This is a genomic window from Noviherbaspirillum sp. (assembly GCF_035654295.1).
GTDB lineage: Bacteria > Pseudomonadota > Gammaproteobacteria > Burkholderiales > Burkholderiaceae_D > Noviherbaspirillum.
This window is the reverse complement of record NZ_DASRXF010000028.1, coordinates 1-94,465: the sequence shown is the minus strand read 5'-3', so window position 1 is coordinate 94,465 and position 94,465 is coordinate 1. Positions and strand designations below refer to the sequence as shown.

The following is a 94,465-nucleotide window of genomic DNA, read 5'->3' as shown; positions in this document are numbered from 1 at the left end:
GGATGTCAATGATTGCCGTATCGCCTTTCATGGCGGCTCCTGTTGAATTCATGCAAGCCCGAAGGGTGGCATGCGACAGGAGCACGGTCAAGCCGCGCCATGCATTTTGTTAGCGATTCTCATTCTGCATGGCGACGGTAATGGGCTTTACCTGATCTTCCGGTTTCCGTAAGCATTCAGGAACATACTGCCGGCCACCACCAGCAACACCACGATCTGGGCGAGCACGGTCTGCATCGACGGGTAGATGCCGAGCAGGTCGACGCTAGGCAGGTCCAGCGGCGTGACGTCCAGCATGCCGGCCTCCTGCAGTGCCGCCACGCCCTTGCCCATCAACACCACGGCCAGCACGGCAACGAGCGCGGAGCTGATCGCAAAGAACTGGCCGATGGGCAGCCGCGCCGAGGTGCGCAGCATGACGAATGCGATGACGGCGAGGATCACGATGCCCAGCCCGAGCCCGGCGAGAAGATAAGATCCCGCTCCTTCGCTCCACAGGGCGGCATAGAACAGGACCGTCTCGAAGACTTCACGGTAGACCGTGACGAACGAAAGGATGAACAGCATGAAGGCGGAGCGCTTGCCCAATGCCGACGAGAGCTTGTCCCGGATGTACGCCTGCCAGCGCCCGGCAAGGCTCTTCTGGTGCATCCAGATGCCGACGGCAAGCAGCACGACCGCGGCAAAGATCGCGGAGAAGCCTTCGGTCAGTTCGCGGCTGGCGCCGCTGACTTCGATCAGGTAGGTGGCCGCATACCAGGTCAGTCCGCCCGATGCGAGGGCCGTGATCCAGCCCGCGTGGACGTAGGGGAGGACTTCGCGCCGCGCCGCCTTCTTCAGGAAAGCGATCATCGCAACCACCACCAGCAGCGCTTCCAGCCCTTCGCGCAGCAGGATCGTGAGCGCCGCGATGAAGACGCCGAACTTGTCGTCGTTCGTCGCCTCCAGTTTTTGCTGGGCGGAATCGAGCGCGTCCTGCAATTGCGCCTCGATGGCGCGTGCGCCGGCGGCATCGCCTTTGGAGACTGAGGCCCGATAGTTGCCCATCAGCTGTTCGATGCGGGCCAGGAGCGCCTTGTCCTTGATGGCGAGCGCCGGTTCCACCGGTTCAAAGCCATCGAGGTATGAAGACAAGGCCAGGCGGGTGGAGGAGGGGATATCGCCTTTCTCCAGCGCGGCCAGGCTCTCTTGCAGCCGGTTCTTCGCAAGCGCAAGACTGCCGCCGGGGGCGGCAACGACGGCATCGGGATGGGCGCGCAGGTAACCAAGCAGCGCGCCGGCATTCTTCCCGGCCGCCGTCTTTTCCAATCCCGATTCCGACAGCTGTGTCAGCGCATCGAGGTTGGGGACCAGCGCGTGCATGGTCTTGTCGGACGACCACAGCGCCTTGCCGGCCTCCAGTTCACCCTTCTTGAAGGCCATCGACGAAATGAAGAATGCGAGTGCCCAGCGCTCGTCATCGGAAAGCGCCGCGAACGACGGCATCGACGTGCCTTCCACCCCGCGGGTGATGCTCTGGTGCAGGGAGAACAGGCTGCGCTCGCGTGCCCGTTCGCGGTCCGTGAAGGCGATCGGCGCCGGGTCGAGCTTTGCTGCCAGCGGCCCGTCGCCCCGGCCCTCGGCCCCGTGGCAGGATGCGCACTGCGCCTGATAGAGCGCGGAACCGCGCTGCAGGTCGGGCACCTTCCTGGGCGCCACGGGAACCGGATAGGCGCCAAGCAGCGACGATGCGAGGTCTCTCGCCAGGCCCGCCACTTCGCTTTCCCCGGCCTTGTTTTCGACCGCCGCCTTCAGATGCCCGGCCTTCTGCACCAATGCGCTTTTCGCCGGCCGGTCCGGCAGTTCACCCAGCAGGCGCTCCGCGGTCTGGGAAAACTCCTGCATTTCCTTGTATTCATCCGCGTTGATCACCTTGCCGCCGGCAACCGCGCCGGCGTAATCCACCGCCATGTAATCGAGGAGCTGCCAGATCTGTGTCGCCTTGTCCTCGGTGGACGCCGCATCGGCGGCGAGGGCGGGCAGTATGGGCATCAGGCAGAGGAGGAATCCGGCGATGAGACGGTGCAGTGCAGTCATGGTGAGTTCCGTTTGCAAGAACAGGCGCCGTCCGCGGACGGCAGGGGTGAATAGCGGACAGGCACACCGTTCCCGCCGGGCGCGCATCGTGACCAGGAATGCGCCGGCGGGGACAGTGTCCTCCCTTTTTCTTCTATTTCGTGAATGAGAATTATACTCATTAACGTTTAAATTATAACCCCCCCTCGGACCTGGCCTTGCCCAGGCATCGCATGGACGCGATCTGATATGCAAAATTTCCTGCAATCTGAATCTGTTTTCCTCGCCCGTAAAGCCAGAGAATCAGGGCCAGGACAAGGTGGGCGGGCGTGCAGCCCGATGGACAGATGTACCAATACGATGAATACGACGCGAGGCTGGTCGCCGAGCGGGTGGCCGAGTTCCGGGACCAGGTGGCACGCCGTCTTTCGGGCGAGCTTTCCGAAGAAGAATTCTTGCCGCTGCGCCTGCAAAACGGGCTGTACATGCAGAAGCATGCGTATATGTTGCGGGTGGCGATTCCTTATGGCGTCCTGTCGGCCGCGCAGCTCAGGATGCTCGCGCACATCGCGCACACTTATGACCGCGGCTACGGCCACTTCACCACGCGCCAGAACATCCAGTTCAACTGGATCAAGCTGGAAGAGGCGCCGGATATCCTTGCCGATCTCGCCAGCGTGCAGATGCACGCGATCCAGACCTCGGGCAATTGCGTGCGGAATATCACGACCGAGCAATTCGCCGGCGTGGCCAAAGACGAGCTTCTCGATCCACGTCCGCTGGCGGAGATACTGCGCCAGTGGTCGACCCTGAATCCCGAGTTTGCCTTCCTGCCCCGCAAATTCAAGATCGCGATTTCATCTTCCGTCGAGGACCGGGCGGCGGTGCGCATGCACGACGTCGGCATCTACGTGTACAAGAACGACGCGGGCGAGAAGGTCCTGCGCGTGTTTGCCGGCGGCGGCCTGGGACGCACTCCCATCCTGAGCTCGCAGATCCGGGACAATCTGCCCTGGCAGCATCTGCTCTCGTATGTGGAAGCCATCCTGCGCGTCTATAACCGCTATGGCCGCCGGGACAACAAGTACAAGGCCCGCATCAAGATCCTGGTCAAGGCGCTCGGGGCAGACGCCTTCGCCGCCGAAGTCGATGAAGAATGGGCCCATCTCAAGGATGGCCCCGCAACGCTGACCGTGCAGGAGTACGAGCGCGTTGCCCGCTTCTTCACACAGGACGGCTATCAGCCGCTGGACGGCGATGACCAGGAACTCGAAAGGCAGATGGCGCAGGACAAGCGCTTTGCTCGATGGGTGAAGCGCAACGTACGCGCGCACAAGGTGCCGGGCTACGCCGCCGTCACGCTGTCGACCAAGCCGGGCGCCGCCGTGCCGCCCGGCGATGTCACCGCCGCGCAGATGGAGAAGATCGCCGCGTGGTCGGAGCGCTACGGATTCGGCGAGGTCCGCATCGCGCACGAGCAGAACGTCATCCTTCCCGACATCCGCAAGCGGGACCTGCATGATCTCTGGCAGCAAGCGGCCGAATCCGGCCTGGCCACCGCCAACCTCGGCCTGCTGACCGACATGATTTCCTGCCCCGGCGGCGACTACTGCTCGCTTGCCAATGCAAGGTCCTTGCCGGTGGCGGCAGCCATTGCGCAACGCTTCGATGACCTCGATTTCCTGTACGACCTCGGCGACCTCTCGCTCAACATTTCCGGATGCATCAACGCCTGCGGCCATCACCACATGGGCAATATCGGCGTGCTGGGCGTCGACAAGGACGGCGAGGAGTGGTACCAGGTCACGATAGGCGGCGCGCAAGGCAATCACTCGGCGCTGGGCAAGGTGATCGGCCCCTCATTCCGCGCGGAAGAAATGCCGGGCGTGATCGAGCGCGTTGTCGATACCTTTGCCCGGCTCAGGATCGAGGGCGAGCCCTTCATCGATACGGTGGCGCGCGTCGGCATCGAGCCTTTCAAGAGCAATGTGTACTGCGAAACCCCCTAGCCCGAGAGCGTCCATGTCGTACATCATCAAGCTGGAAGGCGGTATCCCGCAGGTCGTCGCCGACGAACGGTTCGTCATCCGCACGATAGACGCCGTCGAAGTGACGCGCATCGAGCGCGCCATCCTGCCCTTCAGTCACTTTCAAACCCTGGAAGGCGACGAGGCGGCGAAAGTTCGCGCGGTATGGATCTCGCCGGACGATGATTTCGAGCCCCTGGTGCCGCGCCTCCTCGGCCTGGAACTGATCGCGGTCGACTTTCCCGTGTTCCGCGACGGCAGGGGATACAGCGTCGCCACGCTGCTGCGGTCGAGATACGGCTGGCGAGGCGAGCTTCGCGCCATCGGCGACGTGCTGCGCGACCAGCTCAACTACATGCGCCGATGCGGCTTCGATGCGTTCGCGGTGCGCGCGGACAAGGACATCCACGATGCGATCAAGAGCTTCGGGCATTACAGCGTCCGGTACCAGGGTGCAGTGGACGACCCGGTCCCGCTATTCCGGCGCCGCGGAGATCGATCGTGATGATGACCGAAGCCGCATGCGCCCCGCCGGGCAGCGCGAGCACCGCGGGACGCATCCCTGGAAACAAGGGGATCTGGGTCGGCATTACATGCGAGTTCGTCGAGTTCGCGCTGATGTTCATCGTGTACTTTCTCGCGCGCTACCACTACCCGGAAGCATTCAGGAAGGGCCCGGAGCAGATCTGGACGACTGCCGGCGCGATCAACACCGTGCTCATGGTCACCAGCAGCTGCTTCATTGCCTGTTCCGTCGGCGCGATGAAGAAGGCAAACCTGGGCCACGCAAAGCGCTGGATGGTGGCGGCGATCGTGACCGCACTGGGCTATCCCGTCGTCAAAATGCTCGAAATCGACTGGAACCTCGCGCACGGCATCGACGGCAAGACCGGCATTTTCTACACGGTCTACTACTACCTCACGTTCAACCACATGGTGCATGCGTGCTGGGGAATCCTGGGCATGGGCTGGGTCCTTGCAAGGATGTCGATGAACGCATACACAGCGCAAGAGCATGACGGCCTTGAAGCGCTTGCAAGTTACTGGCACGCGACCGACATCATCTGGCTCGCCATTTTCCCCTTGTTTTACGTACTGGCCTGAAACATGATGACGTCCGCCGCAAAAAACCATTCTGTCGTGCACGCATGGGCCGGCCTTCTCGCGCTCACAGGCCTCAGCCTCGTTGCCGGGCATTCGCATGGCCACGCGCAGTGGATGCCGCTGCTGGTTGCGGCGCTGATATGGATAAAAGGCACGGTGGTTGCCCGATACTTCCTCGAATCGAAGGACGCCCATCCATTCATCGTGTGGCTGCTGCGTCTCTTTATCGCATTTGCTCCGGTCGCACTACTGATTACTGATGGACTGTGCTTATACCGGTGCTAGGATGATTGCTGGGATTGCATTCCAGCCTACCGAGCTTCCCCTATTCCAAGGGTCGCGGAGTCCAGGCTTGGTGATCTACCCAAGGCTGCCCGCAAAGCGGCGGGCCAGTTGCTCCCTGTCGAAGGCTTCACACAGGAAGTCGATGAAGACCCGTGTCTTGGCCGGCATGAGCGTACGGCTGGCGTAGTAGAGAGAGATCACACCGGCGTCTGCGTACCACCCCGGCAGCAGCCGCTTCAATTCGCCCCTTTCCAGCCAGGGCAGCACGTCGGGCACAGCCAGCAATGCGATGCCGAGTCCGAGCCGCGCTGCTTCCCGCATCGCGGCCGGATCGTTCAGCGTCAACGATGGTTGCAAACCTGCAGCCATCTCGTCACCGACGGCATTGCGCATCGTCCATTCCCTTACCCGCCCGTTTTGCGGTGATCGCATGACGATGCCTTCAAAGCGCGCAAGCCCGCCAGGGTCGGCCGGGGGTATGCGACCCGCGAGGTATGACGGTGCGGCGACCGCGACGATGTGGGCTGGCGCGAGTGGACGCGAGACTACGCCTGGGCGCAATTCGAATCCGCCCCCGATGGCCGCGTCGTAGCCTTCCGCAATCAGATCCACCTGACGGTTCTCGAAATGCCAGTCCGGCCTTACTTTTGGATAGCGCGCGATGAAGGCCGGCAGCAGCGGCATGACATGGGTTACGCCGAAGGTGGGCGCCATGCTGACCTTGAGGACGCCGGCCGGCTGCCCGCGCTCCGTTGCCACCGCGGCGATTGCTGCCTGCAGCGCGTCGAGGTTCGCACCTATGCCCTGCAGGAACTGCTCGCCCGCCTCGGTCAGGGTAAGCCGCCGGGTCGAGCGCTGAAACAGACGCACGCCAATATTCTTCTCCAGCATCGCGACATTGCGGCTGACCGCTGCCGGCGTCAGCCCCAGCCGACGGGCGGCGGCGGAAAAGCTGCCGGCTTCCGCGGCTCGCGCGAAGCATTCCAGGTTCGTAAGCGTTTCCATCTTCACATCTTATACCAACGCTTGAAAATCATTCAACGCATTCGGCACTAATCAAGATGGAATAAAAGGGCGATAGTGACTCCACCGACAACCACATTTCGAATGGAGTAACCCCACATGACTTCCAACAAATTCCCCCTGCAAGGCAAGATGGCCCTCGTCACCGGCGGATCGCGCTCCATCGGCGCCGCTATTGCAAAACGTCTCGCTGCCGACGGTGCTGCGGTCGCCCTGACCTACAGCGCCTCGCCGGACAAAGCTGCACAAGTCGTGCGCGAGATCGAAGCTGGCGGCGGCCAGGCGATTGCCGTCCAGGCCGACGCCGGCGATCCGCAAGCTGTGCGGGCAGCCGTAGCAGCCGCCATCGAAGCGTTTGGCGCCATCGACATCCTGGTCAATAACGCCGGGCTCGCGCTCGGCGGACCGATAGACGACATCTCTTTCGAGGATTACCAGCGGATGATCGCGGTGAACGTGACGGGTGTCTTCGTGGCCACCCAGGAAGCAGTACGCCGGATGGGCAAGGGCGGCCGGATCATCCACATCGGTTCTTCGATGACCCGCTACGCCGCCTTCCCTGGCGCCTCGTTGTACACGCTCACCAAGGGCGCGGTCACTGGTTTCAACCGCAGCCTGGTGCGCGACCTTGGTCCCCGCGGCATCACTGTCAATACGATTCATCCAGGTCCGACGGATACCGACATGAATCCGGACGGCGGCCCGGTCAGCAAGATCGTCGGCCCTGGAATGGCAATCGGGCGCTATGGCCAGCCGCAGGAAATCGCTGCTGTCGCCGCGTTCCTCGCCGGCCCGGAAGCGGCGTTCGTCACTGGCGCCGACATCGTTGCCGACGGCGGCTTCACCGCCTGAACCCATTCCCGCATGACAAGGAGAAGCAGCATGAACACCATCCGCACCCTCAACACCATCGGCATCATTGGCGCAGGCGCCATCGGCGCGGCATTCGCGAAGGCACTTGCCGCACGGGGCATTGAGGCGATCATCAGCAACAGCCGGGGCCCGGAAACACTGCAACAACTGGCGCGCGAACTCGGCCCGCCGATCAAGGCAGGCACCCGCGAACAGGCCGCGGCACAGGACATCGTCCTGGTGGCGGTCAACTGGTCAAAGTTGCCTGCCGCACTCTCCGGCTTGCCCGATTTCGACGGGCGTATCGTCATCGACGCGAATAATCCGATCGAAGCCCCGCTGTTCAAGCCGGCTCCCCTCGACGGCCGCCTGTCCACCGAAATCGTCGCCGAGCTGTTGCCGGGTGCACGAGTGGTAAAGGCCTTCAATCACCTTCAACCGCAGCTACTGTCGGGCGACCCGGCAGCGGAGGGCGGACGCCGGGTGCTGTTTTACTCCGGTGACGACCGCGCGGCACGGGCGACGGTAGGCGCACTCATCGAGCGCCTCGGCTTCTTCGGGATTGATCTTGGCACGCTCGCGGTCGGTGCCGGACTCACCCAGTTTCCCGGGGGCCCGCTGCCGGCACTCAACCTCGTACGTTTTGGCTGAAGCACACTTCATCCGCGAAAGGAACCATCATGTCCAGGACTATCCTCTTCATCCACGGCGCACGCCGACAGTGTGGAAGCCATTGCAACAGCGCTTGAGGCTCGTCCGCGCCTTATTGGCGCATACGATCGTGTTCCGATAAATGCCGGATGAAGAAGTCAGTAACTCGCAAATTAAGCTCCGGAATGACCTGCGTTCGATTAAATGAGGGTGGATCGCTCAACAACGCGCTACCGATGCTTCCCGGCTCGAGGGGCGGCATTGGTGAAAGCATCGCTCCGTGTCCGGCGTCAGGTATTCGCATTAACAACTCACACCGTGGAGCGCACGCGTTCAGTATTGCTTCGACATGAAATTTCGGTACCTGGTTGACGTCCTTATCTGCAATCACCAGACCAAGCGGGATCTTAGGATTGGACAGAGATTCCGGAAGGAAGTCGGCGGCGTAAGGAACCATGGCTATAGCAGCCCTTATGCGTGCGTCCTCGTACTGATAGATGCTGTCGTTGCTGAAGCGAGCAGCGATAACCTGCCTGGCAAACCACATCTTCAGTCCGTCCAGCCAGCCCCCGTCGAGCGAGGTGATAAAGCCGACGCACGAGGAGAAATCCTGCGCAATGTTTTTGTCGCAATGCTCTCTGAAGCGCTGGTTGGACCATATCCCTCCCGCCAGGGATAGTGCCGTGTGCCCGCCTGCAGAGCCGCCGAACACGCCGACGGCGTCAAGTGAGAGATGGGCGGCAAGTGGCTGATAGCCTGAGACGGCATCGATGGCCATTGAGATCTCCTGAGGTCTCTTGCTCCAGCTAATGGGTCCCGGCTCGGAAGAATCGAGGTAATTGTCGCCATGGTGTTGCGGCACTGCTACAGTGAAGCCGCGCTGCACAAGCGTGCGCGCCAAGTCGGTGTGCACCCACGGCGACCCGCCGGATCCGTGCGATATGACAACCAAGCGGGAATTACCCTTCACCGGATTGCCCCTGGATGCGAGCGAGAGACGAAAAGGTCCTTGGGAAACAACGCTGTGCGGATCAGACGAGGGATAGAAGACCGTTACTGATCCGCCATCAGCCTGAGGCAATTGTGTGAATCCCATGCTCGGCGCTTCTCCGCGGGCGCTTGCGACCACAAAGGAAAATAAGACGCCGAAAAGGCCTGCCGTGGTAAACCGCGCTTTGTTGTTCATCGGAGCTGTGCCTGGACACCAAATCCCGGATAGTGCCAACGGGAGCGGGATGTTGCAATACCAGATACATGGGGCACCGTCTAGAACGGCCTGAACTGGCTTCCGTCTTTCCGGCATGGAGCGACATCCTGGCGCGAAAGCTGCTTGACGTTCGATCGTCAGCGCTTAGCGGAGCGAGCAAATGGAAAACCGATATGAACGCCAAGCAATTATTCGTCAACGACCGTGAGCAATTGATCTATCTGCTCAGCGAAGCGGCCGAGATCGAGCACGGCCTGATGTGCTCCTATCTCTACGCGTGCTGGAGCCTGAAGCAATCGTGTGACGAGGAGCTGAACCGCGAACAGTTGGCAGCGATCGATGGCTGGCGCGACAGCATGCAAACCGTCGCAATGGAGGAAATGCTGCATCTTGCCTTGGTCAGCAACCTGCTGATGAGCATCGGTTCGCCGCCGCATTTCTTCCGCCCGAATTTCCCTGTGGCGCCCGGCTATCATCCCGCCAGCGTTGTTGCGCGCCTTGTCCCTTTCACGCGAGCCACTGCAGACCATTTCGTGTACCTCGAGCGCCCGGAAGGCAAAGACCTTCCGGCGGCAGACGGGTTCGAGCCGCCGTTTGCCTACCAGCGGCGGCACGGGCGGCCAAAGTTGACCCCCACCGCCGAGGAATATGACACAGTGAGTGAGCTGTACCGCGGCATCGAAGACGGTTTTCGCCGGCTGACGGAAGGCTTGGGGGAAAAGCGCGTGTTCATCGGAAACCCTTCCGCCCAGGTGGGCCGGGAACTGCTGCCGTTCGATGGATTGATACCGGTAACCGATCTTGAGAGCGCACTTGCCGCGGTCGCAATGATCATCGAACAGGGCGAAGGCGGCCGAGAGGACGGCGAGGACTCGCACTATGTGCGTTTCGTCGCGATCCGGGACGAGTACGACGCGTTACTGCGGCAGGACCCGGCATTCAATCCCTCCCGCCCCGTGGTCGCCGACCCGGTCATGTTTCCGCCCATCGACGCACGCCCTGCCAACCACGTCGCGGCCGGTCCTGCCGGCGGCGTGCTCGACATTGCGAATGCGGCGTATGGCCTGATGCTGCGCCTGCTTTCCAGCGGCTTCAGCATGGCGCACGAAACGGCAGCCTTTCGCCGAACCGAAATCGAGAGTGCCATCTCGGTCATGTCCGTCGTAAAGGCGCTCGGCATCTGCCTCACGACGCTGGAAGCGGGTACCGGAGACAAGAGGACTGCAGGCATGAATTTCCACCTGCCCCGGTCCACCCTGACGCTTCCGCAACCGCATGCCAGCATGGCAATGCTTGCGGAACGTGCGAAGGAAGTGGCGGCTGCGCTGCGAGCCGTGCAGATTTCTGGCCTGGAAGCGCTTCGTCTGGCGGAACAGCTCGATGCCGTTGCCGTTCGCCTGCAGAACTCCCGGGTGGGAAGCCACTAACGTCCGCGTAAAGCCCAGCGCCGAAAAGGGCGAAGCTGATACTCAGCGCAATGCAAATCAGCTTGTTCCTTGGCTCCATGGCCCCGGGTTCCAGACCTTCATTGTTCAATACCGAATCGGAACAGCCGACCCGAAGCAGTCAATCGGCTCTTATCCTTTGTCGGCTAAGCCTTCTCCGAACCCCGTTGCAGATTGCTCCTGAACTGCTTCAACGAATCCAGCGGAGGCGGTCTGTTGTCCTTGCTTTTCCGGCACGCGGTTGGGCGTGCAATAAATGTTCGATGTTGCGGTACGCGTGGTCCCGTCCGGCACGGTCCTGATTTTGGCGGGCGCAGGCAGCGGCAAGTCGAGAGTACTGATCGCGCGCATCGCCTGATTGGCCGAAGAGCAGCAGGTCACGCCATTCAACATCATGGCGTTGACCATCAGAAGAGTCTTCAAAGGTGATTCGCCCGCGCCGCATGCACTTTCTTGTAGCTGTCGATCAGGCGGTGATGACGGTCGAGTCCCTCCAGTTTCATGCTGGTTGGCGTCAAGCCGAAGAAGCGCACGCTGCCATCCACCGAACCCAGCACCGCGTCCATCCGTGGATTGCCATACATCCGGCGGAAATTGACCACGTAATCGTCGAGTTCAAGGTCGTCATCGAGCAACACCTCCAGCACCACGTTCAAGGCTTGATAAAACAGTCCGCGCTCAAGCGTGTTGTCGTTGTACTGCAAGAAGGCACCCACCAGCTCATGCGCCTCCTCCAATTGCTGCAAGGCGAGATGAATGAGCAGCTTCAACTCGAGAACCGTCAGCTGCCCCCATTCCGTATTCTCGTCAAATTCGATACCGATCAAGGTGGCGATGTCGGAGTATTCATCGAGCTCATTGTCATTCAAACGCTCAAGCAGCGCTTCCAGGCTTGCGTCGTCAAGGCGATGCAGGTTCAGGATATCTTCGCGGAACAACAGTGCCTTGTTGGTGTTATCCCAGATCAGATCTTCTACCGGATAAACCTCCGAATAGCCGGGCACCAGGATGCGGCAGGCAGTGGCGCCAAGCTGGTCATACACCGCCATGTACACTTCTTTGCCCATGTCTTCAAGAATGCCGAGCAAGGTCGCGGCTTCCTCGGCATTGGAGTTCTCGCCCCGGCCGGAAAAATCCCACTCGACGAAATCGAAATTCGCTTTGGCGCTGAAAAAGCGCCACGACACCACACCGCTCGAATCGATGAAGTGTTCGACAAAGTTGTTTGGCTCAGTGACGGCGTTACTGACGAAGGTGGGCTGAGGCAAATCATTCAAGCCTTCAAAGCTGCGGCCCTGCAGCAATTCGGTCAGACTCCGTTCCAGCGCCACCTCGAAACTGGGATGCGCGCCGAACGAAGCAAAGACACCGCCAGTCCGCGGGTTCATCAAGGTGACGCACATGACCGGATAGACGCCGCCCAGCGACGCATCCTTCACCAGCACCGGGAAACCTTGCTCTTCCAAGCCCTGAATGCCGGCCAGAATGCGGGGAAATTTCGCCAGCACCTCGTGCGGCACATCAGGCAGTGCCATTTCGCCTTCGAGAATTTCCCGCTTTACCGCCCGTTCAAAAATTTCGGACAGGCATTGCACTTGGGCTTCGGCCAGCGTATTACCGGCACTCATGCCATTGCTGCCGTAGAGGTTGTCGACCAGGTTGACCGGGAAATACACCACTTCACCGTCCGACTGCCGCACGAACGGCAGCGAACAGATACCGCGCTGCACATTTCCCGAGTTGGTGTCGATCAGGTGCGAGCCTCGCAACTCGCCGTCCGGGTTGTACACGCGCAGGGAGTATTCATCGAGAATTTCGGCCGGCAGCGCATCTTTACGGCCGGGCTTGAACCAGCGCTCGTCGGGATAATGGACAAACGCCGCGTTGGCGATGTCTTCGCCCCAGAACGTACTGCTATAGAAGTGGTTGCAATTGAGGCGCTCGATAAACTCTCCCAATGCCGACGCCAGTGCGCTTTCCTTGGTCGCGCCCTTGCCATTGGTAAAACACATCGGCGAGTGCGCGTCGCGGATATGCAGCGACCACACGTTGGGAACGATATTGCGCCACGAAGCGATTTCAATCTTCATGCCCAGGCCCGCCAGGACGCCCGACATATTGGCGATGGTTTGCTCCAATGGCAGGTCCTTGCCCGGAATATAAGTGCTGGCGTCAGGCGCGGGCCGCAAGGTCAGCAACGACTGGGCGTCGGCGTCCAGGTTCTCGACCTCTTCAATCACGAACTCGGGTCCGGTCTGCACCACTTTCTTCACCGTGCAACGCTCGATGGAGCGCAGAATCCCCTGGCGGTCGTGGGAAGAGATATCCGGCGGCAGCTCGACCTGAATCTTGAAAATCTGCTTGTAACGGTTTTCCGGATCAACAATATTATTCTGCGCGAGGCGGATATTTTCGGTCGGAATGTTGCGCGTTACACAGTACAACTTGACGAAGTAAGCCGCACACAGGGCCGATGAGGCCAGGAAGTAATCGAAGGGACCGGGCGCCGAGCCATCGCCTTTATAGCGGATAGGCTGGTCGGCCACGACCGTGAAATCGTCGAACTTGGCTTCAAGACGAAGCTTGTCGAGAAAATTGACTTTAATTTCCATGGGGATTTCCAGAGCTGATGCGCGAAATGATGTGCCCGTCATTATCCGCCAAGTCGGCGTTGCGCAGAGAGAAGGCGGCCATTGCGTTTCCGCCTGATGAGTTCCCGACGATGAGTCATAGCGGATTGATTATCAAGTTCAGGAAACTTTTCAATTCTGAGAACCTTCCCGCCCTGTCTGTCCTAGCCCGGGACCGGCGCATCGCACTGCTGGCCTGCCCGCGTCACCGGATGATATTCCGCCAATCCCAGCCACGCAGAACGGACTCCAGGTTTTGCAACTATTGCTCGGCATAAGAATTGCTTACTCGCAATAGAGGCTTTGCCGAAGTAGAACCGAATGTTACTAGCTGGAGCGCAGTATGAATCAGACACCGGGTGTTGTGAGCGCGACGCCGCTTTCACAAACAGCCCCCTCACTGCCCCTTCGGCCGGTACGCATGTTCCTGATCTACCTCGTCCTCGCCTGTGTCGTGCCCGGCATAATCGGCGCTGCCCTGCTCGTTTACCACGAATATCGCGAAAGCCGGGCCGCATTCGAGCGGAATGCCTTTCAGACAACACGAGCGCTGGCGCAGGCCGTCGACAGCCATCTGCACAAGGCTCAGGCAGTTGCGCAGTCGCTTTCGACGTCAGACGCCCTTCGCAGGAAAGACTTCGCGGCTCTCTACCGCCAAGCCCGGGAGTTTCTAACGCTTAATCCGATAGGCAACAGCATCGCGTTAAGCGACACTTCTGGCCAGCAAATCATCAACCTGTCGCGGGACTTCGGTCAGCCCCTTCCCAAGCACGGCAACCTCGAACAGATACGGCGCGTCGTGGAAAGCCGCGAACCCGCCATATCAGGCGTCTTTAAGGGAGCGGTCGCCCAGCAACTGTTGATGACGGTCGACGTGCCGGTGATTCACGACGGCCAGGTGGACTACGTGCTGACTGCCGTTCTCCGTCCCGTCATCTTCAACAACCTCCTGAAGGCACAGGGCCTTCCGTCAGACTGGATTGCCGGCATTCTGGACAGCGAGGGCGTTTATATTGCGCGCACCCACGCTCCCGAACAATTCATCGGCCAGAAGCCAAGCGCTGCGCTTTCCGGGCAGATCAAGAAGTTCATGGAAGGATCGGTGGAAGCCGTGACGCCGGATGGCATCCCTGTGCTTAACATCTATAGTCGCTCTCCCGCGACCGGCTGGATTGTCGTCCTGAGCATCCCCCTTGCAACCCTGGAGGAGGAATATCAGGAGCCCTTGCGAATACTTGCAATCGGCATGTTCGCCGTGTTCGCGCTTGGGTTGGGAGCGGCATGGTGGGCGGGTAACAAGATCGCCTTCTCCATACGCGCACTGGCGCTTCCTGCGCAAGCACTCGGGGAGGGCAACGCAATCGAGCTCCCCGAGGTAAGTATCAAGGAGGCCAGTGAGGTGGCGCACGCGCTGTCGAATGCCTCAAGGCTGCTTCACGAGCGCGCGGAAGCGCTTTTGCAAACAAACGAGGCCTTATTGGCAAAGGATGCGGAACTGACGCGAACCCATCGCCTCGCCAAGTTCGGCACGTGGTACTGGGACCTGGAGACTGATCAAATACGCGAGTCGGACTCTTTGCGCCATTTGTTCGGACGGGACAGCATTCCGTCTTTCACCGCGATGCGCGGCACTGTATTGAGTCCCGACTCCTGGGAACGCGTCAAGACCGCCGTCGAGCAGGCAGTGTCCACCGGCGTTGGTTATGGTCTGGAACTTGAAGTGATTCACGGAAGCGGTTCCCGCATTTGGCTGGAAGCCAAGTGCGAGACGGTTCTAAACGACGATGGAAAAGTAACTGCCCTGCGCGGGTCCGTGCAGGATATTACCGAGCGCAAGCGAGCCGAGCAGCAAATTACCGTGGCAGAGACGCGCTTCCGATCAATTTTCGAGCAGGCCGCCGTAGGCATTGCCCTGGTGGGGCTGGATGGCAAGTGGCTGTATGTCAATGACCGGCTGTGCGACATCGTCGGCTACAAGCGGGAAGACGTGCTTGGCCTCACCTTCCAGGACATCACCTTCGCGGATGACCTGTCGAACGACCTTGCCTTGGTCGAACAGCTCATCGCAGGCCGCATTCCCAACTACAGCATGGAAAAGCGGTACGTCCGCGAAGACGGCAGCCTGGTTTGGGTCAATCTTACGGTGGCACTCATCCGCACTGCCGACGACAAGCCCGACTACTTTGTGTCCGTCCTTGAAGATATCCAGCGCCGCAAGGAGGCCGAGCTCGCACTGGCAAGTGAACGGGAGAGCCGCCAGCAGCAACTCGAAGAGCTCGTTATCGAGCGTACAAAAGCCCTGGAGGCTGCCGTGCAGGACATGAATCGCCTGGCCCACAGCGACGTGCTCACCGGGTTGCGAAACCGGCTGGCGTGCAACCAGCGGCTACGGGCCGAGTTCTTGAGAATGAAGCGTACAGGACGACCGTACACCGTACTGATGCTGGATATCGACCACTTCAAGCGTGTGAATGACACCTTCGGACATGAAACCGGCGACCAGGTTCTCAAGCAACTGGCGCAAACGCTCCAGGGGAGCATCCGGGTGACAGATTTCGTCGCTCGCTTCGGCGGAGAGGAATTCCTCGTGCTGTTGCCTGAAACCGAAGCAGATGGCGCTTTGACTATTGCGGAAAAGATCAGGGCCTCCATCGCCGGACAGGCTTTTCCGGGCGTGAAGCACGTCACAGTCAGTATCGGTGCTTCCCAGGCGAACATGGCAGACGGTAACGAGGAAGTGGCGGTACGTCGGGCCGATATCGCCCTCTACGAAGCAAAAGGGCTGGGCCGAAACAGAGTGTGCTTCTCATAGCGCACCAGCTTTCCTGCTACCTGTGCTCCGCGCATATGTCCCCGGCTCCGCCGCCAAGTCAGTACCCGTCTTTTTTATTTTTCAACCTGAACATCTATGCATACCCGCCTTGATCAATGGATTCGCTTTCTCTCGATTGACGAGAGCGTGCGGACCACTCTCAATGAGCTGGCGCCCATTCTTGAACGTCATCTTGACTCGGTGCTGGACGCCATCTACGACAAAATCTGCAGCAATCCGTCGACACGGAAAATGTTTTCTTCTCCCGAGTCGCTGCGCCGTGCCAGGGAGGCACAACGGCGGCACTGGCTCAACTTTGTATTTGCCGGCAACTTCAACGACGATTACCTGAACGCGACCCGCAGTATCGGCCAGACGCACTACCGTCTTGGCGTCGATCTGCGGTTTTACATGGGGACGTACACGCTGGTGATGGGAGAACTGGCGCAAGTTGTGCTGAAGTCCTTTCCCGATGATGTCGCCACCCAGCACAGGTATCTCTCTGCGCTCAGCCGGGCCAATGCGCTCGACATGGGGCTTTCCACAACCGTGTACTACGACGCGCAGGTCGAAGCGTTGCAGCAGATGGCCAACGAACTGAATTTCGCACTGGCACGGGCCGGAGAGTTCAGGGACAACGAAACAGGGCGACACCTGGTGCGCATGAGCCGCATGTGCCAGGCCTTGGCGCTGGAGATCGGCAAGGATCTGCATTGGGCGCAGATGATCCAGATTGCGAGTCCGCTGCATGATGTGGGAAAGATTGGCATCCCTGACAATATCCTGCTCAAGCCGGGACGTCTCACCCCTGAAGAGCTTGCCATCATGCGGACTCACCCCGACATAGGTGCGACGATCATCCCCGACCATCCCGCCGAGGTAATCAAGATGGCGCGGCGCATCTCGCTCACGCACCATGAACGGTGGGATGGGACCGGCTACCCGGCCGGACTCCGCGGCAAAGAGATTCCTCTCGAAGGGCGAATTGCGACGATCTGCGACGTCTATGACGCACTCGTTTCAGTGCGCCCTTACAAGGAGGCGTGGCCGCAAGAAAAGGCGGTACAGTATCTGAAGGACAATAGCGGGCTTGCCTTCGACCCTGTGCTCGTGGATGCCTTCCTGCAGATGCTTCCTCAAGTGGAGGTCATTCAAAGGCAGTTTGCCGACGACGCCGAGACGGAGCACCTATTGGAAATGGAATAAGCTCGCAGGACGGGATTTCATCCCGTCCTGACGAGCTTCAAAGTGTTCAGGCAAATCAATGGAAAGGACGCGCTATTGGAACTCCACTTTCCGCGAGGAGCATGCTTTCAAAGTCATTTGCGCAAACAGGCTCTGAAAAAAAATAGCCTTGGCCGTAGTCGCATCCCGCTCCCTTCAGAAGCTCCATTTGCTCCCTCGTTTCCACCCCTTCCGCAATGACCATCAGCCCAAGCTTATGCGCCATGGCGACGATTGACTCCGCAATCGCCCGATTTCCGCGGTTTGTCGCCAGGTCCCGAATGAAAGACTGGTCGATTTTCAGGTAATCGATATCGAATTTCTGCAGGTACGCCATCGAGGAATATCCTGTGCCGAAGTCGTCGATCGCTACCTGTATACCCGCGTCCCGGTACTCGTACAGCTTTGAGGAGACTTTCTCCGATACATCCAGCAAAACCCCTTCCGTGATCTCGACGGTCACACAGTCCGGAGGCAGATCGAGCTGTCGCAGATAGCCAAGCCACTTATCCTGTTCTCTGGAGTTGAATTGAATTGGCGACTTATTGATACTGACCTGCAATCGCTTTTTCAGACGGGCGTTCAAGCGCTTGATCGTGCTGACCGCTTCGTGGAAAACGAAATCGCCGATCGCGTTGATCATGCCGGACTCTTCCGCGAGCGGGATAAATTGAGCGGGACTGACATCGCCAAAGAGCGGGTGAGTCCAGCGGACCAGCGCTTCCGCTTTCACAATTGCGCCGCTTTTCAATTCGATGACGGGCTGGTAATACACGGACATCTGATTGGCCTGAACCGCTTCCCGCAGCTCCTGAATGAGTCGCAGACGCATATGCGCCTTTTCATCCATCTCATTGGTGAAGTAGCTGAACCGATTCTTCCCTGCGTTCTTGGCCACATACATCGCCTGGTCGGCCTTGCGGATCAGTTCCTCGGGCGAGTTTGCATCATGGGGAAAAAGGGCGATGCCAATGCTACCCGACAGGAAGGCTTTTTCACTTCCCAATTGGAAAGGGGGTATCAGTGCATTAAGCACTTTTTGTGCGATTTGCTCAACATGGTCGATACCATGCAAATCAGCGAGGATAATCGTGAATTCGTCCCCGCCAAGGCGGGAAACGGTGTCGGTATCCCGGACACACCCCTCGATACGTTGCGCAGCCTGGATTAAAAGCTTATCTCCTGCGTCATGTCCGAACAGGTCATTGACTTGCTTGAAACCATCCAGATCGATAAACAGCAAGGCAACGGCCGTATGCCTGCGGCGTGTATTCAAGACTTCCTGGGCAAACCGGTCCTTGAACATGCGCCGATTCGGCAGGCCGGTCAATGTGTCGAAATTGGCGAGGTTCCAGATGCGCTCCTCCGACTCCTTCCGCGCGGTAATGTCCTTGATCATGCCTGCCACGCGCAGTGGTTCGCCTGTCGAGGACTTCTCGACCAAGACTCCACGAGAGTGGACCCACTTCCAGCTACCGTCCTTGCAGCGCACGCGGTATTCGCTAGAGTACGACGATGTCTTGCCTTCCAGGTGTTCATCCATCGCGGCGTGAGAAACGGGAAGGTCGTCGGGATGCACCAATGAAAACCAGTGGTTCGGATCGTCGCCCAGTTCAGCAGGCGAGTACCCGACAATCTCGCCGTACACTGGGGAATAGAAAATTCTATTCTTCGTTATATCCCATTCCCACACGCCTTCCCCTGCGCCTTCAACGGCCAATTTCAAGCGATTGTTGGCGATCCTCAGCTCTTCTTCCGCTTTCTTCTTGTCTTCGATGTCAATGTTGGTTCCGACCCATTCGCGCACGCTTCCGTCGGAATTCAGAATGGGTACTGCCCGTACCGCGCTCCAGCGGTATTCACCATCGCTGCGCCTGATGCGATGCTCACTTTCGTAGATGACGCCACTCCTTGTGGCAGCGGCCCAGGATTGCGCGACGCGTTCACGATCGTCGGGATGAATCACCTTCAATGCGCCCAATCCGCGCCACTCGTCTTGGCTCTGCCCCGTGAAAGCTCGCCACGACGGAGAATCGGCGGCAATTTCCCCGTTCGGTTCCGCAATCCACACGACCTGGCTCATTGCCGTCACAAGCGAGCGAAAGCGTTCTTCGCTTTGTCGAAGCGCCGCTAGTGCCTTTACTTCGTTGGTGACCTCGATTGTCGCGTGGTAAACGCACACGATGCTGCCATCTTCCCCAAAGATGGGGGTGTTGGAAGCGTTCCAGAATCGCTCCTCGAATATGATCTCCCCATTGGGCAGGGTTTTTTGGATGGGAAAGCGCTGGGCCGCCATGAACTGCACTTCACCCGTCACCACCGCTTTGGCAATCGACTGCCGTAAAGCATCTACGCCTGTATCTTCGGGATCGTCCGGGTTATCGGGGAACACCTCGAAAAGGCCTTTTCCGATCATATCTGCCCGCGACAACGACACACGGTGCAGAAATGAATCGTTTACATCGAGAATTGTTATTTCCGGTGTCGGTGATAAAAGATATGCCCCGATCGGGGAGCTCTTGAAAACGCACTCGTACAGTAGCGGCGGAAACATGGATCCGGTCACGAACCTTCTTAACGAATCTGTCATGTTGACTTGGCAAGGGGCAGGTGTAAGAGATCGGAACCTGCCGATATGTTCCCTTGCGAAAGCTGCGAACGAAGTTGCGCCTGCCCGGCTGATGAACTGCGCAAGACAAATCGCGAACCGGGCGAATGCAAGAGGCCCGCATTATCCCGATCGGACAAGCGGGAATCAGCGTCACCGGCTTCGCTGCTGCAGCTTCTCCTCCTGCAAGCCAAGCACATGGACCGCATGTGCCACCCACGTGCCAAGGACTGCCAGCGAAAGGATGACCATTCCCCTGCCGGCGGCCGGCTGCTGGTCGCTGAGGTAGACACTGCACAACTGCTGGGGTGCATCCTGATACAGCAAGCCTGCAGTCAGGGCCATCCAGGTCCAGTTGAATATGAAGAAGGCTTGCATCACGAGGCCGGCGCTCCGCCAGACTGCACCGGTCAGCGCTCCGGCGACAAGCATGCTCAGTGCCTTGGCCACTCCCACCCTCGCATCGAGCACGGCAAGGTCGAGTGCTACGGGAAGCATCCAGAACGCGGTAATGAGCATTGCGGCGAACAGGGCCGGCAGGCTGTTCGCGTTCCACCGCAAGGGGGTCTCGCCGGAGCGGGGCGAGCGGACCGCCAGCCAGCCGATGGCGAACAGCAATGGCAACTCGATGAGCATGTGGCGGGCCATCGTCGCTTCCAGCCACCCGCGGCCAAGCGCGGCCGCCACAAGAAGCAGAACGGGCAGGATCAGGGCAGGGCGCCTCGTCATTGCGTCACGTCCCTGTTGCGAAGGGCAGGTCGGCCAGAGCGAGATCAGGGCGGTCGATATCATAGGCGCGAACAACGCGCCCATGTCTATCCATCAGGAAGAGTGCCGCGTTATGCGAATAGCCGCCGGCACCGTCCGGCAGCACGACGATCTCGAACAGTTTCAACAACGCCATGAGACTGCCGGTTTCCGTTACGGTGGCAAAGCGCCATACCCCGGCATCGGCTTTCAGTTGGCGTCCATAGGCGGAAAGCACGTCCGGCGTATCGTGAACAGGATCGAAGCTCAAGGTGAGCAGCTTTACCCGGCCTTCCAGGCCGCGTGCAAGGATTTCCTGCTGCAGATAGGCCTGTCCGAACATGCTGGTGCGGCAGATCGTGAGGCAGCGCGTGTACACCCAGGTCACGAACGTCGCGTCCGTCCCGCCGGCGATGTCGGACAAATTGAATACGCGGCCTGCGCCGTCTACCACCGGCGCCGGCGGCAGCGGCCGCGGCGACCGGGCGATATCGATACGCCTGGCACCGTCGGACGTGACTGTCTGGAAGCCGCGCGTCACAGTCCAGAATGCCGCCAGTGCGGCGACGGCAATCAGCAAGATCGCCGCCACGGGCCGCCATGTTGCTGTCCTCATCCTTTGCCGCCCAGCGTGCCGAGCTCCCTGGCCCCATCCCACGGACCTTCGCGGCCGGCGGTCGCGGCACGTTCTTTTGCCACTGCCTCCGCATCGACGCCGGATGCGCTGTTGCCCCATTGACTGCGTACATACGCAGCCACTGCCGCAATCTCTTCATCGCGCAGATTCTTGCCGAACGCGGGCATCGTTCCGTTATAAGTCGTACCGAGCACCTCGATGGGGCCGGTGAGGCCGTGCAGCAGGATCTGGCTTAACACGGCCGGGTCGCCGGTCACCCACGGCGATCCGGCAAGGGGAGGGAATACGCCCGGCAAACCCTGCCCGTTGGCCTGATGGCACGCCTGGCAATTGGCGACATAAATGCCGCTGCCATTCGCGATCCCGCTGCCCGCCGCCGCCGACAATGCCGCCGGATCGCGCCGGTCTCCCAGTGAAGGTTCCCCGTCGGCGCCCTGGATGGCGATATAACTCACGGCCCACACCACCATCGCGATCACCAGTCCGGCTACGACGCGGGGAACGGGGTTGTATTGCTCATGCGGGTCCGCATGCTCCGAATTGCGATTGCCTTGTGCTTTCATTGGCTGTTGCTGACAGGTTGGTTTGCGCTCAGGACCGGATAGCTGCGTTTCAAGCCCTGGAGATAGACGACAAGGTCCACGGCATCGGGTGTCGCCAGAACGGCCTTGCCCGGTGGCACGGTCCCTGGCGGCAGCGTCACGACCTTGTCGTGCTTCGTGACGGCCGTCGCGTCCTTGATTTCGAAGAGGAAGGGATACGCAGGCATGATGCTGCCGGGGACGTAGGCGCGGGGCTGGTATAGATGTCCCAGGTGCCAGTCGGCGCTCGGCTGGCGCACGCCGATGTTGAACAGGTCGGGCCCCGTGCGCATGGTCCCCAGCAAGGGCGGCGCATCGTAGTGATAGTCGGCGGCGACAGATGCCCGCCCCCAACCGCGCGCCGCATCCGCAATGCCGGCGCCGGTGGAACTGGGCTGCTGGGTGTGGCAGGCGATACACCCGTTTGCCATGTACACCTCGCGCCCGCGCAGCTCCTGGCTGGTGTAAGGCTTGAGGCCGGCAGGCGCGGGAACGTCTTTGAGCTGGAGGAAGGGGACGACAATCATGGCGCAGGTGGCCAATGAAAGCGTCACCATCGCCCCGCCCAGGAGTTTGATTTCGTTTTCCATGATTACGCGGGTGAGTGGATTGCGGAACGCTCGGTCTGCGTCAGCACGCCCGAACGCACGACCATGACGGCGAAGTGATACACAAAGACGAGATGCCCGGCGGTCATCAGCGCGCCGCCCAGCGAGCGGCCCTTCAGCCAGGGCAGCGAGACCTCCACGGATTCCATGAAGGGACGGGCGGCGTCGAGCAGCACTGAACCTTGCAAGAGGCCGCCGATGCTCAAGGTGACCAGATAGATTGCGAAGCCGGCCGCGACCAGCCAGAAGTGCCAGCCGATCAGGCTGGCGTGCGGCCAGCGGATGTCCAGAATGCGCGGCATGGCGAAGTAGAAGCCGCCGAACATGACCATCGAGACAAAGCCGTACATGCCCAGATGCGCGTGGGCCACGGTGAAATGCGTGAAGTGCGTCAAGGCGTTGAGTGAGCGGAGCGCTTCCAGCGAGCCCTGCAAGGACGCAAGCGTGTACATCACCGCGCCGAACACGATGAAGCGCAGCGTCGGCGAATGCTTCAGCGCGCTGAAATGGCCCTTGAGGGTCAGGTGCTGGTTCACCGAGAAGGCAACGACGGGAATCACCATCATCACACTCTGCACGATCGACAGTGTGATCAGCCATTCCGGAACCGGGCCGCCGATCAGATGGTGCCCGCCGACCTGCCCGTAGAAGAAGGCAAGCGTCCAGAAGCCCAGCAAGGACAGGTTGTACGAGCGCACCGGGCGGCCGATGACCTTCGGCAGGAAGTAATAGACGGCGGCGATCGACAGGGGCGTGTAGAACAGCCCGAGCACGTTATGCCCGAACCACCAGTTCATCGTCGCCTGCTCGACGCCGAAGTGTGCGCCCGGGATCTTGGCGACGATATAGAGGATGGGGAACCAGAACAAGGCAGCGCCGATGTACCAGACGGAGACGTAGAGGTGGTGCACACGGCGCTGCTGCAAGGTGAAGATCAGCGGCAAGCCGATCATCATCCCGCCCACGGCAAACAGCAGGCCGACCTGCCAGGGAATCTCCAGCCACTCCATGCCGGCGTTCATGCCGTTTGCGATGGCGCCGAGGCCGGCGACCAGTCCCGCGTTCCAGAGCAGCGCCCCGAAAATGGCGAAGCGTCCGCCGACCAGGGGCGTCTTGAGCAGGCGCGGCAGCATCCAGGTGGCCAGGCCGAGCAGGCCCATCGGCGCCCACCCGTAAGCGACGGCGTTGAGGTGAATGGTGCGCAGACGGCCGAAGCTCAGCCATGCCGACTGGTTCAGGAGATCGGGCATGTGCAGTTTGAGCGAACTCACGAGACCGGCCGCGGATGCCAGCAGCAACCAGACGGCGGCGCAGGCAATCAGTACAAATGCGGGGAACGCGCTTGACCGGTCTGCCGCGGCGCGCGCCGCAATCTCGTGATCCTGCATGGATGCCGGCGGCGTTCCTGCAACGGCATTCGCCGTCTGCTGCAGGGCCCGATGCTGTTCCTTGCTGGCGGCCGGTTCTTCGGCATAACCGATCTCTCCCGAGGAAAAGATGGCCGTGGCGCCGCTGGACTCGATATCGAACAGTCCCTTGCGCAGCGACCAGATGAAGGCAAAGAGGCCGACAATGGACAAAATAAACGTGGCTAACAGTAAACCGGTCGGGTTCATAAGTTTCCTTGTTACGACGGCGGCGCGCGACATCCGGCGCCATCCCGCTTCAGGGCGGCATGTTATTGCGCTTGACGTGGATCAAACAGATGCAGAAGCGAACCAAAATAGCGGAGCAGGGATTTTTCCGGCGATGGCTGCAGATCGGTCATCAAAATCCCGCAAGGCGCAAACAGAATGGGAGGAGTGTCGCGGTCAGCGCGCCGGCCAATCCCATCGCCAATCCCGCGAATGCACCCATCTCCTGGTTCAACTGAAACGCCCTTGATGCCCCGATGCCGTGCGCCGCGACTCCCAGGGCAAATCCGCTGGTCCCGGGATCGGTCATTCCCATGCGTTTCAGGATGCCCTGCGCCGTGGTGGCGCCGAGGATGCCGGTCAACATCACCAGTGCCGAGGTCAGTGACGCCGTGCCGCCGATTTCCCCGGTGATGCCGATGGCAATCGGCATCGTCACGGACTTTGCCGCCATCGACAGGACAGTCATGTGCGAGGCGCCGAGCAGCGATGCAATTCCCACCGCGGTAATCACGGATGCGGCCGAGCCGAGCAAGGCGCCGGCCAGCAGCTTGGGCCAGCTGCGTCGAATGCGCTTGAGCTGGGCGTACAAGGGAATCGCCAGGGCCACGGTGGCCGGCCCCAGCAGGAAGTGGATGAAGCGGGCGCCGTCGAAATAGGTTTCGTACGGAACCTGCGCGATGCCAAGGCCCGTCACGAGAAGCGCTACCGACACAGCCACGGGATGTGCAAGCGGGCTGCGGCCGGCCTTCTCGTACACAGCAAGGGAAAACCGGTAAGCCATCAGCGTGGCCAGCAGCCAGGTCACGGGGGAGGCCGACAGGTGCGTCCAGACGCTATCAGCCATGATCGATGCGCCGCGTGACTACGGCCGTGGCGGCGATCGACACCCATGTACTGATCGTCAGTGCGGCGAGGATAGGGAGCCACTCGTCGGCAACACGATCCAGGTGCTGCATGATGCCGACGGCGGCAGGGATGAAAAGCAAGGCCATGTGGCGGAGGAACTTCGTCGAGAACACCGCCAGCCTTTCTGCTTCGTGTTCCCTTGCAAGCAGATACAGGAACAGAAGGAGCATGCCAATGACCGGGCCGGGGATCGGGATCGAGAAGGCGAAAGCAGCGCCTTCACCGAGGGCTTGAAACACAAGAATCTTTGTTGCGCTGTCGATCATCGCGATGCCGGTTCTCTTCGTCCTCGGGGCAATGCAGATTGTAGGTGGGACGGAGCGAGGAAAACAGGATCAGATATGCCTGAAAACAGCGGATCAGAAAAGCAGGCCGGCGGCACCGGTTTTTGCTTCCACCGCCGTGTAAAAGATGGTCAAATGGTGCGGCCATGGGCATGGAAAGCACAGAATGCAGAAAGCCGCGCAGCACGTAACAGAAAATTCCCCATGGCACGCCGCTGACATTGATGAAAGAGCAAACGCGCCCATGAAACGCTACGAGTTGCTGGCTGAAGAGATCGCCCAGTCGATCCGCACCGGTGTGATGAAACTGGGCGACCGCCTGCCGTCGGTCAGGCAGGCAAGCACGAGCAGGGGTGTCAGCCCCTCCACGGTGTTCGAAGCCTATTACCTGCTGGAAGCGCGCGGCCTGATCCGCGCGCGCGAGCGGTCCGGGTATTACGTGATCGCAGGCGCGAAGACGCTGCCGCCCGAACCGGATATTGCTTCCCGTCCCACCGGCGAATCGACAACCGTTGATGTGAGCCGGCTCGTGTTCGACGTGCTCGAATCGGTCAAGACCCGGGATATCGTCCCGCTGGGGTCGGCGTTTCCCAGCCCCTTGCTGTTTCCACTGCCGCGGCTGGCACGGTCGATGGCCTCCTGTGTGCAAGAGATGGACCCATGGAGCACCGTTGACGACCTCACGCCCGGGAACGCCGGTTTGCGGCGCCAGATTGCACTGCGCTACCTCGCCGACGGACTGCACCTGCACACCGACGAAATCGTCATTACCAACGGTGCGCTTGAGGCGCTCAACCTGTGTCTGCAAGCCGTGGCGCGTCCGGGCGATTGCGTCATCATCGAATCGCCGACATTTTATGCGGCCCTGCAAGCGCTCGAACGCATCGGCCTGAATGCCATCGAAGTGCCGACCCATCCGCGCGAGGGCATCGACCTCGCGGCGCTTGCTCTTGCGCTTGAGCGGCACAAACCGAAAGCGTGCTGGCTGATGACCAACTTCCAGAACCCGCTGGGCAGCCTGATGCCGGACGAGAAGAAGCGGGCGCTCGTGGAATTGCTTGAGTCGCACGACGTGCCGCTGATCGAAGACGATGTTTACGGAGAGCTGTATTTCGGCGCCAAGAGGCCGGTATCGGCGAAAGCCTTCGACACCAAGGGCCTTGTCATGCACTGCTCGTCGTTTTCCAAATGCCTCGCTCCCGGCTACCGGATCGGCTGGGCGGCTCCCGGCAGGTTCACGCAGGAAGTGGCGCGACTGAAAGTGACGATCACGCTTTCCGCTTCCGCGCCGGCGCAAGCCGCCCTTGCCGATTACCTCGCCAAAGGCGGCTACGACAAGCACCTGCGGCAGCTGCGGCACGCACTCTCGGTACAGCAAAGCGCGATGATCCAGGCCGTGGTGCGGCATTTCCCGAAAGGGACGAAGGCAACCCGGCCGAACGGAGGCTACTTCCTGTGGATCGAGTTGCCAGGGAACGCCAATGCCCTCGAAATACACCGGCAGGCGCTATCCCTCGGAATCAGCGTTGCGCCGGGTCCCATGTTTTCGGCGCAACGCGGGTTCACGAATTGTCTGCGCTTGAACTATGGCCATCCGTGGGATGCAAGAACGGACGAGGCATTGGCCACGCTCGGCAGAATCATCGCCGCGAACATGGAGGGCAGGGCAGTGGCCTGAGCGTCAACGCGCTGCAGGATTATCGGAAGAAGAAACCGGTGGGGAATGGATCGGAGTCTTCCAGCACCCACTGGTTGAAGCCGCTGATATGCGCGCTGCCTGTGACCTCGGTAATGGCGCCGTCGAACTCGCCGACCTTCACGGGCTCGACCACGCGTACGGAAAAGCTGCTGCCGACAATGCTGCCGTTGACGTAGGGCTGGTTCAGCGGCAGCGTGCCGCGCAGATACAGTTGCGCGGCACGCCCCGAGGTGCCGGTTCCTGTCGGCGAGCGGTCAACTTCGCGGTCGGCGAAGATGCACACGTTCGACTGGTCCACGCCCGGCCTGTTCGGCGCCCCGTCGACGATGGTTCCGTACAGCGCATTCAGGCCGGGCTCCAGCGGATGCTCGATCCTGACCTTCGCTTTCACCGCCGCCTTCGTTTCTGCGCCCAGCTGGATCAGCGAACGGACCAGCTCGGGACGGATTTCCAGCCCGGCCTGTTCACCGTTGATGTAATAGTAGAAGGCGCCGCCGAAGACAATGTCGCCGACGATACGGCCAAAGGAAGGCGTCTCGACTTCAACATCGCGCATGAAGATGAAGGCCGGGACGTTCCTGAACGTGACGGCGCCGGCGCGGGCGCCGTCCCACTCGACCTGCGCCTCGATGAAACCCGCCGGCGCATCGAAGCCGATGCGCGTGACCGGACTGGTCCGCTCCACATAGCCCATTTCCACCAGCACCTTGCCCAGCGCGATGATGCCGTGGCCGCACATGTCGCTATACCCTTCGTTGTGAATGAAGATCACCCCGAAATCCGCACCCGCCGTGGTCGGCGGGAGCAGATAGGCGCCGTACATGTCGGCGTGGCCGCGCGGCTCGTTCATCAGGAACTGGCGCAGGTCGTCCCGGTGCTCCTTGAGCCACGCGCGTTTTTCCAGGATGTTCTTGCCGGGCACCGGCGGCATGCCCGACACCAGGATGCGCAAGGGCTCGCCGCCGGTATGGGCATCGATGGTCTGGATCGTACGGAGAAAATTAAGCATCGTTCACTCGGGTTGTTGATTCGTGCGGAGATCAGTAGCTGGTGACGGCAACCGGTTCGCCGCCCTTGAACTGGAAGACGGTGACGGGCGACTGCTTGAGGTCATGCTTGTCATCGAACTCGTAGGCCGCCGCCACGCCCTTGTACTTGATCTTGGCCAGTGCCGGGGCATACTGCTTGGGCTCGACCGAATTGGCTGCCTTCATTGCCTCGGCGATCAGCATCATCCCGTCATAGAACGAGGCAGCATAGACCTCGGGCGGGCGGTTGTACTTCTTCTTGTAGTCGGCAGCGAAGGCGGCGCCGGCCTCGGCCTTGTCGAGGATCGCCCCGCCTTGCGTGCAGTAGACCTGCTGGCCGACCGCTTCGCCGCCCAGCCGTCCCATCTCCGGCGAGCAGATCCCGTCGCCGCCCAGCAGCAGCGCGTTGAAACCGATCTGCTTCATCTGGCGCGCCATCGGGCCACCCTGGGGCGCATAACCGCCATAGAAGATCGCATCCGGCTTCTTGCCCTTGAGCGACGTCAGGATGGCCATGAAATCGCTCGCCTTATCGTTCGTGAACTCCCGGCCAATGATCTGCACGCCATTGGCCTTCGCCACTTTCTCGAATTCGTTTCCCAGGCCCTGGCCGTAGGCCGTCCGGTCATCGACGATGGCCACGCGCTTGACCTTCAATTCCTTGGCGGCGTACAGGGCCATCTTGCCGCCCAGCTGGATGTCGTTGGCGGCAACGCGATAGACGTAGGAAAACCCCTGCTCGGTCACCTTAGGGTTCGAAGCGACCGTTGCCATCACAATGCCGGCATCGTTGTAGACCTTGGATGCCGGAATGGTCACGCCCGAGTTGTAGGGCCCGACGATCGCCTTGACGCCGGCATCGACCAGCTTCTGCGCGACCGTGACGCCGGCGCGCGGGTCAGCCTGGTCATCCTCCACCAGCGGCTCGAACTTCACCTTCTTGCCGCCGACGGTGATGCCCTGGCTGTTCAGGCGCTCGATGGCCATCAGGAAACCGCCCTGGTTATCCTTCCCTGCGGCAGCCTGCGGTCCTGAAAGGGGGCTGCTGAAACCGATCTTGACCGCTTGCGCCTCCTGCGCCCAGGACGCCGGAGCAGCGAGAGAAAATGCGATGATTCCGTAGAAAAAGATGCGTTGTTCCATTGTCCCCTCCATAAAGTGAGTGGCTGCTGCCTGGTTGCAACTTCGCGTGCTGCACGCCGAAGGTGCTTACAGTATAGCCAAAGCGGTTTTGTTAAGACCCGCCGCGGGGTGAGGTGAGCGCTCAGCCGACAAGGAAGATTTTCACCAGTTCGGCGAGGCAGAGGCGACCAAGTAAGGTCAGGTGATTCGGGAATGCCAGCAGGTTCGCAACCTGCAGGCATTTTCTTTTGGCGGGGTGCGAATAAGCAGGTGGCCCAGACTTCCCAAAAACGCCAGTTTTCGCTGCGTCGCAACCCCGGCTTTACTTAGCCATAAGAGCCTTGGCTTCTTCCAGGCTGGCGTGCTCAAACGCGGGTTCGAAGTCGTCCAGCTCGGCCGACGTCAATCCCACTTCCGGGGTCAACGCCACAGATTTCCACTGGATTACCGCTTTCACCACCTCCGCCAAAACCTGTTTTGCCTGGTCCGGCTTAAGTTCGAATCTCGCGGCCTGCCCTAGAAGCTGCTCAATGGCGGTTATCGGCCCCGTGTCCTCGCTTAGCCACGTCTTTGACTCGCGGTCCTTGTCCGGAAATGGGTTCAAGTCGAAGGCGGGAGACAACCGCCACAGATTTTTGTCGACATACAAAAAGCCAATGTTTTGCAGATGGTCGTCGACGTTGGTAATGAGGTGGTTAAAGACCAGGCGGCGCCAGAGTTGTTTAGCGTCCTCTGCAAAATTCAGACATTTGGAGCGCATTTCATCGACCACCTCGGTGTAAGCGTGTTCCGCGTCCCGGCTTGCTTGCAGAAGTGTGGCCCCAGACATGTAAGGGATACGGCCGTCCGTTGTCGTACGGTCAAAACGACGAACAATCGCCACCGGGATGCCTTGGACCGGGAAGATGCGCGCGTCGGCGGCGTCAATGCCGGCCAGTCGCGCCAAGCGTAAAGCCAGCACCTCCCCGCGCGTGACGCTGCGCTCGTCCTTCACGCTTGGAAATTTGCCCAAGGCGAGTGTGCCGTCCTCGTCGAGGATGGTGCACTTCGGCCGCATGCCGCCCAGCGACGTTCCTTTTCCTTGCAAGTACTCCAGGTCCGCCACCGTTTCCTGGCTGAGCTCGACGGCGCGCGAAGCGGCCATCATCTTTTCCAGCTCCAGCATTGGCGGTGTCGTTCGCCGGCCTTCGTCGGCGCTGCGCAGGTACCCGCCGTTGGCGTCCCGAATGCGAAGCGCACCAATACGGCTAAAGTCATCCACTGCACACAGATAGTCCAACTCCGTCAGTGCGGCAAGCGCCGGATTCTTCTTGCGCTCTTTCGCATGCGCGCGGGCGATGAGGCGCCGGCCCCAGGCGTCCGGTTCTGTGTCTGCCAAGGCAAGGAAGAAGAGCGAATCGTCTTTGCTTGGCGGCTTGCGGGTCTGGTAGGAGACATCCGCCACCAAATCGGGTGAAATGTTGAAAAATTGCGCGTCTCCCAACCACGCTTCACGGTAAGCAAACTGCGAAAACTGTCGCGCCCCATCCTTCCGGAAAATCAATCTGCCCGCGGCCAGCGCGGCTTTCCCGACGCAGACGTCGAGCTCGACTTTGACGCCCAAGTCTGGCTTGGGTTTCTTTGTTTGGTTCGCATTCATGGCAAGTCGGCGAGCAGCTAGAACGCCCCTTGTTCTGGAGTACGCCGCGGCGCGCGCACGCGCTGTGGAAGATTTTCATCCATCAAGGTGAGCCCCACTGTGTCTTGCGAGCTGTCCAAGAGGAGTTCCAGCTTGTCGAGCTCCCCGAAGACTTGCAAAGCCCGGGCAAAGTGCTGAAGCGCGGTTCCAGGGCTGCCTTCTTCCATCCGCCGCACTGTATTCACAGAGGCGCCAATGCGCTCTGCCAGCATATCTTGCGACATGTGCCGGCGCCGACGCGCAAGGGAAATGCCTTGGCCTACGCGGCGCAGTGCACGTTCAACAGGTAAAGGAAGGGGGGTGACCATAATTAATGCCCAAATATGGATGATAAAGCGGGATTAGCGCCAAAATATGGATGATTATGCCGCGAGACAAGCAGCCAGGCAAGTCGGACCCATTTAGCAACCAAATATGGCGCCTTACCTCAGGCCACCGCTCATATATGGGTTGTAACGGGAACATCGAGGCGTAGGCGCGACACCTCGCGCTTGAGCTGCGCAATCTCTCCAAGCGCGAGCAGGAATTGATGCTGGGCGGCGACAGGATTCGAAAAATCCGGAAGTTCATCTGCAGCCGCCGGAAGACCCGTGCCGCGCACATGCTCGGCGATCCGCAGGCGGATGTATTTCAGAAGGACGCTCGTCGAATTGCGGATGCTTTGCGCCTTCGGTCCGCCCCAGCGCTACACGCAGTAGCGGCCGACATCGGCGACCGTGTATTCGGCATGCTCACGCTCGATAGCGTCGCAGGCGGCGCGCTAGGGCCTACCCTGGCTCAATGGATCGATGGCGGCGCTGCCCGAGAGAAGAGCAGACCATGATCTCGTGAGGCGCAAGAATCCTGCGGCCCATGTCACGTTTTAGCAGCCCGGCTCGTCTTGATCATGGAACCACTCAGGATTTTGCTCCATGACCAATATCTTCCGTATCGTCTTTGCCGTGATCTGCATCGGAAACGGGCTCGCCATGCTCGTCGATCCCGGCCGCTGGTATCTCACCGTCCCAGGCGTCATCTTCACCGGCCCGCTGAATGTCCATTTTGTGCGCGACATCGGTTGCGCCTACCTCGTCACCGGCCTTTCCTATCTGTGGCTCGCTCGCAACCGCGACGCCTGGCCGGCCGCGGCGGCCGGCACCGCCTTCCTGGCGTTCCACGCCGCCGTGCATCTGTTTGAAGTGGCGTGCGGCATTGTCGCCCCAAGCACCGTGTTGCGCGACCTGCCCGGCGTCTACCTGTTTCCGGTCGTCGCATTGTGGCTGGCATGGCCCCGGCCGGCGGCGGTCGGCCCGGCGGCGCGAGCGCTTCAAGGACATAGCGCGTCGACAAGCGCTTCGGCAGGCCTTGGCGGCGACACCAGGTAACCCTGTATCTGCAAAAGGGAGAGCGAGATGTCTGAACCAAGGATTCACGGCACCTGCCTGTGCGGCGCCGTCACCTACGACGCAGAGGGACCGTTCCAGGTCATGGTCCATTGCCATTGCTCCCGTTGCCGCAAGTCGACCGGCACCGGGCATGCCACCAACCTCACGGTCGACCCGGCACAATTCCGCTGGCTGGCCGGGGAGGATGCGATCGCCCGCTATGACTTGCCGCAGGCAAAGAGCTTCGGCAAGTGGTTCTGCCGCCACTGCGGTTGCCCGGTTCCGCGCATGACGCGCAGCGGAAAGCTGATGGTGATCCCGGCCGGCTCGCTCGACGTCGCTCCGCCGCTTTCCCCGTCCGACCACATCTTCTGGTCTTCACGGGTCTCCTGGGGCTGCCCGAGCGGCGGTTTGCCCACGCATGAAGAATATCCGGACGCCTGGCGCTGACGATCGCCTACGCGTGTTCCTTCCTCCGATACCAGTTTTTTTCCAGGATGGCGAACAGGATCAGGGCGTAGGCAGCCAGCCTTATCGTGTAGTAGACGAAGGTGTCTTCGCTTTGCATGTCGGTGAAACACAGAATGATACGGTTCACCCCCTCCAGCATGAAGGACATTGCGAAATAGAGAAAGAAGCGGTCGCCCGTGCTGCGCCAGAACCGGAAGAAGAACAGGCTGACTGTCAGCGACGCCATCGCGATCGCGCCCGCAAGTACGGCATTAAGCGTATTCATTCATCCTCCCATACAAGTCCGTACAGCAAAGGCAGCAGCGCCACGAGGGCGGCGACCAGCCGCATTGTCGACAGGTCGCCGGCGGTATAGAACAACCGGTCGACGATGAGGATGATGTTGTTGATGAACATCCCCGAAAAGCAGAGGCCGCTCCACAGGAGCAGGCGATGTCTTGACACGACATAACTGCGCAGGAGCAGATACGCGCATGCGAGCGCCGTGAGCGCGCAAAGGGTGTAGATTACCGCGGCCATGCTACGGCTCCTTTCTCCATTTGAAGGCATCGGCAAACTGCTGCGCCTTCTTGCTTGTTTTTGAGTGAATCAGATTGGTGACGTCGACGAGGTTCTTCGCATAGGTCTCCGCCAGCCGGTCGATCATCTGCAAGAGATCGCCGGAGGACGGTTGATAGCAATAGAGCGGCGGCGCCCGCGAAATGGCGCTGGCGATACCGGCTTCATGCAGCTGCGTCAGCAGTTCGTCGGCGGCTTTCTCGCTCATGTAGAGCCGCTGCGCGACCTGCTTGCTGTTCCAGGCATTCGCCGGCCCGTCCCGCAGCAAGAGCATTGCTTCCAGGTAGGGGACGGACGGAATGCTGATCAGCACGAAACGCTTTACGTCGTCGGGGATGGGAGCCCGATCCATAGTTCCTCACTTTGATTGCACACGATGCCGCCGGCGAAACACGCCGGAAACGGTGCATGGACATGAAATTTGTTCTTCCCGGCTTGGGGATGCAGGGGAGAAGCGATATAGTCTTCGCCAACGCCTGCATTGGCGCAATATTAACTTAACGGATTTGGACAAAATATATTGCGCCAAATGTAGTTTTGATGCAAGATGCCCCGGGAGAGGATCATGACGAGCCGAAGGAAAGCGAGCGCGCCGGAAGAGCCGGAACAAACCGGCGAAGCGGACGCTCCCCACATGGAGGCGCTGAAAAAGCTGCGTATTGTCATCCGCGCGGCACAGCGTCACTCGAACTGGATTGAAAAGCAATGCGGTGTCACCGGCGCGCAACTGTGGGTGATGCAGGAACTGCACGAATCGCCCGGACTGCGGGTTGGCGACGTCGCGCAAAGGCTGGCAATCCACCAGACCACCACCAGCAACCTGGTCGACGCCCTCGTGAAGAAGGGCTACGTGGCCAAAGCACGTGCCAGGGATGATCTGCGCGTGGTGAAGCTTGCCCTCTCCGAGCAAGGCGAAGCGGTGATCAAGCGTGCGCCGGTTCCGGCGCGCGGCCTGTTGCCGGAGTCGCTGCGCAAACTGAGCGCGCAGCAGTTGTGCGAGCTTAACCAGGGTCTGCAGGCGCTCCTCGATGTGATGGAACGCGCGGATGAAGCCTATGCGCTGCAACCGCTGCCGTTCACGATGTAAGTCCGGATGACGACTGAAGCAGCACTTCCGGTGCTGCAAGGCCCAAGGCAGGTAAGGCAGGTATGTCTCTTCCTTTTTTTGAACACGGCGCACGGCGCATCCAGGAATTGGTCAAGCCGGGCATGCTGTGCGCGTTCGATTTCGACGGCGCCCTGGCGCCCACCGTGAAAGAGCCGCACAGGGCGTCGATTCCGCCCTCGGTGCTGCGGCGGATGATTACTCTCTCTGAATACGCGCGTGTGGCTGTCATTTCAGGCCGTTCGCTGGCCGATGTCGGGGTGCGTCTGGACTTCCTGCCGGACTTCGTCATCGGCAACCACGGACTGGAGGGTCTTCCCGGCTGGGAAGACGACGCCGGGCGTTACCAGACCCTCTGCCTGGAATGGGAGCGGCAGCTCAAGCCTGCGCTGGCGGACCGCGTACTGTTCGATTCCGGCATCCGGCTCGAGAACAAGACCTACTCGCTGTCCGTGCACTACCGGATGTCGCCGGACCGCGCGCAAGCCGAGCAGCGCCTGCTGCAGCTCTTTTCCGCACTGGCGCCGCGCGCCAGGATCGTGCCCGGCAACTGCGTGCTCAACCTGCTGCCGGCCGACGCGCCCGACAAGGCGAGTGCGCTGTCCCGCCTGTTTGCGCTGAGCGGCGCCTCGAGCGCGATCTATGTCGGAGACGACGCGACTGATAATGATCTGGCCCAACTGCGCCGCCAAGGCTGGTTGACGGTACAGGTCGAACGCTCGGGCGAGAGCGCGGCGGAATTCTGCCTGCACCACCGCCTCGATGTGCCCGAACTGCTGGATGCACTCGTCGGCCGGCTCGGCACGGCACGGCTGGCATCCCGGGCAGCACCGAAACACGCGACGGCCGGCTGAGGCTTCCATCGCGTCTTACTGCTCGGTTGCTATCAGCGGCTCTCGGGGAAATTGCAGGGGGCGCTGGAGCGCGGCATCCACGATCGGCGCGAACGACGGCGCCGCCTCCCTCTGCGCAAGGCAGGTGCCGCTTTCTTCCACTTTCCCGCCCAGCGGAATGCTGATGCTGAATTGAAGCAGAGTGTCCTGGTCGGCGTCGTGGAAGTCCTGCGACAGCCTGAGGCTCCAGTTGTCCTTCGCAAGGCCCAGGTCCAGACGGCCGGCATCGCTCCCTGCGCTGTAACCGCCATGCAGCTGCAGGCAGTTGCCGAAATACTGCTGAAAGGAGACGCGGCCGGAAGAGAGGAATTCGCGCCGCAGCGAACCGGGATACGGACGGTAATCGATGTGGGAAAACTCGCGGCGCAGCTCGATCCTCGATTGCCAGGTAGGGCGAAGGCCGAGGTTCAGCATGAAGCCATCGAGTTTTCCGGAAGCGACGCTGGCCGGGCGGTCTTCATCGAGCTCGTTCATTTCCAGGGGCAGCATCGCGGGCGCGGAAGGCGTCGCATCCACCCGGTAGAGCGCCAGGCCCAGGCCGGACAGGTAACGATTCTCCGGCCAGTATTTTCTCGCGCTAAGCAGGAAACTGTTTTGCCGGAAGCCGGGTGCTTCGTCATAGGACGACAAGAAGCCGCTTCCCACGGTACGCAACTGTGCGCCTGACAGCCGGAACCGCACATTGCGCCGATGGGCGTACACCGCATTGGCCACGATCTCCGCGTAATCGGTATCGCGCGTGAACGTCGTTCCGGCGCCGAGCCGATTGGTCAGCAGCACGCCGTAATCGACCGCAAGCGAAGGCCCCAGTCCGGAGGAATGATCGAGGCTGGCTTCCCATTTTTCAGATCGCGTTTCGTAGGCGAGGGTGGCGCTTTCTTCGTCCACTGCCCAATGCCACGGCGGTGGAATATCCGCACCGGGAAGGCTGGGCAAGTCCTGCGGCTTGACGCCTGCACTCGCAGCGACGGAAACGGCGAACGAACAGATGAAGCTCAGCCGGAGTGCGCCGGCCAGCAGCGGTTTGAAATGGGAAAGAGTGGCAGCCACACGAGTGCGATGCATGTTGTCGGCTCCGGATTGGAGAGCCGCTTGTGCGTGCGGCTCTCGCGAAGAACTGAAGTCAATATACCGGCTCGCTTGAACGGCGGCAAGGCGTGACGAAACGGCTACCTCTGTATCCGCGGGGCATCATCGCCCGCGGAGCAGCGTCATGAAGGAAAGCAAATACATTTGGGCAAACTCTATTGCGCCAAATGTATTTTTGCGGCAAGATGTATCGAAGCAGATCATCGCCGGCCCGGTGAAAGCTGGCGCTGCTCAAAGCAGTAGCGGGTTCAAATCGAGCCTCTTCAAGCCCCCGTCCCGGGGGCGTTTTTTTCGGGGACGTCGTTCCCCGATGGCGCATGCATTCAGCCCGAATGCCCGGTTTTTTAGGAGTTGCCATGACCGCATTCGAATTCGCGTCGTATGACGTACTGGTGGCCGGGGTCGTGTTCTTCACTGTCCTGACCGCACTCTTGCTGGTGAAGGCCTTCGTCGCCCGCCAGCTGCGCCGCCTTGTGCTCGCCGGCCGGATCCCGGTGCTTGGCTACGCCGAGCAGATCCTTGGTGCGACCCGCCTGCCGTTCATGCTTGCGGTGTCCCTCCTTGCGTCGATCACCCAGATGGATATTCCACCCGATCAGCGCAAGTGGATCCACTACGCCTGGATCGTGATCCTGGTGTCCCAAATTGCCATGTGGGGCAATCGAATGATCACGGTGGCGGTAGAGCGCGCCTTCGCGCGGCAACGGGAAACCAATCCGGCGGCGGCGACGCACTTGATGCTGGCCGGCCTGGCCGGCCGCATCGTGCTGTGGTCCATCGCACTGCTGGTGACGCTCGACAACCTCGGCTTCAACATCACCACGCTGATGGCCAGCCTGGGCATCGGCGGGATCGCCGTTGCACTGGCCGTGCAGAACATTCTTGGCGACGTCTTTTCTTCCGTCTCGATCGCGCTCGACAAGCCCTTCGTCATCGGTGACTTCATCGTGGTCGACAATTACATGGGAACGGTCGAGTACATCGGCATGAAGACCACCCGCCTGCGCAGTCTTGGAGGCGAACAAGTCGTATTTTCGAATACCGAACTGCTGAAGAACCGCATTCGCAACTTCAAGCGCATGCAGGAACGGCGAATTGCATTCGAATTCGGCATTGCATACGAAACACCGGTTGAGGAAATCGAACGCATCCCGCAACTGGTGCGCAACATCGTGACAGACGATCGCTTCGACACGCGGTTCGATCGCGCGCATTTCAAGTCATATGGCGACAGCGCCTTGCAGTTCGAGGTCGTGTACTACGTGCTGAATCCGGACTTCAACAAGTACATGGACATCCAGCAGGAAATCAACCTGGCCTTGCTCCGTGCATTCCGTGCCCGCGGCATCACATTTGCCTATCCGACCAGAACCCTCCATCTTGCACCGGCCGCCGAACTGAAGCCCGCTGATGAAGCGCCTCGCCGCATCGCGCGCACGGCCGGGTGAGAAGGAGGAAACATGCCGCTCCGGTCGATCCGGCTTTCACTGCGCTTCATCCTGCCGCTGGCACTTGTACTTGGCGCTTGCGCCTATGTCGTAGTTCCGTTGATGGATACCCTCACCCTGCGCTGGTTCGTCAGGGATCTTGACATTCGATCCCAGCTGCTGGCATCCACGCTCCAGGAACCCTTGGCAGAGCACGTCGGGCAGAAGGCCAGGAAGCGCATCACTCAGCTCTTCGACCGGGCGATCCAGGATGAGAGGCTGTACGCACTGGGCTTCTGCGACGATGCCGGCACCCTGGTGTACAAAACCGCAACCTATCCCGAATCGCTCGGTTGCTGGGAGGGCGGACGCAACGGCGGCCCGCACCAGTCGCTTGTTCAGCTTCCGCAGGGGCCGCTGCATGTGGCGCAAAGCGCCATCACCGGGGAGAACGGGACGCTTGGGCGCCTCATCTTGTTGCATGACATGAGTTTCATCGAGCGGCGCAGCGCAGACACCAAGAAGTATGTGGTGGCATTCTTCGCGCTGCTCGCCGTGTTGATTTCGCTGATCACCGTATTCATCGCGCACCTGAGCTGGCGCGGATGGATGAATGGCGTCAGGGGCATACTGCGCGGCGGGCTGCTGCCCCGCTCCTCGGGGAGAACGCCGCCTGAAATGCAGCCGTTGATCGGCGATCTGCGAGCACTGCTGCATGAGTACCATCTCGAACGGCAGGGCCAACAGCACACTTCGCAACTGTGGACAGCCGAGAAGCTGAAGTCCCTGCTGCAGGGCGAACTGGCTGGCGACCAAGTGCTGGTGGTGTCCAACCGAGAACCCTATATCCATGTAGAGACCCCGAATGGCATCGAGGTGAGCCGCCCGGCGAGCGGCCTGGTGACTGCCGTCGAGGCGGTGATGCGCGCCTGCTCGGGAACATGGATCGCACACGGCAGCGGATCAGCTGACCGCAAGACGGTGGACCGCCACGACCACGTGCAAGTGCCGCCGGGTCAGCCCAGCTACACCTTGCGGCGCGTATGGTTGTCCAAGGAAGAGGAGCAGGGCTACTACTACGGGTTCGCGAACGAGGGGCTGTGGCCGCTTTGCCATATCGCGCACGTGCGTCCAGTATTCCGTTCAACCGACTGGGAGCGCTATGTGGAGGTCAACCGGCGCTTCGCCGATGCGGTGATCGCCGAGGCGCGCACCGATGACCCCGTGGTGCTGGTACAGGATTACCATTTTGCGCTGCTGCCGCGCATGGTGCGCGACGCGCTTCCGAAGGCAACCATCATTACCTTCTGGCATATCCCCTGGCCGAACCCGGAGTCTTTCGGCATCTGCCCGTGGCGCGAGGAGATCCTTGCCGGCATGCTGGGCAGCACCATCCTCGGTTTCCATACGCCCTTCCACCGGAAGAACTTCCTGGAAACCGTCGATCGCTACCTGGAAACGCGCATCGAATCCGAGGCATCCACCATCTCTTACGGAGGAAAGCTTACGCAGGTAGAGCCGTATCCCATTTCGATTGCCTGGCCGGATGAAGCCACCGGCTACGATGTGGCGCAATGCCGCACCGAGATCAGGAAGGCGCTGGCCCTGCCGCAGGATCAGCTGCTCGGCATCGGCGTGGACCGGCTCGATTACACGAAAGGCATCGTCGAGCGATTCCAGGCAGTGGAGCGGATGCTGGAATTGAATCCGGACATGATCGGCCGGTTCACCCTTGTACAAATCGCAGCGCCAAGCCGATCGTCGCTGGATGAGTACCAGAACTTTGAAGCGCGCGTGCGCAACCTGGCGCTCAAGATCAACCAGCGCTTCTCGCAGGGAAGCTATACGCCCATCATTCTCAAGGCGGAACATCACGAGCAAGAGCTGCTGAACCAATACTACCGGGCCGCCGATGTTTGCATGGTGACCAGCCTGCACGACGGCATGAACCTCGTGGCCAAGGAGTTCGTCGCCGCGCGCGATGACGAGCAGGGCGTGCTTGTGCTGAGCCAGTTCACCGGCGCGGCGCGCGAATTGCACGAGGCGCTCATCATCAATCCTTACCATATCGAGCAGGGCGCAGAGGCCTTGCACAGGGCCCTCACCATGCCCCCGAACGAACAGCGGGAGCGAATGCGCAGCATGCGGCTGCTGGTCAGGGATTTCAACGTGTATCGCTGGGCGGGACACATGCTGCTGGATGCGGCTCGCCTGCGCCAACGGGAACGTGTCATGTCGAAGATCCATTCGCATAGCCGCCCGGGTTTGCGCCGGGTGGTGTAAGCATGTCGCTGCTTTTTTTCGACCATGGGGCGGCGCGCCTGCGGGAAATCGTCCGCCCGGGCATGCTGTGCGCGTTCGATTTCGATGGAACGCTGGCTCCGATCGTGAAGGATCCCCAGCGGGCCGCCATACCGGCCGCGGTACTGCGCCGCATGACCGTCCTGTCCGAACATGCGCGCGTGGCGATCATCTCCGGGAGAGGCGCTGCGGATGTCAGTCTGCGCCTCGACTTCCTGCCGGAGTTTGTCATCGGCAACCACGGGATCGAAGGATTGCCGGGATGGGAAGATAAGGCGAGCCGCTACCATGCGCTTTGCCTCGAGTGGGAACGGCAGCTCAAGCATGCCGTGACGGACCGGACATTGTTCGATGGCGGGATATGGATCGAGAACAAGAACTACTCGCTCTCGGTGCACTATCGACTGGCGCGCAACAGGGCAGCCGCCGAAAGCCGCCTGCTGCAACTGTTCACTGAATTGTCACCGACCGCCCACGTCGTCGCAGGGAAGTGCGTGTTCAACCTGCTGCCGGTGGACGCGCCCGACAAGGGAATGGCGCTTGCGAGGCTGTGCGAGACGAGCGGCGCCCCCAGCGCAATCTATGTCGGCGATGACGCGACCGATGAGAACGTTTTCAGGATGGGTCGGCAGGACTGGCTGACCGTGCGCATAGAGCGCTCGTGCGACAGTGCAGCGGAGTTTTACATTCATCACCGTCTCGACATGGTGCAGTTGCTGGATGCGTTGATCGGCCAGCTTGCGTCGACCGGGACCGTGCCTGCTGCGGGCGTCGCCAAGGCCGCAAGGATCCGGTAGCGCTCGCTATTTGGAGACGATCTGCCGTATCTGCCGGCGAAGTTCCCGCTCCTTGCGCTGCTCCTCTCGCCAGTCTTCCCGGATGGCGCGCCACAGGGACAACACCATCAACAGAATGACGATGGTAAATGGCAAGGCAAAGACGATGGTCGCAGTCTGCACCGCTTGAAGACCTCCGGCAAGCAATAGACTGACCGCGATTCCCGCAATAAGCGTTCCCCAGACGATCTTGACCTTTGCGGAAGGGTTGGGATTGCCGTTGGTGCTCATGATGCCCAGCACCATCGTTGCCGAATCCCCGGAAGTGACAAAGAACACGAGCACCAGGACGGTCGCAATGAGGGACATTAACAAGCCCAGCGGCATTGCGTCGAACATTGTGAAGAGCGCTGTGGACACATCTGCCTTCACCGCCTCGGAAATCGGAATGCCTTGCCATATTTCCATGTGCAGGGCAGTGCCGCCAAATACCGAGAACCAGACAAATGCTGTCAGCGAAGGAGCGATCACGGTGCCGACAATGAACTCACGGATAGTCCGCCCGTGCGACACGCGTGCTATGAACAGACCGACAAATGGCGACCATGATATCCACCAGGCCCAATAGAAAACGGTCCACTCGCCGACCCAGCCGCTTTCACGGAACGGCGTCATGCGCAAGCTCATGCGCACGAAATCGCTGAGATAGGCGCCGAGCGTGTTGGTGAGCGTATTGATGATCGCGACCGTCGGCCCGAGTAGAAACACCATCAATGTCAGGAACGCCGCAACCATCATGTTGAAGGTAGACAGCCACTTGATTCCCCTGGTCACGCCGGTGACGGAAGAGGCCACGAACAGCGCTGTCGTCACGACGATGATCCCGACCTGGGCAGTTGTATCCACCGGCAGGCCAAACACGGTTTCCAGTCCGCTGTTGATTTGCAGGGCGCCCATGCCAAGCGATGCGGCGACCCCAAAGGCGGTTGCAATTACCGCTAATACGTTGAACACACCGGACATCCTTTGTACCGGCCGCCACGGCAACGCGCTCGTGGAGGTGCTGACCAGCGCGGCACCTTTGCGGCGATACTGAAAGAATGCGATGGCAAGCGCGACCACGCTATAGACTGCCCAGGGATGCAATGCCCAATGAAAAAAGCTGTAGCGCAGCGCGGCGTTTGCCGCTTCCGGCGTGATCGGTTGGATGCCGGGCGGCGCAGTCACGTAATGCGAGACCGGCTCTGCGACTCCCCAGAACACCAGTCCGATGCCCATTCCTGCGGCAAACAGCATGGCGAACCAGGCGCCGATGGAGAATTCCGGCTCATCATCTTCCGCGCCGAGCTTTAAGTTGCCGTACCTGCTGAATGCAAGGAAAAGCGCAAATATCACCAGCGCGAGCACCACCCACAGGTAGAACCACCCGAAGTTTCTCGTAATCGATGCCAACACCGTGTTGAACGCTGTTCCCAGGGTCTGCGGAGAGAAAATGCCCCAAAGAACGACCACCAGAATCAAGCCGGCGGAAAAGAACAATTGCATTCAATATCCCTTAAAAAAGCCTGCCGTTAGTATGATCAGCTTCGCCGCGCGTGGCCGATGCCGAGTTTATCAGCTTCGGCATTTCGGTTGCGCGCGGACCGGTCATGCGGGGCGGCACGATGAACGCGGGCAACGACCGGCAGCAGGCCGGGCATGGAAGTTGCGGCATTTCTCTGTTGCACAGTGTTAATGGTTCGAGAGGAGTTGCCATGAACAACCATCCATCACGAGAAGTGTCCCAGGGAAAACCTTCGAGGCCGCCGCATGAAGACGGCATTCCCGAGGACGGGATTTCCATGGATGCAGGCGAGCGCGCCGACGACGCAGGCGGTGAGCCCTCCGGCACACTGCCGGTGCGGCCGATCAGCAGAGAGACGGCGGAACGCATCCCATCGGATTCCGATCCCGACGACCCCGCCTCGCCGTAAGCCGGGTGCAGGGCGCGAAGCAGTTGCAGGCTCAGGTTGTTGCCATCGTTCGACTTCCCCATAGGAGTGAAAAATGAAAATAATCATGTGGCTCGTGGCGATCATCTTCATCATCGGCCTGTTGACGGTGTTCGGGGTCTTTAAGCTTATTTTCTAGAGAGCGGCAGGCTGCTCCATGTCCCGACAATGAATGCCAACGAATGCTGGTTCCTCGGGGAATGCATGATCGAACTCCGGCGTGCAGGCGAGGGGCTGTTGCGCCAATCGTTCGCCGGCGATGTTTACAACACTGCAGTCTATTTCCACCGCTCGGCCCGGACCCGCCGCACCTGTTTCGTCAGCGCTGCCGGCACGGACAGCATGAGCCAGTCCCTGTTGGCGCAAGCCGGCAAACACGGCATCGACGCCGGCTACGTCAAGACCGGCGGTACGAGACCGCCCGGCCTCTATCTGATCGAGATTTCACAGGAGGGAGAGCGGTCTTTCCTTTACTGGCGCACCGAATCGGCGGCGCGGCAGATGCTCGATGCGGCGCATGTCGATATGCTTCGGGCGCATGTCGCCGCCTGCGGCCTGTTCTATTTTTCGGGAATCAGCCTCGCCATCCTGGATGATGAAAGACGCAGGCACCTGCTCGCACTTGCCTCTTCGGTGAAGGCCAGCGGCGGCTGGGTCGGTTTCGACAGCAACTACCGGCCCGGTTTGTGGCAGCGCCGGGAGGATGCGCGCTACTGGAGCGATTGCGCGCTCGCCGTGGCGACGCACGCGCTTGTCACGTTCGACGATGAAGCGCAGTTGCATGGGGACGCGTCCCCCGCCGACACGCTCTCGCGCACCCTGGCCACGGGGCTTGCGGAAACCGTCGTGAAACTGGGCAAAGATGGATGCCTGCTGCAAACTTCCGCGATGGACCGGATGCTGGCCGTGCCGGCGGAAAGGGCCGATCCGGTCGATACGACCGCGGCCGGGGATTCCTTCAATGGCGCCTATCTCGCGGCGCGGCTTTGCGGCGCACCTCCCGCAGATGCCGCCAAGGCGGGGACGGAGCTGGCCGCCCGGGTGATCCGCGTGGCCGGGGCAATCATCGATGAGGGAGAGTGAACCGCTGCAAGAACCGGTGACGCGGACAAGGATGGGCTGAAATGTCATTTCCCCGCAGGCCGGCCCGCTCCACGTCCTGCCGATCCACCAGCCCGGTCAGCAAATCCACCGGCAGCGGAAAGACGATAGTGTTCGACTTGTCGCCGGTAATCGCCGACAGGGTCTGCATGTAGCGCAGCTGCACCGCGCCGGGTTGGCGTGCCAGAACATTGGGGCCTGCATCAGCTTTTCCGAAGCCTGCAGCTCGCCTTCGGCATGGTCCGGCTTCACAACGCGGCAATAGTGACAATACGGCATACGCATGCGGCACCGTGTAAATCCTGCAAACGCGTCGATCGTTTATGCAAAAGGGATGAAACAGAACAGGCTAGGCTGGGATGCAATCCCAGCACTATTGAACCATTTCGGTGACAGCCGGGCTTGACATCCCCCTCACGTGAGCCGCTACAGTGGCGACTCCCGCTATTTCCGCGACCGGTTTTAATCTGCCTGAAAGTGGCCCCTAAATGAAAAAGATCCTTGTCAGCACATGCCTCGGGGGGATCCCTGTCCGATACGACGGCCGGGCGAAATCAAGCGACGACGCCATCATCGCGCGTTGGCGCAGCGAAGGCCGATTGATCCATGTGTGCCCGGAAGTCTCGGCCGGCTTCCCCGTTCCGCGGCCACCGGCCGAGATCGCCGGCGGCGATGGACATGGCGTCCTGCACAGCCTCGCCCGGGTGGTAGAAAACAACGGGCGAGACGTGACCAGCGGCTACCTGGCAGGAGCGCGACATGCGCTCGCGCTGGCAAGGGAGTCCGACATCGCAGTTGCATTACTGGCCGACGGCAGTCCTTCCTGCGGCAGCCGTTTCATCTATTCCGGCGATTTCAGCGGGCGCAGGAAGGAGGGGATGGGCGTGACTGCGGCATTACTCGAAAGTCATGGAATCAAGGTCTTCTCCCATGAACGGATTGCGGAAGCCGATGCCTATCTGCGCAGCCTGGAGCAGCTTCCCGGGTAAAAGAGCCCATTCCCTGATTGGCAGAAATCGAGCTGTCTCTGTCATTTCTGCCAGCCCGGGTTTCCCTAGAATCGTTTCATCTTTCAAGGAGGTGAAAACGATGAGCAATCCCATCCATATCGGATTCCTGCTGTTTCCCAATGTCACACAGCTCGATCTCACCGGCCCCGCGCAGGTGCTGAGCCGGGTTCCGAATGCCAAGGTGCACCTGGTCTGGAAATCCGCCGAACCCGTCATGACAGACGTTGGCTTCACGATCAACCCGACGACAACTTTCGCGGAGTGTCCGCAGTTGACGGTCCTGTGCGTTCCGGGCGGCTTCGGCATCGGCGACCAGATCGTCGACCAGGAAACCCTGGCCTTCCTGCGCCGCCAGGGGGAAAACGCGCGCTTCGTCACCTCCGTCTGCAACGGCTCCCTGATTCTTGGCGCCGCGGGTCTGCTCGAAGGTTACAAGTCAGCGTGCCACTGGCAATGGCGGAAGTATCTGCCGCGCTTCGGCGCAGAGCCGGTTGCCCAGCGCATCGTACGCGACCGCAACCGCATCTCCGGCGGCGGCGTCACGGCCGGCATCGACTTCGGGCTGGCCCTTGCGGCCGAGCTCGCCGGAGACGAGGTCGCCAAGACGCTGCAACTGGCCTTCGAGTACGACCCGCACCCGCCCTTCGATTGCGGCACGCCGGAAAAGGCCGGCCCGGCGCTGGTCGAGCGCCTGCGCGCGATGCAGCAAGCGCGTATCCAGTGCGTCGAGGAGCGCATCGAAAGGGCTGCGTTGTGAATGGTTAGAGGGCAGACGTAGGCTGGGATGCAATCCCAGCACCATTTATGCCGGGATTGCATCCCAGCCTACCCACCTCCCTGGCCGGGGCGACGATAGGGCACCTGTGCTGCTCCTCTCAGGGCATCGAGGGTATCCTCCACGGTCAGAAGGACAAGCGTTTCTTGTGACTTGATCGCACCACGGGAAGAAAGCGCAAGGGCAACCGATGCCATCCTGACATTGTCAGGCGCTTCCCAAAGGGTATAGCCATCATATTGGCCGAAGGCATACCAGAAACCGTGGAGCTTGCCGCCGACCGACTCGATGACCGTCCGGGCCATTTCCCGCCGGTCTTCCGGATGCTTGATCAGCGCATTCCACGTCTCCGAGGTGTAACTGAAGCGGGTGAGGTATAAGGACATGGTCGCCTCCTGTCTACACGCAATCAGTGTTGGTACAGCGTCTCCCCATTGTCAAGCACGTCCCGCGCAGGCTGGGACGCAATCCCGGCATCGTCTGCTCGAATCAAGTTGCCCGCTTGCCCAGAAGCCACGCACGCTGCCGCTCCAGTACCGCCTCCGCGGGTCCGCCGATCAATGACGCGTAGATCGACGGCGCGGTCGCCCCTTCGGTGTTGACCAGCAAGATGCTGCTCGACGCGTCCAGCCCGACCTGCCCGCGCAGTTCAGCGTCCTCGCTCAGGGCGAGCAGTCCGGCAAGTCCCGCGACGCCGGATTCGCCGCCCACCACCGGAATATCTTCAGCATTGCCCTCGGCCAGCAGACGCATTGCAGCAACCGCCTCGTCGTCAGTCACGGTCTGGAAGAAATCGACCGCGGGTGCCAGGAAGCGCCAGGCCAGGGGCGAGGTCTCGCCGCATGCCAGGCCGGCCATGACCGAATCGACAGAGCCCGTCGCGCGCGCAGGGGCTCCCTGGATCGCGCTTTGGAACAGGCAATCCGCCTGCACCGGCTCGACGACGATGAAAGCAGGACGCTGCGCCCCGAATCGCTCCCACAGGTAACTCACCACGCCGGCAGCCAGCCCGCCGACGCCGCCCTGCAGGAAAACATGGGAGTAGGGGCTTGTGGCCTTGTACCCCACGCTTTCCTGGGCGAGCAGTTCTGCTGCAATCGTTCCGTATCCTTGCATGACGTCCCGCGGGACGGTTTCATAGCCCTCGTAGGAGGTATCGGACACCACATGCCATCCATGCTCGGCCGCGTGCTCGGCCGCGGCCACGACGGAAGCATCATAATCGCCCTCGATGCGCACAATGTCCGCGCCATATGCGGCAATCGCCTGCTCACGCTCCACGCTCACATTCCGGTGCAGCACGATGACGCAGCGGCACCCGATGTCCTTGGCCGCGGCAGCGAGCGCGCGGCCGTGGTTCCCGTCGGTGGCGCTGATGACCGTGAAATCGCGGAGCACATCGGCATGGCGTCCGAGCAGCAGGCCCTTGGGGCTCAGTGGCAAGCCATTCTTCTCGCGCAGGATCAGGCGAACGAGGGCGATCGGCGCACCGAGTGCCTTGAAACTGCCAAGGCTCGAACGTTCCGATTCGTCTTTCAGGCTGATCCTCGCCACGCCGAGACGCCGTGCGAGGCCCGGAAGCTGCCACACCGGCGTGGCCCCACGGCTCAGCATCGGCCAGCAGGACAGCCAGTCGCGGCTCTCCTCGGCTTGTTCCATGTTCATGATGGCGCGCAGGCCCGAAGGGTATTCGGCGCGGGTGGCTTGGTTGTTCCTGATGATCATTTTGCGGGCGAAGAGATAGTGGGAGAATGCCTCAAGCAGGGAGCCGCACGCGCGCGATCTCGGCGAAATATCGCGCGCCAACGGGCAGGACGTCATCGTTGAAATCGTATGTTGCGTTGTGCAAGGGCGTGCTGCCCTGGCCCTGATCGCCATTGCCGATGAAGACGAATGCGCCGGGGATCTTTTGCAGGAAGGCGCCGAAGTCCTCGGAAATCATGAGCGGCGCGATATTGGCATTGACACGTTTCGCGCCCACGACATTCTGCGCCGCCTGCACGGCCACTGAAACACACTGTTCCCAGTTCACCGTCGGCGCGAATTCGTGGGTGTATTCAAATGTGCATTCGGCGCCGTGCGTGCGGCTGATTCCCTCGCACATCTCGCGCATGCGCCTTTCCAGCGTTGCTTGCACGTCGGGCGTATAGCTGCGCGTGTCGCCCTTGATCGTGACGTGGGTCGGGATGGCGTTGCGGATACCGTCGGTGAATACCTCCGTGCACGAAACGACAGCCGGCACGCTCGGATCGAGCGACCTTGAAACAACCGTCTGCAGGGCGAGGATGATTTCCGCGGCGATCACGATCGGATCGATACCCATGTGCGGACGGGCGGCGTGCGTTCCCCGCCCCTTGATGCGGATGACGAAATTGTCCTCGCTTCCCATGATGCCGCCGACGCGCGTAGCGATATGGCCGGCCGGAATGCCCGGCATGTTATGCGCGCCATAGATTTCATCCACGGGGAAGCGCTCGAACAAGCCGTCGCTCATCATCGCTTTCGCCCCGCGCCCGTGTTCCTCGGCGGGCTGGAAGATGAAGCGCACGGTGCCGCTGAAGTCGCGCCGCTCGCACAGGAGCCTGGCGGCGCCGAGGACCATGCTCATGTGACCGTCGTGGCCGCAGGCGTGCATTTTCCCGGGTGTCTGCGATGCGTGGGGCCTGTCCGCAACCGATTCATGGATGTTCAGCGCATCCATGTCGGCGCGCAGCCCGATGACCCCTTTGCCGGTGCCGACCGTGAGGCTCGCGACAAGACCGGTCCCGCCGATACCGCGGTGCACCTCGAGGCCGAGATCCGCCAGAACGCGTGCGACGAAATCTGACGTTTGCTTTTCCTCGAAGCCGGTTTCCGGGCAGCGATGAAGCGCGTGGCGCCATTCGGTCAACTGTTGCTCAAAAGCGGTTTCGGTCGTCACGGGCGTCTCCTGGCTTCGGTTCGGATGACTAAAAGTATAGGCACCGATGCTGATAAGATTTCCCGTCACAAAGCCCGCGGTGAGAAAACTTCCCGGATTTTCGGTTAGGGTGAGAAAATATTTCACCACCTCCGGAATGACGCCATGGCACTCGACCGACTCGACATACAAATCCTCAATGCCTTGCAGGAAGACGCCTCGGTGCCGCTTCGCGAGTTGGCCGACCGTGTTCACGCGTCGGTGGCGACCTGTCAGCGCCGTATCGCGCAACTCAAGACCGACGGCTACCTGCTCAAGCAGGTAGGGATCGTGGACCGGAACCTCGTCGGACGTCCGCTCACCGTCTTTGTATCGGTCGAGATGGAGAAGCAGAACGACGTGCTGCTGCGCGCCTTCGAACGGAAGATGATGGGCGAGGGCGACGTGATGGCCTGTTACGAAGTGTCAGGCGAGTTCGACTTCCTGCTGATCGTCAACTCTGCCTCCATGGAGAGCTACCACGCGTTCACGCGGCGCGTGTTTACGTCGATGAACAATGTCCGCAACTTCAAGAGCAATTTCGCGATGAATTGCTCCAAGTTCGAGACAAAGATCCCGTTGGACCTGCCGGACGAGGAGCGGAGAGCTCAGTGATGATAGCGATACTCCTGCGTATATCCCCCATAACCGTATGAGGCAGCCCGGACGTCCTGCACATAGATGTAGCTTTCTTCATGCAAGCGCCCAAGGATACGGGCGAAGCCGTCGAAAGCCTCCTTGATATAAAGCGCCTTTTCATCCTTGGTGTTGGTTTCATCCGTGATCTTTATATCGAAGTAGAAACTGTTTTTTCCCTGTTCGCTCAAGGATTTCCCGCCGACGATCCAGTGCTCCGGATCGATGTAATCGATCGCGATTGCTGTCACTTCTCTTTTCTTCTTCAGGATGCGCGTGGTGAGGTCGAGCAAAAGCTCGGAGATCTGCGCAGTGAGTTCGGGAGATTTGGTCCCGCTTACCTTGACATTCAGGATCGGCATTTCAGGCTCCTATTTAGTTAGCATTGCAACTATCGGCACAAAAAAATTACTCCAGTGTGGTACGGATGTTTCTCATTTTCGCGACGGTCTCTTCGAATTCCTCGCGTCCCAGTTCTGCCTTGAAGCGCTTCGTGACAGCGGCACTGGCCGCATTGAGGCCGTCCTTGATGTCCTGCGCTTCCGCCGTCGGGTAAATCGCATACTCCCGGCCATCGGATTCCGTCGAGCGGCGTTCGATCAGGCCCAGCTTCTGCAAGCCATCCAGGGAACGGGTTGCGGTCGGACGGGAAATCGCCAATTCCTTCGCCAGTTCGTTTTGCAGCAGGCCAGGCCTGGCAAGTACAGCCCTTAGCATGAACGCCTGCGACGGCGTCAGGCCGAACGGGCCGAAGGCTTTCGTCCATTCCCGATCGAGGGCGCGGGCGAGGGCGGTTGTATTGAAATAAAGGCAGTGCTCGAACATGGATATACCTTAGCTCAAATTAATTAGCTCTGCAACTAAAAAATCGAGATCGCTCCGGTCCGCGCGTGGCCTGGACCGGAATCGTTCCCCTATCCTTTCGTCACCTTGATCTTGCCCACCATCCCGGCCTCGAAATGCCCCGGGATCAGGCAGGCGAAGTAAAACTCTCCAGCATTGCTGAACTGCCAGACCAGCGTCTGCTTCTTGCCTGCGCTGACGTGGGACATATACGGTTCGTCATGCTCCATGCCGGGATGCTTCCTCATCATCTCGGCGTGCGCATTCAGCTCATCCATGGTGCCGATCACCATTTCGTGAAGCATCTTTCCCTTGTTCCTGACCACGAACCGGATAGTCTCGCCTTGCTTGACCGTAATCTCGGCCGGACTGAAGCGCATGTCGTCGCTCATGTCGATGGCGATCGTGCGTGTTGCTTTCTTCGGATCGCCTTGCCGGCCGAACGCGTGCTCTTCGTCCGAGATTTTCGCCTGGCTCCGGTGCTCGCTGCCGTGTGCGTACACCGTGCCGGGCAGAGTGGAAAATAGCGCGACGAAGCCGAACGCCGCAAGGATATGTGTCGATGCTTTCTTCATTGATTCTCCAATCGTATCTCGCCGTGCGCGCGGCCTATTGAATCCCGACCTTGCGCTGCTCCGCCCGGATGAATGCGGTAATGTGCGCAACATCATCCGGAGTGACGGCCGGTACCGGCGCCATGTCGCCGAACTGCCAGTGATGGGCCCGCACGCCGCGCGCGGCGGCGAGCTGGAAAGCGACATCACTGTGGTGCGACGGCTCGTAGACCTTGTGCAACATCGGCGGGCCCTTGTCGCTGCCTTTCAGGTCCGCACCGTGACATGCGGAGCAGTGGCTGGCGTAAAGCGCTTTTCCTCTTCCCGGATTGGGCATCAAGCCCTCGCTCGGTTTTGGAATTTTCATCGATTGCGCCTGCGCGGCGCCGACGATGGACAGTAGCAGAAACGCGGCTGCGGCGGCGATCGTCAGTCTTTCTCGTTTCATCTCGTATTTCCTCCGGTTATTCATCGGTTCATTGCTCGCGGCCATTGTCCAGCCGCCATTGTTTCACCAGCGCATACAGGGCCGGAATCACGGCGAGGGTGAGTACAGTCGACGAGACCATCCCGCCCACCATCGGCGTCGCGATCCGGCTCATCACCTCCGACCCGGTGCCGCTGCTCCACATGATCGGCAGCAGGCCGGCCATGATGGCGACCACCGTCATCATCTTCGGACGGACGCGTTCGACGGCACCTTCCATCACGGCCGCATACAGATCGGCCGCCGTCGGCCGCTTGCCTTCGGCCTTGCGCTTCTTCCTGACCTCTTCCCACGCGTGATCGAGGTAGATCAGCATGACCACGCCGGTCTCGGCAGCCACGCCGGCCAGCGCAATGAAGCCGACGGCGACCGCGACTGACATGTTGTAGCCCAGCAGCCACATCAGCCAGACGCCGCCGACGAGAGCAAACGGCACCGACAGCATCACGATCATGGTTTCGGTCAGCCGCCGGAAGTTGAGGTACAGCAGCAGGAAGATGATCAGCAGCGTCACCGGCACGACGATCTTCATCTTCTCGATCGCGCGTTCCATTGCTTCGAACTGGCCGCTCCAGGCCGCGTAGTATCCGGGCGGGAACTTCACTTGCTCGTTCACCGCCTTGCGCGCGTCCGCCACGTAGCCGCCGATATCGCGGTCGCGAATATCGACATAGATATACGCCGACAGCAGCGCATTCTCGGTGCGAATACCCGGCGTGCCCTTGGCGATCTCGATGCGTGCCAGTTGGCCGAGGGGGATCATCGGGCCGTCCATGGTCGGCACCAGCACTTCGCGCGCGATCAGTTGCGGGTCGCTGCGCATCTCCCGCGGATAGCGCACGGTGACGGCAAAACGTTCCCGGCCTTCCACCGTCGTCGTTGCCATTTCGGCCCCGAGCGCGGTGGCGATGACATCCTGCACCTCGCCGACCGTCAAGCCGTAGCGGGCAAGTTGCGCGCGGTCGGGTTCGATGTTGAGGTAGAAGCCGCCGGTGATGCGTTCGGCGAAGGCGGAGCTCGTTCCCGGCACGGTCTTGACCACGGCTTCGATCTGCTTGGCCAGTTTCTCCATTTCGTCGAGGTCCTTGCCGAACACCTTGATACCGATTGGCGTGCGGATGCCGGTGGAAAGCATATCGATGCGCGCCTTGATGGGCATGGTCCAGGCATTGGAGACGCCGGGGAATTGCAGCGCCTGGTCCATCTCTGCGATCAGCGCGTCCATGGTCAGGCCCGGCCGCCATTCCGATTGCGGCTTGAGATTGATGACGGTCTCGAACATCTCCGTCGGCGCCGGATCGGTCGCCGTGTTGGCGCGCCCCGCCTTGCCGTACACCGACGCCACTTCCGGGAACGACTTGATGATCTTGTTCTGGGTCTGCACCAGTTCCGCCGCCTTCGTCATGGTCATGCCCGGCAGGCTGGACGGCATGTAGAGCAGGGTGCCTTCGTTCAGGGTCGGCATGAACTCGCTGCCGAGACGGGAGGCCGGATAGAGGGTAAGCGCCAGGACCACCAATGAAAGCATGACCGTGGTCTTCTTCCAGCGCATCACGCCCTTGATGACGGGGCGATAGACCCAGATCAGGAAACGGTTCACCGGGTTCTTCGCTTCCGGCATGATCCTGCCGCGGACGAACAACATCATCAGCACCGGCACCAGCGTGATGGACAGCAGTGCCGCGCCCGCCATGGCGAAGGTCTTGGTGTAGGCCAGTGGCGAGAACAGGCGGCCTTCCTGCGATTCCAGCGTGAACACCGGCAGGAAGGACACGGTGATGATGAGCAACGAGAAGAACAGCGAGGGGCCGACTTCCTTGCACGCCGCGAGCATCGCTTCCACCCGCGATTCGCCTTCCTTGAGCCGTTCCAGGTGCTTGTGCGCATTCTCGATCATCACGATCGCCGCATCCACCATCGCCCCGATGGCGATCGCAATCCCGCCCAGGCTCATCAGGTTCGAGTTCATGCCCAGCGCCCGCATCGCGATGAAGGCCATCAGCACGCCGACCGGCAGCATCAGGATGGCAACCAGCGCGCTGCGCACATGCAGCAAGAACACGATGCACACCAGCGCGACGATGATGCTTTCCTCGATCAGCGTGTGCTTGAGCGTGTCGATGGCGCGATGGATCAGTTCCGAGCGGTCGTACACTGCCTCGATGCTGACGCCTTCCGGCAAACCGGCGCTGATGTCGGCGATCCTGGTCTTGATGTTGCCGATCACCTCCAGCGCATTCTGGCCGTAGCGCGACATGGCGATGCCGGAGACGACCTCGCCTTCGCCATTGAGCTCGGCCAGACCGCGGCGCTCGTCGGGCGCCAGTTCGACGCGGGCGATGTCGCGCACCAGCACCGGGGTGCCGCGTTCGGATTTCACCACCAGGTTTTCCAGGTCGGCCCGGCCGCGCAGGTAGCCCTTGCCGCGCACCATGTACTCGGTCTCGGCCATCTCGACCACGCGGCCGCCGACGTCGCGGTTCGACTCGCGGATCACCTGCGCCACCTTCATCAGCGGAATGCCATAGGCGCGCAGCTTCACCGGGTCGACCGTGACCTGGTAGGTCTGAACGAAGCCGCCCACCGATGCCACTTCGGCCACACCCGGCGCCTTGGCGAGCTGGTAGCGCAGGTACCAGTCCTGCAGCGTGCGCAGTTCGGCCAGCGTCTTGTCCTTGGCGAGCACCGCGTACTGGTAGACCCAGCCCACGCCGGTCGCATCCGGCCCGATCTGCGGTGTGACACCCTTGGGCATACGTCCGGCCGCGAAATTCAGGTATTCCAGCACCCGCGAGCGCGCCCAGTAGATGTCGGTATCGTCCTCGAAAATGATATAGACGAAGGACGCGCCGAAGAAGGAGAAGCCACGCACGACCTTCGACTTCGGCACCGACAGCATGGCCGAGGTGAGCGGATAGGTGACCTGGTCTTCGACCACCTGCGGCGCCTGGCCCGGATACTCGGTGTAGACGATCACCTGCACGTCCGACAGGTCGGGCAGCGCGTCGATCGGCGTCTTGATTACCGCATAGATGCCGGCAAGCGTGACGAAGAGCGTGGCCAGCAGGACCAGGAAAACATTCCTGCCGGACCATTCAATGATCTTGTTCAGCATGATGGCTTCCTGTCAGCGATGGCCGGCGTGCGGGTCGGCAGCGGGGGCGGGCGCCTTCCGAAGCGTTGCCGGTGCCGGCTGGAATCCGGTGATCACCCATTCGCCCGGCTGGCGCTCGACGAACTCGAAGCTGACCGGGTCGCCCGGCTTCATGTTCGAGAGCAAGGCATTGTTGGCGACCTTGAACTCCATGGTCATCGCCGGCCACTTCAGGCTCTCGACCGGGCCGTGCTCGATGCTGACCGTGCCCGACTTCGGATCGATCTCGTCGATCCTGCCCTCCGCCTTGTGGCCGGCGGCGGCCGGTTTCGGCGCGCTTCCAAAGCCGCCGATCGCGGCCTTGAGGTTGCTTTCCGCGTCGATCAGGAAGTTGGCCGCAACGACCACGTCCTCGCCGTCCTGCACGCCTTCCAGCACCTCGACGTGATCGTCGCTGCGCGCACCGAGTCTGACTTCGCGCGGCTCGAAGCGGCCTTCCTCGCGCTGCACCAGCACGATGCGGCGTGTGCCGCTGTCGATGACCGCCGACACTGGCACCGTGACTGCAGCACTGCGCGCGGCCGCCGCCAATTCGACATTGGCGAACATGCCGGGCTTGAGCAACTGGCCGGGGTTGGCAAGTTCGATGCGCACCTGAGCGGTACGCGTTCCGGCATTCAGGGTCGGATACACGTAGGTAACCTTGCCGTCGAACTCCTTGTCCGAGTAGGCATTGATCCGCACCCTGGCCTGGGTGCCGGCTTTGACCAGGCCGATATCCTGCTCGAACACATCGGCGAACACCCAGACCGTGGACAGATCGGAAATCTGGTACAGCATTTCGCCCGGCATGAAGCGCATGCCCTGGACGGCTTTCTTTTCCGTCACGATGCCCGATACCGGCGAGCGGAAAGTCATCGTCCGTTTCGCGTCACCTGACTTTGCCAGTGCCTTGATCTGTTCTTCGGAAATATCCCAGTTGCGCAGGCGCAGCAGGCTCGAGTCCGCCAGTTGCCGCATGCCCGCCTGCGCATCGCTGTCCGCGCCCTTGAGCGACTGCAACCCTTGCGCGGCGATCGCATATTCCCGCTGGGCCGATACCAGTTCGGGGCTGTAAACCTCGAACAGCGGCTGCCCCTTGCCGACGGGCTGTCCGGTGGCGTTCACATGCAGGCGCTCGACATAGCCTTCGAATTTCGGCGCGACGATGAACACCCGCCGTTCATCCGGTTCAACGCGTCCGGCTGCGCGCACCACCTTGTCGATCGCGCGCTGCGTCGCCTTCTCGGTGCGCACGCCGAGTTTCTGCACCTTCTCGGTACTGATCCTGAGCTCCTTGCCGGAAGACGTCTCTTCCTGCTCGCCTTCATAGACCGGGATGTAATCCATGCCCATCGGGTCCTTCTTCGGCACCGGGGAGGTATCGGGCAATCCCATCGGGTTGCGGTAGTACAGCGGCTTGCGCTCTTGTTTCACCGTGCCATCGGCCTGCACAGACGTCTCGCGCGAGCCGGCAAGGTAGCCGCCGGCGCCGGCGACGATGCCCGCCACAACCACAGCGATTGCGATGCTTGCGGACTGTTTCATAGTTCTTCTCCCAAGAGTCGTTCGATTTCCGCAAGGCGGGCCTGGGCCTCGGCCTGTGCCTTGATCCGGCTTTGCCTGGCCTGGCGGATCTGGCGCTGGGCATCGAGCAGGGTCGCGAAATCGACCTTGCCGTTTTCATAGCTGGCCAGGGCTGCCTTGTAAGTCAGCTCCGCCTGCGGCAGCAGGCTGCCGGTGATGATGGATTCCGTGCGGCGCGCCGCCTCCAGCGCGGAAACGCTCTCGGCCAGTTCCGACAACACTTCGTTGGCCGTGGCGTCCTTGCGCGCCCGCGCGGCGGACAGCATCGCTTCGGATTCGCGTTCCATTGCGCGGCGCGAGGATTGCTGGATCGGAATGTTCATTTCGAGCATGACTTCCCATTCCTTCACCGATTTCCCGGTCTGCACCGGCGCAAAGCCGACCGCGAAATCCGGGTAGCGGTTCTTGTAGGCCAGGTCCCGGCTCTTTTCGGCGGCGCGCACGCGCGCATCTTCGGACGACAAACGCGGGTTCCGCCCGCGCACGCGCTCGGCAAGGGCCGCGTACTCAAGACGGGCCGGCGCAGGCAAGGGGCGCAGGCGTTCCGGGTCGGCCAACGGCGCCGTGGCCGGGCGTGCGATCAGCATGTTCAGCCGCGCGTGCAGCATGCGCTTTTCGTTGTCGAGCATTACGAGCTCGTTTTTCATGTTGGTCAGCTCGACCTGCGCGCGGATCGCGTCCGATTGGGCTGCCAGGCCGCCGGCATAGCGGACCTGGGTGACGCGTTCCAGGCGTGTCATCAGGTCCAGGATTTCCCCGGTCAGGCGCTCGTTTTCGTGGACGTAGTAGAGCTGCGCATAGGCAGCCTTGATGCGCGCGGCAAGCTCGGCCCAGGTCGCATACGCCTTGCCCTTCGCCCCTTCGGCGTCCAGCGCGGCAACTTCGCGCTGCAGGTCGCGTTTTCCGAACCAGGGCAGTTCCTGCATGATCTGGTAGCGCGCCTTGCCGGCGCGGCTGGGCGACAAGGTCGGGTTCTGTTCGCCCATCATCGTGATGTCTTCCAGTTCGATGCGCAGTTTCGGGTCGGGCAGGGCGCCCGCCGACATCGCGCGTTCGCCTGCCGCTTCGGCTTCGTGGCGCATGGACGCGAGCTCGGGATTGCGTTCCCGGGCGAATTCGAGAAGGCTCTCGACCGAGGCGCCGATGTCCGGGCTGTCGAAAGCGTTCGCCAGTGGCGCGCCCAGCGCCAGCGCGGCCGCCAGGGCGCAGGCACGTAAGGTGTGTTGCATTGCTGTCTCCGGAGAGAGAAAGAAAGATCAGGTGTTGCCAGCTCGTTCTTGCAGGCGTGCGGACACGCCTACGCGAACCGGCAGGAACGCGGTACGGAGGACAGACGGCGTGTCAAATGCGGAAGCAGCAGTTCCGGATGGACAGGGGAGGGGAAGCGGTGCGGGTCAGCCAGAAGCCGACGGACTGTGTGCGAATCGGACGGAAAGCGAGATCGACGCTGCCCACTTCGGGAACCAGGATGATCGCGACCGATGGCGAAACGTTCGGTGGCTGCGTCCTGTCGGCCGATGGACTATCACCCTGGCAATGCGTGCGGCAGAGCGACGACTGCGTATCGTCCATATCCTCGCAATCGGCCATGGCATGGTGCTCGCTCATTGCCTGCATCGCCATGAGCGCTTGCTGTGCCTGCCCATCGGCGACGCTCGGGCAGGCGTAGGCCGCGACGGCGAGCTGGCTGAAAAGCACGCTCACCATCGCCAGCAAGGCTGCGATAAAGCGAAGATGTCTAGGCAGTTTCATTCAATCTCAAGACTTGAAGCCTCAATGCGAGGTTCGATCCGCACGGAGCGCCCCGTTCAATTCTACGCAAACAGGGGACGCATTATTATTGATGGAGATCAATTCTATCAAGATCGGCCTCAGTCAGCCGGCCGGGGCGGTTGGCGAAAGAGTAAATTCAGGAGCGGGAGCCGGTCGCGTTTCCAAATGATTTCCTCTCGCGGAGAACTGAAATGTATCACCTTCGTCGTTTGCTGGTTGCCACCGACTGCACCGAGCGGGCGCAGCGCGCCGAAGTGCGCGCGGCCCAATTATGCCAACAGCACGGAATCGCAGACGCCGAGCTCCTGACCGTGAGGGAAGGGGCCGAGCCGGATATCCTTGCCATGATCACGAACACGGACGTCGACATGGCAAGGGAACAGGCGGCAACGCAGGCAAGTCTCGAGCTTGAGCGGCGTGCGGGCATGTTGAAGGATGACTACGGCGTGGAATTTTCCTGGCATGTACGCTTTGGCAAGACGGCCACGGAAATCGCCCAACGCGCCGACGAAATCGATGCCGACCTGCTGGTGATCGGCGCGCACGGCGGGAATTTTTTCTCCGACCTGCTGCTCGGCAATACGGCTGACCGCCTGGCCCATCTTTGCCGGCGTCCCTTGCTCGTTGTGAAGAACGGGCCGCGGCAAGCGTATCAGCGGGTGCTGATCCCCGTCGATTTTTCAGAGGAGTCCCACCGCGCGTCCCAGGTTGCCCTCGCCTTGGTGCCGGATGCCGAGATCACGTTTCTTCATGCATTCGAAGTCATGTTCGAAGGGAAGATGCAGTACGCAAGCGTGCCGCGCGACGTGATTGACCATTACCGCATGAAGGCACGCGAAGAGGCGCGCACGGATCTTGACCGGTTCATACACGCGGTGAACCCGGAAAACCGGCAGGCAGGCAGCGCGATCGTCTTCGGCATGCCCGGCCCGGCCGTGCGGGACTATTCAAAGTCGATCCAATCCGACCTGATTGTCCTGGGCAAGCACGGCAAGTCGCGGTTCGAGGACATGATCCTCGGAAGCGTGACGCGCGACACGCTCGAGCAGACGGAATGCGACGTTCTGGTGGTGCCCTCCGGCGACCGCGGGCTGGGCATTTCGTAGGCGGGGATTTCATCCCAGGTTACCTGGCATACTCCCCGAACTTCAGCAGATTCCCATGAGGGTCGATGACATACAGTTCCTTCATTCCCCACGGGCGGACAGCCGGCTCCTTTACCGGTACACCGTTTGCAAGGAACTCGTCGAACAAGCGCTGCGTGTCAGCGACACGTATGTAGCAGGACGTATTCTCAGCGATATTGCGATCAGCGCAGAGCCAGAAATGAATTTCCGCACCGTCCCGAGCGACTATTGCATAGTCGTCATACTGGCTGATCTTGGTAAAGCCCAGCCGGTCAGTATAGAAAGCAACCGACTCGCCTAGATTTAACGAGGCCAATACCGGGACGGTACTTTGTATCTGTGTTGTCATTGAATTTAGTTCGTTGTTCGTAGGCTGGGATGTAATCCCAGCACTGTACAAATATCTTGATGAATGCTGGGGTTTCATCCCAGTCTACTGGCTACTGGCTCATTTCGCTTCGGTAGCGGGGGCCATAAACGTTACACCAATCGGCTTCCCGGATTTTTTCGGACGGATAGCCCCAGTGCTCCAGATGAGCGCCGTTTCCCAGCCCCGTAATGACCAGCCTGGTCTTCGGCTCGAGACCCTTCATGCTCGCGTAGGCGAGATGATCGTAGTGATCGTGTGTGATCAGGATGACGTCGATGTCCGGCATGTCCTCGACTGCATATGGACTGGTGCCATCGAATGCGCGCACCATCCAGGGCAGCGGCGCTGCGTAGCTGCTGAAGACAGGGTCAACCAGCAGCCGCTTGCCGCCGAGCTGTACAAACTACGAGGAATGTCCGAGCCAGATCACCCTGTCGCGGTCACGAGGCAACGCTGCCCTTATTGCGTCCCAAGCAATATAGGGTTGCTCAAGTTCCTTATTGAACTACCGTCTTAAATGAAAGACGGGAACCGCTGCCGGTTCCCGTCCTTTTCCCGCTGGTAGTGCGTCGACGGGCATGCATACCACCGCACCGGCGCCATCCCCGCTGCGGAGTTTGCGGCTGTCTTCTTTCCGGTCTAGAAGAAGATATTTTCTATTGCCACTACGCTCCCATACCCGGAGTGGCCACCGATGACGTCGATTTTCACCACGGCGTCTTCCACCGAAGCGCTGCTGTCCGAAACCGCGGCGAGAACATCGATCGACTGCTGGTAGGCGACCGAATCGACCGTGCCATTCGACTTTTCAGCCAAGGTGGCGGCAAAGTGCAGGCCGACGTCGACCTTGTTGCTCAAGGTGTTTTTGGCCATCGCCGCATTCGCCAGGTCGGTGCCGGTCACCGTCGACGTGGCCGCGTCGAAGTTAAGCGCTGCTGCCACAAAGTCGCTCACAAACGCGGTGCGGCTGACCCCAGAGTCAATCAGCTCGGCCCAATATTTTCGACCGGCGGCATCACCGTCGATGCCGAGGATATTCTGGTAGATCTTGAGCACGAAGTCAGCGGTTGACAGGGACGGCGCGTACAGTTGATCGAACTTGGCATGTCCGGCAAGCAGGTTCGATATTTCACGGTGGCTCAGGTGCTTCGAGCTTGCTTCGGCCTCCCAGTAGCGGATTCCTTCCAAGTCAGGCGCCCGATCGTAGAAAGCCGTATACAGGCCGGCAATGAGCTCAACGCTGCTGGAAGGCGCATAGGTATCGGCGAGCGACACATTGCCGTCGGCGAACTGAATGGTTTCCACATTAACCAGCGTGTCGGCGTCGTCGGCATCGGCGATCGATCGCACGGTAACGATCTTCCCGTTCCGCTCGATCCTGTAGTCGGCCTGCTTGCCGGCATAGGTTGCGGTGTCGTTGCCCGAGCCGCCGGCCAGCAGGTCCTGGCCGATGCCGCCGAAGACGATATCGTCGCCGCCGTCACCGAATACCCGGTCGTTCCCCCCTGCACTGCCCACGGTATCGCTGCCGTCTCCGCCATGCAGCACGTCGTCGTCGGCGCCCAGCACAATGTACTGCGCGCTTCCATCTCCCCAAACCGTCTGCGAGCCCTCGCCGCCCGTCACGCGCACGGCGCCGATGACCGCGGCAAACTCGACGTTGTGCAATTGGATGGTCGTGCCCGAAGGCAGGCCGCGGGTATCGACCACGAGTGCGGTCAATTCGGCGCCTGGCGTCGAGGGTTTGCCTGCAATGACCAAAGGCTCGGCCGGCGCGCCGGTATTCGGCGCCACGGTTGGAACGATTGTCTGGACCAGCAAGGGGGCATCGGCAGGCAGTGATTGCAGGAAGCCCGACCCGCCACCCGTGAGCTGGTTCTGGTCTGCCGAACCGGCGTCGGTATGCGCCTTGATCTCGCGGATCAGGTCCGTCACTGACGTGCCCGCCGGCTTGGCCGTAGCCGAACCCTTCACTTCCATGCCGATACCGGTGGGGACTTGCGCAGTCAGCACGGTCTCGCCGCTGCCGGACTTGACCAGCGGGATATCGGCTACCGTGTTGTTGCCGACTTCCTCATTACGCGTCTGTGTCACGACCGGGATGGAGATCGTCTGCGTCGTCGATCCGTCCGAATTGGTCGTCGTGCCGGTTTGCAGCGTCAGGCCGTCGACGGTGATTGACTTGGTCGGCGGAGGCGGCGGCGTCTCGTCGACGTCGCCCACCTTCACCGTCAAAGTCTGGACGTCGCTGCCGTGCGCGTCGGACGCCGTGACTTCCACCACATAGGTATTGTTCGCTGCGCTGTCGCCCTGATCCAGAGGGGTTTCATAATCAGGCGCAGCAAGGAAACTCAGTGCTCCGGTCGCAGCATCGATGGCAAACTTGCCCTGGTCGGCGCCGCCCGTAATGGCGTAGCTTACCGTTCCCACTGCCTGTGCATTGACCGTTGTAACCGTCTTGGTGCCCTCCTGCACATTCACCGTCGCAGTCGTGGCACCGCCATTGCTGGCAATGAGCGGGGCGACGACAACGCCGCCGCCCGGATCCACGATCACGCCATTGACCGTCTTATCGGCATCGTAGATGCCACCGTCGGTCAGACTGAATGTGATCTTGGTTTTCTCGCCCACGGTCGTCACCGTCCCGAGTTTCTGCCAGTTGCCGTTGTTGTCCTGCTTGTAATACCCGTTGAAGCCCAGTGTCTTGTCGACGTACAGGCTCACCGTCGCCGTACCGCCGGGCGCGACGTTGTTAATGGTGAAATCGAACACGCCGAGCGGCATCTTCACGCTGCGCGGCAGGCCTGTAGCCGGCGTGGCCGAGTTGCTGACGCTGGTGATTGTGTAGCCCTGGGTGCCGTCGACTTCCAGTGTTGCAAACCGCTTCGCCGAGGCCACGGAAGACGAGGCATTGGGCGTGGCGATCGACGCAACGTGAATTTGCTCGGCATCGGACACGCCGTCACCATTGCCGTCCCCGATAACGCCGGGGGGATTGGCCGGGAACGCGCTCGGCACCGGATCCTCGGCGCTATTGAGCAGACCGTCGCCGTCGATATCGGTATCGCTTGTATCGGGCGTGCCGTCGCGGTCCTTGTCCTTGAGGACAGTAACTGCCAAGGCCTGCACGGCGATGCCGCCATTGCCGTCAGCGGCCATGACCTCAACGTCATAGACGTTGTCGGCGCCCGTATCCGTCGGGCTGGCCGCCAGCGGGGCGGAAGCAAAGCTCAGCACGCCGGACGCCGCGTTGATGGTGAACCTGGCCATGTCTGCACCGCCGGAAATGCTGTAGGTCAGCACATCGTTGGTGTCCGCATCGGTAGCGGTCACCGTGGTCACGGCGGTGGTGGACTCGGCGATGCTCACGTTCGCCGTAGCGAGACCGCCGTTGCTTGTGATGTCCGGCGTGGCGTTGAAGGTGACGTTGAAGCTGTGTACGGAGGTGTTGGCCGCAACGCTGTTGCCGGCCAGATCCTTCACTTCGCCGTTGTTCACGCCGACAGTGTATGCGCCGGCATGTGCGGCCGCATTCCACCCGCTACCCGGGGCAGCAACGGTATAGGTCGCTGTTTTCGTTGTGCCATCGTAGCTCACACCTGTCACGGCGAGGTTGCCGATCGCGCCTGGCCCGGTCACGGTGATATCACCGGTTCCCAGCGTCGTGGCATCAATGCCGGCGCCTGCATCCGCATAGGTCACCGCAATTGTAAAGCTGTTCGTTCCACTCGGTTGCGAAAGCGCCGGCCGGCTGGTGCTTGAGACGGTGGGATTGCTCGTGTCGATGACCAGCGCGCCGGCATTGCCGGTTTCGCTGCTCACATTACCCGCCACGTCGGTCTGCCGTACCTTGACGCTACCCGTCGCATAGGCGCCGGCCGTCAGCATAAAGCTCGTGCCGCTGCCTGCGCTCCAGCTACCGCCGCTATCGGTACTGTATTCCCAGCCCGCCATATCGCTTGCCAGTGTCACATTGACCGTACCGCTGGCGGTGATGCCGTCGCCGGCGCTGCTGCCCGTATCGGACGCCAGTGCCAACGATGGCGCGGCCACGCTTGAGTCGATCGTTATCGCCGATGTATTGCCGACGGTGGCGCTGATGTTACCTGTGGCGTCGGTTTGACGTACCTGAACGACGCCAGTGCTGTAAGCGCCGGCAGCAAGCACGAAGCTGCTGCCCGTACCCGTAGTCCAGGTTGCGCCACTGTTGACGCTGTATTCCCAGGACGCCGCATCGCTTGCGAGCGTCACATTGACCGTGCCATCCTTGGTGATGCGGTCGCTGTTGCTGCTGCCGGTATCGGCATTCAATGCGATGACGGGCGCGGCAACCGTGTTGTCAACCGTATAGGTCGTCTCGGCAGTGCCGGTCGGCGTGACACTTGCGAGCGCGTTTCCAGCAGCATCGGCAATGTCCTGTCCACCGGCAAAGGCCAGCACGACAGTCCCGTCAAGACTGGCAAGATCACCGCCTGAAACGGTCACGTCATAGGCGTTGCCGCCCGCCGAGCTCACGCCGCTGACTGTCGCGGTCGTGCCGGACACGATAAAGTCAGCCGCCGACACATTGCTGACCGCTTCCGAGAAGGTGACGCGGTAGGTGAGTGAATCCGCGTTGGTCTTTTCGCCGGACGGCGTCTTGCGCTCGATGCTCGTCACCGTGGGAGCGACCGTATCGCCATTGATCATCAAGGTATTGCTAACCAGGTTGTCCTGATTCGACGCGTTCTTGAACGTGCCTGCCGCGACCGAAATCGAGGCGCTGACCGATTGCGTATCGGCGGCCGGCGTAAACGTTGCCCGGTAAATCTTGTTGTCGGCGCCATCCACGGTCAACCCCGTCAGGCTGCCGGTTCCGCCTGCCACGGTGATGTCCTCGGCAGCAAACTCGCTTGGCGTCTCACTGAAGGTGAACGTTACCGTCGCCGTCTCGCCAGCCTTGACCGAAGCCTTATTAGAGGTGATCGTGACCGTCGGATTGCTCGTCACGGTAATGCTCAATGCTTCTTCGTAGGTATTTCCCGCTGCATCGGTTGTGCGCACGCGAACGGTGTTTGCACCGGGCGTCAGGTTGCCCGGATTGGTGGCGCGCAGGCTGTTGCCGAAAATGGTGAACGCACCGTTATTGGTATCGCCGGAGCCGCTGATCAACGTGTACGTGAAGCTGTCCCCAGCGGTGCCGTCAGTCGAGGAAAGCGTACCGACCTCGGTGTTTGCCGACGCGCTTGTTGAAACGGTGGCGGCGCTCAGGGCCATGTCGGATGGCGCGAGGCCGTCAACGACAATGGCTTTATTTGCGCCAAGCGATCCTGCGCCACCAGGCGCGGCAAGCGCAAGTGCGGGCGTATGCGGGGTCGTTGCACCATCCACAATCGAGCCGCCGTTAAGATCCAGGGCGGTAATTGCCGTGTAATCGAGATCGGCAGCAGTGTCGCCTGCCTGAACCGTATAACGGAAAGTCAGCGTCGCCGAGCCGGTTCCACTGTAATAGGTTGCATACTGATCGGTCGTCCCGGTTGCAAGCTGCAGTCGAGGGGTTCCGTTCGTTGTATCGACATTGACGACGTCATTGAACGTGACCTGAATATCAATTGTGCTTCCAACTTTGAACTTACCATTGGTGGCATTCGACGTAACTCCCGTTACACCGATTCCCTTCATGCTGAAGCTCGCTGTACTGGAACTCAGCCCACCGTCATTGAGCACAAGGTCAAAGCTGCGCGCACCTATCGTAGGGGCAGTGTATTGGGTGTAGCCGAGCAAGCCCGCCCCAACACTCATCTCACCGCTATTGACATCGCCATTCAGTGCCGACGCATTGAAGCCAATCTTCAGCGCATTTCCGTTCTGCCCGTCTTCAGTGCCGTCTACGGAGCCAATCTCGACCCAGGTCAACCCATCGAAGACAAAAACCTTTTCATTTGCGGCGATTACGTCGTCCGCGGAGGCTTCATCGACTCCGGCCTTTACAACACTTGCATCGAAGGAGAAATTGCCGTCCGTCGTACCCGCTGTTTGCGTGATGCGTAAATAACCGCCGTCGAAATGCGCGTTGTCGTCCGTGATGGTTGCCGCATCTCCGATCGTCGGCTGGGCATCAATGTATTCGGGCGTGCCCGGCGTGAAATTGCTTGCGTCGCCCGAAAAATTGTTGATGACCGGTGTGTCATTGACAGCAGTAACTGTGAACGCAATCGAGCCATCTGCCGGGCCGCTGTTAGCGGCGTCGCGAATGCGGGTGGCAATCGTAAAGTCGGAATCCCAATTTGCAGCCGGCGTCAATGCCACGGCGGCCAGCGCCTGATTCACGTTAGCCACTGACCCTGTGACCGTCCACACGCCGGTGCCGGCATTGTACGTCGAGGTGGCGCTGCCATACGTACCCGTAGTCAGGCTGCCGGCGGCGGGATTAGACAGCGTCAGCGTGGCCGTAATTGTGTCACCGCTGTCGGGATCGGTGACTACTATATCGTCGAGCGCAACATTGCTGCCCGGATCTTCGGTGAAGGACTTGAACTGATTCAGGTTGGTGGCTGTCGCCGTATCGTTGACGCTCGTTACCGTGATCTTTGTCGAGCTGTTTGCGGTCCCATCGGTTGCTCCGTCGTTCGGTGTCAGGGTGAAGGTTGTCTGCACTGTGTTTCCAGGCGCCGTCTGGTTCGCTGCCGGGGCAAACACGAGGGCCTGTAGCTTACTCTGCAAATCGGCGGCGCTGCTACCCGTAAGCGTGTAGTTTCCAGCTGAACCGCCCAGCCCGGTCCCTGACAGCGTCCCGTTCGCCGCAGAAAAGGTAATCTTGACGGCAAAGGCTGTTCCGTCAGTGTCCGTGTAGGTAACACCCGCGAACGGTGCTATCGTCGACTTGTCGTTGATCGATGCGCTAGTTTCAAACACACCGCCAAGAGCAGGTGCTGCATTCGTTACAGCGAGATAGGACACGACTGAAACAATACCCTCCTTGAGGTTTCCGTAACTGGTACTTTGCTTGTTTTCGATCCAGGTTGCCGTGATCGTGCCATCGTGATTCACATAGGGTATCGCCCCGCCGAACTTCGTTTGATCCGCTGCCGAGAATATGTCTCGTGTCGTGGCGCCCGACGGACTTGAACCGGAAACCATCCAGCCGTGTCCACCGCTATAGGCGAAGTAGTCCCCATTGCCGAGAAGCTGCACCTTATTGATGTAGTCGGTGGTGGGCAAGACATTCTGGGAAACAGCACTTAATGTCCCATTGGTCCCAAGATATTGAACGTGATACGAGCTACTCGTATTGCCATTGCCCGAAAATAAGTCGTTTCCGAAGAGCGCAAACCCTCCCCCTGCTTTAGCGGAAACAGATGCTGCCACTTGATAATAAGCGACGGCTGTATTTGTCACGAGCGTGTTGCTCGAGTTAAAGAGCAACACCCCGCTCTTAGTATCTACGTTAGCGGTGCTGTAGCTCACGGCGAGATTGCCGAACTCGTCGACAGCAGAATTCCAGATGGCCGGTGTGCCTGAGGTGCCGAAATTGTATCCGCCAGCGGTACCGACGGCCGCGCCGTTGGCGTCGTACCGCTGGAAATTCAGGTTGACATAATTGTTTGTCGTCCAGAGGACAATATAGCCGCCGTCTGTGGTTGCATAGCTGATTGTGTTCGGGTTCGTCGTTTCATGGTAGCCACTTGGCGTGCCGCTAGTGACGACATTTCCACTATTGTCATATCGCTGTACGCCGTACCCGTTGTTGGAGCCACCGGTCACGACAAAACCGCCGTTCTTCAACGCGATAATGCTGGCGTGGTCATTCGTTTGCACCTCCGCGTGGTTATGGTTGGTGCCGTTAAAGTAATTGATCCTGTCGGCGACCGGCCCTGTCAATATTTTCCGGGTCACCGTACCATTCGTCTCAATGAGAGCGACTTGTAAGTTATCGTAGTTCGGCATGCCGTAGTATTCGGCGACAGTATTGACCAATAGCACGACACGCTTACCGTCGCTAAGCGATGCTGTACCCAGCACGGTGAGAGTCTGGGTTCCGCCACCGAGGTAATCCTTCCCTGTGGCCACTTGCACGATTCCAGAAGCGGACTCCGTGGCAGACAGGATCCCGCTGTAGGTACTGAGGTTCGTAACATGGGCCAGGTCGTAACTAGATTCGCCAATAAACTCGCCACTTTCTGTAAAGGGCGATGCTACAACCTCGATGTTCCAGTCTCCTCCCATCGTCTGGGATCCAGTTAAATCACTCGATGCTCCTGCACTAACGCCAGTAATTGACGCCAGCGTCGCCAAAAACTGCTTTCCGCTTTCGCCCAAGGCAGTGTTGCACCCGTAGACCAGCATCTGTCCGTTCGACTGAATAGCTGCACCTATCTGCTCAAGTGCCTCCTGCGTGCTTTCCCACATCATTGTTGCTGAGCTAAGCTCGATGGAGCCCAGTTGTACCGCACCCGGACGCCCGTGCGAAACAATGTGCACAGCGTCGAGTCCAACGTGTGACCCTGTCCACTCCGCGATTTGTTGCAACCCGTCCCTGGTGGGATCCAGGACGACGACTTGCATTGTTTTCGACAGTTCTTCAAGCAGGACCTGGTAATGGTCCACGCGCGTGTCGACAAAGGCGACTTGGTGCCTACTCGGATTCGTTGTGTTGGGCATGGTTTATTGAGTCACTACTAGTAAGAGTAAAAGTTATTCTTTCGGGCTATCCGTTAGCCCTGGCGTTCATTCATTGTGTCCTTGCTTCATCCAGAAGCCGGCATCAGGCGTATCAATCGGGTACAGTCCGTCCCATCGGGATAGGTCGAGCACTCCAGGGCTACGTACTCCCCGCAGCACTTGAAGATCAGAGACCTCTTCCACGCCGCCGGCGAATTCGAGCATTCCCATCAACTGGCCGCTCGCGAGATCCACCGCTGCGATACCCGCAATGCAGCGCTCAACAGAGGTTTTCACCGGAAGGTCCCAACCCGTGAAAGACTCTCTCGGTAAAGAGAGGCCAACTAACGCACATTCACCGATTTTCGCAATGCCCCGCGCAAAGCCGGGAAGTGCTTGTAGCACATTGACCTCACCCGATTTTCGATCGACCCGCAGCAGATGTCCTTTCCCCATTTCGGTCAGGTAGAGTTGGCCGTCTATTACCCGTGGCGAGTGCGGTAGGCATAGCCCTCGAGTGAGGATCTCGTTGACGGCACAGTCCATCAAAATGCCGTGGCATGGAGGGTGGTTCCGCCAGCCACGATTTACATTGAATTCACCAAAGGCTGTGGCGTATGTGAGGCGACCGTTTTCCCAAGCCATCCCGTTCAAATGGCAGCGGTCCTCCGGCATTACCTCTGTAATGAATGGAGGGCGCCAGACCGGCGTAAAGCTATAGGCAGCATCAAATCGACAAATAACGGAAAAACGTGTATTGACGGCATACAGCGTGTCGCCTTCTGCCCAAAGGTCGTGTATCTGGCAGTTGCCGGTGGAGTGCGCCAATCGCGGTGCAAAGTAGGCATCGTAGGTTGCACCGGGACAATGTTGGGCCAGTCTCCCGTTATTCGCATAGCGAGTAATGTCGCGGCGAGTAGATACAGCAAGATAATCGCTACCTGTTGCAATTCCCCAAGGAGCATCTAGCAGGGTGTCGGTTATTGCAAGCCCGCCATTGTCGTCTGCGCTTATGAAGATTAACCGCCCCGGAACGAGGGTTGCAGCGATGCTGCACTGGTTTTTATGAAGCAAACTTACAAAGCCACAAGTGACCTTGACGGGAAGTTGCGGAAAAAGACTATTCATAAAAGAATATCGAATGCATCTTTAATGCTTATTCACCGGCTTCAGCTTGTCGAAAATCTCGCACAGCATCTGATCGACCGGGACATCGGTTGCATTAAATGTAAATTCAGGAAATGGCGGGATCTCGTAAGGGGCATCAAAGCCTGTCAAACCTGAGATCTCGCCTCGTTTGGCTTTCGCGTATAAACCTTTCGGATCGCGCGATGCGCAAGTGTCCAGCGGCGTAGCCAGATAGATCTCGAAAAACCGCCCGGTCGGAAAGAGTTGGCGTACCCGAGCACGGTCTTTGGAGAAGGGCGATACAAATGCGCAAACGGTATTGACGCCGGCATCGACCATTAGCCGGGCCACCTCTCCGGCACGACGAATATTCTCCGCCCTGTCATGTTCAGACAGGCCGAGGTCGGAGCAAAGACCTCGCCTCAGTTCATCTCCGTCAAGAAGGTATGCGGTCTCATGCCGTCTGCACAGTTCATTCCTGAGCGCGAGACCGAGGGTGGTTTTTCCAGAAGCGGGCAGACCCGTAATCCAGAAACAGATCGGAGAATGACTTTGCAACATTGATTCATATCAATACATTGGGAAAGTCCATGATAACCAAAAGGTTATTCAATGTGTTGAAAATGGGGCGGTTATGTGAAAAATGGTCAAATCGGTTCACATCGGAGGAAGGTTTACAACATTGTCGCGCCCGCTGTAAGACGAAAACTAACGTAGGCGGCAGAACTGTCGCACCCCCAGTCGAGCCGCCTGGGTGCGGCCATCGCAATCCTGGGAGACGGCCTCTTTAATCCCGAATCCGCGCACTGGGAGATGCATGAGGCGCCAAGCAGCGCACCGTTCAGTCGATGGCGAAGGATGCCTGGGGGACATCGCGGGATGGCGATTCACTTCCGCCGTGCGAGCGCAGCCAAGCTTGGCCAATATCAGGCTGGCGTGAATGTTGAGAATTAATGCTTAGCGGGAGCCTGGGCGATTCCTGCTCCGCGCCAGTTCGCGATCGAGCGCATTGGCGAAGTTCTGGCGGTCGGCGTGGCTAAACGCGGCCGGGCCGCCCGTGTCGACACCACTGCCGCGCAGCTCTTCCATGAAAGCCCGCATCGTCAATTGCTGGGCAATGGTGTCTTTGGTGTACCACTCGCCGCGCGGGTTGAGCGGCAAGCCGCCTTTTTCCAGCACCAGAGAGGCTAAGGGAATGTCGCCGGTCACGACGATGTCGCCGGGACTGACGCGTTCGACGATTTCTGCGTCGGCCGCATCTGCACCGACCGGGACCTGCAGCGCGCGGATGAAGCGCGAGCCCGGCACGCGGATCAACCGGTTGGCAACCAGCGTGACGTTGAGTTGCAGGCGTTCGGCCACCCGAAACAGGATGTCTTTAATGACAGCGGGACAAGCGTCCGCATCGACCCAGATGTGCATGAACATTGGTTGAAATCAGCAGGATGACCCATTGTAACTGCAGGTTGTCTCGCACACGGTTGCGCGCCGCAAAATGGCGATATGGCAACCGAATTTGATCTGGATCATGGATGAAAGAAGCTTGATTTATATCATTACAACCTCTGATCCCCTTGATCTCGCCAGCGCAGCTGCCGGCCGCGACAGCCGGAGGTGTTACGCCCAGCCTTGCATTCTTCCTGGGGCGTTCTAATAACATTTGAGAAAGCAATGCGCACCAACCTGCCAGTTACTCAGCGTGAAGTCGAGATGAACGACGGAGCCATGCTGGTTTCAACGACCGACGCCCAAGGCCGCATCACCCATGCCAACGCCGTCTTTGTTGCTATCAGTGGCTATGACTACGACGAACTGCTGGGGCAGCCGCACAACCTGGTGCGCCATCCCGACGTGCCGCCGGAAGCGTTCCGCGACATGTGGGCCACGATCGGACGCGGCCGGCCCTGGTCGGGCGTGGTGAAGAACCGCTGCAAGAACGGTGATCACTACTGGGTGCTGGCGAATGTCACCCCGGTGGTCCGCAATGGCAAGAATGTGGGCTATATCTCGGTGCGGACCAAACCCACTCGCGCGCAGATCGCCGAGGCCGAAGCCTTGTACCAGCAACTCCGCCACGCCGGGAATAGCGCGCCACGCTTGCGCCTGCATGCGGGCGGCGTGCGCAAGGTGGGCTGGCGCGACTGGCCGCAGCGCGTGTTCCGCCTGTCGCTCACCCAACGCATGAGCGTGGCGCTGGGCCTGTGGCTATCCGCCGTGCTCGCCGCCCACCTGGCCGGATCCGGCACCACCTTCGGGCCGCTGCTCGACGCCGCCGTACTGGTGCTGGGCGCAGCGGGCGTCCTGAGCTGGTTTCACTGGGCCGTTGCAGAGCCCCTGAAGCAATGTACCAATCAGGCTGCTCGCATCGCCGGCTGCAATCTGGAGGGCGACATTTCCGCCGACATGCGCCACCCGATCGGCAAGCTGATCCGAAACATTCGCCTGATCAATCTGAACATGCAAGCGATTGTCGAGGATGTGCGGACGGAAGTGTCCAGCATCACGGCAGCCGCCGAGGAAATTGCCCAGGGCAGCAACCACTTGGCCGAGCACTCGGAAGAACAGTCGTCCAGCGTGGAGCGGACCGCGTCGGCCATGGAACAAATCACCTCGGTGGTACAGCAAACAGCCGGCGCGGCGCGGCAGGCGGAAAGCAATACCCAGCAAGTCGGCCGCACGGCCAGTACCGGCGAGGCCTCGGTAGCAGACCTCGTGACGACCATGAAGTCGATTAACAACGCCTCAGGGCGGGTGACTGAAGTCATCAAGGTGATCGAGAGCATCGCCTTCCAGACCAACATCCTCGCGCTGAATGCGGCGGTGGAAGCGGCGCGGGCGGGCGAAATGGGCAGGGGCTTTGCCGTGGTTGCCGGCGAAGTGCGCGTGCTGGCCAACCGCAGCGCCGAATCGGCCAAGGAGATTCGCGCCCTGATCACGGCCTCCAGCGAGCAGGTCAACCAAGGTTCGCACCATGTCAACTCGGCCGCAGAGATCATCAAATCCATGGTGCGCTCCGTATCGGACGTAACCACCCTGGTGCAGGAGATTACGCACGCGGCCAACGAGCAATCGATGGGCGTGAGCGAGGTCAATCGCGCCATCAGCGACATCGAACGCACCACCCAGCAAAACGCCGCCTTGGCTCAGCAAAACGCCGCCACCAGCAAACGTCTCAAACAACAGGCCGGTACGCTGCATCGTGCGGTACAGATCTTCCGCCGCTGATCGCCGGCTCCTGGCACTGGCTGTTGATCTGGACGATTATCGGCAGTTCCAGCTCGACCATCTGACCCGAATCGACGATGCGCAAGGTATAAAAGCGGATATTCCAATGCAAAAGATCAAGCTGCCCCCCGAATTACCTGTGTGACCAGGCATGGGAAATACAATGCATCGCCGTCGCATGGCGCTGACTGCCGAACTGGTCGCTCTGGTGCACCGGGCCATTGACGACCCCGGTCCTCTCCCCGGCGTTGCCTACCAGTCCGATGCGGATTACGACGCCATGGTGGACGGCCTTCTCCGCGTGCATCCCAACAGGCAGGATGCCTGGCTGTTCGCGTTTGGCTCGCTGATCTGGAAGCCCGAATGCGAACATGTGGAAGAGCGGTTGGGCACTGCTTATGGCTGGCACCGTTCATTCTGTTTCCAGATCCGGCGCTATCGCGGCACGCCAGAATGCCCTGGACTCATGATGTCGCTGGACCGGGGCGGCCGATGCAAAGGTTTGCTCTACCGACTGCCCGGTGACACAGTGCGCGAGCAGCTGCATAAGTTGTGCCGGCGTGAAATCACAGTCAAGCCGGCGAATACAGTTGCGCGCTGGATTACCGTGGCAAGCGATGCAGGGCCCTTGCAGGCGATTGCCTTCGTGATGAGCCGGGAGTCAAAGTCCTATGTCGGCAAGCTGGCGCCGGAGCAGATTGCAGAAACCTTGGCAAGGGCATGCGGACACTGGGGTTCTGGGGCCGAGTATCTTTTCAATACGGTATCCCGGCTCGAAGAGCATGGAATACACGATCAGTATCTTTGGAGACTGCAGCAACTCGTGGCAGAACGGATCACGTCGGATCACCCCTTTCTGTCGAGGTCATGAACGTCTGCAATCGGCCGGGTGCGGTCAGCCGGCTCCGCGAAAGATTTGCGTGAGTCCGACCCAAAGCTGCCTGTCAGCCTGATGGAGTCCCTAGGCTGGGATGCAATCCCGGCACTGTTTAACCATCATGACGAAAGCAAACAGTAGGAGGTAGTGCAAACTAACGGGGTAAGCTCCTGAGATCTGGCAGCACCAGATCGCAAGACCTGCCCCGTTTTCTTAAGCGCCCGGACTTTCTACAGCGTGTCGCGCAACGCCTGCAGCTGCTGCAGGCCGCTCTGCACTTGGCCGCCGAGCCCGCTTAACAAGGCGCGAGCCTCGTCGCGATGGGCGGTCAGCACTGGCAGCTGTGCCTGCGCGAATGCCTGCGTCTGCTGGTTCGTCGGCCGCTGCGATTCCTCTGTAAACCGTTCGATCGCCTCGTCGTGCAGGCGCTCGCTATATGCGGCGAAACCGGCGTCGAATGTCTGGCCTTGTGCCCTTACAAGCGCGCTGTATGCGAGTTGCTGTTCCGGCGACAGTTCGATTGGCAGGACCATGTCCATGCTCTGCGCCAGCTGCTCGAGCTGTACCTGCACCGGTGTATGCTCGCTCGCCAGACGCTGGCCATATGCGCTGACCCCGGCGTTCGTTGACCTCAGGCCGCCGAGGTAGCCCAGGCGGATCTCGGCCAGGTTGGATTGGGCTGCACTGTAAAGGAAGCTCGGCGTGATATTTCTTGCCAGCTCGGATGACCTCACAAAGTGCCCTGCGAGATCAGGCTCCAGCGAACGCGCCAGTCCGCGAACGTCGACGTCTCGGCCGTCTCCGGACATCTGCGTGCGCGCGGCTAGTGTCGCTTTCGCATGTGCGATGACATTGACGTCCATGTAGGCACGATCGAAATCGGCGCCGGAGAATCGCGCAAGTTCCTCTGAGATGGCTTGTTGCTCCGGATTGATTTCCGTCGGCAAAGGCAAGTCCTTGGTCTCGTTGAACGCCGTGATGCGGTCGTTGGCCTCGGTATGTTCGTCGATCATGCTTTGCGCGAAGCGCCGCACATCCTCGTCGGTAGCACGTTCCAGCGCCAGTTCCGCCCATTCGATTTCAGCAAGACTGCTCTGGTAGGTGAAGGCAACAAATGCCGCAGGGTCGAGGCGTTGCAGGAGGCCCTCTCCGAATCCCAGATGTGTCTTGAGCAGCGGCGCGCTGATGGCGGCGAAATAGCGCGCATTGAGATCGTCGCTGTTGCGTGCCTGGCGCATCGCTTCGGCGAGGTCGAGACGATGGGTGAGAACGTTCTCCCACATGTAATCGCGGTCGAACTGCAGGCCCGTCAATGCCGACAGCCTTGTCACTTCGGCGGCCTGTTCAGCCGTGATATCGCTCGGCAGCGTCACGCCCTTTTGTTGTGCGAGCTGCTGGATCTGGGCATTGACGACCGTGTGATGCTCGATCATTGCGTTGGCGTATTCTTTGACACCGGAACTTTCACCCCGCGTCTGCGCGAGCTGCGCCAAACGGATCTCGGTAAGACCGTCCTGGTAGGCAGCGGCCAGGAAGGCCGCGGCGCTTGGTGTGGCCGGAGTGATGGGCACGGTTGCCGGCACTGCCACTGCCGGCGGTGTCGCTCCGGGAGCGCCGGCTGCCGGCGTGGCAGGAGTGGCGGGGGTTGCAGGTGTGGCCGGCGTTGCCCCGGCTCCCGGCGCACCAGGTGTAGCCGGCGTAGCCGGGGTCGCTGGCGTGGCAGGGGTGGCGCCGGGCGCGGCGGGATCGGTGCCGGTGCCGGTGGTCTGCAAGAACGAGGAAGTATTTCCCGGGCTTCCGGCAAACATTCCGCCATCCAGATCACCGCCGCCGCATGCGGTCAATGAAGCGGCCAACGCCAGTACAGAAATTCGATTCATCATTGTCTCCAAAGAATTGCCGGCTGACGTGGGGATCAATAGCAGGTGCCACGGATGCGCCCGAGACGGTAGGTCGGGTCCGCGCGGGCCGGAACAAGGGGGGACGGGTGACGAAAGGTCGACCCGTCCATTGCTGCCAGGTTAAGGACAGAGTCGTTCTGGCAGTCTATTACGCCACATGGCCTTTGCAAGACGAATCGTGCTCCACAATGGGCAAGCTGCGCTAGTTATGATCCGGCGCAAGAAGAGTGTCGGCATGACGCAAGCGTGCAACGTCGCCCGAAGAAACAAGATTCGTGGAAATAGGCGGCCGGACCAAGGGACTTCGGTCCTATCTGCAGTTCGCTTTGCAAAAACAGCGCGTGACGGCGGACCGATCCCGGGATCTATGTTGCCCCGCTGATGAACGCGCCGCGCCGCCGCGCCGCCGCGGGTTCGGTCACCAGACGAACGATCGCAGCGGCGATTTTTGCGCCGCCGATACTTGATGGCTCGATCGGGTTGGCGTAGTCCTCGGGCTTCGTGCAAATCTGCCGCAGTTCAAGAACCGGCAGGCCGTTCTCCGCCGCCACGCGGATGATCACGTCGTTGAAAACGGTGAGTGCGGTTGTAACTTGCTGCTGATAGGCCCGATCCGGAAAGTTACCGTTATAGATCGTGCAAACAGCCAGCGGCAGATCCCTTTTCAGGCACGCGCTGACGGCCCTGCGGTAACCGGTCTCGAACTCGGCTGCGGCCCGGGACAGCAGTGCCAAGGCCTCCGCCGTGGTACGGACCTGTGCCTTCAGGATGTGTTGCGAGGCAAGCGCATCATTCCCGCCAATGCTCATCACCAGGTGACTGGCATTAGCAGGCAGCCGCGCGAGCTGGGCGTCGATGCCGGCGGTGGTCGCCCCGTCTACTGCCAGCAGACTGGCCTTCCATGCAGGAGGAAGAATTCCGCGCACCTGCGCAATCACATCCGGCTTGCCGTTCGTGTAGCTGCCGTTATCGAAGATCGAATCGCCGAGCAGGATGAGGTGAGTCATGGAGGCTAGCGCGGAAGGTGACGCGAGCAATGCAAGCGATTGGGCAAGAAAGTGTCGGCGCGAGATGGTCATTTGGCGTTCCTGATGCGTGGCCACACTGCGGGCTCAGAGGATCCGACAGGTTCATTTCGGTATGGCGCAGATGCTGCTGCCATCGTCCGTCCAGGTCCTGATCGATGGGTCCGGGTCGAGGCATGCACCGGATCAGCGTCTGTCTCCGCATCCCTTACGGAAGGGGCCGATACGGCGTTCGAACTGCTGTTGCACGATACCGTAGCACTCGCAGGATGACTCCTCAAGTGCCTGCCGGTTCAAGATCGTCATCTGCCCGCGGTTATAGCGGATCATGCCGGCTTGCTGAAAAGCGCCGGCGACCAGGCTCACGCTCGGACGCTGCACGCCCAGCATATTGGCCAGGAATTCCTGGGTGATGTGAAACGTGTCTTCCGTCACCCGGTCATGGGTCATCAGCAACCAGCGGGCAAAGCGCGCCTCGGTGGTATGCAGGCGGTTGCAGGCGACCGATTGCGATAGCAGGCTCATATAGGCGAGCATGTAGCGCTGTGTCACGTCGCGCAATGACATGCTGCCATCCAGAACACGGACAAACGCGGCCGTCGGCAGACGCAGTGCCTTGCCCGATACCTGGCACAGCGTGGTCTCCGTTGCATTGGCTTGTGCTCCACCCAGCAGCACATCGATACCGTAAAAGCCTTCGTTGCCGATAGTTCCGACCTCCACTGCCTGGCCCTCCAGCATTTGCGCCAGCACCGACAGCACGGCGCTGCACGGGAAGTAGACATGGGAAATGGCGTGTTCGCGTTCGCCGAGGACCTGCTTTAGATCCAGGTCTACCATCTCCAGATGTGCGGACAGGGCGGCGAGGTCGTCATCGGGCAGCAAGGATAGCAGGCGATTGCCGCATTCACGTGGCGATAGTGCAAACACAGACATGATGCGACTCCGGGAAAGGGTCACGGTGCAGGCACCGAACGAAATAGACCCTGAATCGTGTGACGGCGTAGAGGGAAGATTTCGGCTGGTCAGCCAGTCGGCACGGCAACTTGCCATCCAATAACGGCTTGTTACCCGTGCGCAGAGAGGGAGAACTTCAGTGTACGCCGAAATCCCAAGCCATGGGATCCATTAAGCCCGAGTGCGCGGTCAAATCTTGCAACCGCGGTCGTATTGGATTGCCAGACCTGCCCTCGCTTTTCTTACCTGTCTGCCATTTGGTATGCTGCGCCATGACCCGTACTAAACGCCTCGTTTGCGCCCGTTGCATCCGTCCGCAACGGACCTGCATCTGTCACTGGTGCACGCCGACTGCGCATGCGGTTGAAGTGCTGATCTTGCAGCACCCGCTGGAAGTTGACCACGCAAAAGGAAGCGCACGCCTGCTGAATCTGAGCTTGCCAAACAGCCGCCTGCTGGTCGGCGAAGCGTTCGACGACCACGAATTGCAGGCACTGCTGCATTCTCCATTCACGCCGGGGGCACATCGCAAGCACGCCATTCTGCTGTATCCAGATACGCCGGAAGGCACAGGCATGGCGCAACCGGCAGTACCGGCCGATGTGCCCTGGGCCGAGCCGGAAAAGTTGCGGCTGGTGGTACTCGACGCAACATGGCGTAAAAGCCGCAAAATGCTCTACGCCAATCCGCCGCTGCAATCGCTGCCGCGCCTTGCCCTGCGCGATGCGCCGCCGTCGCAGTACCTGATCCGCAAGGCACACGGCATGCATCAGCTATCCACGCTGGAAGCCACGTGTTATGCGCTCATGCAACTCGAAAGGGACCGCAACAAATACGCTCCGTTGCTAAACGCATTCAACGGCTTTGTTGCTCAACAACTGTCGTACCGGAAGGCCGACCATGCATGAGTATCCCTGGCACGCCTAATCTGAGGTACGAAAGCAGGCGCATATCGAGAGCATTGGCCGATCGCGAGGGAATGCTCCTCGCCAGGAATCGTTGCCGAAAGAGAGGCTACCTCTGGGCAGAAATGTAGAAACTCTCTGCCTGACCCGATTGCTCATCGTGCCGGCGCCGGGGTGCAGGGCCGACAGCGCGTTCGGGCACCATCAGCCGCGCTTGACGACGCTCTGCACCAGCATATTTACCTGATGCATAAAACGGGTGGCAAGGCTTTTCTCGTGTGCCAGGAGCCAGAGCTTCATTTGGCGCACGTAACCATCAACGAAGGTTTTCGCAGCCCGATGGCTTTTCTGCACAAGGTGCATGCGGGACCGATAGATTTCCACGCAGTCCATATCCTGCTGAACACCCAGGAACTTCACCTTGTAGTGATTCCACCCCCCTCCAAAGTCGTATTTGGTTCCCCCGCGCGCAATACATTCGCAGAGCGTCATGTAGCAACAGATGGTACCGAGCCGGTAATCGTTGTACGCCTGATCGTTGGTGATCACCTCCAGGAAATAGGCGTTGCCGACACGGAAATTGATGGTGCCGGCGCAGATGCAGCCGTTGATGCGAATAATGCACACAAAACCGCGCATCCTGGCAAGGTGCATGATGCGCTTACGATCCGCCGCATCGATGCCGAAGCGCTTCTTCTTCAATGCAATGCGGGCTGCGCTCAGGTCGATGAGGGCATTGACGTCATGCTCGTCGATTTCCTCATTGACGTAGAAACGGCAACTGAAGGACGGGAAGTCTTGAAGGAGCTTTTTGCGATAGCGCTTGATGGCTTCGCGGGTAGACCTTCCCAGCCTCGCCGTGTACTCCTGCGGCGTGGCGGGCAGGGCAACGGGAAAGCGCTCCTGCGAATTATGCCTCTGGAACGGGAAGGGCAAGTTATCCACGTCGGATTGCACTGCCCTGAAATTGATCGCCCATACCGTATCGAAATGCTCGAATACGTAACGAGCGAAGCGCAGCACCTCTGCATGCTCGATCCGTATCATCGTGTTGAGCACATGCGCAATCCCGCCGTTGACGCGAAACAGCAGGATCACGAAGGCAACGCCGTCTCTGCGCACCACGTAGGTATTGACATCATGGCCTGCATCGCAATAGAGCCGGAGGAACGGCAGGGAGGAAAAATGGTGTTCGTAGATACGGTCCAGCTCGGGCTCCACGTAGGCGGGTATCTCGTTGACGAGGCAGGAAACACTGATCTCGTCGTTAGCCCCTGCCTTGCGGGCCGGCATCGCAATTAGTTCATTCATCGGGATCATCATCGCAAGCGCTGAGTGGGTTCATTGTCCATTCGCCCGCGTGAGACGGCCTTGCAAACTGCTGTGTGTTTGATCAAATCGAAATTCGAGGAGATAGCGTTCTGCGCTGTATCAAATCGGCTTTCTAAAGTGCATGCATTGTCCAGGGGCCACCCGGACGCATTCCGGACGTTGCACTCACTCCTCCGGCAATGTCCCGTAGACATCGTCCTCACCATTCTTCCGCTTCATCTTGCCCATCCGCAGATCACGGTAGATGGCCGCCCGCATCAGTAGCATCGATACGACCGGCGCCGTCATGAGGAGGAACACGGCGATGATCACTTCGTGCATCACCAGGCGCGACTGCAGCACGGTGAAATAGAGCATGGAAGCGAGCAGCAAGCCGCCCGCGCCGAGGGTGATGGTAATGGCCGGGCCGTGGATGCGCTGGTAAAAGCTGGGAAGGCGCATCAGGCCGAGCGCGCCGATCAGGATGATGCTTCCGCCCACCACCAGCAGCAGCGACACGGCCACGGCAGCCCAGGCCGGAACGTTTTCCATTCCGTTCATTCGATGATCTCCCCGCGCATCAGGAACTTGGCCAGCGCAATGGTCGAGACGAATCCGATCAAGGCAATCAGCATCGCGGCCTCGAAATAGACCTGGCTGCCGAAGCGGATGCCCAATACCAGCGCCAGCATCATGCAGCACATCCACAGCGTGTCCAAGGCCAGGACGCGGTCGTGCGCGGCGGGGCCGATGAGCAGGCGTACGGTGCAGAACAGCATCGCCAGCATCACGCAGATGCCCGCGTAGCCGATCGCCAGTTGCAGCAGGAATTCCATGGACGCTCCTATTCAAAGATCTCGATCAGCGGCTTTTCGTAGCGGGTCTTGATGGTGTCGATCCACCACTGCTCGTCGTGCAGGTCGAAGACGTGCAGGGCGAGCTCGTATTTTTCCGGAAGGATTTCCACCCACACCGTGCCGGGCGTCATGTTGATCAGGCAGGACAGGAGCGCGAGTCCATACGGATTCTTCAGGTCGAGCGGTATGCGGATGAACTGGGAATTCAAACCTTCCGCTTTGGCAAACAGGATGACGCGGCTGACGTTGAAGCAGGAGCGCGCGATTTCAATCCCGGCCATTGCCAGGAGGCGAAGCAGCAGCAGGGGCCTGGCCACCCGGGGAAATCCGATCGGATGGAAAAAGGGTTGCGTCAGCAAGGGCACGGCGACGGCAAGGATTGCCCCCAGCAGGAGCGTTGCCGGGTCGATGCTCTGTTGGAGCAGCAGCCAAAGCAGCACCAGGATGCCCGACACGAGGGGAGATGGCAGCCAGCGTTTCATCGCGCATCTCCTTTGCCCTGCATGCCGGGCACTGCCGGTTCGGACAGCACGCGTTCGATGTACTGCTGCGGACGGTGAAGGTCGTCCGCCGTGCGGACCAGATAGTCCATGACCGGCCCGGCCTGTACGGTGAGCAGCACGCATAGCCCCAGCAACAGGCAGATCGGCGCCACTTCGGTCACCGGCAGGCGTGGTTGCGCCACCCTGCCGGCGGCCCAGAAGGTGCGCACCCCGAAGCGCAGCAAGGAAATGATGGCGGCCATTCCGGAGAGCAGGATCAGCGCCATCAACACCCAGGTCTTCGCTGTAACGGCCGAGGCAGGCGGATTGAGGAGCGCATGGAACAGGGTGAATTTTGCGACGAAACCCGAGAGCGGCGGCAAACCGGTGATGATCAGCGCGCAGGCGGCAAACGACATTCCGAGGAAGGCGAGGGCGGCTGGGATGCCGACGCCGACCGGCTCGCCGGGAGCTTCCTCCACGGCGAACGCTTCCATCGTCAGCGCCAGCACCGCCGCTCCCGGGGAGCGGAAGCGTTCGATCAGTTCCAGCAGGAGCATGAAAGCGGACAGCGCCAGGGTCGAGCCGAGCAGGTAATACAGCCCGGCACTCACCAGTGAAGCCTGGCCGTAGCCGATCACCGCCAGCAGGATGCCGGACGAGACGATCGCGCCATAGCCCGCCAGTCTTTCCGATACATCCGTTGCAAGCATGCCGGCCGCACCGAAGACGACGGTGGCCATGCCGCCCCAGAGAAAGAGGTCGAAGGCGAAACCGGAGGACACGCCGGCCGCACTGGAAAAGGCAAGCAGCCATACCCGCAGGATCACAAAGGGGCCGATCTTGGTCGTCAGCACCAGCATGGCGGCGACCGGGGGCGAGGCCGCGGAGTAGGTGGTCGGCAGCCAGAAGCCGAGCGGCCACATCGCGCTCTTGACCAGGAAGGCGATCGCCAGGATTGCCGCCCCCGCCTGCAGCAGCGGCAGCTGGTGTGCCCCGGCATGCGGCAGGCGCACGGCGAGGTCGGCCATGTTCAATGTGCCGGTGCTGGCATAGATGAGCGCGACGCCGATCAGGAACAGCAGGGAGGCCGCGAGGTTGATCGCAATGTACTGGATGCCGGCCCGCAGGCGCGCCACGTTGTAGCCGTGCAGCAGCAGACCGTAGGACGCGGCCAGCATGACTTCGAAGAAGACGAACAGGTTGAACAGGTCATGCGTGAGGACGGCACCATTGATGCCCATCAGCAGGAACTGGAACAAGGAATGGAAGTGCACGCCGATGCGGCTCCAGCGCTGCGCCGAGTACAGCAGCACGCAGCCCGCGATGAGCGAGGTCAGCAGCAGCATCATGGCCGCCAGCCGGTCGGCCACCAGCGCGATGCCGAACGGCGCGGCCCAGTTCGCCGCGAGATAGACGCCGATGCCCTGCGGCCAGGCCTCGTTGTCCGTCATCACGAGCAGCCGCACCGCCACCGCGAACAGGCATAGCACCGAAATCATGTTGACGGCGAATTTCAGGCGGTGGCGGCTTTCCTTGAAAGGCACCACCAGCGCGCCGCACAACAGCGGCAGCAGCACCGGCGCGACGATCAGATGCTGGCTCCAGGCGAGGCTCATCGGTCCGGCTCCTCGCCATCCACATGGTCGGTGCCGGTCACGCCGCGCGCGCCGATCATCAGCACCAGGAACAGCGCGGTCGTGGCGAAGCCGATCACGATGGCCGTGAGCACCAGCGCCTGCGGCAGCGGATCGGCGACGGTCGTTGGATCGGGCAAGGCCGGGCCGGGCGTCAGCGGCGGCCGGTCTATCCAGAGGCGCCCGATGACGAAGATGAACAGGTTGACCGCATAGGACATCAAGAGCAGTCCGGTCAGGACCTGGAAGGTGCGCGGGCGCAGGACCAGCCAGATGCCCGAGCCGAACACGATGCCGATGGCAAGCGCGATGATGAGTTCCATCAGAGTGTCTCCCTCATGGGTTCGGGTTGCGGCGCGGCCAGGATGTCAGGCGATGTGCGCCGGCTGCGCAAGGATTGATGCGCCAGCGCCAGCAGGATCAGCATGGTGGTGCCGACCACGGCCATGAACACGCCGAGATCGAAGAAAAAGGCGCTCGGGACATGGATCTCGCCGAGCAATGGAAGGTGCAGGTGCGCGGTGTGGCTGGTCAGGAAGGGATAGCCGAACAGCCAGGCGCCCAGCCCGGTCAGCAGCGCGATGAACAGCCCGTAGGCAATCCAGCGATGCGGCCGCAGCCCGAGGCGCGACTCCACCCAATGCGTGCCGCCCAGCATGTACTGCGTGATGACCGCGACCGCGAAGATCAGGCCGGCGACAAAGCCCCCGCCGGGCAGGTTGTGTCCGCGCAGGAAGAAATAGGCGGCGACCACCACCATGAACGGCATCAGGAAGCGCAAATAGACGCCAGGCACCATCAGGTATCCGCGGTTGGCCTGCTGCGCGGGCCCCTGCCGTACTGCAGGGTCGACATCGTTGGCCTGCTGGACCGGAATGGCGATGCTTTCGGCGGCGGGACGGAAGCGGCGCAGCAGCGCATAGACGGTCAGTGCCACGATGGAAAGCACGGTAATCTCACCGAAGGTATCGAAGCCGCGGAAGTCCACCAGAAGGACATTGACCACGTTGCTCCCGCCACCGCCGGACAGGGCGTGCAGCAGGAAGAAATCGCCGATATTGTCCAGCACCGGTTGCGTCAGCGCCGCATAGCTGAGGGCTGCCATGGCCGTACCGCCCGCCACGGCAACGGCCATGTCGCGCGATCGGCGCAGAAAGACGCTGCGCGGCATTCTGCGGTTCAGCTCAAGGGGGGCGATCCGCGGCGGCAGCCAGCGCAAACCGAGCAGGATGAGCACGGTGGTCACGGTTTCCACCATCAATTGCGTCAGCGCCAGGTCGGGCGCCGAGAGCCAGAGGAAGGTCAGGCTGGTCACGATGCCGGTGCCGCCTACCAGGATCAGGGCAGCGAGGCGGTGATACTTGGCCTGCCACGCCGCCGTGACCGCGCACGCGCAGCCGATCAGCCACATCCCGGCAAACAGCAGGTCGACATCGGAACGCAGTTGCGTGCCGAATGCCGGCAGGGGGCGCACAAGCAGCAGCGGTATGACGACCAGGGCGAGGACCATCAACAGCAATTGCGGCTGCAGCCGCCTGGTGCCAAACCATTTCACCAACCAGGCTGCGGCCATGCCCAGGCGCAGGATGGTGGTCTCGTAGGCCTGGGCGCCGCTGAATCTTTCCAGCACTGGCGCGTCCGAGCGGGTGGCAAGCGCATAACGCTTGCGCAGAACGATATAGAACAGGATGCCGCCGGCGAGTGCGATGACGCTCTTGAGGAGTGCGATGTTGAAGCCGTGCCAGACCTGCAGGCTGAACGCCGGCATTTGCTCTCCCAGCATCGACGCAATGCCCATGCGCAGGAAGGGTTCGACGATCGGCCCCGGTGCGATGCCGACCAGCACGCAGGCCAAGACCAGCAATTCGACCGGAAACCGCATCCAGCGCGGCGGTTCGTGCGGTACTTTCGGCAAGGCGACAACAGGCCGGCCAAAGAATACGCTGATGAAGCGCAGGGAATACGCGACGCTGAAAATGCCCATGGCCACGGCTGCGACCGACAAGGACCAGTCTTCATCTCCGCCGACCAGGGCGGTCTCGGAAAAGAACATTTCCTTGGACAGAAAACCGTTGAGCAGCGGCACACCGGCCATTGCGCCGCTGGCGACGATCGCCAGCGTGCCCGTGTAGGGAAGATGGCGGAACAGGCCGCGCAGCAGGCGCATGTCGCGCGTTCCGGTCTCATGGTCGATGATGCCCGCGGCCATGAACAGGGACGATTTGAAGGTGGCGTGGTTGAGGGTATGGAACACCGCGGCCACCATCGCCAGCGGCGTGCCGAGCCCGAGCAGTACCGTGATCAGGCCCAGATGGCTGATGGTGGAGTAGGCCAGCAAACCTTTCAGGTCGTGCTGGAAGATGGCTGCGAACGCGCCGACCAGCATCGTGCAGATGCCCGCACCGCCGATCAGCCAGATCCATTCCGGGGTGCCGGACATGACAGGCCACAGGCGCATCAGCAGGAATACGCCGGCCTTGACCATGGTGGCCGAATGCAGATAGGCCGACACCGGGGTAGGGGCGGCCATCGCATGCGGGAGCCAGAAATGAAAAGGGAACTGGGCGCTCTTGGTCAATGCGCCAAGCGCCACCAGCACGAGCATTGGCCGGTACCACGGATGCGCACGCACCGCATCGCCCGCCGATAACACGACGTCGAGATCGTAACTGCCGGCGACGTGGCCCAGCATCAGCACTCCGCTCAACAGGCACAGCCCGCCGGCGGCGGTGACCATGAAGGCCATGCGGGCGCCGCGCCGTGCGTCCGCGCGATGGTGCCAGTAGCCGATGAGCAGGAAGGACGTCAGGCTGGTCAATTCCCAGAACACCACCAGCTGAACGAGATTGCCGGAAAGGACGACGCCCAGCATTGAGCCCATGAAGGCGAGCAGGAAGGAGAAGAAGCGCGGCACCGGATCTTCCGGCGACATGTAGTAACGCGCATACAGCGTCACCAGCAAGCCGATGAACAGCACCAGCATGACGAACAGCCACGCCAGGCCATCCATGCGCAGCGCGAAGTCCACACCCAGCGCCGGCAACCATTCGACGCGGTAGCGCATCACTTCGCCGTTGCCGATCTCCGGATAGAAATACCCGGTCACCAGCATGCCGGACACACAAACCAGGCCGGCCAGCGCTGCCTGCCTGTTCCGTGTATCGGCCGGCAGGAGGGCCGCGGCGATGCTCCCCGCAAAGGGAAACACGATGAGCGTCAGCAATAACGCATCCATCAGCAGATGCCCGCCTGCATGACCGGGTATGCCGGAGCAATCCACTGAGGTTGAACAAGAATCTTCAGAGGCGGACTGTCATCGGGTCTCATCGTGCTCCCTGGAATTGAACATCGGATTCTTTGGCCCACGCCAGCTCTTCCGTGGCGCAACATGCGGCGCGGTTCATTCAAGCGCTGTTCATGTCATTGTAACCACTAGAGCGTATTCAACGCCGGTAGTGCGACTTGCCGGAGGGGTTTCTCATGAGCCGGCCGGAAATACGAGGTGGTACCCGGAGGAGATGCCGGAATGGAACAAGCAGATGCAGCAGGCAGAGCTGAAAAGTTTTGACAAGCCGGACGAAAATTGCCGCCGACTTCCAGGGGATGGTCGATTACGCGAAAGCGCAGTGATTCGGACCGCAGCCGATGAGGCTTCAATCCTTGGGATGCCGGGCGTGCTCCAACCCGGACAACGGATCCTGGTCCTGCGGCAAGCCCGCAGTTCGCGGGACTTATCTCCGGCGCTGCTGCCCCTGCATGGCCGGCCCGCGCTTCTCGAGGTGGCGGAAGGTGATACGGCCCTTGCTCAGGTCGTACGGGGACATTTCGATCGATACCTTGTCGCCGGCGATGATGCGGATGCGGTGCTGCCGCATCTTGCCCGAGGTGTAGGCGATCAATTGATGACCGTTTTCCAGGTTCACTCGGAATCGTGAATCGGGGAGCACCTCGATCACGAGGCCGTTCATTTCCAGCACTTCTTCTTTAGACATGCAGATTTCCATTACTTGGCGCGCGCGGGGTGATGCCGGGCGCAGCCTGCTGCGGGCACGGAAGGCTTCCGTTCCGGGAGAGCAGGGACGGCGCGGACATCGGCGCACAGGGTTCAATGAGGCCTTGCCCCGGAATGGCGGGCGCGGCGGCGGATCACGGCGCCGAGCATCAGCATCAGCATCGGCGGAACGGCGAGGTGGCCGGCACACGCAGGCGTTCAACCCTGGTAGCCGGAGGACAGGAAGAGGCGGGATGCTGAAGTCGCCCAATACGCATGAACTGGACGAGCGGCCCGCCATCGGACGCCGGACTATATCACAAGTGCCGGCATCGCCCGATGCGAGATCGGGCGGGAGAGAAAAAGTTATTGCGTGCGCGGCGAGCGGAAGGTCGCGGGACGCAGGACCAGCGGGTTGCCTGCGACGCCGGCTGCCACCAGCCTGCGCGCGACGCCGTTGATATTCGGCTCGTATGCGCGGAAGATTTCCATCACGTCGACGTCATCATCCTCGGTCTTGTATGAGGAAAGTGCGTACAAGGCCTGCGGCGTGATAAGGCATTCGTGCCGCACCGAGTCCACGATGACACTAAAGATGACGCCGTCGCCGGAGAGGTGAGGCTGGCTGGATGCATGGTTCATGATGATGTTCCTTAGGTGAACTCCGCACGCAATGGCGCAGAACGGAGGCGGTCAATTCACGCTGGCCGGACCGCACGGGAATGCAGTACGAGCACACGCAGAAATCTCCCTCTGGAGCTCCCATCATGACCGGGTTGGAAGCCTTGGCGCTGACGACGCGCAAGGCCGGATGGAGATGTCGATCAAAGGCCTTCCGGCCCGCTTACACCGGGCGAATGTTGGTCGCCTTCTCGCCTTTGGGACCGTTTCCGAGTTCGTACGAGACGCGCTGGTTTTCGGACAGGCTCTTGAATCCTTGCGCCTGAATGTCCTGGAAGTGGGCGAACACGTCCTTGCCGCCGCCATCGGGGGCGATGAAGCCGAAGCCCTTGGCGTCGTTGAACCACTTTACTGTACCGGTTTGCGTAATCATTACTGTTTCCTTCATGTTGAAATCGGGCACGATTGCCCATGGCGCACCTGGAACCAAGGAAGACTACCGATGAGAATCAAACAGGAATGGCCCCGGAACGGGCAAGACGGGAGAGAAACCAGCAATGACGACAACTTGATGCAAGCGCAGGACCACTATACAGGCAAAGCCCGGAGATACCTATCGTTATTTCGATTATTTTTCCACCCCTTGGGGAACATTGCCGCGGCGCATGCAGCCATACCTATTATGTGCCTGCCAACGCGTTCGCGGACAGCGGGTACACTGAACGTTCACGACCGGAGGTGCAATGACCGCGGAACGCATACTTGAAATGTTCCGGCAACATGCAGGGACAATCGCACTGGAAGAATCCGGCCCGATGCTCGCCAGCGTGATTGAAGAGCTGGCCCAACTGCTCGCCGATTCGCACGAAAAACTGCCGGAGGAAACATTCGCGTCCCTGGTGAGGATAGGCGGCGTGCTCTACCGCGAGGGGAACAGCCAGTTTCGCGCCAAGACCGATGTCGACGCGATCATGGAGAAATCAGGCAGGCATTAAGTCGCCCACGGGCGAACGTACATTCGCTCCGTGAACACAGGCGCTCACTCACCGTAAGGAACAGTATGACAGTCCTGGTATCCGTCAAGATCAACGACGGCGTCGTCATGGCGGCCGACAGCGCGAGTTCTTTCGCCAGCGGAATGATCTACAACAACTCCCGCAAGATCGTGAACGTGCGCGAAGGCCTCCCCGTGGGAGTGATGGTGACGGGAGCGGGCGGAATCGGAAACGAATCGTTCGAGACCCTGCTGAAAGACTTGCGGCAGCGCTTCAGCGACGAAAGCGGCATCTATCCCCACTGGCGGATCGACCCCGGCAGCTACACCATCGAGGGCATCGCCTCGAAAATGCGCCAGTTCCTTTTCGAGGAAAAATCCGTCGCGCACGGGGCAAGCACCTGGACCAAGCTGCGCGTTTGCGGTTACTCGTCGGGCAGGCCCTTGGCGGAAGTGTGGGAAGTGAACCTGATGGGCGACGCTTGCCCGCCGCCGAACTGCGTTCAGTCGGAGCAAGAGTTCGGCTTGCGGTGGGATGGAGAGTACGAGGCCCTCGACCGACTGGTATTCGGATTGGGGACACGGTTCAACAGTGTGGCGGTGAAACACGGGCTAACGGCGGAACAGGCAGCGGAGTTGCGGGAAAAGCTGGTCCCCGACCTGTATGAATTGTTGTTTGTCGAGGCCATGCCGATCCAGGATGCGATCGACCTTGCGCGCTATCTCGCCGAGACGACGATAGGCTTCATCCGGTTTTCCGTGCCGCGCCCGAAGACCGTGGGCGGGCCGATAGAAATCGCCGCGATCACCAAGCATGAGGGATTCCAGTGGGTGCAGCGCCGTTCCGCCCGGCAGTCCGGAGAGACATGAACAAACCCTGACCAGGAACGAGACCGCGCTACCAGCCTGTGCTATATCTTCAATCATGGCACTAGTCATGGTCTTCATAACACCCATCGGAGATCGAAAATGGTCAGCAAGAACACGATTTGTCTCTGGTTCAACAGCAATGCGCTGGAAGCCGCGCAGTTCTACGCGGAGACGTTTCCGGACAGCACGGTAGGAACGGTCCATCGCGCGCCCGGCGATTATCCCGCGGGCAAGGAGGGTGATGTCTTGATGGTCGAGTTCACCGTCGCCGGCATTCCTTGCATCGGACTGAACGGCGGCCCGGAGTTCACGCACAGCGAAGCTTTCTCCTTCCAGATCGCGACCGACGACCAGGCCGAAACCGACCGCCTGTGGAATGCGATCGTCAGCAACGGCGGCCAGGAAAGCGCATGCGGCTGGTGCAAGGACAAGTGGGGCCTGTCGTGGCAGATCACGCCGCGCGCGCTCATTGCCGCGATCGGGGACCCTGACCGCGCCGCCGCCAAGCGCGCTTTCGAGGCGATGATGCAGATGGGGAAGATCGACATCGCTACGATCGAAGCCGCCCGGCGCGGGTGAGCGCGATCTCCCGCGGCCTCGCCCCAATGAGCCGAGCGACACGCCGCAAGTACATTCCGCACGCGATCCGATCCTGCTCAAGCCGAGCCCAGCAGGGCCAGCAGGCGTGAGATGTCGACCGGCTTCGTCATGTAGTGATCGAATCCCGCCGCCCTCGCGCGTTCGCGGTCGGCGGATTGCCCGTAGCCGGTCACGGCGATGAGCAATGTGCCTGCGGTTTCCGGGCGCGCTCGCAACTGCCGGGCGAGATCGTTGCCGCTGATCCCGGGCAGGCCAATGTCCAGCAGGCAGACGTCGGGTCTTTCCTTCAGCGCTGCGTCGAGCGCCTCCTTTGGACAGTGCTCGACGGTGGCTTCATGCCCGGCTGTGTTGAGGATGATGCACATGGCCTGTGCGGCGTCGACGTTGTCATCGACGATCAATACTTTCACCCGCCGGCCCGGAATCGAAGGCTCGCCGGAAGGGGAGTGGAGGGCCTTGTCGTCGTACTTCTGCAGTCGCGGCAGACAGACCTTGAATTCGCTTCCCTTGCCGGGGCCCGCACTCGTGCAGCTCACCTTTCCGCCGTGAAGTTCAACCAGACTCCTGACGAGTGCGAGCCCCAGGCCCAGCCCGCCCGAGGATCGGTCAGAAGTTCTCTTGGCTTGTACAAACGGCTCGAACAAGTGCTCGATCAGATCAGGAGCCATGCCGATACCGTTATCCTGCACGGCAATCGTCACCTGCTCCTGGCGTACCTCCGTCCTCAGGTCGATCTGTCCGCCGTCAGGCGTGTATTTGGCCGCGTTTGTCAGCAGGTTGGAGACAATCTGCACGAGCCGCTTCCGGTCCCCAAGCACGACAGCAAGCTCAGGCAGTTCCCGGATCGTCAGCAGGTGGCCGCGCGAATGTATGAGCGGCATCGCCTGTTCAACCGCATCGGAAATGATGCCGTCGAGGTTCAGCGCCTCTTTCTCCAGTTCGATCAAGCCTCTCGTCACCCTTGAAACGTCCAGCAAGTCATCGACCAGCCCGGTCATATGCTCGACTTGCCGCTCGATGATGGCACTCGCTCTCCTGGAGACGTTTTCGTCGTTCTTGCCCCGCTTTAATAGTGACGCCGCCGACGCAATCGGTGCGAGCGGGTTGCGCAGTTCGTGGGCCAGCATCGCCAGGAACTCGTCCCTGAGTGTCCGCTCGTCACTCACCGCCTGGCGCGATTGCCGGGCAAAACTGGCAACGGATGCAGCGAGCAGTTGGTCAATCGCCTCGTTGAAGCGGATAAGGTCCCGCAAATCGCATTGCCCTGATGATTCGGTGTCTTCACTCCAGAGGCGCAGGACAGTGGCGCGGAGTGCCCGGTATTCGGCGACAAGCTGCTCGATCGTGAAGTTCGACTTCAGGCGGGCAACCCCATGTTCGCTTCCGGCTGCGTCGGCGGGCCCGGGAGTGCCGCGCCCCTTCGACTTGTCTTCCTGCTCCCGGGGAGATTCCGGGAAGCAAAGATCTTCGGCAATGGCGTTGAGCATCATTGCGGCATGGTCTCTCAACTCTTTGCCCGTCATGCTCATATCCGGCGGCGCAACCACAGCCGCGAAGTCCTCCCACTCCGCGAGGATCCTGTTTGAATTTTTAACAATGAAATCGGCAAGTCGCACGGAAGCACATGAACGAGGATGCTTGCCTCGCCGGACCTTGAGGTAGAGATACTCGAATCATGCATATCTCGTACCTGCCTTGCCGAATCCGGGTCGCATCATTGTGGCAACATTGATTTTTTGGTATACATACAAAACAATGACGGCCTCCCGCCACCGGAACGACGAACAGAACAATGACAGAACCCAGCAAGCAACGCGTCAGCAGAAAGCGGTCCGCAACGACCGAAACGCCAGTCGAAACCGAGCGCAACTTGCGCGCCCAGGGCATGCGCACCCGTAACGCCATCATCGATGCGGCAAAAAAGCTGCTGCTCGAAGGCGGCAGCCTGGAATTCACCCTGCGCGAGGTGGCTGTCCGTGCCGAGATCAGCATCAGCAACCTTCAGTACTACTTTCCGACGCGGCTTGCGGTGCTGCGCGCGGTCGTCGAGCCGGTGGTCAATGCCTACCTTGGCGACCTCAAGCGTGCGGTCACCAGCGGCACCCCGCCGCGCAACACGCTCAACATCATCGCCGAGCGCGCGATGCGCGACGCTAAGAATGCCGAACGCACGGCTCTGTGGTGGCACTTCGTTTCGCTTGCCGCGATCGATCCAGAATGTTCGCGGCTGCTCGACGACTGGTACGAGACAGTGACGCGCGATCTCGCGCAGCTTATCCGCGCCGCCCATCCCGATTGCGGGCCCGCCGAAAGCCTGCACCGCGCCACGCTGCTTGTCGCGATGGCGGACGGCCTCAGTTTCCAGCTCGGCGCGGGGCGCCGCAAGCGCGATTACACGCGGGGTCTCGAGGCGCAATTCCTCGCTACCGCCGACGCCATCGTGCGCGGGGTGACCCGCAAGGACTAGCCGGAACACCGCCGCGACGCGAAAACACGACAGGGAATCCCTGTCGTGTTTTTTTTTGCGAAGTCTTTTGTAATTCGTCCTAACTTTGGTAATATGTACTAACAGAAGAGTGAAGCAAAAGAGCGAAGCGGCCCGTCGGCTTCAGCCCCGGTTGTCATATTTTCAAAGGAGACCCAGGTGATTCGTCTTTACAAATCCACATCGCTGCCGCTGGCCGGCCTGAGCGGTTTCGAAACGCCTCTTAGCGAAGAGGAAAGCGCGATCCAGAACAGCGTGCATCGCTTTGCACGCGACGTCATGCGCCCGATCGGCCGGGAGCTGGACCGCATGACGCCGGAGGAGGTGATCGCTCCCGGGTCGCCGTACTGGACTGTCCTGGCCGAAAGCGCCAAGCTCGGACTCGATCCGGCGCTGATCGCCCAGTTCCCGCCGGAGGTCGCCGTCCGCATCGAATCGCTGATCGGCGAAGAGCTCGGATGGGGTGACTCCGGCCTGGCCGTTTCGCTCGGCGTCGCGACGGCGCCCTTGATGATGGCCCAGTCGCTCGGCAACCAGGAACTGATCGAGATGTGCGCCGGCAGGCTCGGCTGCTGGATGAACACCCAGCCCGATCGCGGCTCGGACGCCGCGATCCTGTACCGCGAAGAGCTGGCCGCGGGCGGAAAGCAGCCGATCGGTAACGTCACCGCCAAGGTCGGCGCCGACGAGATCGTCATCAACGGCCAGAGCTCGGCGTGGGTGTCGAATGGCTCGGTGGCGCAGGTCGCGCTCGCTTACATGGCCGCGGATTACGGCGACGGGTTCTACAGCACCGGCGTACACGGCGCCTTCACCAACGGCATCGGGCTGATCATTCCGCTCGACCTGCCTGGGATCTCGCGCGGCAAACCGTTGGACAAGATCGGCCAGCGCGCGCTGCCCCAGGGCGAAATCTATTTCGACAACGTCAAGGTCCCGAAGCGCTTCGCCATCGCCTTGAAGGACGAGTATCTCGGCAACCTCTCCTCGATGTGGTCGTACGCCGGAACGCACATGTGCCAGGTCTTCGTCGGCGCGGCGCGCGCGGCGTTCGAGGCTGCGCTGGCCTACTGCCACGAGCGCAAGCAGGGCGGGGCGTACCTGATCGATCACCAGATGACGCACCTGCGCGTAGGCGAGATGCTGCGCCGCCTGGAGATGGCCCGTGCAATCGCCCGCCGCAGCCTCGCCTTTGCGCGCATGTCGCCGCAGAGCCACCCTTACGCGACTGCGCAGGCCAAGGTCAGCGTGACCGAAGAAGCGATGAAGATCACGCACGAAGCCTTCCAGCTTTTCGGCGGCAATGGCACCACGCGCGAGTACCCCATCGAAAAGATGTTCCGCGACGTCCGCTCCGCGCTGATCGAAGACGGCGAGAACTACCACCTCACCATGCGCCTCGGGGTGCTGGCCGGAAGGCTCTACCAGAACGGATGGACGCAGGAATAATCGTCATGGATCTCAAGTTCACCATCCTCTGCCTCGCCACCGTGCTGCTGCTGGCGACCTCGCTGGTCTACGGCGTGAAGTTCCTCAGGAAGCAGAATTACCTGCTCGGACTGGAGTGGCTGGTCGTCACGCTCTCGACCTCCAACCTCCTGATCTATCTCCTGAGCCAGGCGAAGCTCCCATACAGCATCTCGTACTTTTGCGATGCGTTTTCCAGGGCGTTCGGCATCCCCGTGATCGCCACCGCCGGCCTGATGGCGGTGACGCATCGCTACGCGCCGTCGAAGTTCCTGGACATCGTATTTTTCGCCGGAAGTATCGCGGGCACGGCGTTTCTCGTGTCGGCCGACATCATGGCCAAGCCCTTGCCTTACTTCTACCTGTTCATGTGGACGGCATTCTCGATCTATCTTGCGTATTTCGCCTATCGCTTGCTGCGGGCAGGAGAGAATCGCCACGCCCTCGGCGTGATCCTCGCCCTCGTGTCGGGACAGGCCATCGCCTCCATCTACGACTTCTACAAGATCCCGGGCGATGAGGAGCAGGTGATCTTCTTCACCCTGGCGTTGACCACCTGGTCTTACATGCTGGCGCAGTTGTACTACGCCTACGGCGCCCTCGAACGCGTGGAGGCAGCATGAGCCCGGGCCCGAACAAAGCCGTACGCTTCACGGCCTGGAGTGCCATCCTCGGCGGCCTCTTTGCCTACGCGAACGTCGCGCTGGTACTGATGGTGACCGGCGGGGATACCGAGATGATCCTCCACGGGCCGAGCATGCTGGCCTTGCCGTCCGGGGAGCGCGACATGTTCCGCTGGGGCATGTTCGCCGACATCCTCGGATTCTATCTGCCCGTTCTCGTCATCGCGGCCTACCTCTGGCACAGCTTCCGGGATAGCGCGGGCGTGCTGGGCGACATGGCAGTCCTGGCGATGGCGCTCTACGCCGTGGTCGGTGTCGGCGGCGCAGCCATGCAGCTTGCTGTCCTGCATCCGCTGGCGCAGTTGCACGCGGACGGCGGCGAGGCGGCGAGGGCCGCCGCGGAATCCGCGTGGACGGCCATCGCGCATGCGAGTCAAAAAGGACTATGGTGGTCCGAAGGGCCGGTGGTGCTCTTCTGGGGAACGGTTGTCGGCCATCAGCTCAGGCAGGCAGGCTGGAAGGGACCGATCCTTCTCCTGTTGAAAGTGACCGGCTGGTGTTTCGGACTCTTCTTCCTGTTCGGCATGTTCCCGGCACTCAACGGGCTCATGAAGGCCATGCTGATCATTGTCGTGCTGATCTTCCCGCTGTGGATGCTCTTGTTCGGCGGGCAGCTATTGCGCCGGCATGCCTAGTTCACGCGGTTTTTT

The 94,465-nt window shown here is 60.9% G+C and carries 87 protein-coding genes and 2 pseudogenes; 35 read left to right on the top strand and 54 right to left on the bottom strand.

The features are described from left to right. Positions 1–147: 147 nt before the first annotated feature. Positions 148–2,076, bottom strand: a complete 1,929-nt coding sequence (locus VFF99_RS03660; RefSeq protein WP_325015098.1) for a cytochrome c/FTR1 family iron permease — start codon at positions 2,074–2,076, stop codon at positions 148–150. Between the two features lie 326 nt (positions 2,077–2,402). On the opposite strand from VFF99_RS03660, the gene VFF99_RS03655 reads away from it, so the two are divergent. Genes VFF99_RS03655 through VFF99_RS03640 form a run of 4 tightly spaced genes read left to right on the top strand, consistent with a single transcriptional unit; the run spans position 2,403 to position 5,471 of the window. After that, entirely contained in the window at positions 2,403–4,064 is a 1,662-nt protein-coding gene (locus tag VFF99_RS03655; RefSeq protein WP_325015096.1) for a nitrite/sulfite reductase, read from the top strand. A gap of 13 nt (positions 4,065–4,077) precedes the next feature. Beyond that, positions 4,078–4,587, top strand: coding sequence for a DUF934 domain-containing protein (locus tag VFF99_RS03650; protein ID WP_325015094.1), 510 nt, complete (start codon positions 4,078–4,080; stop codon positions 4,585–4,587). Next, the gene (locus VFF99_RS03645) at positions 4,587–5,186 is read left to right on the top strand and encodes a cytochrome c oxidase subunit 3 family protein (protein WP_325015105.1); all 600 of its coding nucleotides are present in this window, start codon (positions 4,587–4,589) and stop codon (positions 5,184–5,186) included. Before VFF99_RS03650 ends, VFF99_RS03645 begins: the two co-directional genes overlap by 1 nt. 3 nt (positions 5,187–5,189) lie before the next feature. Further along, complete coding sequence (locus tag VFF99_RS03640; RefSeq protein WP_325015092.1) at positions 5,190–5,471, top strand: cytochrome C oxidase subunit IV family protein; 282 nt, start codon at positions 5,190–5,192, stop codon at positions 5,469–5,471. 75 nt (positions 5,472–5,546) lie between these two features. Here the strand turns inward: VFF99_RS03640 and VFF99_RS03635 are convergent, their stop codons facing one another. Next, positions 5,547–6,476 (bottom strand): LysR family transcriptional regulator, encoded by a 930-nt coding sequence (locus VFF99_RS03635; protein ID WP_325015091.1) that lies wholly within the window; start codon positions 6,474–6,476, stop codon positions 5,547–5,549. A 117-nt stretch (positions 6,477–6,593) separates the two neighbouring features. Between VFF99_RS03635 and VFF99_RS03630 the strand changes: the two genes are divergently transcribed. Beyond that, positions 6,594–7,346, top strand: a complete 753-nt coding sequence (locus tag VFF99_RS03630; protein ID WP_325015088.1) for a 3-oxoacyl-ACP reductase family protein — start codon at positions 6,594–6,596, stop codon at positions 7,344–7,346. A 30-nt stretch (positions 7,347–7,376) separates the two neighbouring features. Then, positions 7,377–7,997, top strand: coding sequence for an NADPH-dependent F420 reductase (locus VFF99_RS03625; RefSeq protein ID WP_325015087.1), 621 nt, complete (start codon positions 7,377–7,379; stop codon positions 7,995–7,997). 112 nt (positions 7,998–8,109) lie between these two features. On the opposite strand, the gene VFF99_RS03620 is transcribed toward VFF99_RS03625, so the two are convergent. Beyond that, entirely contained in the window at positions 8,110–9,183 is a 1,074-nt protein-coding gene (locus VFF99_RS03620) for a dienelactone hydrolase (protein ID WP_325015085.1), read from the bottom strand. Positions 9,184–9,377: 194 nt separating this feature from the next. On the opposite strand from VFF99_RS03620, the gene VFF99_RS03615 reads away from it, so the two are divergent. After that, the gene (locus VFF99_RS03615; RefSeq protein WP_325015083.1) at positions 9,378–10,631 is read left to right on the top strand and encodes a ferritin-like protein; all 1,254 of its coding nucleotides are present in this window, start codon (positions 9,378–9,380) and stop codon (positions 10,629–10,631) included. 150 nt (positions 10,632–10,781) lie between these two features. On the opposite strand, the gene VFF99_RS21325 is transcribed toward VFF99_RS03615, so the two are convergent. Together VFF99_RS21325 and VFF99_RS03605 are read right to left on the bottom strand one after the other, a co-directional pair. After that, positions 10,782–11,057, bottom strand: coding sequence for a hypothetical protein (locus tag VFF99_RS21325; RefSeq protein WP_349256563.1), 276 nt, complete (start codon positions 11,055–11,057; stop codon positions 10,782–10,784). Positions 11,058–11,068: 11 nt separating this feature from the next. After that, positions 11,069–13,261 (bottom strand): OsmC domain/YcaO domain-containing protein, encoded by a 2,193-nt coding sequence (locus tag VFF99_RS03605; protein ID WP_325015079.1) that lies wholly within the window; start codon positions 13,259–13,261, stop codon positions 11,069–11,071. A 361-nt stretch (positions 13,262–13,622) separates the two neighbouring features. Between VFF99_RS03605 and VFF99_RS03600 the strand changes: the two genes are divergently transcribed. Together VFF99_RS03600 and VFF99_RS03595 are read left to right on the top strand one after the other, a co-directional pair. After that, positions 13,623–16,091, top strand: a complete 2,469-nt coding sequence (locus VFF99_RS03600; protein ID WP_325015077.1) for a diguanylate cyclase — start codon at positions 13,623–13,625, stop codon at positions 16,089–16,091. A 96-nt stretch (positions 16,092–16,187) separates the two neighbouring features. Further along, entirely contained in the window at positions 16,188–17,297 is a 1,110-nt protein-coding gene (locus VFF99_RS03595; RefSeq protein ID WP_325015075.1) for a protoglobin domain-containing protein, read from the top strand. Between the two features lie 55 nt (positions 17,298–17,352). On the opposite strand, the gene VFF99_RS03590 is transcribed toward VFF99_RS03595, so the two are convergent. From VFF99_RS03590 to VFF99_RS03555, 8 genes are all read right to left on the bottom strand, one after another. After that, positions 17,353–19,881 carry a sensor domain-containing protein gene (locus tag VFF99_RS03590; RefSeq protein WP_325015073.1) on the bottom strand — a complete coding sequence of 843 codons (2,529 nt, stop codon included), beginning with the start codon at positions 19,879–19,881 and terminating at the stop codon, positions 17,353–17,355. 195 nt (positions 19,882–20,076) lie between these two features. Continuing rightward, positions 20,077–20,652: a DUF1404 family protein gene (locus tag VFF99_RS03585; RefSeq protein WP_325015071.1), complete on the bottom strand. Its 576-nt coding sequence runs from the start codon at positions 20,650–20,652 to the stop codon at positions 20,077–20,079. Positions 20,653–20,656: 4 nt separating this feature from the next. Beyond that, positions 20,657–21,286, bottom strand: coding sequence for an SCO family protein (locus tag VFF99_RS03580; protein ID WP_325015069.1), 630 nt, complete (start codon positions 21,284–21,286; stop codon positions 20,657–20,659). Next, positions 21,283–21,870, bottom strand: a complete 588-nt coding sequence (locus tag VFF99_RS03575) for a cytochrome c (RefSeq protein ID WP_325015067.1) — start codon at positions 21,868–21,870, stop codon at positions 21,283–21,285. The genes VFF99_RS03580 and VFF99_RS03575 overlap by 4 nt, the downstream gene beginning before the upstream one ends. After that, positions 21,867–22,478 (bottom strand): cbb3-type cytochrome c oxidase subunit II, encoded by a 612-nt coding sequence (locus tag VFF99_RS03570; protein ID WP_325015065.1) that lies wholly within the window; start codon positions 22,476–22,478, stop codon positions 21,867–21,869. Before VFF99_RS03570 ends, VFF99_RS03575 begins: the two co-directional genes overlap by 4 nt. A 2-nt stretch (positions 22,479–22,480) precedes the next feature. Next, the gene (locus VFF99_RS03565) at positions 22,481–24,112 is read right to left on the bottom strand and encodes a cbb3-type cytochrome c oxidase subunit I (protein WP_325015063.1); all 1,632 of its coding nucleotides are present in this window, start codon (positions 24,110–24,112) and stop codon (positions 22,481–22,483) included. 151 nt (positions 24,113–24,263) lie between these two features. Beyond that, positions 24,264–24,977, bottom strand: a complete 714-nt coding sequence (locus VFF99_RS03560; protein ID WP_325015061.1) for an LrgB family protein — start codon at positions 24,975–24,977, stop codon at positions 24,264–24,266. Further along, positions 24,970–25,305, bottom strand: coding sequence for a CidA/LrgA family protein (locus tag VFF99_RS03555; protein WP_325015059.1), 336 nt, complete (start codon positions 25,303–25,305; stop codon positions 24,970–24,972). The genes VFF99_RS03560 and VFF99_RS03555 overlap by 8 nt, the downstream gene beginning before the upstream one ends. A 75-nt stretch (positions 25,306–25,380) precedes the next feature. Between VFF99_RS03555 and VFF99_RS03550 the strand changes: the two genes are divergently transcribed. Both VFF99_RS03550 and VFF99_RS03545 read left to right on the top strand, forming a co-directional pair. Continuing rightward, entirely contained in the window at positions 25,381–25,542 is a 162-nt protein-coding gene (locus VFF99_RS03550) for a hypothetical protein (RefSeq protein WP_325015058.1), read from the top strand. A gap of 25 nt (positions 25,543–25,567) precedes the next feature. After that, positions 25,568–27,001 (top strand): PLP-dependent aminotransferase family protein, encoded by a 1,434-nt coding sequence (locus tag VFF99_RS03545; RefSeq protein ID WP_325015056.1) that lies wholly within the window; start codon positions 25,568–25,570, stop codon positions 26,999–27,001. Between the two features lie 19 nt (positions 27,002–27,020). Here the strand turns inward: VFF99_RS03545 and lhpH are convergent, their stop codons facing one another. The 4 genes from lhpH to VFF99_RS03525 all read right to left on the bottom strand — a co-directional run bounded on the left by lhpH (position 27,021) and on the right by VFF99_RS03525 (position 31,158). Beyond that, positions 27,021–28,031, bottom strand: a complete 1,011-nt coding sequence (lhpH, locus tag VFF99_RS03540; protein WP_325015054.1) for a trans-3-hydroxy-L-proline dehydratase — start codon at positions 28,029–28,031, stop codon at positions 27,021–27,023. Between the two features lie 31 nt (positions 28,032–28,062). Continuing rightward, complete coding sequence (locus VFF99_RS03535) at positions 28,063–29,193, bottom strand: branched-chain amino acid ABC transporter substrate-binding protein (RefSeq protein ID WP_325015051.1); 1,131 nt, start codon at positions 29,191–29,193, stop codon at positions 28,063–28,065. Positions 29,194–29,494: 301 nt separating this feature from the next. Then, a complete protein-coding gene (locus tag VFF99_RS03530; RefSeq protein ID WP_325015050.1) occupies positions 29,495–30,811 on the bottom strand; it encodes a HipA domain-containing protein in 1,317 nt (438 codons plus the stop codon). Positions 30,812–30,828: 17 nt separating this feature from the next. Further along, positions 30,829–31,158: a helix-turn-helix transcriptional regulator gene (locus VFF99_RS03525; RefSeq protein WP_325015048.1), complete on the bottom strand. Its 330-nt coding sequence runs from the start codon at positions 31,156–31,158 to the stop codon at positions 30,829–30,831. A gap of 221 nt (positions 31,159–31,379) precedes the next feature. Between VFF99_RS03525 and VFF99_RS03520 the strand changes: the two genes are divergently transcribed. The 3 genes from VFF99_RS03520 to VFF99_RS03510 all read left to right on the top strand — a co-directional run bounded on the left by VFF99_RS03520 (position 31,380) and on the right by VFF99_RS03510 (position 32,664). Beyond that, positions 31,380–31,673: a hypothetical protein gene (locus VFF99_RS03520; RefSeq protein ID WP_325015046.1), complete on the top strand. Its 294-nt coding sequence runs from the start codon at positions 31,380–31,382 to the stop codon at positions 31,671–31,673. Between the two features lie 88 nt (positions 31,674–31,761). Further along, the gene (locus tag VFF99_RS03515; RefSeq protein ID WP_325015044.1) at positions 31,762–32,214 is read left to right on the top strand and encodes a hypothetical protein; all 453 of its coding nucleotides are present in this window, start codon (positions 31,762–31,764) and stop codon (positions 32,212–32,214) included. A 27-nt stretch (positions 32,215–32,241) separates the two neighbouring features. After that, the gene (locus tag VFF99_RS03510; RefSeq protein WP_325015042.1) at positions 32,242–32,664 is read left to right on the top strand and encodes a GFA family protein; all 423 of its coding nucleotides are present in this window, start codon (positions 32,242–32,244) and stop codon (positions 32,662–32,664) included. A gap of 7 nt (positions 32,665–32,671) precedes the next feature. Here VFF99_RS03510 and VFF99_RS03505 read toward each other — a convergent pair whose 3' ends face one another. Genes VFF99_RS03505 through VFF99_RS03495 form a run of 3 tightly spaced genes read right to left on the bottom strand, consistent with a single transcriptional unit; the run spans position 32,672 to position 33,595 of the window. After that, positions 32,672–32,950: a DUF5985 family protein gene (locus tag VFF99_RS03505; protein ID WP_325015040.1), complete on the bottom strand. Its 279-nt coding sequence runs from the start codon at positions 32,948–32,950 to the stop codon at positions 32,672–32,674. After that, positions 32,947–33,204 carry a DUF5985 family protein gene (locus VFF99_RS03500; protein ID WP_325015038.1) on the bottom strand — a complete coding sequence of 86 codons (258 nt, stop codon included), beginning with the start codon at positions 33,202–33,204 and terminating at the stop codon, positions 32,947–32,949. Before VFF99_RS03500 ends, VFF99_RS03505 begins: the two co-directional genes overlap by 4 nt. 1 nt (position 33,205) lies before the next feature. Beyond that, on the bottom strand, positions 33,206–33,595 hold the full coding sequence (locus VFF99_RS03495; RefSeq protein ID WP_325015036.1) for a hypothetical protein: 390 nt from the start codon (positions 33,593–33,595) through the stop codon (positions 33,206–33,208). Positions 33,596–33,808: 213 nt separating this feature from the next. Here VFF99_RS03495 and VFF99_RS03490 point away from each other — a divergent pair, with 213 nt between their 5' ends. Both VFF99_RS03490 and otsB (VFF99_RS03485) read left to right on the top strand, forming a co-directional pair. Beyond that, positions 33,809–34,330: a MarR family winged helix-turn-helix transcriptional regulator gene (locus tag VFF99_RS03490; protein ID WP_325015034.1), complete on the top strand. Its 522-nt coding sequence runs from the start codon at positions 33,809–33,811 to the stop codon at positions 34,328–34,330. Positions 34,331–34,392: 62 nt separating this feature from the next. After that, the gene (gene otsB / locus VFF99_RS03485) at positions 34,393–35,202 is read left to right on the top strand and encodes a trehalose-phosphatase (protein WP_325015033.1); all 810 of its coding nucleotides are present in this window, start codon (positions 34,393–34,395) and stop codon (positions 35,200–35,202) included. A gap of 15 nt (positions 35,203–35,217) precedes the next feature. Here otsB (VFF99_RS03485) and VFF99_RS03480 read toward each other — a convergent pair whose 3' ends face one another. Next, on the bottom strand, positions 35,218–36,306 hold the full coding sequence (locus VFF99_RS03480) for a hypothetical protein (RefSeq protein WP_325015031.1): 1,089 nt from the start codon (positions 36,304–36,306) through the stop codon (positions 35,218–35,220). Between the two features lie 380 nt (positions 36,307–36,686). On the opposite strand from VFF99_RS03480, the gene VFF99_RS03475 reads away from it, so the two are divergent. From VFF99_RS03475 to otsB (VFF99_RS03465), 3 genes are read left to right on the top strand one after another with little or no spacing between them, the layout of a single operon-like run. Further along, positions 36,687–37,778, top strand: a complete 1,092-nt coding sequence (locus VFF99_RS03475; RefSeq protein ID WP_325015030.1) for a mechanosensitive ion channel family protein — start codon at positions 36,687–36,689, stop codon at positions 37,776–37,778. Between the two features lie 12 nt (positions 37,779–37,790). Next, positions 37,791–40,040, top strand: coding sequence for a trehalose-6-phosphate synthase (locus tag VFF99_RS03470; RefSeq protein ID WP_325015029.1), 2,250 nt, complete (start codon positions 37,791–37,793; stop codon positions 40,038–40,040). Between the two features lie 2 nt (positions 40,041–40,042). Next, complete coding sequence (gene otsB / locus VFF99_RS03465) at positions 40,043–40,855, top strand: trehalose-phosphatase (protein WP_325015028.1); 813 nt, start codon at positions 40,043–40,045, stop codon at positions 40,853–40,855. Positions 40,856–40,861: 6 nt separating this feature from the next. Here the strand turns inward: otsB (VFF99_RS03465) and VFF99_RS03460 are convergent, their stop codons facing one another. Continuing rightward, on the bottom strand, positions 40,862–42,379 hold the full coding sequence (locus tag VFF99_RS03460; protein WP_325015027.1) for a BCCT family transporter: 1,518 nt from the start codon (positions 42,377–42,379) through the stop codon (positions 40,862–40,864). A gap of 209 nt (positions 42,380–42,588) precedes the next feature. Between VFF99_RS03460 and VFF99_RS03455 the strand changes: the two genes are divergently transcribed. Beyond that, positions 42,589–42,807: a hypothetical protein gene (locus VFF99_RS03455; RefSeq protein WP_325015025.1), complete on the top strand. Its 219-nt coding sequence runs from the start codon at positions 42,589–42,591 to the stop codon at positions 42,805–42,807. Between the two features lie 186 nt (positions 42,808–42,993). After that, complete coding sequence (locus VFF99_RS03450; RefSeq protein ID WP_325015023.1) at positions 42,994–43,908, top strand: sugar kinase; 915 nt, start codon at positions 42,994–42,996, stop codon at positions 43,906–43,908. A 79-nt stretch (positions 43,909–43,987) separates the two neighbouring features. Here the strand turns inward: VFF99_RS03450 and VFF99_RS03445 are convergent. Further along, positions 43,988–44,184 (bottom strand): annotated as a pseudogene (locus VFF99_RS03445) (slipin family protein); the annotation flags it as partial. A gap of 230 nt (positions 44,185–44,414) precedes the next feature. On the opposite strand from VFF99_RS03445, the gene VFF99_RS03440 reads away from it, so the two are divergent. Beyond that, complete coding sequence (locus VFF99_RS03440) at positions 44,415–44,915, top strand: DUF523 domain-containing protein (RefSeq protein ID WP_325015021.1); 501 nt, start codon at positions 44,415–44,417, stop codon at positions 44,913–44,915. A 100-nt stretch (positions 44,916–45,015) separates the two neighbouring features. Then, complete coding sequence (locus VFF99_RS03435; RefSeq protein ID WP_325015019.1) at positions 45,016–45,693, top strand: DJ-1/PfpI family protein; 678 nt, start codon at positions 45,016–45,018, stop codon at positions 45,691–45,693. Between the two features lie 68 nt (positions 45,694–45,761). Here VFF99_RS03435 and VFF99_RS03430 read toward each other — a convergent pair whose 3' ends face one another. The 3 genes from VFF99_RS03430 to VFF99_RS03420 form a co-directional block, all read right to left on the bottom strand. Further along, positions 45,762–46,097 (bottom strand): GYD domain-containing protein, encoded by a 336-nt coding sequence (locus VFF99_RS03430; protein WP_325015017.1) that lies wholly within the window; start codon positions 46,095–46,097, stop codon positions 45,762–45,764. A gap of 103 nt (positions 46,098–46,200) precedes the next feature. Next, positions 46,201–47,436, bottom strand: coding sequence for a diaminopropionate ammonia-lyase (locus VFF99_RS03425; protein ID WP_325015103.1), 1,236 nt, complete (start codon positions 47,434–47,436; stop codon positions 46,201–46,203). 31 nt (positions 47,437–47,467) lie between these two features. Continuing rightward, positions 47,468–48,631 carry a M20 aminoacylase family protein gene (locus VFF99_RS03420; RefSeq protein ID WP_325015015.1) on the bottom strand — a complete coding sequence of 388 codons (1,164 nt, stop codon included), beginning with the start codon at positions 48,629–48,631 and terminating at the stop codon, positions 47,468–47,470. Between the two features lie 144 nt (positions 48,632–48,775). On the opposite strand from VFF99_RS03420, the gene VFF99_RS03415 reads away from it, so the two are divergent. Continuing rightward, positions 48,776–49,264 (top strand): Lrp/AsnC family transcriptional regulator, encoded by a 489-nt coding sequence (locus tag VFF99_RS03415; protein ID WP_325015012.1) that lies wholly within the window; start codon positions 48,776–48,778, stop codon positions 49,262–49,264. On the opposite strand, the gene VFF99_RS03410 is transcribed toward VFF99_RS03415, so the two are convergent. The 8 genes from VFF99_RS03410 to VFF99_RS03375 all read right to left on the bottom strand — a co-directional run bounded on the left by VFF99_RS03410 (position 49,258) and on the right by VFF99_RS03375 (position 57,641). Then, positions 49,258–49,647, bottom strand: coding sequence for a 4-oxalocrotonate tautomerase family protein (locus VFF99_RS03410; RefSeq protein ID WP_325015011.1), 390 nt, complete (start codon positions 49,645–49,647; stop codon positions 49,258–49,260). The genes VFF99_RS03415 and VFF99_RS03410 overlap by 7 nt on opposite strands. Positions 49,648–49,693: 46 nt before the next feature. Continuing rightward, complete coding sequence (locus tag VFF99_RS03405; RefSeq protein WP_325015009.1) at positions 49,694–50,110, bottom strand: MarR family winged helix-turn-helix transcriptional regulator; 417 nt, start codon at positions 50,108–50,110, stop codon at positions 49,694–49,696. 89 nt (positions 50,111–50,199) lie between these two features. Then, a complete protein-coding gene (locus VFF99_RS03400) occupies positions 50,200–50,703 on the bottom strand; it encodes a cupredoxin family protein (RefSeq protein ID WP_325015007.1) in 504 nt (167 codons plus the stop codon). A 34-nt stretch (positions 50,704–50,737) separates the two neighbouring features. Then, on the bottom strand, positions 50,738–51,130 hold the full coding sequence (locus tag VFF99_RS03395; protein ID WP_325015006.1) for a cytochrome c: 393 nt from the start codon (positions 51,128–51,130) through the stop codon (positions 50,738–50,740). Positions 51,131–51,158: 28 nt separating this feature from the next. Then, on the bottom strand, positions 51,159–54,284 hold the full coding sequence (locus VFF99_RS03390) for an efflux RND transporter permease subunit (protein ID WP_325015004.1): 3,126 nt from the start codon (positions 54,282–54,284) through the stop codon (positions 51,159–51,161). 12 nt (positions 54,285–54,296) lie between these two features. Next, complete coding sequence (locus VFF99_RS03385; protein WP_325015002.1) at positions 54,297–55,850, bottom strand: efflux RND transporter periplasmic adaptor subunit; 1,554 nt, start codon at positions 55,848–55,850, stop codon at positions 54,297–54,299. Further along, positions 55,847–57,118, bottom strand: coding sequence for a TolC family protein (locus VFF99_RS03380; protein WP_325015001.1), 1,272 nt, complete (start codon positions 57,116–57,118; stop codon positions 55,847–55,849). Before VFF99_RS03380 ends, VFF99_RS03385 begins: the two co-directional genes overlap by 4 nt. 112 nt (positions 57,119–57,230) lie before the next feature. After that, positions 57,231–57,641, bottom strand: a complete 411-nt coding sequence (locus tag VFF99_RS03375; RefSeq protein WP_325015000.1) for a hypothetical protein — start codon at positions 57,639–57,641, stop codon at positions 57,231–57,233. A gap of 212 nt (positions 57,642–57,853) precedes the next feature. Here VFF99_RS03375 and VFF99_RS03370 point away from each other — a divergent pair, with 212 nt between their 5' ends. Continuing rightward, on the top strand, positions 57,854–58,768 hold the full coding sequence (locus VFF99_RS03370) for a universal stress protein (protein WP_325014999.1): 915 nt from the start codon (positions 57,854–57,856) through the stop codon (positions 58,766–58,768). 19 nt (positions 58,769–58,787) lie between these two features. Here the strand turns inward: VFF99_RS03370 and VFF99_RS03365 are convergent, their stop codons facing one another. The 6 genes and pseudogenes from VFF99_RS03365 to VFF99_RS03340 form a co-directional block, all read right to left on the bottom strand. Then, a complete protein-coding gene (locus tag VFF99_RS03365; RefSeq protein ID WP_325014997.1) occupies positions 58,788–59,138 on the bottom strand; it encodes a VOC family protein in 351 nt (116 codons plus the stop codon). A 91-nt stretch (positions 59,139–59,229) separates the two neighbouring features. Continuing rightward, positions 59,230–59,550: pseudogene (locus VFF99_RS03360) on the bottom strand (MBL fold metallo-hydrolase); the annotation flags it as partial. 248 nt (positions 59,551–59,798) lie between these two features. After that, complete coding sequence (locus tag VFF99_RS03355; RefSeq protein WP_325014996.1) at positions 59,799–67,799, bottom strand: DUF4347 domain-containing protein; 8,001 nt, start codon at positions 67,797–67,799, stop codon at positions 59,799–59,801. Between the two features lie 66 nt (positions 67,800–67,865). Next, positions 67,866–68,927 (bottom strand): TIGR03032 family protein, encoded by a 1,062-nt coding sequence (locus VFF99_RS03350; RefSeq protein ID WP_325014995.1) that lies wholly within the window; start codon positions 68,925–68,927, stop codon positions 67,866–67,868. A 21-nt stretch (positions 68,928–68,948) separates the two neighbouring features. Further along, positions 68,949–69,488: an adenylyl-sulfate kinase gene (gene cysC, locus VFF99_RS03345; RefSeq protein WP_325014994.1), complete on the bottom strand. Its 540-nt coding sequence runs from the start codon at positions 69,486–69,488 to the stop codon at positions 68,949–68,951. Positions 69,489–69,884: 396 nt separating this feature from the next. Further along, the gene (locus tag VFF99_RS03340; RefSeq protein ID WP_325015101.1) at positions 69,885–70,349 is read right to left on the bottom strand and encodes a YaiI/YqxD family protein; all 465 of its coding nucleotides are present in this window, start codon (positions 70,347–70,349) and stop codon (positions 69,885–69,887) included. A 249-nt stretch (positions 70,350–70,598) separates the two neighbouring features. Between VFF99_RS03340 and VFF99_RS03335 the strand changes: the two genes are divergently transcribed. After that, positions 70,599–72,152 carry a methyl-accepting chemotaxis protein gene (locus VFF99_RS03335; protein WP_325014992.1) on the top strand — a complete coding sequence of 518 codons (1,554 nt, stop codon included), beginning with the start codon at positions 70,599–70,601 and terminating at the stop codon, positions 72,150–72,152. Positions 72,153–72,315: 163 nt separating this feature from the next. Next, positions 72,316–73,023 (top strand): gamma-glutamylcyclotransferase, encoded by a 708-nt coding sequence (locus tag VFF99_RS03330; protein ID WP_325014990.1) that lies wholly within the window; start codon positions 72,316–72,318, stop codon positions 73,021–73,023. Between the two features lie 236 nt (positions 73,024–73,259). On the opposite strand, the gene VFF99_RS03325 is transcribed toward VFF99_RS03330, so the two are convergent. The 3 genes from VFF99_RS03325 to VFF99_RS03315 all read right to left on the bottom strand — a co-directional run bounded on the left by VFF99_RS03325 (position 73,260) and on the right by VFF99_RS03315 (position 76,891). Next, complete coding sequence (locus VFF99_RS03325; RefSeq protein ID WP_325014988.1) at positions 73,260–74,837, bottom strand: DUF4142 domain-containing protein; 1,578 nt, start codon at positions 74,835–74,837, stop codon at positions 73,260–73,262. Between the two features lie 458 nt (positions 74,838–75,295). Further along, complete coding sequence (locus tag VFF99_RS03320) at positions 75,296–76,009, bottom strand: SGNH/GDSL hydrolase family protein (protein ID WP_325014986.1); 714 nt, start codon at positions 76,007–76,009, stop codon at positions 75,296–75,298. Between the two features lie 132 nt (positions 76,010–76,141). Continuing rightward, positions 76,142–76,891: a Crp/Fnr family transcriptional regulator gene (locus VFF99_RS03315; RefSeq protein WP_325014984.1), complete on the bottom strand. Its 750-nt coding sequence runs from the start codon at positions 76,889–76,891 to the stop codon at positions 76,142–76,144. A gap of 293 nt (positions 76,892–77,184) precedes the next feature. On the opposite strand from VFF99_RS03315, the gene VFF99_RS03310 reads away from it, so the two are divergent. Then, positions 77,185–77,820 (top strand): tRNA-uridine aminocarboxypropyltransferase, encoded by a 636-nt coding sequence (locus VFF99_RS03310; RefSeq protein ID WP_325015100.1) that lies wholly within the window; start codon positions 77,185–77,187, stop codon positions 77,818–77,820. Positions 77,821–78,021: 201 nt separating this feature from the next. On the opposite strand, the gene VFF99_RS03305 is transcribed toward VFF99_RS03310, so the two are convergent. From VFF99_RS03305 to VFF99_RS03260, 10 genes are all read right to left on the bottom strand, one after another. Next, positions 78,022–79,128: a GNAT family N-acetyltransferase gene (locus VFF99_RS03305; protein ID WP_325014982.1), complete on the bottom strand. Its 1,107-nt coding sequence runs from the start codon at positions 79,126–79,128 to the stop codon at positions 78,022–78,024. Between the two features lie 186 nt (positions 79,129–79,314). Further along, complete coding sequence (mnhG, locus tag VFF99_RS03300) at positions 79,315–79,689, bottom strand: monovalent cation/H(+) antiporter subunit G (protein ID WP_325014980.1); 375 nt, start codon at positions 79,687–79,689, stop codon at positions 79,315–79,317. Beyond that, positions 79,686–79,964, bottom strand: coding sequence for a K+/H+ antiporter subunit F (locus VFF99_RS03295; RefSeq protein ID WP_325014978.1), 279 nt, complete (start codon positions 79,962–79,964; stop codon positions 79,686–79,688). The genes mnhG and VFF99_RS03295 overlap by 4 nt, the downstream gene beginning before the upstream one ends. An 8-nt stretch (positions 79,965–79,972) precedes the next feature. Continuing rightward, complete coding sequence (locus tag VFF99_RS03290; protein ID WP_325014976.1) at positions 79,973–80,467, bottom strand: Na+/H+ antiporter subunit E; 495 nt, start codon at positions 80,465–80,467, stop codon at positions 79,973–79,975. Next, the gene (locus tag VFF99_RS03285; protein WP_325014974.1) at positions 80,464–82,086 is read right to left on the bottom strand and encodes a monovalent cation/H+ antiporter subunit D; all 1,623 of its coding nucleotides are present in this window, start codon (positions 82,084–82,086) and stop codon (positions 80,464–80,466) included. Before VFF99_RS03285 ends, VFF99_RS03290 begins: the two co-directional genes overlap by 4 nt. Further along, positions 82,083–82,427, bottom strand: a complete 345-nt coding sequence (locus tag VFF99_RS03280) for a Na+/H+ antiporter subunit C (RefSeq protein ID WP_325014972.1) — start codon at positions 82,425–82,427, stop codon at positions 82,083–82,085. The genes VFF99_RS03285 and VFF99_RS03280 overlap by 4 nt, the downstream gene beginning before the upstream one ends. Next, complete coding sequence (locus VFF99_RS03275) at positions 82,427–85,339, bottom strand: monovalent cation/H+ antiporter subunit A (RefSeq protein ID WP_325014970.1); 2,913 nt, start codon at positions 85,337–85,339, stop codon at positions 82,427–82,429. Before VFF99_RS03275 ends, VFF99_RS03280 begins: the two co-directional genes overlap by 1 nt. A gap of 496 nt (positions 85,340–85,835) precedes the next feature. Then, complete coding sequence (infA, locus tag VFF99_RS03270) at positions 85,836–86,096, bottom strand: translation initiation factor IF-1 (protein WP_325014967.1); 261 nt, start codon at positions 86,094–86,096, stop codon at positions 85,836–85,838. A 365-nt stretch (positions 86,097–86,461) separates the two neighbouring features. After that, entirely contained in the window at positions 86,462–86,737 is a 276-nt protein-coding gene (locus VFF99_RS03265) for a DUF1488 family protein (protein ID WP_325014965.1), read from the bottom strand. Positions 86,738–86,939: 202 nt separating this feature from the next. After that, a complete protein-coding gene (locus VFF99_RS03260; RefSeq protein ID WP_325014963.1) occupies positions 86,940–87,149 on the bottom strand; it encodes a cold-shock protein in 210 nt (69 codons plus the stop codon). Between the two features lie 310 nt (positions 87,150–87,459). Here VFF99_RS03260 and VFF99_RS03255 point away from each other — a divergent pair, with 310 nt between their 5' ends. The 3 genes from VFF99_RS03255 to VFF99_RS03245 all read left to right on the top strand — a co-directional run bounded on the left by VFF99_RS03255 (position 87,460) and on the right by VFF99_RS03245 (position 89,159). Then, complete coding sequence (locus VFF99_RS03255; RefSeq protein WP_325014961.1) at positions 87,460–87,711, top strand: hypothetical protein; 252 nt, start codon at positions 87,460–87,462, stop codon at positions 87,709–87,711. Positions 87,712–87,776: 65 nt separating this feature from the next. Further along, positions 87,777–88,580 (top strand): hypothetical protein, encoded by an 804-nt coding sequence (locus VFF99_RS03250; protein WP_325014959.1) that lies wholly within the window; start codon positions 87,777–87,779, stop codon positions 88,578–88,580. Positions 88,581–88,679: 99 nt separating this feature from the next. Continuing rightward, positions 88,680–89,159 carry a VOC family protein gene (locus tag VFF99_RS03245; RefSeq protein WP_325014957.1) on the top strand — a complete coding sequence of 160 codons (480 nt, stop codon included), beginning with the start codon at positions 88,680–88,682 and terminating at the stop codon, positions 89,157–89,159. Positions 89,160–89,236: 77 nt separating this feature from the next. Here VFF99_RS03245 and VFF99_RS03240 read toward each other — a convergent pair whose 3' ends face one another. After that, positions 89,237–90,796, bottom strand: coding sequence for an ATP-binding protein (locus tag VFF99_RS03240; protein WP_325014955.1), 1,560 nt, complete (start codon positions 90,794–90,796; stop codon positions 89,237–89,239). 176 nt (positions 90,797–90,972) lie between these two features. Here VFF99_RS03240 and VFF99_RS03235 point away from each other — a divergent pair, with 176 nt between their 5' ends. The 4 genes from VFF99_RS03235 to VFF99_RS03220 all read left to right on the top strand — a co-directional run bounded on the left by VFF99_RS03235 (position 90,973) and on the right by VFF99_RS03220 (position 94,450). Further along, positions 90,973–91,647, top strand: coding sequence for a TetR/AcrR family transcriptional regulator (locus VFF99_RS03235; protein ID WP_325014953.1), 675 nt, complete (start codon positions 90,973–90,975; stop codon positions 91,645–91,647). A 177-nt stretch (positions 91,648–91,824) separates the two neighbouring features. Continuing rightward, positions 91,825–93,114: an acyl-CoA dehydrogenase family protein gene (locus VFF99_RS03230; RefSeq protein ID WP_325014951.1), complete on the top strand. Its 1,290-nt coding sequence runs from the start codon at positions 91,825–91,827 to the stop codon at positions 93,112–93,114. A gap of 5 nt (positions 93,115–93,119) precedes the next feature. Beyond that, a complete protein-coding gene (locus VFF99_RS03225; RefSeq protein WP_325014949.1) occupies positions 93,120–93,755 on the top strand; it encodes a hypothetical protein in 636 nt (211 codons plus the stop codon). Then, the gene (locus VFF99_RS03220) at positions 93,752–94,450 is read left to right on the top strand and encodes a hypothetical protein (RefSeq protein WP_325014947.1); all 699 of its coding nucleotides are present in this window, start codon (positions 93,752–93,754) and stop codon (positions 94,448–94,450) included. The genes VFF99_RS03225 and VFF99_RS03220 overlap by 4 nt, the downstream gene beginning before the upstream one ends. The last annotated feature ends 15 nt before the right edge of the window (positions 94,451–94,465 follow it).

What these genes read in the sequence shown, in the direction of transcription:
- VFF99_RS03660 (WP_325015098.1), bottom strand. Translation starts at nt 2,076, where the DNA reads ATGACTGCACTGCACCGTCTCATCGCCGGATTCCTCCTCTGCCTGATG.
- VFF99_RS03655 (WP_325015096.1), top strand. Translation starts at nt 2,403, where the DNA reads ATGTACCAATACGATGAATACGACGCGAGGCTGGTCGCCGAGCGGGTG.
- VFF99_RS03650 (WP_325015094.1), top strand. Translation starts at nt 4,078, where the DNA reads ATGTCGTACATCATCAAGCTGGAAGGCGGTATCCCGCAGGTCGTCGCC.
- VFF99_RS03645 (WP_325015105.1), top strand. Translation starts at nt 4,587, where the DNA reads ATGATGACCGAAGCCGCATGCGCCCCGCCGGGCAGCGCGAGCACCGCG.
- VFF99_RS03640 (WP_325015092.1), top strand. Translation starts at nt 5,190, where the DNA reads ATGATGACGTCCGCCGCAAAAAACCATTCTGTCGTGCACGCATGGGCC.
- VFF99_RS03635 (WP_325015091.1), bottom strand. Translation starts at nt 6,476, where the DNA reads ATGGAAACGCTTACGAACCTGGAATGCTTCGCGCGAGCCGCGGAAGCC.
- VFF99_RS03630 (WP_325015088.1), top strand. Translation starts at nt 6,594, where the DNA reads ATGACTTCCAACAAATTCCCCCTGCAAGGCAAGATGGCCCTCGTCACC.
- VFF99_RS03625 (WP_325015087.1), top strand. Translation starts at nt 7,377, where the DNA reads ATGAACACCATCCGCACCCTCAACACCATCGGCATCATTGGCGCAGGC.
- VFF99_RS03620 (WP_325015085.1), bottom strand. Translation starts at nt 9,183, where the DNA reads ATGAACAACAAAGCGCGGTTTACCACGGCAGGCCTTTTCGGCGTCTTA.
- VFF99_RS03615 (WP_325015083.1), top strand. Translation starts at nt 9,378, where the DNA reads ATGAACGCCAAGCAATTATTCGTCAACGACCGTGAGCAATTGATCTAT.
- VFF99_RS21325 (WP_349256563.1), bottom strand. Translation starts at nt 11,057, where the DNA reads ATGGTCAACGCCATGATGTTGAATGGCGTGACCTGCTGCTCTTCGGCC.
- VFF99_RS03605 (WP_325015079.1), bottom strand. Translation starts at nt 13,261, where the DNA reads ATGGAAATTAAAGTCAATTTTCTCGACAAGCTTCGTCTTGAAGCCAAG.
- VFF99_RS03600 (WP_325015077.1), top strand. Translation starts at nt 13,623, where the DNA reads ATGAATCAGACACCGGGTGTTGTGAGCGCGACGCCGCTTTCACAAACA.
- VFF99_RS03595 (WP_325015075.1), top strand. Translation starts at nt 16,188, where the DNA reads ATGCATACCCGCCTTGATCAATGGATTCGCTTTCTCTCGATTGACGAG.
- VFF99_RS03585 (WP_325015071.1), bottom strand. Translation starts at nt 20,652, where the DNA reads ATGACGAGGCGCCCTGCCCTGATCCTGCCCGTTCTGCTTCTTGTGGCG.
- VFF99_RS03580 (WP_325015069.1), bottom strand. Translation starts at nt 21,286, where the DNA reads ATGAGGACAGCAACATGGCGGCCCGTGGCGGCGATCTTGCTGATTGCC.
- VFF99_RS03575 (WP_325015067.1), bottom strand. Translation starts at nt 21,870, where the DNA reads ATGAAAGCACAAGGCAATCGCAATTCGGAGCATGCGGACCCGCATGAG.
- VFF99_RS03570 (WP_325015065.1), bottom strand. Translation starts at nt 22,478, where the DNA reads ATGGAAAACGAAATCAAACTCCTGGGCGGGGCGATGGTGACGCTTTCA.
- VFF99_RS03565 (WP_325015063.1), bottom strand. Translation starts at nt 24,112, where the DNA reads ATGAACCCGACCGGTTTACTGTTAGCCACGTTTATTTTGTCCATTGTC.
- VFF99_RS03560 (WP_325015061.1), bottom strand. Translation starts at nt 24,977, where the DNA reads ATGGCTGATAGCGTCTGGACGCACCTGTCGGCCTCCCCCGTGACCTGG.
- VFF99_RS03555 (WP_325015059.1), bottom strand. Translation starts at nt 25,305, where the DNA reads ATGATCGACAGCGCAACAAAGATTCTTGTGTTTCAAGCCCTCGGTGAA.
- VFF99_RS03550 (WP_325015058.1), top strand. Translation starts at nt 25,381, where the DNA reads ATGCCTGAAAACAGCGGATCAGAAAAGCAGGCCGGCGGCACCGGTTTT.
- VFF99_RS03545 (WP_325015056.1), top strand. Translation starts at nt 25,568, where the DNA reads ATGAAACGCTACGAGTTGCTGGCTGAAGAGATCGCCCAGTCGATCCGC.
- lhpH (WP_325015054.1), bottom strand. Translation starts at nt 28,031, where the DNA reads ATGCTTAATTTTCTCCGTACGATCCAGACCATCGATGCCCATACCGGC.
- VFF99_RS03535 (WP_325015051.1), bottom strand. Translation starts at nt 29,193, where the DNA reads ATGGAACAACGCATCTTTTTCTACGGAATCATCGCATTTTCTCTCGCT.
- VFF99_RS03530 (WP_325015050.1), bottom strand. Translation starts at nt 30,811, where the DNA reads ATGAATGCGAACCAAACAAAGAAACCCAAGCCAGACTTGGGCGTCAAA.
- VFF99_RS03525 (WP_325015048.1), bottom strand. Translation starts at nt 31,158, where the DNA reads ATGGTCACCCCCCTTCCTTTACCTGTTGAACGTGCACTGCGCCGCGTA.
- VFF99_RS03520 (WP_325015046.1), top strand. Translation starts at nt 31,380, where the DNA reads ATGCTGGGCGGCGACAGGATTCGAAAAATCCGGAAGTTCATCTGCAGC.
- VFF99_RS03515 (WP_325015044.1), top strand. Translation starts at nt 31,762, where the DNA reads ATGACCAATATCTTCCGTATCGTCTTTGCCGTGATCTGCATCGGAAAC.
- VFF99_RS03510 (WP_325015042.1), top strand. Translation starts at nt 32,242, where the DNA reads ATGTCTGAACCAAGGATTCACGGCACCTGCCTGTGCGGCGCCGTCACC.
- VFF99_RS03505 (WP_325015040.1), bottom strand. Translation starts at nt 32,950, where the DNA reads ATGAATACGCTTAATGCCGTACTTGCGGGCGCGATCGCGATGGCGTCG.
- VFF99_RS03500 (WP_325015038.1), bottom strand. Translation starts at nt 33,204, where the DNA reads ATGGCCGCGGTAATCTACACCCTTTGCGCGCTCACGGCGCTCGCATGC.
- VFF99_RS03495 (WP_325015036.1), bottom strand. Translation starts at nt 33,595, where the DNA reads ATGGATCGGGCTCCCATCCCCGACGACGTAAAGCGTTTCGTGCTGATC.
- VFF99_RS03490 (WP_325015034.1), top strand. Translation starts at nt 33,809, where the DNA reads ATGACGAGCCGAAGGAAAGCGAGCGCGCCGGAAGAGCCGGAACAAACC.
- otsB (WP_325015033.1), top strand. Translation starts at nt 34,393, where the DNA reads ATGTCTCTTCCTTTTTTTGAACACGGCGCACGGCGCATCCAGGAATTG.
- VFF99_RS03480 (WP_325015031.1), bottom strand. Translation starts at nt 36,306, where the DNA reads ATGCATCGCACTCGTGTGGCTGCCACTCTTTCCCATTTCAAACCGCTG.
- VFF99_RS03475 (WP_325015030.1), top strand. Translation starts at nt 36,687, where the DNA reads ATGACCGCATTCGAATTCGCGTCGTATGACGTACTGGTGGCCGGGGTC.
- VFF99_RS03470 (WP_325015029.1), top strand. Translation starts at nt 37,791, where the DNA reads ATGCCGCTCCGGTCGATCCGGCTTTCACTGCGCTTCATCCTGCCGCTG.
- otsB (WP_325015028.1), top strand. Translation starts at nt 40,043, where the DNA reads ATGTCGCTGCTTTTTTTCGACCATGGGGCGGCGCGCCTGCGGGAAATC.
- VFF99_RS03460 (WP_325015027.1), bottom strand. Translation starts at nt 42,379, where the DNA reads ATGCAATTGTTCTTTTCCGCCGGCTTGATTCTGGTGGTCGTTCTTTGG.
- VFF99_RS03455 (WP_325015025.1), top strand. Translation starts at nt 42,589, where the DNA reads ATGAACAACCATCCATCACGAGAAGTGTCCCAGGGAAAACCTTCGAGG.
- VFF99_RS03450 (WP_325015023.1), top strand. Translation starts at nt 42,994, where the DNA reads ATGAATGCCAACGAATGCTGGTTCCTCGGGGAATGCATGATCGAACTC.
- VFF99_RS03440 (WP_325015021.1), top strand. Translation starts at nt 44,415, where the DNA reads ATGAAAAAGATCCTTGTCAGCACATGCCTCGGGGGGATCCCTGTCCGA.
- VFF99_RS03435 (WP_325015019.1), top strand. Translation starts at nt 45,016, where the DNA reads ATGAGCAATCCCATCCATATCGGATTCCTGCTGTTTCCCAATGTCACA.
- VFF99_RS03430 (WP_325015017.1), bottom strand. Translation starts at nt 46,097, where the DNA reads ATGTCCTTATACCTCACCCGCTTCAGTTACACCTCGGAGACGTGGAAT.
- VFF99_RS03425 (WP_325015103.1), bottom strand. Translation starts at nt 47,436, where the DNA reads ATGATCATCAGGAACAACCAAGCCACCCGCGCCGAATACCCTTCGGGC.
- VFF99_RS03415 (WP_325015012.1), top strand. Translation starts at nt 48,776, where the DNA reads ATGGCACTCGACCGACTCGACATACAAATCCTCAATGCCTTGCAGGAA.
- VFF99_RS03410 (WP_325015011.1), bottom strand. Translation starts at nt 49,647, where the DNA reads ATGCCGATCCTGAATGTCAAGGTAAGCGGGACCAAATCTCCCGAACTC.
- VFF99_RS03405 (WP_325015009.1), bottom strand. Translation starts at nt 50,110, where the DNA reads ATGTTCGAGCACTGCCTTTATTTCAATACAACCGCCCTCGCCCGCGCC.
- VFF99_RS03400 (WP_325015007.1), bottom strand. Translation starts at nt 50,703, where the DNA reads ATGAAGAAAGCATCGACACATATCCTTGCGGCGTTCGGCTTCGTCGCG.
- VFF99_RS03395 (WP_325015006.1), bottom strand. Translation starts at nt 51,130, where the DNA reads ATGAAACGAGAAAGACTGACGATCGCCGCCGCAGCCGCGTTTCTGCTA.
- VFF99_RS03390 (WP_325015004.1), bottom strand. Translation starts at nt 54,284, where the DNA reads ATGCTGAACAAGATCATTGAATGGTCCGGCAGGAATGTTTTCCTGGTC.
- VFF99_RS03385 (WP_325015002.1), bottom strand. Translation starts at nt 55,850, where the DNA reads ATGAAACAGTCCGCAAGCATCGCAATCGCTGTGGTTGTGGCGGGCATC.
- VFF99_RS03380 (WP_325015001.1), bottom strand. Translation starts at nt 57,118, where the DNA reads ATGCAACACACCTTACGTGCCTGCGCCCTGGCGGCCGCGCTGGCGCTG.
- VFF99_RS03375 (WP_325015000.1), bottom strand. Translation starts at nt 57,641, where the DNA reads ATGAAACTGCCTAGACATCTTCGCTTTATCGCAGCCTTGCTGGCGATG.
- VFF99_RS03370 (WP_325014999.1), top strand. Translation starts at nt 57,854, where the DNA reads ATGTATCACCTTCGTCGTTTGCTGGTTGCCACCGACTGCACCGAGCGG.
- VFF99_RS03365 (WP_325014997.1), bottom strand. Translation starts at nt 59,138, where the DNA reads ATGACAACACAGATACAAAGTACCGTCCCGGTATTGGCCTCGTTAAAT.
- VFF99_RS03355 (WP_325014996.1), bottom strand. Translation starts at nt 67,799, where the DNA reads ATGCCCAACACAACGAATCCGAGTAGGCACCAAGTCGCCTTTGTCGAC.
- VFF99_RS03350 (WP_325014995.1), bottom strand. Translation starts at nt 68,927, where the DNA reads ATGAATAGTCTTTTTCCGCAACTTCCCGTCAAGGTCACTTGTGGCTTT.
- cysC (WP_325014994.1), bottom strand. Translation starts at nt 69,488, where the DNA reads ATGTTGCAAAGTCATTCTCCGATCTGTTTCTGGATTACGGGTCTGCCC.
- VFF99_RS03340 (WP_325015101.1), bottom strand. Translation starts at nt 70,349, where the DNA reads ATGCACATCTGGGTCGATGCGGACGCTTGTCCCGCTGTCATTAAAGAC.
- VFF99_RS03335 (WP_325014992.1), top strand. Translation starts at nt 70,599, where the DNA reads ATGCGCACCAACCTGCCAGTTACTCAGCGTGAAGTCGAGATGAACGAC.
- VFF99_RS03330 (WP_325014990.1), top strand. Translation starts at nt 72,316, where the DNA reads ATGCATCGCCGTCGCATGGCGCTGACTGCCGAACTGGTCGCTCTGGTG.
- VFF99_RS03325 (WP_325014988.1), bottom strand. Translation starts at nt 74,837, where the DNA reads ATGTTTGCCGGAAGCCCGGGAAATACTTCCTCGTTCTTGCAGACCACC.
- VFF99_RS03320 (WP_325014986.1), bottom strand. Translation starts at nt 76,009, where the DNA reads ATGACCATCTCGCGCCGACACTTTCTTGCCCAATCGCTTGCATTGCTC.
- VFF99_RS03315 (WP_325014984.1), bottom strand. Translation starts at nt 76,891, where the DNA reads ATGTCTGTGTTTGCACTATCGCCACGTGAATGCGGCAATCGCCTGCTA.
- VFF99_RS03310 (WP_325015100.1), top strand. Translation starts at nt 77,185, where the DNA reads ATGACCCGTACTAAACGCCTCGTTTGCGCCCGTTGCATCCGTCCGCAA.
- VFF99_RS03305 (WP_325014982.1), bottom strand. Translation starts at nt 79,128, where the DNA reads ATGAATGAACTAATTGCGATGCCGGCCCGCAAGGCAGGGGCTAACGAC.
- mnhG (WP_325014980.1), bottom strand. Translation starts at nt 79,689, where the DNA reads ATGAACGGAATGGAAAACGTTCCGGCCTGGGCTGCCGTGGCCGTGTCG.
- VFF99_RS03295 (WP_325014978.1), bottom strand. Translation starts at nt 79,964, where the DNA reads ATGGAATTCCTGCTGCAACTGGCGATCGGCTACGCGGGCATCTGCGTG.
- VFF99_RS03290 (WP_325014976.1), bottom strand. Translation starts at nt 80,467, where the DNA reads ATGAAACGCTGGCTGCCATCTCCCCTCGTGTCGGGCATCCTGGTGCTG.
- VFF99_RS03285 (WP_325014974.1), bottom strand. Translation starts at nt 82,086, where the DNA reads ATGAGCCTCGCCTGGAGCCAGCATCTGATCGTCGCGCCGGTGCTGCTG.
- VFF99_RS03280 (WP_325014972.1), bottom strand. Translation starts at nt 82,427, where the DNA reads ATGGAACTCATCATCGCGCTTGCCATCGGCATCGTGTTCGGCTCGGGC.
- VFF99_RS03275 (WP_325014970.1), bottom strand. Translation starts at nt 85,339, where the DNA reads ATGGATGCGTTATTGCTGACGCTCATCGTGTTTCCCTTTGCGGGGAGC.
- infA (WP_325014967.1), bottom strand. Translation starts at nt 86,096, where the DNA reads ATGTCTAAAGAAGAAGTGCTGGAAATGAACGGCCTCGTGATCGAGGTG.
- VFF99_RS03265 (WP_325014965.1), bottom strand. Translation starts at nt 86,737, where the DNA reads ATGAACCATGCATCCAGCCAGCCTCACCTCTCCGGCGACGGCGTCATC.
- VFF99_RS03260 (WP_325014963.1), bottom strand. Translation starts at nt 87,149, where the DNA reads ATGATTACGCAAACCGGTACAGTAAAGTGGTTCAACGACGCCAAGGGC.
- VFF99_RS03255 (WP_325014961.1), top strand. Translation starts at nt 87,460, where the DNA reads ATGACCGCGGAACGCATACTTGAAATGTTCCGGCAACATGCAGGGACA.
- VFF99_RS03250 (WP_325014959.1), top strand. Translation starts at nt 87,777, where the DNA reads ATGACAGTCCTGGTATCCGTCAAGATCAACGACGGCGTCGTCATGGCG.
- VFF99_RS03245 (WP_325014957.1), top strand. Translation starts at nt 88,680, where the DNA reads ATGGTCAGCAAGAACACGATTTGTCTCTGGTTCAACAGCAATGCGCTG.
- VFF99_RS03235 (WP_325014953.1), top strand. Translation starts at nt 90,973, where the DNA reads ATGACAGAACCCAGCAAGCAACGCGTCAGCAGAAAGCGGTCCGCAACG.
- VFF99_RS03225 (WP_325014949.1), top strand. Translation starts at nt 93,120, where the DNA reads ATGGATCTCAAGTTCACCATCCTCTGCCTCGCCACCGTGCTGCTGCTG.
- VFF99_RS03220 (WP_325014947.1), top strand. Translation starts at nt 93,752, where the DNA reads ATGAGCCCGGGCCCGAACAAAGCCGTACGCTTCACGGCCTGGAGTGCC.